This is a genomic window from Vibrio sp. VGrn 2 (assembly GCF_009361695.1).
Lineage (GTDB): Bacteria > Pseudomonadota > Gammaproteobacteria > Enterobacterales > Vibrionaceae > Vibrio > Vibrio diabolicus.
Genome location: NZ_RBWD01000001.1, coordinates 461,373 through 576,715, shown reverse-complemented (window position 1 = coordinate 576,715; position 115,343 = coordinate 461,373). Strand labels below are relative to the sequence as shown.

Here is a 115,343-nt window from a genome sequence, read left to right as displayed (position 1 = left end):
GACCTTCTTGTACCTCTTTCCATGGGTCACGGTTAGTTGCACAAACAAAGCGAACATCCACGCTCTTCATTTTTGATGAGCCCACTTTTTGGAACGTGCCGGTTTGAATAAATCGTAGCAATTTGGTTTGCAAATCTAAATCCATCTCACACAATTCATCAAGGAAAAGTGTGCCACCATCCGCTAATTCCGCTGCACCCTGACGATCATTTGCTGCACCGGTAAAAGCACCTTTCACGTGACCAAACAGTTCACTCTCAATCAAATCTTTTGGAATTGCAGCACAGTTAATCGCAATAAAAGGCTTGTCACCACGCTTGCTTGCCGCATGGATTGCCTCGGCACATACCTCTTTACCCGTACCACTTTCACCAGTGATGAAGATACTCGCTTTACTGCTCGCTGCTGAATCAATCGTGCGGTAAACCTGTTGCATAGTTTGGCTGCTGCCAATAAAGCCTTGATAACTTTGATTGCCCGGGTTATCAGCCTCGTTTTTTAACTTAGTCGCTTTACGAATCGCATTGTTAACCGTGACACGTAAACGGTCTGCTTCACACGGTTTGATCAAAAAGTCTTGAGAGCCATGACGCATTGCTTCTACCGCGGTATCGATAGAACCGTGAGCGGTCATAAAAATAATAGGTACGTCTGGATGACTCTTTTTTACAGCGTGTAAAACGTCCATCCCCGTCATATCTGGAAGACGAAGATCGAGCAGAATAAGATCTGGAATTCTATGGTTGAGACTTTCAATGGCATCCCTACCTGTACCGACAATATTGATATCTATACCAAGCGGTGTCAGGTATGAGCGGTACAGTGCCGCAACAGATGCGGTATCCTCAACCATTAAAAGGTAACGAGATTTAGGACCTTCAGATTTTTGTTGCATAACCTAGCTAATATTTTGTTGTGTTTTAAACAATAATCGCATTACGCTTTGCATTTTGCAAATAACATTAGCTAAATTATGGGTAAGAGAAAGGATTCAAAAATAATATCAATTATTTAAAAAATGGCATAAACCATGCTGATAGTTTAGTGACCCCTCGGGTCACCTAGCCAACTGACGTTGTTAGTGAACGAGATGTTCACAAAACAAGCCAATAGACCCGACTGCCTATTGGCTTCTTTTTTTTTGCAAGCAATCTAAAACACTTGGCTAAGCTAGATCATTAAGCTTATTTTTAACTATTTGCGATGAACTGCGCTCTTAGTTTTTCAATCTCGTCACGCTTTTGCGCCGCCAATTCAAACTCTAAATCTTGCGCGTGCTGATACATTGCCGCCTCAAGTCGACTGATTTCTTTTTCCAACTGCTGAGGAGACATGACCTCGTATGTTTGCGAAGGCTCCGCCACTTTCGACAACGGTACCTGTTTAGTATTACGCTGACGTTTAGACTTGGTAATATCGCCCAATTCCATAATATCTTTGATATTTCGTTTGAGCGCTTGCGGCGAAATGCCCATTTCTTCGTTGTACGCTTTCTGCTTCTCGCGGCGGCGGTTGGTTTCATCCATCGCCTTTTTCATGGAGTTGGTGATTCGGTCAGCATACAAGATCGCCTTACCTTCAAGATTTCGCGCAGCACGACCAATGGTCTGAATCAGTGAACGCTCGGAGCGCAAGAAGCCCTCTTTATCTGCATCCAATATTGCAACCAGCGAAACTTCAGGCATGTCCAAGCCTTCTCGTAGCAAGTTAATTCCCACCAGCACGTCAAACTCGCCAAGACGAAGATCACGGATGATCTCCACACGTTCTACGGTATCAATATCTGAGTGTAAGTAACGTACCCTAACATCATGTTCGTGCAAGTACTCGGTGAGATCTTCGGCCATTCGTTTGGTCAATGTTGTCACTAGAACTCGCTCATCTTTAGCAGAACGGAGGCGAATTTCAGACAACAAGTCGTCTACTTGGGTCGCTACTGGGCGAACTTCCAATTCTGGGTCAAGCAATCCTGTTGGACGAACAACTTGATCCGCAACATCGCCTGAAGATTTTTCTAGTTCATAACTTCCTGGCGTCGCAGAGACAAAAATCGTCTGCGGTGCTAACGCTTCAAACTCTTCAAACTTGAGCGGACGATTATCTAACGCAGAAGGTAAGCGAAAACCAAACTCCACCAGCGTTTCTTTACGAGAGCGGTCACCTTTATACATGGCACCAATCTGCGGCACCGTCACGTGGGATTCATCGATGATCAACAAACCGTCATGAGGCAAGTAATCAAACAATGTCGGTGGCGGCTCGCCTTCCGAGCGTCCGCTGAGATAGCGAGAATAGTTTTCGATACCTGAGCAAAAACCTAACTCATTCATCATCTCGATATCGAATTGAGTCCGCTGGCTAATACGCTGTTCTTCCAGTAGCTTGTTGTTGTCTAGAAGCTGTTTTTTGCGTACTTCTAATTCAACCTTAATATTTTCGATCGCTTCAAGAATGCGATCTCTTGGTGTCACGTAGTGCGTCTTAGGGTAAATAGTGTAGCGTGGTAAATCTCGCTGTTTCACCACACCAGTCAATGGATCAAAAACACTGATGCAGTCAATTTCATCATCAAACATTTCGACACGAACTGCGTCTTGGTCAGATTCCGCTGGAAAGATATCAATCACTTCGCCACGAACCCGAAACTGTCCTCGCTCAAATGCCACGTCATTTCTTGAATATTGTAGCTCTGCCAAACGCCGTAGCATGTCCCGTTGATCAATCACGTCACCACGACGTAAATGCAACATCATTTGCAAGTAAGATTCTGGGTCACCCAAACCATAGATAGCAGAAACAGACGCAACGATAATCGCGTCTTTACGTTCCAATAGTGCTTTCGTTGCGGAAAGGCGCATTTGCTCTATGTGAGCGTTAACTGATGCGTCTTTTTCAATGAAAGTATCCGTCGTCGGGACATAAGCTTCAGGCTGGTAGTAATCGTAGTAGGAAACAAAGTACTCCACCGCATTATTGGGAAAGAATGATTTCATCTCGCCATATAATTGCGCTGCGAGCGTTTTGTTTGGAGCAAGTAATATTGCAGGTCGCTGGGCTTGAGCGATAACATTCGCTAGTGTGAACGTTTTACCCGATCCCGTTACCCCCAATAGTGTTTGATGTGCCAGTCCAGCATCGAGCCCCTCAAGCAGCTGCTTGATCGCTCCCGGCTGGTCACCCGATGGCTGATAATCGGAGACCAATTCATAGACTTTACTCATACCCTTCCTCAACTTTACTGCGCTTTAGCTGTATATATATACACCTTAGCCAATGAAATCTACGTCTATTGAAAATTTACCCACCATTGTTAATAAATTTTCTTGTTTGTCTAGAATGCTATAGCCATACAAAACCTACTCTGATATAGTACTTCGCCCTAGCTGAAGAGCCACACCCATTCTTCACATTGCAGTTTCCACAACTTTTCCCCAAAAATTAGCCTAAACACTCTTTATCCCCAAAAGCTAGATTTTTATCCACCTTGAATACATTTTGCTTAACATCAATAGATCTATGTTTTAATTGCATATTCTCTGTATAACTCTGATTAAAAATTCACTAAATAAACAACACATTGCATATAAAAGATCTTTACTCAGATCTCATCAACATAGTTATCCACAAAATTAGTGGATAAGTAACCTCACCCCTTTACGGACAAGCAGTACAGAAAAGTAAAGCCCTTCCCCCAATATTTTTTGCTAAAAATGTATTTTTTTACTGTTGACAGTAGTTTGGCTGCTCGGTAAGATTCGTCCCGCTTTCAAGCAAAGCAATTCCTCCTTAGCTCAGTTGGTAGAGCGACGGACTGTTAATCCGCAGGTCGCTGGTTCGAGCCCAGCAGGAGGAGCCAAATTCCAGAAAAGTCGTGTCGCAAGACACGGCTTTTTTCGTTTTGAAATCAAAAACTTCTTTCACCATCAATATCTCAAGTGACGACTTAAAATTACTCGCTAAGTGTAATTCCCACCTTCTGAGCAAAAGATTCTTTGAGGAAAGACAGCACCAGCGTCTTTGTAAAATCCATTCAGCAAGCTGTTCAATTTCTTATTGATTCATCAAAATACCTCACATAGACGACTATTTTTCCATCGTGTATGTAAAACCACATCGTTCACTGGTTGTTATTGGTGTCACAAAACACGATAATATCAAGATCGGATTTTAAGAACGTAATAACTATGACCGAATATGTTTTGTTGTTGGTCGGCACTGTGCTGGTGAACAACTTTGTACTGGTGAAGTTTTTGGGCCTATGTCCTTTCATGGGTGTGTCCAAAAAACTGGAAACAGCAATAGGTATGGGCTTAGCGACAACTTTTGTGCTAACGCTCGCGTCAGTGTGTGCGTATTTAGTGGAAAGCTACATTCTTCGTCCACTGGGTATTGAGTACCTTCGAACCATGAGTTTTATTTTGGTGATAGCCGTTGTGGTGCAGTTCACCGAAATGGTTGTGCACAAAACAAGTCCAACACTTTATCGCTTGCTTGGTATTTTCTTACCGCTGATCACTACAAACTGCGCGGTATTAGGCGTCGCGCTTCTTAATATTAATGAGAACCATAACTTTATCGAATCGATTATCTACGGCTTCGGCGCCGCTGTTGGTTTCTCATTGGTGTTGATACTTTTTGCATCCATGCGTGAGCGCATAGCTGCCGCCGACGTACCAGTGCCTTTTAAAGGTGCATCGATTGCAATGATTACAGCGGGTTTAATGTCACTAGCCTTTATGGGTTTTACAGGTTTGGTGAAGTAAACAATGAGTACGATTTTAATTGCGATCATCGCGTTAGCGGTTCTTGCTGCGATTTTCGGCGCGATACTTGGTTTTGCTTCTATTCGCTTCAAAGTCGAGGCAGACCCAATTGTGGATCAAATCGACGCAATCTTACCTCAAACTCAATGCGGTCAATGTGGCTACCCTGGTTGCCGCCCTTATGCTGAAGCGATTGCAAATGGCGACCACATCAACAAATGTCCGCCAGGCGGTCAGGCAACAATCGAAAAGCTCGCCGACTTAATGGGTGTTGAGCCAGAAGAATCTGCGCACGATCTCGACAGCAAAATTCCAACCGTTGCGTTTATCCATGAAGATATGTGCATTGGCTGTACTAAGTGTATTCAAGCGTGTCCAGTGGATGCAATTGTAGGCGGTACAAAAGCGGTTCATACCGTAATTAAAGACGAATGTACGGGGTGTGATTTATGTGTTGCACCATGTCCAACTGATTGTATTGAAATGATTCCTGTGGCAACCACCACGGAAAGCTGGAAGTGGCAACTTAACTCCATTCCAGTACTCAACATTACGGATGCTGCCGACGATGCAGCGAACGTGAAAGATTCAATTAAGTAAGGTTTCGCATGTTGTCTTTGATTGAACAAATTCGTACAGGCTCGCTTTGGGATTTCCCTGGTGGTGTGCATCCGGCAGAAAACAAAAAGCAGTCCAACAAAACTGAGCTCGTTCACGCGGCTATCCCATCAGAAATTGTATTACCGCTAAAACAGCACATTGGTAAGGCTGGTAACTTATTGGTTGCCGAAGGTGACCACGTATTAAAAGGTCAGCCATTAACGCAATCCGAAACTGGTTTTACCGTTCCAGTGCATGCTCCTACATCGGGTACGATCACCGCAATTGAGCCCAGAACCGTTGCTCACCCTTCAGGTCTGAGTGAACTCTGTGCGGTCATTACCCCTGATGGTAACGATACATGGTGTGACAGAAAACCCGTCGCGGATTACAAACAAGAAACACCTGACGCACTGATCGATATTATTCGTCTCGCAGGCATTTCAGGTATGGGTGGCGCAGGTTTCCCTACCGCAAAAAAAATCCAATCAGGTTTTGCTCGCACAGAGATTCTTATCGTCAACGCAGCTGAGTGTGAGCCATACATCACATCAGATGACAAGCTCATGCAAGAGCATGCCGAAGAGCTCATCCAAGGTATCGAGATTGTCGAACATATCCTGACACCAAAGCTCACGATTATTGGTATTGAAGATAACAAACCAGAGGCAATTAAAGCGTTAGAAGCTGCGGCTCTAAACAAAGATATCGTCATTCGCGTTATCCCGACTAAATACCCTTCTGGTGGTGAAAAACAGCTGATCAAAATTTTGACCAATAAAGAAGTACCAAGCGGCGCAATTCCAGCCGATATTGGTATTTTGGTTCAAAATGTCGGTTCTCTTTACTCAATCAAACGCGCAATCATCGATGGTGAACCGATGATAAAACGCGTGGTGACTCTCACCGGTAAAACATTCAAACAACCACGCAATGTTTGGGCATTATTAGGTACACCAGTACAGGCGTTATTGGATGAGTTTGGCTATAAAGCCGATAAGAAGTTACAACGTTTAATCATGGGTGGACCAATGATGGGCTTCACCCTTCCCCACTCTCAAGTGCCGATTACCAAGACAGCAAACTGTATCCTTGCCCCGACTCGTCGTGAGATCTCTCCACACCAACATGAGATGGAATGTATTCGCTGTAGCCAATGTGCTGAAGCTTGCCCTGCTTCACTGCTACCTCAGCAACTGCAATGGCATGCAAAAGCTGAAGAGTATGACAAACTCGAAGAACTAAACTTAAAGGATTGTATCGAGTGCGGTGCTTGTGCGTTTGTGTGTCCAAGTGAAATTCCTCTCGTACAGTACTACCGCCAAGCAAAAGCGGAAATTCGCACCAGAACACAAGAAGCGGAAGCTGCTGAGCGAGCGAAGCTGCGTTTTGAAGAGAAGAAAGCGCGTATGGAGCGCGAAAAAGCAGAACGTGAAAATCGCTTTAAGAAAGCAGCCGATCAGCGCCGTAAAGACATGAAATCTTCTGGTGGTGATGATGCGATTGCAGCAGCGATCGCACGAGTGAAAGCTCAGAAGACAGAAACAACAGAAAAAGCAGAGCCAGCCGTTAAACCTGCCGTCGCTGCAGCCATTGCCAAAGCGAAGGCAAAACAGGCCGCAGCCGCTAAAGCAGGCTCTAGTGAACCTGATAACTCAGAAATGGCAAAACTGCGCGAAGAACGCAAACGTCTAGCCCGCGAACGTAAAGCACAAAAAGAGCAAGGCGAAACGCCAGACAACAACGCTGATGATAAGAAATCGGCAGTTGCAGCAGCCATCGCCCGAGCTAAAGCGAAAAAAGCTCAACAAGAAGAATCAACCGAAACGATAGAAGCTCAAGCATCTGCTGAGAAAACCGACGATCCGAAGAAAGCCGCGGTTGCTGCTGCGATTGCACGTGCCAAAGCGCGTAAAGCGAAGCAAGCAGACTCAACTGAAGCGGAAGAAGCTGAAGCACCTGCTGAGCAAACCGACGATCCGAAGAAAGCCGCGGTTGCTGCTGCCATTGCACGTGCCAAAGCACGTAAAGCGAAACAAGCAGACTCAACTGAAGCGGAAGAAGCTGAAGCACCTGCCGAGCAAACCGACGATCCGAAAAAAGCCGCGGTTGCTGCTGCCATTGCGCGAGCCAAAGCGCGTAAAGCTAAGCAAGAAGAACCAGCTGAAACGGTAGAAGCTGAAGCGCCTGCTGAGCAAGCTGAAGATCCGAAAAAAGCCGCGGTTGCGGCTGCCATTGCGCGAGCCAAAGCGCGTAAAGCTAAGCAACAAGAACCAGCCGAAACGGTAGAAGCTGAAACGCCTGATGAACAAACTGAAGATCCGAAGAAAGCCGCGGTTGCTGCTGCCATTGCGCGTGCCAAAGCGCGTAAAGCTAAGCAAGAAGAACCAGCCGAAACGGTAGAAGCTGAAACGCCTACTGAACAAACTGAAGATCCGAAAAAAGCGGCTGTCGCTGCTGCTATTGCGCGCGCGAAGGCTCGCAAAGCGCAGCAAGAAGCTAATAAAAATAATACTGAGGAGAACGAGTAGTGTCGTTTTTTATTGCCAGTTCACCGCATACCCACAGCCGTCGTAGTACACCTGACTTAATGAAATGGGTGGCACTTTGTGCTCTCCCAGGTTTAGCGGCTCAGACCTACTTCTTTGGGTGGGGAACGCTTATTCAGCTGATTTTTGCCATCGCAGTCGCTGTATCACTTGAAGCCTTAGTTATGGTCTTCCGTAAACGTTCGCCGATGCGAGCACTACGTGATAACAGTGCGATCGTTACCGCTTGGTTATTAGCCGTGGCTATCCCACCATGGTCTCCGTGGTGGATTATGGTGATCGGACTTATTTTCGCGATCGTAATCGCTAAACACCTATATGGTGGCCTTGGTCAAAACTTATTCAATCCTGCCATGGTCGCTTATGTGGTCTTGTTGATCTCATTCCCAGTGCAAATGACGAGTTGGAGTGCCCCGACGTCACTCATACCTGATCACGTAAATTTTGCAGATACACTCTCTTTAATTTTTACGGGCTATGATTACGACGGCTTATCGCTTCAGCAAGTTCGAACGGGGGTTGACGGTGTGACAATGGCGACGCCACTTGATGCATTTAAGACCGGTATTCATACAGGTGCAACCCCAAGCGAAGTACTGTCGCAGCCAATATTCGATGGATTAGCTGGCATTGGTTGGCAATGGGTAAATCTTGCCTACTTACTTGGTGGTTTAGTGATGATCAAAAAACGCATCATCCAATGGTATATCCCCATAGGTTTCCTAGCGAGCCTGACGCTATTTAGCCTCGTGTTCAGCTTGCTGACCCCAGGGGAAACTGCGTCGCCAATCTTCCACTTGTTATCAGGTGCAACCATGCTTGGCGCATTCTTTATTGCAACCGATCCCGTGTCCGCGTCTACCACCGTTAAAGGACGTTTGATCTTTGGCGCGCTTATTGGTGCTTTGGTCTTTATCATTCGCAGTTGGGGTGGCTTCCCTGATGGTGTTGCATTCGCAGTGTTACTTGCAAATATGTGTGTGCCACTGATCGATTACTACACCAAACCTAGAACTTACGGTCACTGAGGTAAACATGTTAACCGCTATTAGAAAAAATGGTCTGACACTTGCGATCTTTGCCTGTGCAACAACCGGATTAGTCGCCTTTACTCAGTACCTAACAAAAGACCAAATCAAGATACAAGAACAACAACAATTGCTTTCTGTTTTGAATCAAGTCATTCCAGAAAACATGCATGACAACGCACTCACGCAAGCCTGCACTATGGTCACGTCACCAGAACTGGGGACATTACGTGCGATGCCAGCCTACCTCGCCACGAAGAATGGTGAACCGACAGCAATCGCAATAGAATCCATCGCGCCAGATGGCTACAATGGTGAGATAAAAGTTATTACTGGGATTGACAATCAGGGCAATATTTTGGGGACACGCGTCTTAAGCCATCAAGAAACCCCTGGCCTGGGCGATAAAATTGATCTTCGTGTCACCGACTGGATCCTGAGCTTTACGGGCAAACAAGTCACGGAAAGTAACTGGAACTCATGGAAAGTTCGTAAAGATGGTGGTGATTTCGATCAATTTACTGGTGCAACGATCACACCTAGAGCCGTCGTAAAAGTGGTGCGAAATACCGTTAACTACGTAAACCAATCTCGTGAAGACATTCTTAGCCAGCCTTTGGGCTGTGAAGGAGAGCAGTAATGAATGAGAATAAATTGCTGATGAAAAACGGTATGTGGAGTAATAACCCTGCTCTCGTACAGCTGCTGGGTCTGTGTCCACTACTAGCGGTTTCTTCCACAATAACCAATGCCTTAGGTCTTGGTATTGCAACCTTATTAGTGCTGCTCGGCTCCAACGTCACGGTTTCTCTTATTCGTAATTACGTACCAAAAGAGATCCGCATTCCTGTATTCGTGATGATTATTGCCTCACTTGTTACCTGCGTTCAGTTATTGATGAATGCCTATGCGTATGGTTTATACCTGTCTCTTGGTATCTTTATTCCTCTGATTGTAACGAACTGCATCATTATTGGTCGAGCTGAAGCATACGCTTCAAAAAATGATGTTGCGCCTGCAGCATTAGACGGTTTATGGATGGGTCTTGGTATGACAAGCGTTTTGGTCGTGCTAGGTGCCATGCGTGAGTTAATTGGTAATGGCACGCTATTCGACGGGGCAGATCTGCTATTAGGAGACTGGGCATCCGCTCTCCGCATTCAAGTTTTCCAATTTGACAACAGCTTTCTGCTAGCGCTTCTTCCACCCGGTGCATTTATCGGTGTTGGTCTGTTGATAGCGCTTAAAAATGTCATCGATAATTCAGTCCAGGCACGTCAACCAAAAGAAGAAAAACCAACCATAGAACGTGCTCGCGTCACCAACGCATAACAAAATAAGGCTCTGTCATAGGAGCCTTTTTCATAAACCGCAGAGACGGTATTGGAAGTCAGCAATGAACAAAATAAAAAGAATCGAAATTCTTGAGCGATTACGAGAAAACAATCCGAATCCTCAAACTGAGCTTAACTGGAGCTCCCCTTTTGAGCTGCTAATCGCGGTATTATTATCAGCGCAAGCAACCGATGTAAGTGTCAATAAAGCCACCGACAAACTTTTCCCTGTCGCTAATACACCGCAAAGTATTCTCGATTTGGGAGTTGATGGCTTAAAAGAATACATAAAGACCATCGGTTTGTTTAACTCAAAGGCAGAAAACACTATCAAGACTTGTAAGATCTTGTTGGAAAAACACAATGGTGAAGTTCCTGAAGATCGTGCAGCGTTAGAAGCGCTACCAGGCGTAGGTCGCAAGACCGCAAACGTCGTGCTCAACACCGCTTTTGGTTGGCCAACCATTGCCGTCGATACGCACATTTATCGCGTGTCGAATCGTACTAAGTTTGCAATGGGCAAAACGGTTGATGATGTCGAGCAAAAGCTATTAAAAGTTGTGCCAAAAGAGTTCAAACTCGATGTGCACCACTGGCTCATTCTTCATGGCCGCTACACGTGCTTGGCGAGAAAGCCTCGCTGCGGTACCTGCATTATTGAAGATTTGTGCGAATATAAAGAGAAAGTATATCCAGATAGCTAACGCTATTTGAAAATCAAAGCTAGGAGCAAAAAATGTCAAATGGTCGAATTCTCCACACTATGCTTCGCGTAGGTGATCTAGACAAATCCATCAAGTTTTACACTGAAGTTATGGGCATGCAGTTGCTTCGTACGAACGAGAATAAAGAGTACGAATACACACTGGCGTTTCTTGGCTACGGTGACGAATCCCAAGGTGCTGTGATCGAGCTAACTTACAACTGGGGTAAAACTGAATATGACCTAGGTACTGCTTTTGGTCATATCGCCATTGGTGTTGATGATATCTACACAACTTGCGACGCTATCAAAGCGGCGGGCGGTAATGTGACGCGTGAACCAGGTCCAGTAAAAGGCGGAAGCACGCACATTGCATTCGTAAAAGACCCAGATGGTTATATTATTGAGCTTATCCAAAACAAGCAAGCTTCAGCAGGTCTTGAAGGCTAAGCGGCACTTCTAATAATCACTTGTACTGCAAGTTGAACATCGATTACAGGCAGGTCTGCGATCTGCCTGTTCTTTTATAAACAAAACACTTTACTTGATAATAATTATCGTTTAGATTTGTTCGCAACTTCGATATGCGGGATTACGATAATGATCAGTGAATGGGAAAAACACACACTTCTAGCCGATACGGCACTTCAACTAGATGACCCTGTTCGCAGCATTCTTCATTACCAGCAAGCCCTAAGCCTGAGTGAAGATATTAGCGAATGTGTGGAAATTGAAGCAGACGAGCGATTATTAATTTCTGTGATTTCTTGTCATAACTTAGCTCAGTTCTGGCGTTGGGCCGGAGACACTGACTATGAACTCAAATACCTTCAGCTGGCTTCAGAGAAAGTCTTAACACTCATCCCACAATGCCCAAATAAAGAATGTGCAAGCTTTATCGACTCAATAGGATGTTGCACTAAAGCATTAATAGACTTCATGAAACGTCACCCTAATCCGGCTATTGCCAAACAGGTTGAAAAAATCGATACCGCAACAAATTGCGAAGTCATTGCCAAATTCCGCTTAAACTAACATTCAAATTATACAGCCGGAATCACCGAAAGGTACTTAGCAAAATCCCATTAAAATATTATTAACAACGTCAGTAAATTAAAAACGCCGAAGCTTTCAGCTTCGGCGTTTTTATATTCGTTACACTTGGGTTCGCCCGAGTGATATTACGACTCGGCGGTTTTTGTCTTTTCCTATTGGCGAGCCATTATCTGCAATAGGACGACGCTTGCCGTACCCTTGCACTTGAATTCGATCTTCCGGTAGCCCTAGAGACTGAAAATAATCACGAAGTGACTCTGCACGTCGCTCAGATAAACTTTGGCTCGCACTTTTGCCATCGGTTGAATCGGTGTACGTCGCCACCAGCACGAGATCGATATCTTGATTATGTCGGATATAATCTGCAATTTGTGATAAACGCTTTTTGGAAGCCTTGGTTAACTGATCACCTTGTCTTTCGTAGTGCAAAATCGTAAAGGCAATGTCTTCAAAACTGTATTTCAATAAATTGGAAATACAGTCGCTAAACGCGTTGTACTTATTTTGAAACAGCACGGATGACAATGCGACTTCAATTCTCTGATCTCGGCTCTGCCAATCCTGATAACTAAAGGTCGGATAACGCCCTTTTTCCAGCTCAGACAAAATGCCCCATGCTGTTTGCCCTCCGACATAACCATCAAACTGTTTAAAAAACTTTAGGTTTGTAATTCGATCGGCGTGTTCACCTGGTCGCCAAGGTGGCGGCATGGAGATGAGACTGACGTTACGTGTTTCTCCCATCGGACGACGCATTTTTAACTCAAAGTCTAAATTGATTTTTTTATTCGCACGAGATGAAAATACCGCATCTCCAAAACTTGGAATAGGGTGAACAAGTTGGCATTCTAACGGTGTGTTGACCACCATTTCCCATTGAGATTGCTGTGGAGTGGCAACATAACGTTTGCCCATCACAGCAAAACTGCTTGTGCTAAACAACGAAAATACAACGCCACTAGTAATCAGCCATTTCTTCATCTAAGTACTGTCTCTTAAACGGCAGTCTGTTGCCGTCAATTTGAATCAATAAAACCACTTCACCTGGCATGCAAAAACCTCGCCAACGTACGAAACATCCTGATATTACGATTAACGTTAATCATGGTAACTCAATCACCCGAAATGCGATCGAGCGTATTGATGAGATGCAAAATAGAATTCCGTTTTTCTCCTAAATTGCGGTTTTTCTCGTCGGTATAATCTGCAATAATGCAGCCTTCGTCACACAAAAATAAGCCGACATGACAATAGAAAATGAAGCTCTGACCTTGAAAAAACGCTTTCGTGGTTATTTCCCTGTGGTAGTAGACGTTGAGACCGCAGGTTTCAATGCCCAAACTGATGCACTTTTAGAAATTTGCGCCGTTACGTTAAAAATGGACGAAGATGGCGTGTTGCATCCGGCCTCCACCATTCATTTTCATGTTGAGCCATTTGAGGGCGCTAACTTAGAAAAAGAAGCGCTAGAATTCAATGGTATTCGTGACCCATATAACCCTCTTCGTGGTGCAGTTTCTGAGCAAGAAGCGTTAAAAGAGATTTATAAACTTATTCGCAAAGAACAAAAAGCCGCAGATTGCTCGCGCGCAATTATGGTTGCCCATAACGCAGCATTCGACTTAGGTTTTGTAAATGCAGCCAATGAGCGCTGTAAACTAAAAAGAGTCCCTTTTCATCCCTTTGCTACTTTTGACACGGCAACATTGAGTGGCCTTGCTTATGGTCAAACGGTTCTCGCGAAAGCATGCAAAACGGCCGGGATGGAATTCGATAATCGTGAAGCACACTCAGCGCTTTACGATACACAAAAAACAGCAGAATTATTCTGCGGCATTGTCAACAAATGGAAGGCCCTCGGCGGTTGGCCGCTTGTTGACGAAGAATAATAAGTAAACACAACATATTAGGAAAAGTATGAATCCTGTCGTTATATCAGTGTGCGTCATGCTCGTGTTAGCATTGATGCGCGTAAACGTGGTGGTTGCCCTCACGTTTAGTGCCATCGTTGGTGGCCTTGTCGCAGGCATGAGCCTTGGAGACACAGTTGCCGCGTTCGAAAGTGGTTTAGGGGGCGGTGCGACTATCGCTCTGAGCTACGCGATGTTAGGCACTTTCGCCGTTGCTATCTCTAAATCTGGCATCACGGATCTACTGGCAAAAAGTGTTATCAAGCGCTTAAACGGTAAAGAAAACTCGGCGTCAACTACCGGGTTAAAGTACGCGGTGTTAGTCGCGCTCGTTCTTGTCACTATGTCATCTCAGAACGTAATTCCGGTCCATATCGCCTTTATTCCAATTTTGATTCCACCTCTTTTGGGCGTATTTGCGAAACTTAAGCTCGATCGACGTTTGGTCGCGTGTGTTCTTACCTTTGGTTTGATCACACCTTACATGATCTTACCTGTTGGTTTCGGCGGTATTTTCTTAAATAACATTCTATTAAAGAACCTACATGACAACGGTTTGGAAAACGTGGTTGCAAGCCAAGTTCCAACTGCAATGTTACTGCCAGGTGCTGGTATGTTGTTTGGTCTATTGCTGGCAATCTTTGTTAGCTACCGTAAACCACGCATCTACGAAGAAACGGAGTTGACTGTCGTTCACGAGACAGATCATGCTATCAATAAAAAGCACATCTTGGTGGCCGCTCTTGGTATTGTCGCCGCATTGGGTGTTCAACTTTACACTGGCTCAATGATTATTGGTGCTCTAGCTGGCTTTATGGTGTTTACTTTTGGCGGTGTGATAGCTTGGAAAGAAACGCACGATGTCTTCACAAAAGGCGTGCATATGATGGCTATGATTGGTTTCATCATGATCGCTGCCGCAGGTTTTGCTGCGGTAATGAAGCAAACAGGTGGCGTTGAGACATTAGTACAGTCTCTCTCTACCAGCATTGGTGATAATAAGCCGCTTGCTGCGCTATTAATGCTAATTGTTGGTCTGTTGGTAACAATGGGTATCGGTTCATCATTTTCAACCATTCCAATCTTGGCGACAATCTACGTTCCACTCGCGTTGGCATTTGGTTTTTCGCCAATGGCAACAATCGCGCTAGTTGGTACTGCTGCCGCTTTGGGTGATGCTGGTTCTCCAGCGTCCGACTCGACATTAGGCCCTACATCTGGTCTAAATGCCGACGGTCAGCATGAGCACATTTGGGAAACGGTTTTTCCAACCTTTATCCACTACAACATTCCACTGATCATCTTTGGTTGGATTGCTGCAATGGTGCTTTAGTACCTTTGTTTGATGGATATACTTAGTTACGAAAAAGCCGCTCATTGAGCGGCTTTTTGTTATTTGAAATCGCGATTATTGCGCTGGCATATTGTCAATAATACGTTCACGTATCAGTTTCAAGGTAGGCTCTGTTGACAGATAATCCACGGCAATCGGGAAATAAGCGTCGTTAATTTGAAGAACCAAGCTAGGGTAAGAATCCACGCCTAGGCTCTTTGCAAGACTCAGTTGATCTTGGAACACACCTTCTAAGAAAGAGCCGTCCATATCGTTCTTGAACTGCTGAACATTCAAACCAATTTCTTTAGCTAGCTGCAAGTGAGTTGCTTCTTCATGGGGAGGCATCGCACGTAAGTAATACGCATGTTGAATCGCTTCTAGCATCTGCTCATAAGAATCTTGAAAGCCCGCTGCGATAACTGCGCGACAAGATTGGTAAGTGCTTCTTACTGGCGTACAAAGCTTCCAGAAATCGTAGTTAAACTTGGTGCCCAACTGACGCTCAATCTGCTTCCAAATACCTTCGAGTTTTTGTTGCATCTCTGGTGGCATCGGCAAACTAGTATCTGGCGCAAGACCACCCACCACATACTCAAACTGAATAACGCCTGGCAGTTGCTGTTTCAATTTATCAAGCGTCGGTTTGTAACCCCAACACCAACTGCACATTGGGTCATGCACGTAGTAAAGCTTTATGTTCATTCCACTAACCTAAAAAGAAAAAGGAGCCAGTACGGCTCCTTCGTATTCTATCGCTAAATGTGAGTATTTACGAATTACTCAGCTTGATCTTCAGCGCGCGCTGCAGCTTCTTTGATTAGAGGCTGAAGTTCACCTTTTTGGAACATTTCTAGAATGATATCGCAACCGCCGATAAGCTCGCCTTCAACCCATAGTTGAGGGAATGTTGGCCATTGTGCGTACTTTGGTAGCTCAGCACGGATATCTGGGTTTTGCAGAATGTCTACGTAAGCGAACTTCTCACCACATGCCATTAGAGCCTGTGACGCTTGAGAAGAGAAACCACAGCTTGGCAGTTTCGGTGATCCTTTCATGTACAGCAGGATTGAGTTTTCAGAGATCTGCTGTTTGATTTTGTCGATAGTTTCCATCGCTTCCTCATTCATGGGTTTGAACTTTGTTTATTTGCCACATTCTACTCAATAACGACAGAATAAAAACCATATAATTAATAAGGCTTAAATTCAGGTTGCTTGATGGCGAACAATTCAGCACTTCACAGCCGCTAACCCCTTAAAATATTTTCATATCGGGGTTTTAATAAAGTAAAAACTTGCTAAAATACTTAGCAAGTCAGCCTTAAAGGCTACATAGCTATAAAAACACTGGAAGCAATCGAAAGGTCATCCTTTCAAATCAATGGAGAATCGAGTAATGGCATTTGAACTACCAGCTCTTCCTTACGCGAAAGACGCACTAGAACCACACATCTCAGCAGAGACTCTAGACTACCACCACGGTAAGCACCACAACACTTACGTTGTTAAGCTAAATGGTCTTATCCCTGGCACTGAGTTCGAAGGCAAAACTCTAGAAGAGATCATCAAGACTTCTACTGGTGGCGTATTCAACAACGCAGCGCAAATCTGGAACCACACGTTCTACTGGCACTGTCTTGCTCCAAACGCAGGCGGCGAGCCAACTGGCGCAGTTGCTGACGCAATCAACGCAGCATTCGGTTCTTTCGAAGAATTCAAAGCGAAGTTTACTGATTCAGCAATCAACAACTTCGGTTCTTCATGGACTTGGCTTGTTAAGAAAGCTGACGGCTCTCTAGAGATCGTTAACACTTCTAACGCTGCTACTCCTCTAACAGAAGAAGGCACAACACCACTTCTAACTGTTGACCTATGGGAACACGCATACTACATCGATTACCGCAACGTGCGTCCTGATTACATGAACGGCTTCTGGGCACTTGTAAACTGGGACTTTGTAGCTGAGAACCTAGCGAAGTAATTTTACTTCCCCCCTAAGTTCAATTTAGTCTTATTTTAAAAGCTCGCTGAACCAGCGAGCTTTTTATTTTTCGCTTAAAAACTCCAATTTAATCTCTTCTTTTTCCTAAAGTTCTTCTCAGACACGCCGTTAAAATGGCATCGAGCGAGGAACATCATGCAAATTCATACTTTAGACAAAGCGGCAATTATTAACGAACTTCAGTTCGGCAATGGTATCAACCATGCTGTCCACGAAGGACGTCGTGCCGATTTTGCACTGATTTTGTCGATGTTTTCTAACGATGTACGCGACGTTGTACCTGTAGAGGAAATCAAAGAAGTAGCCACTAGCGATGATATACTCCGCCAACAACTTGAATTGTCAACGCCTCAAGCTCTTCGTTCTGATAGCAGCAGCTATGAGCTAGCAGCACAACAAGCAAAACAATTCCACGGTGCAGGTCTGCCCTCAGCGAAACTGAGTCACTACTTGAAACCAGACGCCCTGACCTACTTGCCGGAAGATACGTTTAACCTTCCTGAAGACGTTTATCACAACCTATCCGGTCATGAGCGACGCAAATTGGGCGAGCGCAACAAAAACCTCATCCCAGATGCAGGGCTATACAATCAACTAGTGACGGCTCAACGTCAGTATCAAATTCAACTGCAAGTATAGAGATCATTGTTCAACCAACAGCTTGCAGTATCCACAGTCAGAAATGTGACGCCTTACAAATTACCGCACAATAGTCCTCATCCAAAAGCGTTAGTTTGAAGTCTTTCACACTGAGCCTTTCTAATTTCAACCATGCTAATAGCACAAACCACTGGTGTATTTTTTTCACACACGGATACAGTGAAGGTGTTATGGATATTAAAGAATCAATTATTCTCGTCACGTCTGCAGGTTCTGTTATAGGAAGGACTTGTGCTAGTCACTTTGCTCACCTTGGAGCGACGTTGATTCTTTGTGACCAAAACTCTAGCGCTCTAAAAGCGAGCTATGAGCAGATTAGTGCCTTCACAGATAAAGTCTATGCGATGAATGTGTGCAGTGATAACACAACGTCCATTAACTTACTGTTTGATCAAATAGAATCGCAGCTGCGTGCGACACCAGACGTGATAGTCAATTGCTGGACGAGCTCTCCCATGCCAGGCTTGATGGCTCCCGAACCTATGAGTACTTACATTGATCACTTGTCTTCTGCTGCACGCTTCCTCTACACCTATGGCCAAGTGGGAGCCGAACGATTTCGCGCTAGAAATAAGAAAGGGGTAATAGTTAACGTCATTTCCCATGACAGCCATGAAGATTTAACGGGAGTCGAAAGCATGGCTGCTTTGGTGTCAGGTTTTACTCACAGTTGGGCAAAAGAGCTCACTCCATTTAATATTCGGGTGGGTGGCGTCATTCCTTCGGTAAACCATACAAGAGAAGAACTTAACGAAAGACACTGGGCCGAGATCCAAGATGAATTGGTTCGCAATACCGCATATATCGTATCAAATGAGTATTTTAGTGGCAGAGTGGTTGCTACTGAGGTATGAATGGACAACATGTTTGTTGCGTCAACGGATCGCTCTTACTCAACTCTTTCAACAAAAAAGCCCCAGTCAAATGACTGGGGCTTTTACTTTTTCCCGGTTAAGGTTTCGTGCTAGCGAAAACCTTACTCACACGACTCTTAATTACGCGTCAGCTTTTTCTTTCTTTGCTTTAGGCGCCGCTTTCGCTGCTTCTTGGTCTGCTTTCTTCTTGATAACTGTTGTACCTTCGAAAGTTTCACCTTCAACGAATGCTTTACCGTAGTAAGAAGCCATTAACACATCTTTAAGTTCGCTAATTAGTGGGTAGCGAGGGTTCGCACCAGTACATTGGTCATCGAACGCTTCAACTGCTAGCTCATCAAGTTTCGCGATAAAGTCTGCTTCAGCTACGCCTGCCGCTTGGATAGACATTGGGATGTCTAGGTTCACTTTTAGCTCATCCAACCATGCTAGTAGACGTTCAATTTTCTGAGCAGTACGGTCACCAGCTTGGCTTAGACCTAAGTGGTCAGCAACTTCAGCGTAACGACGACGTGCTTGTGGGCGGTCGTATTGAGAGAATGCTGTTTGTTTAGTTGGGTTATCGTTCGCGTTGTAACGTACAACGTTAGAGATAAGTAGTGCGTTTGCTAGGCCATGTGGAATGTGGAACTCAGCACCTAGTTTGTGCGCCATTGAGTGACAAACACCTAGGAATGCGTTAGCAAATGCCACACCAGCGATAGTTGCTGCGTTGTGTACTTTCTCACGAGCGATTGGGTCGTTAGCGCCGTTCGCGTAGCTTGAAGGTAGGTATTCTTTTAGCATCTTAAGTGCTTGTAGAGCCTGACCATCAGAGTATTCGTTCGCAAGAACAGATACGTAAGCTTCTAGAGCGTGAGTTACTGCATCGTAACCACCAAATGCTGTTAGAGACTTAGGCATGTTCATCACTAGGTTAGCATCAACGATAGCCATGTTTGGCGTGATTTCGTAGTCAGCTAGTGGGTATTTAGCGCCAGTCTTGTCGTCAGTAACAACCGCAAATGGTGTAACTTCTGAACCAGTACCTGAAGTTGTAGTGATACATACAAGCTCAGCTTTTTGACCCATTTTAGGGAACTTGTAAATACGTTTACGGATGTCCATAAAGCGCATTGCTAGTTCTTCGAAGTGAGTTTCTGGGTGCTCGTACATTACCCACATGATCTTCGCAGCATCCATTGGTGAACCACCGCCTAGCGCTAGGATAACATCTGGTTGGTAGCTAGCCATTTGAGCCGCACCTTTCTCTACAACAGAAAGCGTTGGGTCAGCTTCAACATCGAAGAATGTTTGAACTTCCATGCCTTGAGCTTTAAGTAGACTTACTACGTCATCTGCGTAACCGTTGTTGAATAGGAAACGGTCAGTTACTAAGAATGCGCGTTTCTTACCTTCTAGGTCGCCTAGAGCAATTGGAAGGCTACCACGACGGAAGTAGATTGACTTAGGTAGTTTATGCCACAACATGTTTTCAGCTCGCTTCGCTACAGTTTTCTTGTTGATTAGGTGTTTAGGACCTACGTTCTCAGAGATAGAGTTACCACCCCATGAACCACAACCTAGAGTTAGAGAAGGCGCAACGTTGAAGTTGTACAAGTCACCGATACCACCGTGAGTAGTCGGGATGTTGATTAGGATACGAGCTGTCTTCATCTTGTCACCGAAGTAACGGATACGGTCAGCGTTAGTATCTTGGTTAGTGTAAAGACCAGATGTGTGGCCGATACCACCGATCTCAACCATAGTTACCGCTTGAGCAACCGCGTCTTCGAAGTTGTCAGCACGGAATAGACCTAGAGTTGGAGATAGTTTCTCGTGAGCAAATGCGTCATCGTAAGAAACTTTACCCAGACCTTCACCAACAAGAACTTTAGTATCTGCTGGAACTTTAACGCCTGCCATTTCAGCGATTGCCGCTGCTGGCTGACCTACGATTTTCGCGTTTAGCGCGCCATCGATAAGAAGAACTTTACGAACTTTTTCTGCTTCTGCTTTGCTTAGTACGTAAGCTTTGTGAGAAGCAAAACGCTCTTTCACTTCGTCGTAAACTTCGTCAACTACGATTGCAGCCTGCTCAGAAGCACATACTACGCCGTTGTCGAAAGTCTTAGACATAAGGATAGAAGCCACTGCACGTTTGATGTCAGCAGTTTCGTCGATAACAACAGGAACGTTACCTGCACCTACACCGATTGCTGGTTTACCAGAAGAGTAAGCTGCTTTAACCATGCCTGGGCCACCAGTTGCAAGGATAAGAGCGATGTCATCGTGTTTCATTAGAGCGTTTGATAGCTCAACTGAAGGCTGGTCGATCCAACCGATGATGTCTTTTGGTGCACCTGCTGCTACCGCTGCATCTAAAACAAGTTTCGCTGCGTCGTTAGTCGAGTTTTTCGCACGTGGGTGTGGTGAGAAGATAATACCGTTACGAGTCTTCAGAGAGATTAGAGATTTGAAGATCGCTGTAGATGTTGGGTTAGTTGTTGGTACGATACCGCAGATGATACCTACAGGTTCAGCGATAGTCATAGTACCTAGGTTGTCATCCTCTTCTAGGATGCCACACGTTTGTTCGTCTTTGTATTTGTTGTAGATAAACTCAGAAGCGAAGTGATTCTTGATTACTTTATCTTCAACAATACCCATACCAGATTCTTCAACCGCTTGTTGAGCTAGCGGGATACGGGCTTGGTTAGCTGCAAGAGACGCTGCACGGAAGATTTTGTCTACTTGCTCTTGAGAGTAAGTAGCGAACTCTTCTTGCGCTTTCTTAACGCGAGCGACCATTGCATCTAGTTCAGCCATATTAGTTACAGGCATAGGGAATCTCCTAAAATTAACAAATATTAAAAACTTTTTACTAAGGCTATTACTTATCGTTTTTACTGTTTATCAGTCACTTAGAAAACAAACGTCTTAGTAAATTGCTTTCAGGACTGAGTATAATATTTCAGAGTGTGAAAAAAATTGACTTGGATCAGTTCTCACGACCTAAATACCACCAAAGTAGTGCCCTATCACACTAAAACGACATAAACCACTGATAAACAAATAAATTAATCTTCAATTTTTATTGAACAAAAAAGAAGCAAATAGACAAATAAATAAAAGAAACTACAACAACCTGTAAAAAAGTTTCATTTTTAGCCAACAAAATTACATGTAGGCCCAATTCCTTGTGCTACTGAGAGTATATCGAACCGAATACATCTCTCTACAAACCACCTTAGTTTTTATCAAAAGTGTGCGAATGTTAACGTTTATGTAAAACAGCACACTTTGACAGCAACTTTATACGCAACAATTCTTTTCCAGATTAGATACAGTTTATTAAAGAATTAGTTTTTCTCACTAAAACAGTAGGAAATGCGTTAGTTTTTTTCATTTCTTCCAACCCAACTTTTGCCTTACATTACGCCCAAATTACCCCTTCGCCTTTTCACTAATGTGAACTTTAATGAGTACGCAACATGCAAACTTTTGAACTTGCTATCTTCTTGCAGTTTTTTCTTGGTTTGGTCGCCGCAGTAAACCCTGTTGGTATCATGCCTGTGTTTGTGTCACTAACCGGACATATGACACCAGACGAAAAGCGCAATACGGCAACCACAGCGAACGTGGCTGTTGCGATCATCCTGATCATTTCGCTCTTTGCTGGCCAGTTACTATTAGATATGTTCAGCATTTCTCTGGATTCGTTTCGTGTTGCAGGTGGGCTACTGCTGCTTAGCATCGCGTTCTCGATGATGAGCGGTAAACTGGGGGAAGATAAACAAAACAAACAGGAAAAATCAGAATACGTGAGTCGCGAGCAGATTGGTGTTGTTCCTCTTGCGATGCCGCTAATGGCAGGGCCAGGTGCAATCAGTTCGACTATTGTTTACGGTGCACGCTACCCAAGCATGTTTGATACGGTAGGCATCAGCATTACAATTGGCTTGTTCTGTCTATGCTCGTGGCTGTTGTTCCGCTCTGCCCCACTGATCGTGCGATTTTTGGGCCAAACTGGCATTAACGTCATTACCCGTATCATGGGTTTGATATTAGGCGCATTGGGTATTGAGTTTATCGCCAATGGTTTACGCAACTTATTTCCAGGATTAGCCTGAGTTTCTATAAAATTGTATGATAGAGCGATTCAACAATGGATCGCTTTGTCATGACGACTGACTCTCTCAAACATACTCTTTATGTCACCATTTTTGGTACTCATACCAAAGCTGGTCGAACCTTCGATATTGCACTCATTATCGCGATTATCAGTTCTCTAATCGTACTGGTATTAGACTCAATACCATCCGTGCGCGCCGAGTGGGCAAAAGAGCTGAAATACTTGGAGTACACTTTTACCGGTTTATTCACTATTGAATATTTTCTCCGGCTTTATTGCTCTCCAAAACCAGCCGCCTATGCGAAAAGCTTTTATGGCATCGTTGATTTACTCGCGATTTTACCTACTTACTTAGCACTGTTTTTCCCTTCAGCCTCCTTTATGGGCGTAATAAGAGCACTGCGAGTCATGCGAATATTCCGCATACTCAAGTTGGTCCGCTATCTTCAAGAGTCCAACATCCTCTTACGCTCTCTACTGATGGCGCGCAGAAAGATTTTTATCTTCTTTAGCTCTGTCGCCATTATGGTCACGATCTTTGGGTCGCTGATTTTCGTCATTGAGGGGCCTGAAAACGGATTTACTAGCATTCCGAAAAGTATTTATTGGGCTATTGTGACCATCACAACGGTTGGATATGGTGACTTGGTACCTCAAACAGATCTCGGAAAAGGGCTTGCCTCACTCACCATGTTGTTGGGTTATTCAATTTTGGCGGTCCCTACTGGTATTTTCACAGCAGAGCTTCACCAAGAAATGCAATCGCACAAAGTATTAGTGAAGTGTCCGAACTGTTCTCACGCCGGGCACGACTCTGATGCGACTTACTGTAAACACTGTGGTAGTGAACTGGCCGATCCTGACAAACGCGTTGTTCGTGGAGAAGACGAAGCATAAAAAAGAGCTCCCTAGGGAGCTCTTTTATTTTGTCATCAAACAAAGGTTGATGTGATTATGCTTTCTCAGAAAGAATAATGCGTAACGTACGACGCAATGGTTCTGCTGCGCCCCAAAGTAGTTGGTCACCAACAGTGAAAGCATTTAGGAAGTCATCACCCATTGCCATCTTACGTAGACGACCTACTGGTACGGACATAGTGCCTGTTACTTTTGCAGGTGTAAGTTCTTGCGCAGTAATGTCACGATCGTTAGGAATCACTTTAACCCAGTCGTTATGAGTGGCGATGATTTCTTCGATTTCGTCCATTGGGACATTTTGCTTAAGCTTGATAGTGAGTGCTTGAGAGTGACAGCGCATCGCACCAATACGGACACAAGTACCATCAATTGGCACAGGCGAGCTTTGTGAGCCCAAAATTTTGTTTGCCTCTGCGCCCGCTTTCCACTCTTCTTTACTCTGACCGTTATCACGTTTCACATCGATCCACGGAATAAGCGAGCCAGCTAGTGGTACACCGAATTTATCGGTAGGGAAAGAACCGCTGCGCATTGTGTCTGCAACTTTTTTATCAATATCTAGGATAGAGCTTGATGGGTTTGCAAGTTCGGAACTTACAGAGTCATTGATAACGCCCATTTGCGAGATCAGTTCACGCATGTTTTGCGCGCCAGCACCAGAAGCGGCTTGGTATGTCATTGCGCTTGTCCACTCAACAAGGCCTTTTTCGAATAAGCCACCTAGACCCATTAGCATTAAACTAACCGTACAGTTACCACCAACAAATGTGTTCGTGCCACCGTGGATGCCTTGTTGGATTTGCTTTAAGTTCACAGGATCAAGCGTGATGATGGAATCTTCCGCCATACGTAACGTAGATGCTGCGTCAATCCAGTAGCCTTTCCAACCGGCTTGTCGAAGTGCTGGGTAAACTTTTTCTGTGTAGCTACCACCTTGACATGTAATTACCGCATCAAGCTGTTTTAAGCTTTCAATATCATACGCGTCTTGCAGTAAGCCTGCGTCTTTTCCTAAGTTAGGAGCAGGAATACCAACTTGAGAAGTACTGTAGAATACTGGTTCGATTAGGTCGAAGTCTTTCTCTTCAACCATACGCTGCATAAGGACTGAACCAACCATACCGCGCCAACCAACTAAACCAACTCTCATCGTATTAACTCTCCATGTATTAAAAAACCTACCCCATAGTTAATTTTTCGCATCAAAATCTCAACCCCTATTTTGTAAATAAGCCTATTTTTTAACCTTTTCCTATGAAAATTCGTGTTAAACGAGCTTTTTTAGTGTTTGGTTTGCGATTTCGGCCATTTTTCAAGTAGGGAAAGCCCTGTTACTCCAAATTGGTCTTACCACTCAGTGATAAAACAACACATGAAGCACAATAATTTCACATTACACAACATTTAAAACCAAAAAAGTTAAAAAAAACTAACAGTTAATTTCACAAGCAAACGTTTTTGCCGACGAACATCAAGATAAAACACCAAATATTCGAAATATAATTTTTGTTAATGTATGTTATGCGCGATTACAACAAGGAGCGCCTTCCTCTATTGCTCCAAGATTGACAGAGGCACATATGAAGCAAGTTACACCACGCCTACCAAGCTTGATACAGGTATTTATCTCGCTCGGTTTATTTCTACTGCTGGCATTTTCGTTCACTGCCAAGCTAGACCTACCGATCCAGCTAGCGCTGTACATCGGTTGGTTCATTATCATGATATTAGGCATTAAGCTTGGTCATCAGTACAAAGATCTGGAAAAAGCTGCACTAAATGGCATTTCCAATGGACTTGGAGCCGTCTTAATTCTTCTTGCCGTTGGCGCGCTTGTTGGTACGTGGATCTCTGGTGGTATTGTTCCAACCATTATTTACTACGGACTTAAAGCAATTCACCCTTCTATCTTTTTGCTCGCAACCATGATCATCTGTTCATTGACTGCGCTAGCGACTGGCACCTCTTGGGGCGCTGCTGGTACTGCTGGTATTGCGATGATGGGTATTGGCCAAGGCCTTGGCGTTCCTGCACCAATTACAGCTGGTGCGGTGCTTTCAGGTTGTTACTTTGGTGACAAAATGTCGCCTCTATCAGATTCTGTGATTCTTGCTTCATCGATGTCTAACGTTGAAGTGATGGAACATATTAAAGGCATGCTGCCGATCGCACTCATTAGCTATATTATTACAGGCATTATGTTTACTGCATTTGGCTTCCACTACGCAGGTCAAGTTGACATGAGCCAGGTAGACTCTGTAATTAAAGCGATGGAGCAGCAATTCTACATCACCCCTTACTCATTTGTTCCTGTGATCATCGTATTGTCACTTCTAGCAATGCGTATGCCTTCATTCCCAGTGATCAGTTTTGGTTCTCTGCTCGGTATTATTTGGGCAGTAATGATTCAAGATGTGGACTTCCTAACCGCGTTCAACACCGCTTGGGCTCCGTTTGCGATTTCTTCAGGCGTAGATTTCATTGACTCCATTCTTAACCGTGGCGGCATGTCTTCAATGCTTGGCTCGGTTGCTGTCATCGTATTCGGCCTTGGTTTTGGCGGTCTACTAGATAAAGTGGGGGTGTTAGAAACTATCGCTAAGCTGTTTGAAAAACGCGTTCAAAGTGCAGGTTCACTGGCAACAAGTACAATCGGTACAGCCTTTATGGGGAACGTATTTGGTTCAGCGATGTACGTTTCACTTATCCTGACACCAAAAATCTGTGCGAAGAACTACGATCGCCTAGGCTACAAACGTAAGAACTTGTCTCGTAACGCAGAGTTCGGCGGCACATTAACCTCAGGTATGGTCCCTTGGAGTGACAACGGTATCTACATGGCAAGTATTCTGGGTGTTGCGACACTGTCTTATGCACCGTTCATGTGGCTAAGCTTTGTATGTATCATTGTGACCATCATCAGTTCCTACATGGGTTGGTTTGTTGATAAATGCGAACCAACAGCGGAAGCAGTTGAACAAGCAGAAGGCGAACTGAAGCAGCAAACCGCTTAAGTTCGCATAGATAGGAAGAATCTCTCTTTCCGAGTGAAAGACAAAGAAAAAGAGCGCATGAGCGCTCTTTTTTATATCTCAACCAAACGTTAACTTTGTTTGACTTGCGTTTTCACTGCTGCACGCTTACCAAACCAATAGCCCAAGCCAAGTGGTGCAAAGAATATAACGGCAATGAACAAGATGAAGTAGATAATGGTACTTTTAACGAGCTCAATCAGCTTGGTCATCGCTAAACTGACCACTTCCTGCGAGACTCGGTCCATATCTTGAGCAAACTTCTCACGCTCATGGGTAATGATCTGCGCGATTTCTTGGCGCTCTCTGGCTACCATCAGCTCTAAAGCTTGGCGCTCCTCACCCAATTGAGATAAACGCGCTTGCGTTTTTTGGTCAATATCGTCAACCAAAGGTTGTAACTCCACCGCCATTTGCTCTGCCAAATAGCGCATGTACTCTGGATTGTTATCAATAAAGTCCTTCATCGAATCAGCCGTAACTTGTAGGCTATTTAGCGCAGCATTAACTTTTTCGATGCTGGCAGAGCTATTTAATGCTAATAACTGCGCCTTCCAAGTCATAATTTTGGGGGTCTGTTCTGATACAAGGCTTAGACGATCCGAGACATCCCCTAATGCTTCTGGCATTGTACCTAGCGTAGTCACTGCCTCTTCCTCGCTAATTTGATTCGCATCTAACCACCCACGGTAAGCTGGCGTCCTGATCATACTTAAGTCCGCGAATGGATGTTGCTTAACGAACTCTGCAACAAACGCTTGTGTCTTGATGTACGCTTCTTGTTTCAACAGAGATTGAGCCAGTTTATCCACCTCTTTCGCTAAGTGAGCAGAAACTAACTTTGCCTCATCTGTCGCAAATAGTTCATTACCAGGGCCAGTCGTAAAGAATTGATCCATCTGTAGCGTAAAAGTCCAAGTATCAATCAGTGCTGCCATTGGCGAGACTTGGTATGCTGCGGCTTGAAGACCTTCTTCAGCATTTATCTTCCAAAGCAAAATATAAGATTGATGGACTTTATCATGCGGCTCATATTGATCGTGCAATGCATCAGCAGCTTGCTCTACCTGAGCAAAAAACTGTTGCGCATACTCACGAGTCAGGAGACGCATATTAAGCTCTTGTTTGGTAAGAGGGACGGTTTGACTCTCGATTTTCACTTCTAACAGGGAGCACCCTGAAAGCATCATAACCAACCCTATCAACATCATTGAAGACAATCGACGAACGGACATGAAAGTACCTTTAACAAATTGTATGGAACAGGAATAAAGCGAACTAAGTCATATAGTTCGGGCCTTTAATACCCCAACTCTGATGATTGTAAGTCAGAGCAATATCAATCTGTTAGCGCTTCTTGTATCTTTTCACTATTGAGAACGTGGTTAGCGAAAAGTATGGTTTGCTTTAGGACATCATCTAAACGTGTCAGTTTCTCTTCCGGCACTTGTTGCCCTTGTTTAATCAACAGCTCAATATCACTCGAAATGCAGTGCAATGGCATTGCCCCTAAACTTCCCGAGACCCCTTTAAGACTATGAGCCGCTCTTTGCGCTTGCTCTTTATCCTCTTCTAATAGCCGATGCATTTTTGAACCATCGCCAGAGTGATCCTGAATAAAGACTTCAAGTAACATTCGCACCGCGCTTTCATCTCCCGATAGCGAGTCCAGCATCTTATTGATATCTATATACGGCTCACGTTCCACTACTGCCACTTGTGATGTGTTCGGCTCATTATGACTCTGTTCGTTAACTTGGCCGTTTTGAGCGCTTTCGGACTGAGCAGAAAAAACAACGTAAGACCCACCAGCTTGCTCAGACTCTTTATCTTCTGCTCTTGATGGTATTAGCGGCTGAACGGTTCTTTGGGAGAAAAGCCCCCATGAAATAAGAGAAATAAATAAACCACTGATTACTGACAACCAAGTAACAAAGGTCATCAACTTTTGTTCCAACTGGTCATTTATCGAAGTTAACTGGTTCGGGAAATCAGGATTAAGCAGTTGATTAACTAGATAGCTGCCTTGCGCCTTGGCAGATAGCGCGCTTGAAGTCTGGGCAAGTTGACGCTGAAAAGCACTTCGCTCTTGAGGAGAAAGCGTGTCCGACTCGATAAAGAGTCGGTCTAAATCACGATAAGTATCGCTATTCGTTGCTGAGTCACTAAAAATAGACTCCAAAACAAGTGCGCCTAAGCGATAGTACATTGATTGAATTTGCTCAGAGTTCTCAGCTCGGGCACGGCTCCTTCGCAACTGCTCGGCTAATGAGACTAGCTCACTGTTACTTCCTACAAAGGCTCGAGCACTTTCTAAAAATCGATCGGTCGCATAAAGCAATTGAGTAATATCTGGTGTGATTTTTCCTTCAGAAAACTCACTTTCAAGCTGTAAGCGAACTGCATAGGCTAACTGAAGTTTTAGTGAAACTTGGTCGACGTGCTTAACACGATAAGGCAGATCGAAGTTAAAAAAATGTCTGACTTCTTCGACTTTGCTTCCTAGCTCATTCACTGTTGAAATGGTTTGAATCGTTTGTTTGGCTTGCAACCAAATCCCTAGCGCTAAAACACACCATAAAACGAACCAGAACCAAACAAACCGCCTAATTCCTTCTTTTAGCTTCAGCAACACTCGCCCCTCGCATATCTCCATTAATTACAAGCATATACTATGGATGTTTCTTATTCACATAAAAAAAGAGAGCCATTGGCTCTCTTAATTTGACGATATGGTTTTAGTTGCGACTCAACTGATCTTTTAGATTTGGTGGCGTACCTTTAATCGTTAAGGTATCCGTCTCTGGGTCATAAAAAATACGCTCGCCAAGCAATAGGCTATCAAAGCTAATATTCAAGCCACCGCCAGCGCCAACAAATTTAGTCAGTTTGCGAACCGTCGCACGGTCACCTGGGAAAGATTCTTCAAGCTCGTACCCTTGCTCTTTGGTGAAATCCATAAAGCTTGTGCCATCTTGGCTTGGAGGAAGCTCTCCAGAAAGCTCTGAGATTTGAACCTCATCACCGGATTTAATTTGCTCATTGCAGTAATCGTAAACTTGTTTCTTGTACTCGTTCACTTCTTGCTTTTCTAGCTTCGAGTCAGCACAAAAATCATCCACTGCCTGCATCAACACTAAGTTTTGTTGTTTAGTATCTAAGCCGATGTCCGCTTGCAGGAAATCTAGGAAGAAATCCGCCACTTTACGGCCAACGCGTCCCTTGATGTATTGCAAGTAACGATTAGATTCCTTGTCAGTGTCGTAGCTCGACAAGTCAATTCGTGCCGCAATATCCATTTTGGTGATATCTAGGTAATCCGTCGCACTGATGTCCAAACCTTCGGTCACTTTTAAACTTTGGTTCATTGGTAAGATACCGATGAACAAGTAGTCCGTTGCTAAACTCTGATACTCAGCGAAAACCAAAATACCTTCATCCGCAAATGGGTACTTAATCAACTCTTCTTTCAAGCGATTTGCACTAATTTGTGAGAAGTCGTAAAAATCTCGCTCTCCTTTGCGCATTTCTTGAAGCCAAAATTGAAATTCGCTGTCTGACTGGAAAGAGCCAAAACCCTTACCAGCTTTAGAATGGAATACTCGGTGAAGTTCAGCGACTAAGTTTTCAGTAGATGCATCGTTCTCTAATGATGCTGGACGAAAGTTTACAACTAGCTCGTCCTGATCGTTTTTGCACAGTTGATGCAGAATAACGTTTGAAAGATGAAGGCTCATAGTGATTTTATCTTGCTACAAGGTTTTAGTTGATGGGCATTGTAGGTTATCATAAGCCGCTTTTACTATCATTATTAGAGTCTTTATGCCGATTACATCTAAATATACTGACGAGCAAGTAGAGAAAATTCTTGCTGAAGTAGCAACAGTTCTTGAAAAACACGCTGCTTCTCCTGAGTTGACGCTAATGATTGCCGGAAATATCGCAACCAATGTCTTAAATCAACGTGTTGCTGCTTCACAACGCAAAGCGATTGCTGAAAAATTTGCTCAGGCGCTGATGTCTTCTTTAGAAACACCAAAAACACACTAATAACGGACAATAGAACACATACATGGTAGACAGCGGAAACTCATACGGCGAACGTGTATCTCGACTGGTTGGTTGGGGTCACTGGTTTGCATTCTTTAATATCGTTGCATCGATGTTGATAGGCACACGCTACATTGTTCAGTCTCCTTGGCCCGAGACGTTACTTGGTCAGTTTTATCTGGCGGTTTCTTGGGTTGGTCACTTTGGCTTTCTAGTTTTCGCGCTTTACTTGCTCGTTCTATTCCCGTTAACGTTTATCCTGCCATCGCGGAAATTGTTCCGTTTGGTGGCAGTGATTTTCGCGACCGTTGGGCAAACCATATTATTGATTGATACCCAAGCGTATCAGTCGATCAATTTGCACTTAACTCCTGTCGTTTGGGAGTTACTATTCAGCGAAGATAAAAGTGCACTCAGCACTGATCTACAACATCTGTTTGTTGTAATGCCGCTGATCTTCCTTATTCAGCTCGCTCTATCCGAATGGGTATGGCGAAAACAGCGCAAACTATCTCATAAGCACGTAGGACGTCCTCTAGCAGCTGTATTTTTCCTCAGCTTTATGACCAGCCATTTGGTTTATATTTGGGCAGATGCATACTTCTACAATCCAATTACCAGTCAGCGTTCAAACTTCCCATTGTCTTATCCGATGACGGCGAAGAGCTTTATGGAAAAACATGGTCTACTTGACCGTGAGGAATACCTAAAACGCTTAGCGGAAAATGAAGGCAACGTAGAGTTAGTCAATTACCCTCTAGAAAAGCTAGAGTTTAACCGTCGAGTCAATAAGCTCAACGTGTTGATGATCAGCGTAAATAACCTGCGTGCAGACGCGCTGAATCCAGAAGAGATGCCTAACCTCTATGAGTTTGCCGAAAACAATCAGAACTTCCGTAATCATTACAGTTCAAGTAATGATACTTACGGGGCTTTTGGTTTGTTCTACGGCTTACCAACCAGTTACGCCTCAAGCATCAAGGCGCAAGGTGCTTCGCCAGTGTTACTCGATGTACTGAAAGATCAGGGTTACAACTTCGGCCTATTCAGTGGCAGCGGGTTTGAAGATGATCTCTACTCAGAGATTATTTTCCGCGACTTAAAACTAGCGGAAGACCTCGATGGCACACAAGCTCATACCGATAAGCAATCTATCGCGAACTGGAATACATGGTTAACAGAGAAAGCGAGTCAACCATGGTTTAGTTACATCGAAGTCACCACCGTTGATAATTTTGAATCGATCCCTTCCAATAATGACGAAGAAATGTCCGCAAGTGATCGCTTCAAAAAAGCTTATGAATATGCGGTGAAATCAGCGGATAAAACCATCGCTAGCATTATTGGTGAGCTTGAAAAAAATGGACTATTGACAAACACCATCGTGATTATCACTTCTAATCACGGTAGTGAGTTTAATGAAACAAACACGAACAGCTGGGGCGCAAACAGCAACTACAGCCGTTATCAGTTACAAGTTCCTATGGTCATCCAATGGCCAGGAATGTTGGCTGGTGAATTTAATCACAGCACAAGCCACTTAGACCTTTCGGTCACGTTGTTGCAGGATATGCTCGGTGTATCTTCCAACCCATATGATTACAGTAGTGGTCGTAACCTATTTGACGAAAGTCGTCGCCGTTGGATCCTAGCGGGTGACACTCGTGAGCTTGCCTTAATTACTAGCTCACAAACCACAGTGATCGATAAGTTTGGCAACTACAAGTTGTATGACAAAAATTACAAACGACTTCGAGATGATGCACCGAAGTTGCCAGTTTTGATGCAAGGTTTAACTGAGTTACAGCGTTTTTATTCTAAAAACGATTAATACCTAGCAATCCATATACTATTCAAACTCCCCTTTTTGGGGAGTTTTTGTTTATTTAAACAACACAAACCACAAATTTGCGCAGTAAACATCCAATCAGTTCAACTAGGGGTTTACAACATTTTCAAAGCCTTATATTATGCGCCTCAACAACGGAGAGATGGCTGAGTGGTTGAAAGCACCGGTCTTGAAAACCGGCATACGTTAATAGCGTATCTAGGGTTCAAATCCCTATCTCTCCGCCACATTTAGAAAAAGCCCGCTAAGAAATTAGCGGGCTTTTTCGTATATCCAGAATTGAAAAGATTAGTACAAATCCCTTCTTTGAACACAACTAAGCACTCCGCAACATTCAGAAAGAGCACGCTTAGAAATTAACGACCTTTTCGTTTCAGTGTCCCGTTTTTAATCAGGTTGATACTCACGTCTAGTTGTATTTACTTACCAACAAAGACTTCTTTAGCGGCATTAATGAGCTGTAAATGAATTGGGACAAGGTCTGCATGATTCGTTCGATATCCACCTCCGACGACAGCTGCGACAGGGATACCTCGCGATTTCATTGTTTGCATTAAAAATCTATCACGTTCTAAAATCCCTTGAGTCGAAACATCAAAATATCCCAACTCATCGTCTTGATGTATATCAACACCAGCATCGTAGATAACCAAATCAGGACGATGAAGATTAAGCGCCATATCGACCACTTCCTTAAACGCTATTAAAAAACCCTCATCACCTGTTCCTCGCACCAAAGGCACATCTAGATCAGACTGAGGCTTTCTAGCCGGGAAGTTTTTGTCACAGTGGAAAGAAAGCGTGATGATATCTGGCTCATCGTGACACAAAGTTGCTGTTCCATCCCCATGGTGAACATCACTATCAATGATCAATACTTTATCGACATGTTCGACTTCGAGCGCTTGCCTGGCCGCGATCACTAAGTCATTAAATAAACAAAAACCACTGCCAAACTCTTTGTGTGCGTGGTGATACCCGCCACTCAAATGAATGGCAACACCATACTCAAGTGCTTTATTTGCGGTCAAAGCCGTGCCCGCTGCTGAAGTTAGCGTTCTGGTAATGAGAGACTCACTCCAAGGAAAACCTATTCGGCGCATCTTCGCAGCTGGCATGTTTCCATTCACAAGTAAGTCGACGTATTCCTGGTCATGAACACGTTTTACTTCCTCAACAGTTAATGCTTCTGGCTGGAAAAACTGCACGTGTTCTTTCCAGTTATCTTTCTCCATATGTACCAATACCGATTCATAGAGGTACTGGTACTTCATAATTGGGTAACGATGCCCCTCTGGCAACTCAAGTTGAGAATAAATCGGGTGGTAGATAAATGGCAGCATGAGAAATTCTTAATAACAATGGTAACGAAATAGTATCAACTTCAAGGGTTGAATAAAATGCAATTTAACTGATAATGATTTTCAATATCAATTAAAATTAATATACATATGAATTCTACTTTCTTTGCTATTCTCGGCGCACTGTTTGGCTCTCTTTGTGCTCTGTCCCTATTTTCATCTTTCGTTGTTGGTGCGTGGTGGCTGGTTGATTTTATTGCGCTTAGCTAACACAATGACTTTCAACTGAAATCAAAAAAATATAGGTGTTTGTATGAGTCAAACCGTCTTTATTACCGGAGCAAATCGCGGCATTGGCCTTAGCTTAACTGAGCTGTACCTGAAGCAAGGCCATCAAGTACACGCTACTAGCCGTTCCTTAGAGAACAGTTCTGAACTACAAACTCTAGCCTCACATTACAGCAATCTAGTTTTGCACGAACTGGATGTTACTCACTACGAACAAGTCGCTCTGCTTGCAGATAAGCTCCCCGCCATCGACTTACTCATTAACAATGCGGGATATTACGGCCCCAAGGGATACGGCTTTGGAAACACTGACGTAGAAGAATGGCGTAAAGTCCTCGAAGTGAACACCATTGCACCGTTAAAACTGGTTGAGCACTGTTACCCTCGCTTACAACAAGGCAAGATAAAAAAGATTGCTTGTATCTCATCAAAAGTGGGGAGCATGACCGAAAATACGTCCGGTGGCGGTTATATTTATCGTTCATCGAAAGCGGCGCTAAACTCGGTTGTTAAAAGCTTGAGTAATGATTTAACACCTGAAGGATTTACCGTTTTAGCGCTTCATCCTGGTTGGGTAAAAACGGCAATGGGCGGGCCAAATGCATTGATCGATACGCAAACCTCCGCGCAGGGCCTAGCGAACGTGATAGAGCTGAGTACACCGCAACTTTCAGGTCGATTTATTAACTACGATGGTACTGAGCTACCTTGGTAGCGGCATTAAGAAACAACCATCAATAGACCAAATAACATCTAAGCTAGGCTTCATAATCGTGACTTGGTTGGCAAACATAATGTTCATCGGCGATCTACCAGCATAATTCGCGCAATCTAACTTGAATTTATCTATATCCAATCCAGACTTATGAAAAAGTAGAACAATTAAGGAGAAGGCACGATGGCAGCAGATAGGGATTTGGTTAATTTTAGCGAAGAGCACGAGCTAAACTACTGCTTGAGAAGTGCTGGTAAACGCCAAACTCAAGCGAATCGAGATACATTAGTTGACTTGGGCAACCAGGTGAAAGAGGTACTGGACAAACGCGTGTTAACTCAAGGTGAAGTAAGAGGCGCGATCCAAAACCACGGCGACCTGTTCGAGTAATCTATTTTCAAGTAAGCGCGGCTTAATTACGCCGCGCTTGTCTTAGGTCCGCTTACCTTTGGCTGCACCAGATTTAGCCGCGCCACCACTCTTTGAATAACTACGCTTTTTACGTTTAAACGCAGGACGTTCCACTTTGGGTAGATGACGCAATGAATCAGGGATCGGCCCTGCTTTTACTTGTGCCATCAAGCCATCAATGCGTTGCTCTAGTGCTTGCATAAACGGCTGATATGCCTGATTTCTCTCTGCCATACCTTGCAACTGGTGCTCCCAATGAGCCGTCATATCTGGGTACGTTGAATCCTGTGGCAAGGCATGAATGAGACCTCTTCCCGCAGGAGAGCTGAGAATTGATTTACCTTGACGCGTGAGCAGTTGGCGTTTGAACAGCGTGTCCAAAATACCAGCGCGAGTCGCTTCCGTACCTAGCCCATCAGTATCACGAAGGATTTTTTTCAGTTCTTTATCCGCAACGTAACGGGCGATCCCGGTCATCGCTTGCAACAGCGATGCTTCGGTAAAGTGCTTTGGTGGCTCGGTTTTTCGGTCTTTTATTTCCCCTTCACGACAAGTTAACACGGTGCCTTCTGGTAACGGTGGCACGGCATCAATACCTTCATCTTCCTTGTCAGTTTTGCCCATTAGCGCTTTCCAACCCGGCGCAACTAACTGACGACCTTTCGCGATAAACGTACCACCAGCGATATCGAAAACCAATTTCGCTTCTGCGTAAACTGCCGCCGGATAAAACTGCATGAGATACTGGCGCGCAATCAATTGATACACTTTCATCTCATTGCCCGAAAGCGCGTTCACATTAGCTTGTTTTGGTGTAGGGATAATCGCATGGTGCGCATCCACTTTTTTATCATTCCAAGCTTTGGACTTTAATGTTAAGTCTGCTCCCTGAACGGCACCTTGCAGCTCTTTTGCGTTATTCGCAATAGCAGTTGTCACTGTCCCTGCTTGCGAGTAGTGTTCCATCGGTAAATAGCGACAATCTGAACGCGGGTAAGTGATCAGCTTGTGCTTTTCATACAATGCCTGACAAGTATCTAGTACTTGTTGCGCACTCATACCATAGCGCTTCGCTGCATCGATCTGTAAAGCAGATAATGAATAAGGTAATGGTGCTGATTGCTTGGTTTGCTTTTGTTCCGACTCCGTCACTTTCGCGGGTTGATTTGCAATACGGTTTGCAACGTTTTCCACTAACTTACGGTTTAACACTCTCCCTTCTTCATCCTGCCAAGGCTTGCATGCCTCACTTGGCTTCCAACGAGCACGAATATCAAAAGTACCATTGGCATCTTGATATGGGATCAGAGCATGCAGGGTAAAATAGTCCTTCGGTACAAAGTTTTCGATTTCCTCATCACGACGCACCACTAAGCCAAGAACTGGCGTTTGCACTCGCCCTACCGAGAGAACACCTTGATACCCTGCTTTTTGACCAAGCAAGGTATAAGCACGAGACATGTTCATGCCATACAACCAATCAGCCCGAGAGCGGGCCAATGCAGAAACTGAAAGTGGGATAAACTCGCGATTACTGCGCATAGAACTGAGTGCGCGTTTCACCGCAGGTAAGTTCAAGTCGGAAATCAGCAAACGCTGTGTGGATTCCTTCTTGGTTTTAGATAACTTGCAATAGTCGAGAACTTCATCAACTAACAGCTGACCCTCTCGGTCTGGGTCTCCTGCATGAATGACTTCGTTAGCTTCTTTGAGCAATTTACGAATCACTGTTAATTGCTTACTTGCGCTTTTCCTCGGTCTGAGCTGCCATTGCTGCGGAACAATTGGTAAATCTGCCATATTCCACTTTTTATAACGCTCATCGTAAGCGTCAGGTTCGACTTGTTCGAGCAAATGGCCGATACACCAAGTAACGATATCCCCGTTCCCACAGCGAATGAATCCTTGATCTTTCTTTTGAGGGTTTGGCAGTGCTGCGGCAATCGCACGGCCTAAGCTTGGTTTTTCAGCAATAAACAGACGAGACATAACGTTTTGGAAATAAATATAATTAGGGCCACATTAACGAATGTAGCCCTAATAAATCAAGAAAAACTGTATAAATAAACAGTCAAGTTTGTTTAAGTTTTCAGTTATAGAAATTCAACAAACTGAGAGAGGTCACGCTCAGGAACTTTCATCGGTGTACAACCAGGCGTACCTAGGTATAAGAAACCAACAATCTCATCGTCGCCTTCTAAACCAAACGCTTGATGAACTTCTGGATGGAACATCCACTTACCTGAGCGCCAAAACCCTTGAAAGCCTTGCGCTACGGCTGCCATCTGCATGGACTGTACTGCACATCCAGCAGATAAGTGTTGCTCTAGTGCAGGCACTTTCTCATGTTCCGTTACTTTAGCAATCACCGTGATCACCATTGGCGCACGAAATGGCGCATTTTTCACCTTTTCGACCACCGCTTCATCACTATTTTCAGCTTCTGCCGCTTTTATCAAGATATCTGACAGTTTTTTCAAACCATCGCCCTGTGCGATAACGAAACGCCAAGGGGTTAATCCCGCATGGTCAGGCGCACGAAGGCCTGCACGAATGATGTTCTCAAGCGCTTTACCTTCTGGTGCAGGCGCAGATAACTTCGCGATAGATCGGCGATTGAGCAAAAGATCGAGAGCGTCCATGAAAGAGTCCTTATCGAATATCGTTGTTATTTTGTTTACGCTACTTTAGCACAATCTCTTCCTACGAATAACAACCGGTTTTCTGTGGGCTTGATAACGTGCTTCACTTAACATCAAGCTGGATTTAATGTTAATTTATTCGCGAAATGAATAAGTTGAACATAGGCAGGTTGATGAACAAGGATAAACAAAACAGCATTTACGAAAAGATCGTTAATGACGAAGATGCCCGTGCCTGTAAGGCGATTCCTGAATCAGCTTGTCATCAAGTTCCCGGCAACTTTCTTAAAATCATTCTTGCTCAGTTTTTAACGAAGGTCGGCGATGCGTTAATCAATCCCAAAGTCACGTTGCCGTGGATACTACAAAGCCTCGGGGCACCAGTTTACTTAATTGGTTGGCTCGTTCCTATTCGTGAGTCAGGTTCCCTTATCCCACAACTTAGTATTGCGCACTATATTCGTCGCCTCCCAGTAAGAAAATGGGTCTGGGTAATTGGCAGCATCTTGCAGGCTCTTTCCATATTTGCAATCGGAGTGGTCGCATTAACTCTGACAGGAGCTGCTGCGGGTTATGGTGTAATTGCATGTCTTGTGATCTTCAGCCTCTCACGCGGTTTAAATTCCGTCGCATCAAAAGATGTATTGGGCAAAACCATCCCTAAAAACCAACGAGGTCAAGTCAACGGCTGGTCTTCAAGCGCTGCTGGCCTTGTTACACTACTTTTCGCTAGCCTTCTGGCACTAGCCTGGTTATGGGACGTAGAGCCGACGGAGCGCTTTTACAGTCTGAGTTTAGGGTTAGCGGGCGCCATATGGCTTATTGCGGCATTAGTTTATGCACGAATTAATGAGTATGCCGGTGAGGTAGACGGTGGTCGAAATGGCGTCCTTGAGGCATTTAAACAACTCGCGTTACTTAAAACAGACGTGACCTTTCGTCGATTCGTTATCACTCGGACACTATTTTTATGTTCTGCGCTGAGTACACCGTACTACGTTGTGCTGGCACAGCAATCTCTCGGTGGACAGCTCTGGGTTCTAGCTCTCTTTATGTTTGCGAGTGGCTTGGCTTCCTTTGTGTCAGGTCCTTTCTGGGGAAGAATGTCCGATCGCTCTAGCCGCAGTGTTATGGTCATCGGCGCAACGATGAGCGCGCTACTTGGCGTTGTTTTATTTGTTTACGATACGTGGGTCACCGCTAGCCAAAGCTTGCTATTCGTGATTCCTCTGCTCTACTTTTGTGTGTGTATTGCCCACGACGGAATACGAGTCGGACGAAAAACCTACTTAGTTGATATCGCAGAAGGTGACAAGCGGACAAGCTATGTAGCCGTGAGTAACACGGTGGTTGGAATAATGCTGCTTCTAATGAGTTCTCTTGGTGTTATGTCGAACTTTTTGAGCCTTTCAGCAGTGGTGTTAGTGTTCTCTTTTATTACTCTTGCTGGCGTAGTAATGGCCAAACAACTGCCAGATATCAGTGACTAGTTCTATACAAAAAAAGCTGCGCTCAAAGCGCAGCTTTCATGGTAAACACACATTAAAAAGCTAGAGTTTTACCGCCAATTTAACACCTTGACGAATCGCACGCACAGCATCAAGTTCACCCGCATGGTCAGCTCCGCCAATGATATGAATCTTCTCTCCGAGTTCAGACCATTTATCTTCAAATGGACGAACAGACTCTTGCCCCGCACAAATGACGACTTTGTCCGCGTTCAATAATTGTTCTTTTCCATCTACATGAATGTGCAAACCTTGATCATCAATTTTATCGTAAGACACGCCACCGACTAAATGTACGCCCCTTTTTTCAAGGGTACGTTTATGGATCCAACCTGTCGTTTTACCCGGACCTTTACCTACACGACCTTTACGACGCTGAAGCACCCAGACTTCTTTATCGCTGACCGCATCAGGGTAAGGGTATAAACCACCCGGTTGGGACATCTCTTTGTCGATTCCCCATTCATGCAACCAGTCATCCAACGTTTGTCCAACTGGCTCTGTGAGCATGGTCGCGACATCTACGCCAATACCACCTGCACCAACGATAGCCACTTTCTCACCGACTGGCGTTTTGTCTCGAATGAGTGTTTGATAGTCGACGACTTTTTCTGGGTTCTCAATTCCATCAATATTGACTTTACGTGGCTCGACACCCGACGCCATCACGATCTCATCGTATTCTGTTAGTAGGTCATAGTTCGCTTCCGTCGATAAGTGCAGATTCACGCCTGTTTCATCAATACGATTAGCGAAATATCGTATCGTCTCTCGAAACTCTTCCTTACCAGGGATCTGCATAGCAAGACGGAACTGACCGCCGATGCGGTCGTTCTTTTCGAACAAATCAACCTTATGGCCACGTTCAGCCAGTGTAGTCGCACAAGCCAAGCCCGCCGGACCTGCTCCGACAACGGCAATGTTTTTCTTCTTAAAGGCTGGTTCAACAACAATTTCGGTTTCATAGCACGCAAGTGGATTCACTAAGCAACTGGCGCGCTTACCTTTAAACACGTTATCTAGACACGCCTGATTACAACCAATACACGTATTGATAAGCTGCGCTTTTTCCTGTTCGGCTTTAGCAACAAAGTAAGGATCAGCCAAGAATGGGCGCGCCATCGAAACCATATCGGCATGCCCAGAAGATAGAATACGTTCTGCTTCGTCTGGCGTATTTATTCGGTTACAAGTGATGATAGGAACCGAAACGTGAGGCTTAACTTTTTCCGTAACCCACGTAAACGCACCGCGTGGTACTTGAGTCGCAATGGTAGGAACTCGAGCCTCGTGCCAACCGATACCCGTATTGATAATCGTGACGCCAGCCTCTTCAAGCGCTTTCGCCAATTCGATAACGTCTTCAAATGTGCTGCCCTGCTCGACAAGATCCAGCATAGAGAGACGGAAAATGATGATGAACTTGTCACCCACCGCCTTACGAACCGCTTTGACAATTTCTAGCGGAAAACGCATACGTTTTTTGTAACTGCCACCCCATTCGTCGTAACGCATGTTCGTGCGCTTACATAAGAATTGGTTTATCAGGTAACCTTCCGAGCCCATTAACTCGACGCCATCATAACCAGCAAGCTGGGCTAACTCAGCGCTATTTGCAAAGGCATCAATGGTTTTCTTTATCTGGCGGTCGCTCATTTCACTCGGAGCAAACTTTGCAATTGGCGCTTTAATGCCAGACGCACTTTGCGAGAATGGATGCATGGCATAGCGCCCAGCATGGAGAATTTGTAGGGCAATTTTGCCACCGTGCTTGTGCACCGCTTCTGTCACAACTTTGTGGGCCTTGGCATGCTTTGGCTTGCTGAACTCAGCACTCAATGGGTGCAAACGACCGCGTAAGTTAGGAGAAAAACCTCCGGTTACAATCAGTCCAACACCGCCTTTCACGCGTTCTTCATAGAAAGCCGCGAGCTTCTGTAATCCTTCTTTGTGCTCTTCTAAGCCCGTGTGCATTGATCCCATCAGGACTCGGTTTCGTAATTGTGTAAAACCGAGATCCAGTGGCTTTAATAGGTTTGGGTACATGGCAGACATCACTTAACATCCATTGTTATTATCATGGTCTGACCAGACTAAGCCCGCTCAACCAAAAAATCAAACAAGCGTTTACATTTTTGTAACACCGATCAATCTCGCGTGAAAATATGCCAATTGTTGAGTGGTCGTGATAAGCTAAAAAAATGTTATCTTTTGAGATCTTAGAGATAAGAACCCATACTTTGTTAGACTCGGCGTAACTATCTCGTTATGGAGACAAGATGAAAAAACTCTTCAAATTTATTGGTTTGATATTTAAAGGGATATGGAAGAGCATCACCTTTATCAGACTCGCACTGGCAAACCTGATCTTCTTGCTGATGATTGCCGTTTTCTACTTTACTTTTACTTATACCGGAGACGGTCAACCCGTCGTCGAAAAAGAGTCGGCATTGGTGATGAATCTTTCAGGTCCGATTGTCGAACAAAGACGCTATGTAAATCCAATGGACTCTTTTGCTGGTTCCCTTTTGGGCAATGAGTTACCGAAAGAAAACGTCCTTTTCGATATCGTTGATACTATTCGCTACGCGAAAGACGATCCTAAAGTGTCTGGATTAGTGCTAGCACTGCGAGACATGCCAGAAACAAATCTCACGAAATTACGTTACATCGCGAAAGCGTTGAACGAATTTAAAGCGTCAGGTAAACCCGTTTACGCCGTAGGTGATTTTTACAACCAAAGCCAATATTACTTGGCAAGTTACGCTGATAAAGTTTACCTGGCACCTGATGGCGGCGTATTGATTAAAGGTTACAGTGCCTATTCAATGTACTACAAAACGTTATTGGAAAAGCTTGATGTTTCTACTCATGTTTTTCGCGTAGGTACTTATAAATCCGCTATCGAACCTTTTATTCGTGATGACATGTCCGATGCCGCGAAAGAGTCTGCAACACGCTGGGTTACTCAGTTGTGGAGTGCTTTTGTTGATGACGTAACAACAAACAGAAATATTGATGCGAAAGTGCTTAACCCAACCATGGAGGAGCTGATTGACGAAATGAAGTCAGTGGACGGTGATCTTGCTCAGCTCGCGGTTAAAATGGGCTTGGTCGATGAACTCGCGACACGCCAAGACATTCGCACTCTATTTGCCAAACAGTTTGGTAGTGACGGCAAAGACAGCTACAACGCGATTGGTTACTACGACTACCTTGCAACGATTCGTCCTGATTACACACTACCTCAGCACGATATCGCCGTTGTTCTAGCCAGTGGCGCGATTATGGATGGTCAACAACCTCGTGGTACTGTCGGAGGTGACACCGTCGCAAGCTTGTTGCGTCAAGCACGCAATGATGAAAAGGTGAAAGCGGTCGTGTTGCGAGTAGATAGCCCTGGGGGTAGTGCCTTTGCCTCTGAAGTGATTCGCAACGAAGTAGAAGCACTGAAACAAGCAGGCAAGCCAGTTGTTGTATCCATGTCGAGTTTAGCCGCTTCTGGTGGTTATTGGATTTCAATGAGCGCAGACAAGATCGTTGCTCAGCCAACAACACTGACGGGTTCCATTGGTATTTTTAGTGTCATCACCACGTTTGAAAAAGGCTTTAGCAAGTTAGGCATTAATACTGATGGCGTTGGCACATCGCCGTTCTCTGGTGACGGTATTACCACTGGCCTTTCTGACGGCGCGTCTCAAGTATTCCAATTAGGTATCGAGCACGGTTATAAGCGCTTTATTTCTTTGGTTGGCGAGAATCGCGATATGTCTCTAGAGGAAGTCGACAACGTCGCTCAAGGTCGAGTTTGGACAGGACAAGACGCACTATCCTTTGGTCTTGTCGACCAGATGGGTGACTTTGATGATGCCGTAGAACTAGCGGCAAAACTGGCGAATGTGACTGATTACGGCATTTACTGGGTAGAAGAACCGCTTTCTCCCACTGAACTATTTTTACAAGAGTTCATGAAACAGGTGAAAGTCTCTCTAGGTATTGATGCAACCAGCTTGCTACCAAAAAGTCTTCAACCCGTAGCTCAACAGTTCGAACAAGACGCAAGCTTGCTACAAAGCTTTAACGATCCTAAAGGTCAATACGCATTTTGTTTGAACTGCCAAGTGCAGTAGCTTTTTCATTAATATTACGAAGGGTATCTCTACTTGAGGTGCCCTTTTTATTACGCTCAACATCTCCTCAGATGACTTTCTGATGCTGTGCGCATAGCCTCGCATCTCAAGGTTATTTAGGTATATAATCCCCGCCTCTGTTCCCCTACATGAAAGAAAAAACGATGACTAGAAAACACATCTACATCGCTTACACCGGTGGCACCATCGGAATGCAAAAATCGGCTCACGGCTATGTGCCTGTTGCTGGCTTTATGGAAAAGCAACTAGCAAGCATGCCAGAGTTTCACCGTCCTGAAATGCCGGATTACACTATCCACGAATACGATCCTCTGATTGACTCATCAGATATGACGCCTGCCGACTGGCAGCAGATTGCGGATGATATTCGTGACAACTATGACAAATACGATGGTTTCGTCATCCTACATGGTACTGACACCATGGCATACACAGCATCTGCATTGTCTTTCATGCTTGAAAACCTTGGCAAGCCAGTGATTGTTACGGGTTCACAGATCCCTCTCGCAGAGCTGCGTTCTGACGGTCAAGCAAACCTATTGAATGCTCTGCATATTGCCGCAAACTACCCGATCAACGAAGTGACTTTGTTCTTCAATAATCAGTTGATGCGTGGTAACCGCAGCACAAAATCTCATGCGGACGGTTTTAATGCCTTTACTTCACCAAACCTTCCTCCACTACTGGAAGCCGGGATCAATATTCAAGTAAGCAACAGCGTAACCGTTGGTGCACAACCAGAAGGTGAATTTAAGGTTCACAACATCACACCACAACCAATCGGTGTGATCACCATGTACCCAGGCATTTCACACGAAGTTATCCGAAACACGCTTCGTCAGCCCGTGAATGCGATGATTCTTCTGACTTTTGGGGTGGGCAACGCGCCTCAAAACCCTGAGCTACTGGGTCACCTTAAAGAAGCCTCTGAGCGCGGCGTTATTGTCGTGAACCTAACTCAATGTTTGGCAGGCAAAGTGAATATGGGCGGCTACGCCACGGGTTGTGCACTGGCAGACTCTGGAGTTATCAGCGGCTTTGACATGACGCCAGAAGCGGCACTAGCAAAACTGCATTACCTTCTAAGCCAAAACCTTTCTTACGAAGAAGTGAAAGAGAGAATGCAGCAAGTACTGCGTGGTGAAATGAGCCTGTAAATTCAAGCTTACTACGATCTAAAAAGCCCAATAGAGATTGGGCTTTTTTCTTTTAAAGTCAAAGTAGTAGCGGTAAAGGGAACCCTATAAAAATCAAAGGTTCACTTAATCAATGTTCGGATTGACACGAACAATGTCGCTCTCTTCTCCGCTAAATTGTTTTTTAAGTTCTTGCTTCGATTTAAAGCTGATTTCACCGCCGGCTGCAACCGTCATATGCTGCGCATCAGTATTATGTTTTGATTGATACAACATCACAGCTTGCATACACGAATCTCGCTGCTCTTTAGAAAGTGTTGTACCCTCAGGCCATCTTCCCGTTTCTACTGCATAGACTAAGCGATCATAAACTTCTGGAGTCATCGCTTGTAATAGTTGTTCTGCGTCCATAATGTACCTTCTTATTACATTCTATTTACAGAACATAACGGGTTAAGAAACTGAGTCAAGAATACGAAAATGAATTGGTGTAACGGATCACAAGCAAAACCATGAAAAGAACACACTGGTTACTTCTCAGCCTCACAAGTCTCGCACTAACGGGCTGTTTCGAAGGTAACGTGACAACCGAAGAGTTGTGCCAAAAAACACCAGAGCTGCGCTGCGAACAGCTCAATATGGATGACGGGCAATGTCGAGTTCCCAGAACAAACTTAGTATGGCATCGGTTTGAGCAACTGAAATATCCATCAGAAGCCAATCAAATTATCGAATACGGTCTGGTCGCTGAATATAGGAAATGCTTAGAACTCGCCTCTCAGATCACACCTATTGATCAAAGTGCTCTCAAGAGACAGCGTTTTAACGCTTTGGTACACAGTATTGATGAGCTAGAACGCATCGTAAACGAGTTAAAAGGCTCAGAAGACCCCGCTACTTTGTATTTTTTGTGGTCTCAAACGGGTGACATCCAAGCTCGTCGCGCATTTTTACAAATGGAAGGCTCACCCAAGTTAAATACTGCTGAGATGCAATATGCATTAGCTACTTTCTATACTAATCGAGATGCCAAGAAAACGTTAATACTGCTGAATAAAGCGTTGTCTTTATCGGATGAAGACAACCTTAATCCGATCATTCTCAAATCAATGGCAAGCATTCATCAAGGGCTTGGAGAAAAAGAGCGCGCGTATCTGTGGGCAATGGTTGCAAAAAGATTCGACGTCCCGCTTGCTGATGAAAAGCAGCTCAAGCGTATGTTTAATTTTAGTCATGCAGAGCAATATCAGCAGCTAGATGAATTAGCTGAATCGGTGGCAAAAGCCATAGAGAGCGGGAACTACTCTCCAGCAATGATACCCAAAGAGATATAAACGAAAAAACTCCCGCAATTGGCGGGAGTTTTTCTTAGGGTGAAACTACACTCTGTTTTCTACTTGCAACAAATCGTATTGAAAGGATAAAACACTATCGAGCACAATTTTGTCGTTATTGTTCTGATTTGTTGAAAATTAACGACACTGAATTAACACAAAAACGCTCACCCGTGGTCTGTGGGCCATCTTCAAAAACGTGCCCTAGATGGCTATCACATGCGGCACAACGAATCTCTGTACGTACCATTCCGTGACTCAGATCTTCTAAATAGCGCACCGCTTGATCATTGATGGGCGCATCAAAACTTGGCCAACCACAGCCAGAGTCATACTTGTTATCAGAGACAAAGAGAGGGGCATTGCAACAGGTACAAGCATAAACACCCGTCTCTTTATTATGCAGTAGTTTACCGCTGAAAGGCGGTTCTGTACCTTGCTCTCGGCAGACACGAAACTCTTCTTCAGAAAGTTGCTCACGCCACTGCTCATCTGACTTCGCCACTTTTTTCCCGTTTTGTTCCACGACTTTCTGCTCCTTCTCTACTGTTTTTGGTATTGACTTTTTTAGCAAAAAACTTGCTTCTCTTAACAGTTGTAGCACATACTTTCTCACCAGGACACCATGCGTAATTAATTTGATAAGAGCACTTATCTCACCAGTTATATTACGCCAACTGGACTACAGAAGAATTAGTTAAAAGTTTAAAAAACGAACATTTGCGAAGAATTGTTAAAAAAAGCGTCGCTTTTTTTTGACTTTAAACAAGTTAAGTCCGATTATCACTTGCAGATGTTTACTGGATTCTGTAATTTTACTACCAGTTATCTTTAATCAGAAATTAAGTTGTGGAGCAACTATAATGACTATCAAAGTAGGTATTAACGGTTTTGGCCGTATCGGTCGTTTCGTATTCCGTGCAGCGCAAGAGCGTGCTGACATCGAAGTTGTAGGTATCAACGACCTTATCGACGTAGATTACATGGCATACATGCTTAAGTACGACTCAACTCACGGCCGTTTCAACGGTACTGTTGAAGTTGAAGGCGGTAACCTAATCGTTAACGGTAAAACTGTACGTGTTACTGCAGAGCGCAACCCAGCGGACCTTAAGTGGGACGAAATCGGTGTTGACGTTGTTGCAGAAGCAACTGGTCTTTTCCTAACTGACGAGACTGCACGTAAGCACATCGAAGCTGGCGCGAAGAAAGTTGTTCTAACTGGTCCTTCAAAAGACGCTACTCCAATGTTCGTAATGGGCGTTAACCACGCTACTTACGCTGGTCAAGACATCGTTTCTAACGCTTCTTGTACTACTAACTGTCTAGCGCCTATCGCTAAAGTTCTTAACGACAAGTTCGGTATCGAATCTGGTCTTATGACTACAGTTCACGCTACTACAGCAACTCAAAAAACTGTAGACGGCCCTTCTGCTAAAGACTGGCGCGGTGGTCGTGGTGCTTCTCAAAACATCATCCCATCTTCAACTGGTGCTGCTAAAGCTGTAGGCGTTGTTCTTCCAGAACTAAACGGCAAACTAACTGGTATGGCTTTCCGCGTACCAACAGCTAACGTTTCTGTAGTTGACCTAACAGTTAACCTAAAAGAAGGCGCATCTTACGAAGCTATCTGTGCAGCAATGAAAGAAGCTTCTGAAGGCGAGCTAAAAGGTGTTCTAGGTTACACTGAAGATGCAGTAGTATCTCAAGACTTCATCGGTGAAGTTCAAACTTCTGTATTCGATGCTAAAGCTGGTATCGCTCTAACTGATAACTTCGTTAAAGTTGTATCTTGGTACGACAACGAAATCGGTTACTCAAACAAAGTTCTAGACCTAATCGCTCACATCTCTAAGTAATTAGATAGTAAGCAATTAGCGAATAACTTCGTTAAAGAAAAGGCGGCTCTAGAGTCGCCTTTTTTGTATCTGGAATTTGAGAGAATACCTCGGCGCTGTTGCATTGTATTTGCGACGGATGTCGAAACCCTACTTTCCCCAATGATAGGAAACAGCACATGGATTTAAAAACTCTCCCAGCTCTAACCGTGTTATCTGATAACGTTACTGTCGTTGAAATTGATCAGGTCAAAGTAGTACGTGTTATTCATGAGAAAGCGACAGCAGGCATCTCCTTACATGGTGGTCACGTTGTTTCGTTCACTCCTGCTGGTCATGAAGATTTGATTTGGATGAGCGAGAAGGCGATTTTCGACGGGAAAAAAGCCCTGCGAGGCGGCATTCCCGTTTGCTGGCCATGGTTTGGCCGTATTGCTGCACCGGCTCATGGTTTCGCACGTACTGCTGAATGGGAGCTGGTTGAACATCGCGAGAACGATAACGGCGTGATTGTTGAACTTGCTCTGTTCCCGACAGAAGAAATCCACGATATTTGGCCACATATGTTTGACGTTCGTTTGGTGGTTGAAGTTGGCGATGAGCTAAAAGTGACACTCAAAGTCATGAACATCGATGACGAAGCTTGGACCTTCTCTGGCGCGTTACATACTTACCTAAACGTTGGAGACATTAAGCAAACACAAACGACAGGCATGGGTGCCGAGTACATTGATAGCTTGAAAGCTGATTCGGTATGCCAAGGTGGTGATGTTCTGCAACTCACAGACACCATTGATCGCGTTTACACGCAACCAGAAGCGAAAATTTTGGTAAAAGATCCGGAACTGAATCGTACATTAAGCGTGGAAAACCATGGTCATAACTCCGCGGTACTTTGGAACCCTTGGGCAGAAGGTGCACAAGGTATGGCTGATATGGCTGACGATGGTTACCAAACCATGCTGTGTGTTGAATCTACTGTTCACGCTCCAAGTATCGAGCAAGGTAAAACGCTCCAGCCAGGTGAGACTCATGAACTTGTCACTGTAATTTCAGTGCAGTAGTTATAACCAGATCAAAGGTCGGGAATACCCGACCTTTTTTGTAATAAAAGCCCCACCTAGATGGTCCTCTCTCAACTAACTTATTGGTTATCAGTCACTTTTGACTATTTCATTAATAAATATCAAAAAATTCGATCATATAAACCGATAGCATGCCGATACAAAACTCATAAATAATAAAAATATCAGGAACTGATCTATGTTAGAGAGATACCGAAATCAAAGTGTCGGATTCCAGTTAAAGCTGGTTATCACTTTGTGTCTATTCATTGCTTTCAGCAGTATTGCTGCGCTTGTTTACCGTAACGCTTCCGATGTTCTATTGGAAAGCACCCTTAAAGAGCACCAATCTAAAGTAGAGTCGATGGCTAAAACCATTGCTGGCCAATTCGATGCTTATCTGCATACCGCTAAAGTGCTCGAGTCCACTTTTCGCAATGGCTACCTTGCCGGTGTTTATGTCGAAAACTATACGGTTGATTTCATGGGGCATGAAATACCAAACATCACTCAATACAGTGAAAGCTTAATTAACGACACAAAGCTGGTCGATAGCTTCACACGTGATACCGGTGCTATCGCGACTTTATTCGCGCCTTTGGGAGATGACTTTATCCGTGTATCTACCTCACTAAAAGATCCACAAGGTCAACGAGCAGTGGGAACCACACTAGGTCTCGACCACCCAGGTTATCAGCAACTAAAAGCTGGTCAGCCATATTACGCTCAAATAAAGTTGTACGGCGAACGCTACATTACCTATTACTCTCCAATTAAAGATGCTACAGGAAAAGTTGCAGGGTTATCGTTTATTGGTTTGCCCGTAGATCAAGCAACACAAACGCTATTCGATGCGCTAGAGGAGATTAAATGGGGCGATACTGGCTATACCATCATTGTCGACAACGACGACAACAATCTTGGTAAGTACCTACTCCATCCGACTAAAAGTGCAACCGACCCTTCAATCACAGAAGTTCGTGACTACGAGGGTAATAAGCCTTTCCATAAAATTTTTGAACAAAAGAGCGGATTAATTCTCTACCCTTACCAATTCGGCTCAACAGTCGGCGAAAAGTACTTAGTGTTTACCGAAGTACCAGGCTGGAACTGGAAACTACTGGGTGGTACGTTCATCAAAGAAGTGACCAAAGGCAGTGATACACTACTCAAACTTATCGCCATCATTTCTTCGGTAGCGGCAATCATTACTTTTGTTGCACTGACACTTTTCTTGAATCGCAGCTTACAACCTCTGACCGTTCTAAACTCCTATATGACTCGCTTGGCGGGCGGCGAGGTCAGCTTGAACGTCCCATCGTCTCGTAAGGCATCAAAAAATGAAATTACGAACCTGAATACGGGTGTCGCCAGCATGGCAAGTCAACTCAATGAACTTGTTGGTAAGATCCGTTCCACAAGCGACTTAGTAGAGAGCAACTCCACCAGCGTTGCCAATGATGCCCATAGCAATTTAACGCAAGCTGACCGCCAACAAGAAGAAGTAGAACAAGTGGTAACAGCAATCGAAGAGATGGCCTCTTCTGCTCAATCGGTTGCCCAACAAGTCGAAAGCATTGCGGAAAACGTACGCTCAGCAAATACCGATAGCCAGTCTGGTCTCGCGATTGTTGAAGGCGTATGTATCGACGTTGCTCAACTTAACGATCAATTGGATCAATCAGCAGCGGCTATCGAGCAAGTCAATCGCGATAGTGAGAGTATTCAAACCGTCACGAAGATGATTGATGAGATTGCAGAGCAAACCAACCTACTTGCGTTGAATGCAGCCATTGAAGCCGCACGAGCAGGTGAGCAAGGTCGTGGCTTCGCAGTTGTAGCAGATGAAGTGCGTACACTTGCGCACCGTACACAAAGCTCAGTTCAGGATGTTGTTGAAATTATTGAGAAGCTAAAAGGCTCTACTCATAATGCAGTTAATATGATGACTGACAGCCAACGCAGTGCCAATCAGGTCTTAGACAAAGCACAAGACGCGGGTACAGCATTAGAAGCTATCGCAGTACAAGTCCAGTCGATAGCGTCTCAAGCCGACGCCATTGCTGCGACCTCAGAAGAGCAAGCGCAAGTATCCCAAGAAATTGCTGCAAATGCCCATTCTATCAGTGAGCTAAACCGAGAAAGCCGCGACACCAGCGCGAAAACCTCGCAAAGTGCCATTGAACTGCAACAACAAGCTCGGAACTTGAAAGAGCAAGTCGACTTCTTCCACTAATACTGAATAAGAGCCGATTCCATCGGCTCTTTTTGTTTCACTTGAGACCACGCTTTTTGATAGAATTTGCCGCCCTACTTTCTGTTCGAGATCGTCATGAACTATCAATGCCCTTTATGCCACCAAGCTCTAGCGTTAAACGAAAAAACGTTTAAGTGCGAAAACAATCATCAGTTTGACTTAGCAAAAGAAGGCTACGTTAACTTGATGCCAGCGCACCACAAACGTTCTAAAGATCCTGGTGACAATAAAGAGATGATGCAAGCTCGTCGTCGATTCCTTGAGGGGAATTACTACAACCCAATGCGCCAAGAGGTTGCGCAGCTGTGTGCGAAATACACAGAGGGAACCGATCATCAATTATTAGATATTGGTTGCGGCGAGGGTTACTACACGGATCAAGTGCAGAAGACGATACAAACGCAAACGGACGATGCGACGATATATGGATTGGACATTTCAAAAGTTGCGATTCGTTATGCGGCGAAGCGCTACACACAGAGTCACTTTAGCGTCGCTTCTAGCCATCGGCTTCCTTTCGCGAATGAATCCTTAGATGCTATTTTGCGCATTTATGCCCCTTGCAAGGCAGAAGAGCTTCAGCGCGTTGTAAAAGAGAACGGTGTGGTCATCACGGTGACACCTGCAAGCCGTCACTTATACCAACTACGTGAACGCATTTATCAAGATGTTCGTCTTCACAGTGAAGAGCCAGAACATATTGAAGGATATGAATTAGAGCATCAACAACATCTTAACTATGTTATGAATTTGAAGGACGGGGCCGCATTCGATTTATTGCAAATGACGCCATTCGCATGGAAAGCAACCGATGCACTTCGTGAAGAGTTGAAGTCCGCTACACTCTATCAGTGTGAGGCTGATTTTATGCTGCGCGTATATCGCAAAAAGTCCACTCAGTAATAATAGTGGCAGACAACAAACGCAAATAGTTATCATTTATATTGATTCATTGTTCAGCCTCCATTAATATCATCCGGACATTTTTGGAGGCTTTTCAATGCGCTTTTCTATTTTAAGCTTGCTCTTTGCTGGCTTACTTACTGGTTGTTCTTCTGTTCCATCAACCAACTCTCACCCTACCTCTGCGGAAGTCACTACTTTTTACGACTACCAACTTTACACCCCTTCTGGCGAGCACATCGCTCTAAGCGAACTACCAAAAGAGCTGCAACAAGCAGATGTCATTCTTATTGGTGAATGGCACACACATGCCGGCGTTCATCGCTTTCAAACCGATATGCTCAAACAACTTTCATCCTATGACCGCCCACTCGCGTTATCAATGGAACAATTTACCCGCGACAAACAACCTGTTGTTGACGCTTACCTGCGTGGGGAAATCGGTGAACAGTACTTGATGAAACAAGCCAATGCTTGGCCCAATTATGAGAGCGACTATCGCCCTCTCGTTGAGTTTGCTAAGCAGAAAAATCTCCCGGTGATTGCAGCGAATGCACCAAAGGGCATTGTCCGATGTATTGGTCGTCAGGGGATAGACTACGTTAACAAGCTCGATGATGAGCAGCGAACGTTTATTGCAGAATCCATCAACACGGCCAGTAGTCCATACAAAGAGAAGTTTATGGCATCCATGCATCATGGGAAGCCAGAACAAACCGAGAAACAGTTTGCAGCTCAAGTAAGTTGGGATGAAACCATGGCAGAGTCTATTGTTAACTACCTAAACGCCAAACCAGGTGCTCAGGTTGTTCATGTCGCGGGTAAGTTTCATACCGAGCAAGGGTTAGGTACGGCTACATCCATCTTAAGCCGCAATCCGAGCTTAAAAGTGGTTGTAATTAGCCCAACAGATAATGTGCTTGCTGATAATACTGATTATCAGTTAGAGGTTCTTGCACCACCAGTACGGTATGTACAAGATGCTCACCGCATGGCGGCATATCAACACCTCACTAAGCGCAATAGCGACCTTCAATGTAAGTAGCTGGTCTTCAATTTAAGTTACTGCCTTTTAGTTGCGCTGTAGCATCACACTGCTCCGAGTTCATAGAGTGACAACGGTCTGCTTCCTGCTGGTCTATTTTTTGCTAATGATCACGAATAGAAACCAGAAGCGGCAAAAGCAGACCTGTTTTTATCCAAATAGCTTCAGAAATAGACTTTGCCGCCGATAGTAATATAACTGCTTTTTACCGCACTCAGTGACCGAGTGTCGATGTTCCAAGGAGTATTCGATGAATCCAGTAGGAAGCACTTCTGTTAATAACTATGCCAAACAATCTGTCGCCTCTAAGCAAACAAGTATTGCACAAGAGGAAGGCAACGCTTCGCCGCTAAAAGTCGAACACAATAAGGTGACACTGTCTACGGAAGGCAAAGCGCTCCTCGCCGCTCTGCAGCAAATCGAACACGACAGTAAGAAAGTAGAAGCAGAAGATAAATCTGTTGGTGAAAAAGTGGAGTCCTTCACACATGGCGCACTTGGCATGGATCACCCTGACAAAATCGAGGAAGAAGAAGACGGCTCATACTCTGCGGGTCAATACCTTTCTGCAGCCCTCACTGTCGGTGGCATCATATTAGCGTTGGTCTAATAATCGTTACGACAATAAATCCTATTTGAATAAATCACTAACTGCAGCCCATAATTTGATACGTCAAAGAACGATATGTCGTAAACGTAGGTTATATACTCCTCAATTCGACCGCTCTTATGACCTTAGAACGCATACTCGTTTATTGCTCCCTAAACTAGGTTTCTTGTGAAGGCACTGAATGGATAACTTTAGTCCATGCTTTCAACTCCTAAGCGTAATCCAAGCCCACGTTTGTGGGCTTTCTTCTTTCTAAATTCACAAACGTTAGAGGTTGATTCACTTTTTCTACAAACCCAAGCAAAGACGACAATTTAGTTAAACTTTTATTACCGACACAAAATCGTCATAAATCATTGTTTTAATGCCAGCGCTTTCAATGAACAAGGAAAATATAATGAAGCGCTTAGTATCTCCAATCGTTACCGCAGTGGCAGCATCAACCCTCTCTTTTAATGCACTCTCGGCCGAAATCAAAAACGTTATTTTGATGATCGGCGATGGCATGGGGCCTCAACAAGTTGGTCTACTAGAGACTTACGCCAAACACGCACCTAACTCGATTTACAAAGGCGAAACTACCGCTTTGTATAAACTCGCTCAAGAAGGTGTGATTGGATCATCACTGACCAATCCAGAAGACGCGATTGTCGTCGACTCTGCGTGCTCCGCAACGATGCTAGCAACAGGAATACCTACCGCTTCTGAAGTCATTGGCATTGATAGCCAAGGCAACCACGTTGAAACCATTTTGGAAAAAGCCAAAAGCAAAGGTAAGGCTACGGGTCTCGTCTCTGATACACGTATGACTCATGCAACGCCAGCCGCATTTGCCGCTCATCAACCACACCGTTCTCTAGAAAACAGTATTGCGGCGGACATGCTAGAAACTGGCGTTGACGTGATGATGTCTGGCGGACTTCGTCATTGGATTCCAAAGTCGACAAACGACAAGGGAGAGACATACGAGCAACTTGAAAAGCTCACTGAAGGTAATGTCTACCTAAAGTCGAAACGTAAAGATGAGCGCAACTTACTTACTGAGGCGCAAGACCAAGGTTACAACCTGGCTTTCAGCCGCGATATGCTCACACAAGCTAAAGGTGACAAATTACTTGGACTTTTTGCTTACTCGGGCATGAACGATGGTATTGCCTACAGTCAAAGCAAAAACGATCCAAAACGTACGCAGCCATCGCTGGAAGAAATGACCACCAAAGCAATCGACATCCTTTCAAAAGACAAAGACGGCTTTTTCTTAATGGTTGAAGGCGGTCAAATTGACTGGGCTGGCCACAGTAACGATGCGGGTACGATGCTGCATGAAATGATCAAGTTCGACGAAGCGGTAGACTCGGTTTATGAGTGGGCAAAAGGCCGTGATGACACACTGATCATTGTTACCGCTGACCACGAGACCGGTTCTTTCGGCTTTAGTTACTCATCAGCAAACTTGCCTAAACCGCAAAAACGCGATGGCGAAGCATTCAAAAATCAAGATTACGCGCCAAACTTCAACTTTGGTCAGTTCGAAATCCTCGATGGTTTATACAACCAGAAGAAAAGCTACTACGGTATGATCAGCGAATTCCAAGCGCTTGATAAGAAAGATCAAACTCCAGAGAAGTTTGCAGAAATTGTGAATGCAAATAGTCATTTTTCGATTACACCAGAGCAAGCAGAACGCGTATTAGCAAGTAAACCAAATCCATACCGACTCGCAGGACACAAATACTTAAGCGAAGAGAGCGTTCCTACAATCAATGACTTTGATGCGTTCTTTCCTTACAACGACCGTGGCAACTTGCTAGCGCGTGAACATGCAACAAAGCAAAACACAGTATGGGGAACGGGTACTCATACGCATACCCCAGTCAACGTATTTGCTTGGGGACCGGCAGAAACTATCCTTCCAGTATCAAAAATCATGCACCACTCTCAGTTAGGCGAGTACTTAAAACAACAAATCAAATAATCGGCTTGCACTTACTTCACGACTCGTGATGTTCAAACGCTCTCGTAAGGGAGCGTTTTTTTATACATGAAAATAGTTGACGTTTTAAACAACAAACCTCAATAATTATAGGTCTTTGATTATATGAATGAAGAAAATGTGCGAAATATTTGCTAAGCAGCCCCAAGACAACTATCAGTTCATCACCCGCTCTATCCGTATTGATGGTCACGCCACAAGTGTAAAACTTGAAGCGAGCTTTTGGACGATTCTTGAGGAAATTGCTAACGCTCAAAACATGACTGTTCCTAAGTTTATTAGTACGGTCTATCAAGAAGCGCTCGAATACAATGGTGAAGTAAACAACTTTGCCTCCCTACTCCGCTGCGCCTGTCTCACTTACGCTCTCCAGCCTAAAGAGACGATTCGTCAAGCACTGACACAACTAAACACTTAATAACAACCAACCGCTGACCAACCTACCAATAACCCTCATAGGCTATGCAACAGAGTTGTAAGCCATTGAGCATGTTCTAATTTGTCGTACTAGAGTACTACCCAGACTCCTTTTGAACTCGCTAACCTATGCGGACTATCAAGGAGTACCCATGACAAAAATGATTCACACCATGATCCGAGTCAGCGATCTGGACCGTTCTCTACAATTTTACCGCGACGTACTTGAGCTAGAAATCAAAGACCAATACATCTTTGATGGTTTTTCTCTGACCTATCTAGCCAACGAAGAAACTGGCTTTGAATTAGAGCTAACACACAATCACGATCAAACTGAGCCTTACACTCACGGCTCAGGCTACGGTCACCTTGCTGTCAGCGTAGAGGACATCGAACAAACTCACAAACGCATTAAATCTCTCGGTATTGAAGCGGGTGACATCAAAGCTTTTGATCACCAACAAAAGCATTTGGCAACGTTCTTTTTTGTGACTGATCCTGATGGTTACAAAATTGAGTTCTTACAACGCCAAGGGCGTTACCTATAACAAAAAGAGTAAACATCATGATTCACTTGACTGCTACCTTTCACGCACAACCGGGAAAAGAACAAGAACTGAAAGCAGTGCTCACCCGAGTACTTGAACCCACTCGCAATGAGGAAGGTTGTGTTCGTTATCAGTTATTCCAAGATAAAGACAATGCGTGCCACTTCGTTTTTCAAGAGCAATTTAAAGACCAACAAGCGTTCGATCTTCATGGTAAAACAGAACACTTTTCTCTTTTGATTAGCCAAATCGACAACTTGTTAGAATGCGAACCGAAACTGGCGTTCTTTAACGAACTGTAAAAACACCGCTTAATGCAAATAAAAAGGCACTCTTTACTAGAGTGCCTTTTCGTACTGTTGTGGCTGTGATTACGCGTCTTGCTTCTCTACCATGTGCAAATGCACATCTTGTTGTGGGAAAGGAATCGAAATGCCTTCTCGGTCAAAGCGCAGTTTCACTTCTTTTGTCACATCCCAATACACGTCCCAATAATCATCAGTTTTTACCCAAGGACGAACAATAAAGTCTACAGATGATGTGTTTAACGTATGCACTTTGATCATCGGCTCTGGTGTACGAAGTACTGCAGGGTGAGAAGTAATGATATCAGACAGCACTGACTCGGCTTTCAGCAAGTCATCCGCATAGCCAATGCCAAACACCATATCCACACGGCGAATGCGCTCGTGTGTGACGTTCTTAATGACATCTCCCCAAATTTTACTGTTAGGTACAATAATAATTTGGTTATCAAACGTACGGATTGTGGTGTTCACCAAACTCATATGGCTTACCTTACCATCCACGCCACCAGCATACACAAAGTCACCAACATCAAATGGGCGGTAAATAAGCAACATCATACCCGCCGCGAAGTTGGACAAGGTGTCTTGCAAAGCGAAGCCGATAATCACACCAGCAATACCAAAACCAGTTAGGATCGGTGCTAGGTTCAATCCAAGCTGAGATAGGCCCACCATGATACCAATCACCCACACGAATTTGCCGGACATTGATATAAAGAAATCCTGCATCAAGTGTGAGAGCTTTAAGTTTTTCGATGAAACCGCCTTGCTGACCACTTTGCGCGTTAACTTCGCGAGCCCACGAGCGATCAATAAAATCAGCGCAAATACAAACAACTGGAAAATGTGCTGTGGTGCATTTTCGGCAAACCAGTCTAGTGCCGAGTTGGACCAATGGCTCAGTATTGACCACACTACTTTGGTATTCAGTAAATCGTGGGTGATATTCCCTGTCACTTCGAAAATTTGGCGTTTGTATTCGGACGTTTCTAAACCGACTTTATCGCCAATCGAAATTAAATTGCGTAGGCTTTCCGTCGCAATATTAAGTCTTTGCTTAGTAATAAGCTGACTTAGCTGCAGTGACGCTTTTTCCGATTCAGGGCTTGACGAAAGTTGAGAGCCGATGATTTCACTTTGCTGGCTCAAGTACTCAATTGAGGCAGACAGCAAACGCATACGTTTATCAACTTTATCCTTTAGTTCCGCTTCTGCGCGCTCATTTTGAGCCCCTAACTCTTTCAGCCAAGCAAGGTTTTGCCAACTTGAATCGAAGCTGACATCGAGGTAATGCTGTAACTCTCGGTAATCATTAACAAGAGCAAGTTTCTCTTCATCCTTGGCTTTATTTAAATCTTCAACGACTTTCTTTATTTTTTCCGACAGATAGTTTGTGGCGTCCTCAGAGTATTTTTCCTGCTTTTTAACCAAGGAGATCAATTTGTCACGAGGGATAGTTTCACGTTCAATCGCTGATGCTAACTGACTTCTTAACTCTTCATTTTTTTGGAACAGCTGCAGTTGAAGCGCGTCGCGCTCATCACCACTCGCTTGCGAGAGACCTTGGGATAAATCCACAATTTCTCGATTCAAGTTATCAATAGAAGTTTCGGCAGCAGAGGGCTCTGGCGTATCCTGAATATCTTTCGCATTGATGACCATCGGGGCCATCATACCGAGGATGAGCGAGAATAATGCCACCCAAGATGTCAGGCGTATTTTCTGGGGGAAATGAAACGTCATGTTTACCTCTTAGGGAACAGTTCTGATCAAAACGACCAAGAATAGAAGTGTAAAACCTTGAAATTATATACCTAAGTTTACAACACTAAATAATAAACTGAGCAGCATTTCGTTAGTTGGGCGTCAAAGTTGAGAAACCCAATAACAAACAAGCCTTTCATTATTAGATGAAAGGCTTGTGTAAATTTAACTACGGGCGATTGGGGTGATTCAGAATGTGGTCTTCCCAATCCACCACATCAATCTCGTATACCACTTTATTGCGGACACTTTCGCCCGCCGCGTGCATCGCAGATTTCGAGCCCGTAATCAACGGATGCCATTCTGGTAAAGGCTGCTTTTCAGCCAACAGGCGGTAAGCGCACGTATGCGGCAGCCAAGTAAAATCGTCGATGTCTTCGCGCGTCAGCTTGGTGCACTCTTCACCCGAAGTAAAACGATTTGGGTAATCCTTACAAGAACACGTTTTGCTATTTAGCCAGCTACAGGCCACATTGGTGTAATAGATTTCATCGGTATCTTCGTCCATTAGCTTATGCAGGCAACATTTACCACAACCATCACAGAGAGATTCCCATTCCTCTTCTGTCATCTGCTCTAACGATTTACTTTGCCAAAATGGAGTGCTCATACTTCAGGTCTCACCAAGGGAATTTAGGGGGCGATTTATACCCCTCTCGACGCAAAAGTTCAAGTTTTGAGAAGATCTCGAATCATTCACACATAACAGTAGAGATATTCAACTACTTTCGCTTTACTGTTCTATCCTTAAACGAGTTTCCATTACTCAATTGATCAAGAAGGCATTAAGGAGTTTTCATGGGTATTATTTCTTGGATTATTTTGGGCTTAATCGCCGGTGCACTCGCAAAATGGCTCATGCCAGGAAAAGATGGGGGTGGCTGGATTGCAACAATGCTACTCGGTATTGCCGGTGCCTTTGTCGGCGGCTTTCTTGGCGGTATTCTGGGTTTCGGCGGGGCAACTGGCGTAAACATCGGCAGCATCATTACCGCAACGCTGGGCGCATTTATTCTGCTGTTTGTTTACAACCGCTTCTTGAGATGATCACAACGGTTTAGAAGCCAAAAGGAGCACTCTATTGAGTGCTCCTTTTTATTTTTTTCTTAGGCGACTCTTCCAATCCACGTCAAAATGACCATAATTGCCCCTCAATTTTTAAGAGGTTTACATTATGGATTGTCGACTAGGATGCGGAGCTTGCTGTATTGCGCCAAGTATCTCTTCACCGATACCTGGAATGCCCAAGGGCAAACCAGCAGGTGTTCGTTGCGTACAACTCAACGATGATAATTTGTGTAAGCTGTTTGGTAAGCCTGAGCGCCCTAACGTTTGTCACGATTTTAAACCGTGTCCGGTTGTGTGTGGCAAAACCAACCAAGAAGCGCTCGACAACATCACTGAGCTAGAGCAACTTACTTAATCTATTCAGAGCCCCCGTTTAGTCGTTACCAAGCTCTCGTAAGTACAAGTAGATGGTATCGCGCGAAATGCCAAGATGGTTTGCAACCATTAAAACAGCATCTTTGTATTTAAAAATGCCTAAGCCGTGCAGTCGCGTCACCAGTTCACGGTTACGTTTAGAAGGCGCAATGGCTTCATTTTCCCACACTTCTGTTTGCACGGTTTCTATCGTACTGATGATGGTTTCATCGATATTACGCGCAAACGTTTCTGGTGATCGAGCGCCACCAACACAACACTCGGTGTGTTGCTGAGGCAGCATTGCCTTTAAAAACGCCAGCATCGGTGCATCCATATCTACGTTGATACACAGCAAACCAATCGGTTTGTTTTTTGGATTTCTGACAATGGTCGTAATGGAGTGCAAGGTCTTTCCGTTCGACGTTTTCGTCAGGTACGAATCAGAAACGTCCTTGCCCTCTCTTAACTTCATTCTCGCTAAGTTGGTAATTGGGGCACCTTCACTGCGTTCCGTCACGTGCCCATTTGCGATTTTGATGATTTCCGGCGCTTCGGCATCTAAGCTGTGGAGAACCACTTCAGTGTGTTCACCATACATACGTGCAATGCCATCCACGACGTTTTTCATAGAGTTCAAAATATCGAGATCACTCTTGGTGAGTTTCTTTAGTAGCAATGTTACTTCCCTTAGCAAAAACTGGAGGTTAGGCCGACATAATATCGATAATAGATTTGTCAGTATACGGCATACCGAAACGAACCATTGAGCCAACATTTCTTATCGTTTGCTCAACTTCTTCGCCTACTATACCTTGATTCTTAACACTGTGGTTACCCATCGCCATCAAATATGAGCGCACCGCCGTTGTCGACGAAGTACACACTTTCATCGCACAAGAGGACTTCGCACCATCGCACACCATACCTGAACTGTCGCTGATGACGTTTTGAATGGCGTAGCATGATTGCTCGAATGTACCACCAGCTAAATACACCAGCGCCATAGAAGCTGCCGCACTGGTAACAGTGTTGCCACAAAATGCGGATAACGGTGGGTAATAAGATTTGATGTAAATAGCCCCTAAATGACTCATGATCAATGCGCGAGCCAGCTGTTCTTCGTCGTTTTGGAATACTTCTGCGGCAACTACAACTGGCATTGTGGCAGCGATACCTTGGTTACCACTGCCGAAATTGCTCATGGCTGGCAACGTCGCCCCTCCCATGCGAGCATCAGACGCCGCGGATGTCATCATCTGTATGCGACTCATTAAGTCATTGCCCAATAAGCCTTGCTCGATGTTGCCTTTTAGCGTGCGTCCAATTTCTAGGCCATAGCCTCGGTCGATACCCTCTTGAGCGAGCAAGGTATTAAGCTCTGCTGCTTGGAGAATGAATTTGATCTCTTCAAAAGGCGCTTGAGTGGCAAACTCATAGATTTGTTTGATCGAAATATCCACACCTTCACAAACGGAAGCGGTCGCAACGCGTTGCTGTGATGGGGCATCAAAAATCACGTCGCCATTACGCATGATCTGAAGAATGTTGGTGTGACCGCCACTGATCGTGACCGAAACAACATCGTCACCAGAGGTGAGCGTTACGTTGCAATAAATGAATTCTTGCGTATCCATACGCGCTATGGTTACTCGCTCTTCATCTATCAATTGTTGCGCAGCAGCGACATCCTGCTCATTAATCCGAGCCAACACTTCCAGTTCTGCTGTTGGGTCACCGGCTAATGCACCAACTGAGGCGGCAATTTTGAGGCCTATCTTGCCCGTTCCGGGTACGAAAACACCCATCGAGTTTTTAAATAGGTTGTCTGAAACACGCACCTCTATCGCATCAATATCGGATGCGCCCAACTCTTTTCTAGCAACTGCTGCCGCGTACGCAGCAGCAATGGGTTCTGTACATCCTAATGCAGGTTTCACGACTTGCTTAATGATTTGGATATATTGTGTCCATTGCTGGTTCATGCTCTGTTCTCCGTATTACTTTTTATGAGCAATCGCTTCGACTTCAATTAACACGCCAAGAGGTAAATCTTTCACTGCGAAGCAACTGCGTGCTGGACAATCTTGTTGGAAAAACTCTGCGTAGACCTTGTTAAACTCGGCAAAGTCATTAATATTCGATAGGTAACACGTTGTTTTTAAAACAGTATCGATACTGCCACCACCAGCCTCTAAAACGTGCTTCAAGTTAGTAAGAGATTGATGACTTTGTGCACTGATGCCGCCTTCAACGACTTTTCCTGTTGCCTTATCAACGGGTAATTGGCCAGAAGTAAAAATCAAATCGCCATAGCTAGTGCCATGTGAATAAGGTCCGATAGCAGCAGGCGCGTGTTCAGATGAAATCAATTTTTTCATTTTTAAATCCTCACATAAATTTTATTTTTTATTAAGAAGTTTCTAATTCAACTTCCGTATTAGCGTTATTTTTTCAATTAAATATGAACCAAACAACTAGATCAGATCACAAAATTCGTTAAAAACTCCAATTTATTTGAACTTCTTCGCCAAGATCTCAAATTTATCTGAATTTTCCACAAAAAAATTGGTGATATACATTTTCTCAATTAAATTTGAGAAAAATTCATACTAACAAGAGAAACAATAAAATGAGCGTGACAGCACCTACACAAACCTTACCTATCGGTAAAGAGCCACCGCACGTAAAAGCAGGCATGGCCCTAGACGAGTGGAAAGCCGCGATCAAGTTTGATAGCACAGACTGGGGATGGGTGATCATGAGTATCGGCATGGCAATCGGTGCCGGTATTGTCTTTTTACCAGTAAAAGTAGGCGTATTGGGCCTTTGGGTATTCTTGGCCTCTGCCGTGATCGGCTACCCTGCAATGTACTTATTCCAACGCCTTTTCATCAACACTCTCTCAAGTTCACCAAAGTGCCAAGATTACGCTGGCGTCATTTCCGGCTACCTTGGTAACAAATGGGGGGCGTTATTAGGTGTGCTCTACTTCATCATGTTGGTGATTTGGGTCTTTGTTTACTCAACAGCTATCAACAATGACTCGGCATCTTTCCTACATAGTTTTGGCATCACGGAAGATTTATTGTCTGAAAACCCGCTATATGGTCTGGCTTTAGTGTGCGCGCTGGTCGCTATTGCATCTCGTGGTGAAAAGATTTTGTTTAAGGTCAGTACTGGTCTTGTACTGATTAAACTTTGTACCGTTGCATTACTTGGCGTCATGATGATCGAGAAATGGGATGTAGCGAATGTCGGTGCAATTCCAGAAACAGGCGCTGGTTTGAAAGATGCAATTGAGCTACTGCCGTTTACTCTAACGTCTATTCTCTTCATTCAAAGCTTGAGCCCAATGGTGATCTCATACCGCTCAAAAGAAAAATCGATTGAGGTTGCTCGCTTTAAAGCCATGCGCGCAATGAAAACTGCTTTCGGTATCTTGTTTGTGACGGTCTTCTTCTACGCGATTTCCTTTACGCTTGCGATGTCACATGAACAAGCGGTTAAAGCAGCAGAAGAGAACATCTCTGCTCTTGCGATGGTTGCGCAAGGCATGGACGGCACGACGCTAAAACTAATGAGTTTGATGCTGAATATTTTCTCAGTAATGACTGCGTTTTTTGGCGTGTACTTAGGTTTCCGCGATTCTTGCCAAGGTCTAGCGATGCTGGCTCTAAAAAAGGTCATGCCTGAAGATAAGATCAATAAAGACTTAGTCACCAAGGGAATCATTCTCTTTGCGATTCTCATGGCGTGGGGTGCAATTGTATTGAATCTACCAGTTCTGAGCTTCACATCAGTATGTAGCCCTATCTTTGGTTTGATTGGCTGTTTGATTCCAGCTTACCTTGTTTACCAAGTGCCTTCTTTACACAAATACAAAGGCGCGTCGCTTTACTTGATTATTGCGACTGGTATTTTGTTGTGCGTATCACCTTTCGTCGCATTTAGCTAAAACCTACTTTGCCTTGGCTGTTACTCAGGTAGTGATGGCCAAGGCAACCTTAAGATTCAACCTCTCCTCTCCCTGCTTTTCTCTCATCCTTGAGAACTCTTGCCACATACCGTCCTATTTGCAGTCTTTACGCGATCTCCCTCACACTTAATTGACAATTCTCGACTATGTTCAGCGGGTCATTTAAGTAGAAATTAGGAAATAACATGAACAAGTATTTGGCAGAGGCTTTTGGTACGTTCTGGCTAGTATTGGGCGGCTGCGGTAGCGCAGTGTTGGCTGCAGGTTTCCCAGACGTGGGTATTGGTCTGCTGGGCGTTGCTCTGGCCTTTGGTTTAACCGTTTTAACCATGGCATTTGCAATCGGTCATATTTCAGGTTGTCACTTGAACCCGGCAGTGACGGTTGGTCTTTGGGCTGGCGGTCGTTTTGAGACAAAAGACGTTGCGCCTTACATCATCGCACAAGTGATCGGCGGGCTGATCGCTGGTGGCATTCTTTATGTCATCGCGACAGGACAAGCTGGATTCGATGTTGTGGGTTCTGGTTTTGCCGCCAATGGTTATGGTGAACACTCGCCGGGTCAGTACTCCATGCTCGCTGCGCTAGTTTCTGAAGTTATAATGACGATGATGTTCCTTATCGTAATCATGGGGGCGACAGACAAACGTGCACCTCAAGGTTTTGCACCTATAGCGATTGGTTTGTGTCTGACTCTTATTCACCTGATCAGCATTCCTGTGACAAACACCTCAGTAAACCCGGCTCGTAGTACAGCAGTCGCAATGTATGTGGGTGACTGGGCAGTTTCTCAATTATGGCTGTTCTGGGTTGCGCCTATTTTGGGTGGTGTACTTGGTGCAGTCATCTACAAAAACCTTCTTGGTAAAGAATCGAACGATTAATCGTTCCCAACTCACAAGATCAAAAAAGCCGCTGAATTCAGCGGCTTTTTATTAAATTCTGTGTCGACCTAACAGCGAGTGTGACAACGTCGTGCCATCAACAAGCTCAAGTTCTCCACCGACAGGCACACCATGCGCGATGCGGCTGGCATCAACTTGGTGTTCTTTACATAGCTCTGCGATGTAATGTGCAGTGGCTTCGCCTTCAACCGTCGGGTTTGTTGCCAAAATCACTTCGGCTATATCACCGCGACGTAAGCGGTAATCCAGCACATCCAGCCCAATATCACTTGGACCAATACCGTCTAGTGGTGACAAATGTCCCATAAGAACAAAGTATCGACCAGAATACTGGCCCGTTGCTTCGACTGCAGCAATGTCTGCCGGGCTTTCTACCACACAAATTTGACCATTTTCTTGGCGTTTTGGGTTGGTACAAATATGACAGACTTCTTCTTCGGTGAAGGTTCGACACTCAGTACAATGACCGATTTCTGTCATTGCCTGGCTAAGCGCATCTGCAAGTTGCAAACCGCCTTTTCTATCGCGCTGTAACAAATGAAAGGCCATACGCTGCGCCGACTTGGGGCCAACCCCAGGTAGACAACGTAAGGCCTCCATCAATTGCTCCAGCATATGACTGGTACGCATTAAAAGTCCGCTTAATTAAATATCAGCAGATTAGAATGGCATTTTCATACCTGGTGGTAGTTGCATACCGCCAGTTACAGAAGCCATTTTCTCTTTTTGAGTTTCTTCAACACGACGGGCCGCATCGTTGAACGCCGCAGCGATCAAATCTTCAAGCATTTCTTTGTCGTCTTCCATCAAACTTTCATCGATGTCAACACGACGTACGCTGTGACTACCAGTGATAGTAACTTTAACTAGGCCAGCACCAGACTCGCCAGTTACTTCCATATTCGCGATTTCTTCTTGAAGCTTTTGCATGCGATCTTGCATTTGCTGGGCTTGCTTCATTAGGTTGCCCATACCGCCTTTACCAAACATGTTTATCTCTCTGGTTTAATGAGGTGTTGCATCAATTAATGGGGTTATACCTTTGGGTTTTCAACCCCATTCCATTCGATTATTAGATAGGGCGCACACTATCTTTATCAAGCTCTGCAGCAAAACGACGTTCAATAAATTGAACATTTGGATCGTTTTCTAAACTATTCAGAGCTTGCTGTAATTTCTCTTGATAGAGCCTATCTCTAAGTTCAAGTGGTGTTTCCCCACTCTCCCCTATTTCGATGCTCATGTGGCACTCTTCACCTAACACGGTATTAAGTGCTTTAAGCAATTCGGCTTGAGCTCTATCAGTATTCAAATGAGCTTGGCTGCTTCTCAATAGTAACGAAACGGTTGTTCCTTCCTTACTATAATGAGAGTTTAGCGCAAGTTGCTCTACCAGCTTAGGGATCTCCATTAAGCTGATTAGCTTCGCCCATTCATTATGTTCTAACGATTCATCGATGAGCTTTTGTGCCATTTCAGGCGTTTTCTCATGCTCAAGTGCCTGCTTGAGCTGCGTAGGTGTCAGTTTTGTATTCACTTTTGTCTCAACAGGCTTGCTTGGACGCCAGCGATACGCTTCCTCAACTTGTGGCTCCGTCGACTTCGGAGCTGAGTTTGGCGACACCTGCGCGGAATTGCCATGCAATTGCGCTACTCGGTCGATAACCGATTCTGGTTGTGCAGATGCCGCTTTAGGCTTTTTTGAGCCACCATTTTGAGGAGTGTTCTGTTGTAGGCCTTGACGCTGAGAACGTAATTGGTGACGTAAACCGCTTAGACCACCGCGCGCCGGTGTTGAAACGCTCTCTTGCACTTGTTGAGGTGGCGTTTCATGCTGCGGCGCTGGGTTTTCGCTCATCGGCGGCGCCATATCATACTGTGGCGGAACCGTCTCATATCCACTCGCGTGATACTCAGGTTGTGAATTGGATGAAGGTTGAGGCGCCACTTGTGGTGTGCTTTGCGCTGGACTCGGCTGCTGAGTTCGAGGAGCAGCTACTGTCTGAGCTGGTGCAGTCTTTGGCTGACTGGCACTTTGAGCTGGGGCTGAAGCTGGTTCGCAGTTACTAGAAACAACATTTGCCCCACTGTTATTTGATGGGCGGAACGCCATCATACGCAGCACAATCATTTCCAGACCGACTCGCCCATTTGGCGAGAGAGTCAAATCTTCACGACCTTTCAATGCAATTTGGTAGTAAAGCTGAACGTCTTGCGGACTTAGTGCTTTACTCAACAACTCTATTTTTTCTGCATCTGGCTGCGCTCGGTCTAGCGACGCTGGCAGCGCTTGATACATCGCAATTCGATGAAGCTGTGTTGCGACTTGCTGCAACAAACCATCCCACTCAACACCATTTGCTGCTAATTGCTGGATTTTATCCATGGCTTGTTGAGGTTGCTTGCTGCTGATTGACTCCAGTAAGTGAATCGCTTGGTCGGTATCAATCGTCCCCAACATGTGGCTGACAATATCGGTTTGCACCGCACCGTTACCTAACGCAATTGCTTGATCGGTCAAGCTGAGAGCATCACGCATACTGCCATCTGCAGCATGTGAAATCATACCCAGTGCTTTTGGTTCTGCCGATACTTGCTCTTGACCCAAAATGTAGTCAAGTTGCTGATGAATATCATCAACGCTGATCGGTTTGAGATGGAACTGTAGACAACGCGACAATATAGTAACAGGCAGCTTTTGTGGATCGGTTGTCGCGAGTAAGAACTTCACATACTCTGGCGGCTCTTCCAGGGTTTTCAACAACGCATTGAAAGAGTGACGCGATAGCATGTGTACCTCATCGATGAGGTACACTTTAAAACGTCCACGAGCAGGTTTGTATTGAACGTTGTCTAACAGTTCGCGAGTGTCTTCAACTTTAGTACGTGATGCCGCATCGATTTCAAGAAGATCGACAAAGCGACCTTCATCAATTTCACGACAAGTATCGCACTTACCACAAGGTGTCGCGGTAATACCGGTTTCGCAGTTCAAGCCTTTGGCAAACAACCTACCGATACTCGTTTTACCCACACCACGAGTCCCGCTGAACAGATAAGCATGGTGTAAACGGTTTTGCGCCAGTGCGTTTTCCAACGCCGTCAGGACATGTTTTTGTCCGACAACTTGGTCAAACTGATTAGGACGCCATTTTCGCGCTAAAGCTAAATAACTCATTGAATGTATTAATGTCCTTCAAAATCGCAAATGCTGTATACGTTTAGACCTAGTGCTTCTAAACGTTTATCACCACCGATTTCTGGTAGGTTGATAACGAACGCAGCGTGCTCAACTTCACCGCCCAGTTGGCGAATCAGCTTAGTCGTCGCTTCAATAGTGCCGCCCGTTGCCAATAAATCGTCGACAACCAGTACTTTGTCGCCTTCAACGATGGCATCTGTATGGATTTCTAGTGTATCAACGCCGTATTCAAGCTCATAAGATTGAGCAACAGTAGGACGTGGTAGCTTGCCTGGTTTACGTACTGGTACAAAACCAACACCTAGCTCAAGCGCTAAAGGCGCACCAAATAAAAAGCCACGAGCTTCCGTACCCACAACCTTGGTAAAGCCCATATCTTTGTAACGTTCAACAAGTAAGTTGATCGTCGCTTGGTATGCTTTTGCGTCTTCAAGAAGGCTCGTCACATCACGAAATAGAATGCCTGGCTTTGGGTAGTCTTGGATGCTTTTGATGCTAGATTTGATCAGTGAAATTGTTTCTGTAGTCATAATACCGATTTACTTAGATTGGCTCATCGCCCTCTCTAATCGCAGTATCACGAGGGCAACGAACAATAGGTTTTCACCACTATGTGCTTATTTTCGTAAGAGTCACAGGCGCTGAAAATACAAACGCCCACTCGAAGAGCGGGCACACTATTCTCTACAATCTTAGTGATTTTCTTCTCTGTCAGCAACCAACTCAATCACAGGCAGACGCATAAACCAGCCGAGTAAAACGATTAGCATCACTAAAAGACCAATTTTCACCCAAACAAGGGGAACAACAACGATTGAAACCATGAAACTAAGTGCAATAAAAATGGCGCCACGCTGTTTTACTTTTGAAGTAACAGCCCGGTGCTTATGCCAATTATCGAGAATCGGTCCAAACGTTTTGTGGTTATGTAGCCAATGATGAAATGCGGGGCTACCACGCATAAAACATGCACTAGCAAGTAGAATGAAAGGAGTGGTGGGTAAAAGCGGAAGGGCTATGCCAGCAATGCCGAGCACAATACAGAGTCCACCAACGGTATTGAAAAAGTAACGCTTAATACGAATGGTGAACTCCGGTACAAAATAGCTAGATTAAAAGCCTGCGTAACCATTCATTACACGAAGCCAGGTTAACGTTGCAGGTAGTGTTGGAATTAAAAGTACTGCAATGAAACCTAAAAAGTAAAAAATATTATAAGGCTCTTTAAAATCTTTGTCTGCCATGATGTATCTTCTCACTAGTTGACTTTGCTTCTCCCAAGGCACAGCGTTAAATTATCGTTGCACAAATGGGTCATTATTGTTTTAGGCGTTGACTATACCTTAAACAGCCAAATCTAAACACCAGCAAAAAGTAAGGTTATTGTTCGAGCATTTGTTGTTTTTTGTGGTTCTAAAAAGACAATAAGCAGCGCCAAGACGCTGCTTATTGTGTTATGAAGTCAGAATTATACCAGTCGTGATTTCCGGGCAATATTTAAGCTAAAACTTGAAGAACCTAAACAACCAATGGATAACTGACCAGCAACACCTAGCGGTAAATCTCGGGTTATGAAGTTTTTCATACTTCCTGCCCCTAAACAGTTACCTGCCGCGATATGTTGATTAGTATTTCCGTCAGACCAATGACTATCTAAACCCGCAGGCAGGATAGAAACGGAGGACGAAGCCAGATCGGCAACACCAAATACAGCATTAACCGCACCAGCGCACTCTGAACACTCGATTCCTTTTTCAATGATCCCTACCATATCCTTCAGATCAGCACTGAAACTCTTCAAATTACGCAGGTAATCGTCAAACAAAGCCCTAACAAGCAATGTCGTCGCGACACCATCATTACTCTGGGAAGCAGAGTCAACGAGATAGAACGCAAATTGCCCGTTCATTAACCAACGATAATCAAACACCAGTGGCATAACGTCCGTCGATTGCAATAAACGGTATGAGCAGCGCCAATCACCTTGAGAAGCATCTTTCTCTGGCAATAGAGCATGCAGTAAATCTCTTGCAGCACTCGGGTTCTGCTGCAAATACTCTAGATGCCAGTGAAGCTCTTGCTCATCTGGGATTTCGCCACCGTCATCGACTCGGAACCACTGACTTGAAAAGTCTCGCTGTTCGGAGAAATGGCTATCGGTATCTTCGAGCGTATTGTCTATCGCCTGAGATAGGTGCTCATAATTACCTATCGGTTTAGGAAGAAAATCTTTAATACCAAATCGCAACGCTTTCGCGACATCGGACATTTCATCCGTGCCGGATACCACGATAAGCGGCAAGTATGGATATTCAAGACTGACTTCTTCGACGAATTCAATGCCATCTAATACCGGCATCGATAAATCACACAAGATAAGATCGGGTTGGCATTCCCTGAGTTGTTGAAGCGCCTCTAGGCCGTTTTCAGCTTCTACTACTTTAAAACCCTGACTTTCTAAATAAGCATTGGTTACTTTACGAAATATTGGATCATCATCTACCAACATAATTAGTTTTTGATTAACCACTTCCTGTGCCGAGACCATTGCCGTTTGACTGTGAGTCTTAAACATACCTTTACACCTCACAAAGCTAAGTCAAAAAACAGATTTATTATTAAGTCATTATTTTTGTTGTGTTTACATCCGGCGAAACGTTGCGCAGCAAGACTTGAGGCCGTTCCGCCTTGTTATAAAACGTAGCTTGAAAACGGCGTTTATACAAATATTACGGGGTATAACAGTATTTACTCAAACAGGGTTGCTGTGTTCAAATGATGCAACATGTTGACTTAAAGCAAGCTTTGATCACAAAGTTAATTATAAATTAGCCGTAATCGGTAATTTAATGTGTCTGGAAATATGAAATTAGATGACTTAAACCTGTTTCGACTGGTTGTCGAAAATGGGAGCTACACCGCAACTTCGCGAAAAACCATGATCCCGGTTGCGACCATCACCCGACGCATTCAAGCGCTAGAAGACTCTGTCAATCTTCGACTATTGAACCGTCACGCTCGCAAACTCTCGCTTACAGAAGCCGGGGAACGTTTTTACCATGAGTGCTCCCCTTTGCTACAAAGGCTAACCACGGCAGCAGAGGAAATCACTGACGACTGCCGAGGAGCATCAGGCAAGATTAAGATATCGGCGCCTTATAACTTAACTAAGCGCATGATGATGCCGATGTTCAACAGCTTTATGAAGCAGTATCCGGACATCAATATCGAACTAACGACAGAAAATAATGCAGACAAGCTTGACCCTACTGAATGGGATGTCATTTTTCGAGTGGGGCCCCAACGTGATTCTAGCCTGATCGCACGCAAGATTGGCGAAGTGAAGGATATTCTTGTCGCAAGTCCTGACTACCTTGCCTCGAATCCGGCACCAAACCACGCAGAAGAGCTCTCTAACCATTCATTGCTAAAAGGCTACCCTCTTATCAAGTGGACCTTAATTAATAGCAAAGGCGAGTCTGTCGTAAACGTTGATCGTGGTCGCTTTCAGGCGAATGCACTAAATGTAGTACGCAGTGCTTGTTCCGAAGGTTTAGGCATCACGCTAATGCCAGATGTCATGATCAAAGAATACATCGAAAGCGGCGATTTGGTACGCATACTGCCAGATTGGAGTGCAAACCCGCGCGACATTTATATGCTTTACAACCACAAAGATCACCTGCCAGAGAAAGTTCGTCTCTTTATCGACTTTGTGATCGCTTACAACATTCACTAATTCGATAGCGAATACAAAAAACCAGAGCCGGAGCTCTGGTTTTTTTACGCCTCAAGAAAACGCCTATTATGCGCCTTCGTTATGCAGCTCTAGGTTTGCTAAATCCTGTTGGATTTCAAGTTGTGTTTTCGCATCATCGTTACGAAGACCATCTAAGAAGTCTAGGTATTGTTGGTCAATATCACCCGTTACGTATTCGCCGTTAAACACGGATGTATCGAACTGAGTAATATCTTGGTTTCCAAGACCGACTGCCTCAACCAAGTCTTCTAGACGTTGATAAATCAATGCATCAGCACCAATCTGCTTACAAATTGTATCGTTGTCACGGCCATGAGCAATAAGCTCGGTAGCACTTGGCATATCAATGCCGTACACGTTCGGGAATCGAACTTCTGGTGCTGCTGATACCATGTACACTTTCTTCGCACCAGAATCACGTGCCATTTCGATGATTTGTTCTGACGTAGTACCACGAACGATAGAGTCATCCACCAGCAACACATTCTTATCTTTGAACTCCGAACGAATTGCATTCAACTTTCGACGTACTGATTTCTTACGTTGTTGCTGACCAGGCATGATAAACGTACGCCCCACGTAACGGTTTTTCACGAAGCCTTGGCGGTAAGGGATATCGATCGCTTGAGCGATTTGAAGTGCGATGTCACACGATGTTTCAGGGATAGGAATAACGACATCAATATCAAGATTTGCGTAGTCTTCACGAATACGTTCGCCTAGCTTTTTACCCATTTCAACGCGAGCACTGTATACCGAAATTTTATCGATGAACGAGTCTGGACGAGCAAAGTACACGAACTCGAAAATACAAGGATTCAGCTTAGGATTGTCTGCACACTGCTTCGTGTACAGTTCACCGTCAAACGTTGCGTAGATTGCCTCACCAGGTGCAACATCACGGACAAAATCAAAACCGACGGCATCCAATGCTACCGATTCAGACGCAACCATGTACTCCGCTCTGCCATTAACTTCACGCTTACCTAAACATAGAGGGCGAATACCGTGTGGGTCACGAAACGCAATCATACCATGACCGATAATCATGGCAGTCACTGCGTAAGCACCACGAATTGTGCGATGCACATTGGTGACTGCGCGGAATACGTCTTCTGTCGTGACATTTCCTTTTACTGAGTCAATTTCGTGTGCCAGTACATTTAGTAATACTTCGGAGTCTGAAGTGGTATTGATATGGCGGCGATCTTTTTCAAACAGCTTTTGACGAACTTCGTTAGCGTTAGTCAAGTTGCCATTGTGGGCAAGTGTAATACCGAAAGGAGAGTTTACGTAGAAAGGTTGAGCTTCTGAAGCGCTTGAACTGCCTGCTGTTGGGTAACGAACATGACCAATTCCGACCTCGCCTTGCAGGCGCTGCATATGTCTTGCTTCAAATACATCCTTGACTAAACCGTTCGCCTTGCGCAGACGAAAACGATTGCTTTCTATGGTACAAATACCAGCGGCATCTTGGCCACGATGCTGTAACACCGTTAACGCGTCATAAATAGACTGGTTTACAGGCGTTGTGCCCACGATTCCAACAATACCACACATGTCCTAATCCTCGATTTGCGACAGTAGCTGGCACTACTAGATAGTGCCAGACAGAAAACTTGATGTTGCTTGTAAATGCTCGAAGAATGGGGCGATGATACGGCTGAACTCAGGGATCAACTGTGAATCTTTCCACCAATCCGAGCTTGGGAATGCAGTAAACGCATCCATAAAAAACAGCACCGCAGAAACAATTAAGACTCCGCGTAGACCACCAAATACAATCCCAAGAATTCGGTCCGTACCTGATAGTCCTGTTTTTTGTACCAGTTGACCAATGACATAATTCACCACTGCACCAACTACCAAGGTCGCGACAAATAAAGCCGCAATCGCCGCTCCGTTACGAAACATGTCATCTTCGATGTTGGTGAAGTACACCGCCAATTTGGCGTAGTAGTTGCTGGAGATAAAAAACGCTCCAAACCAAATCACCAAAGACAAAGCTTCTTTAGCAAAACCGCGAACTAAACTGATCAGAGCTGAAAATCCGATCACACCTAAAATGATAAAATCTATCCAATTCATGTTTTCTTCATCTTAAGTTGGCGCGCATTTTAACAGAAAAAATGCTGACGCAAACGTTTTCTTATGGATTTAATGGCTTAAATTTAAGCAATTGACCTTTTGAGCCTGTAATTTTTTGTAATTCCTTGACTTGTCGTTCAAGTTTACTTTTTGACACATCAGGACCAACAATCACTCTCGTAAACTCGTTTTCTTTCTTTGTATGAGCTTGATAGCCACGCTTTTGCAAATCAGCGACAAGCGCGACCGCATTTTCGTGATTCTTAAGCGCCATCAACTGAATGATCCAAGCAGAATCTTCATATTGATTTTTTTCTTGCACAGGACGAGTGGCCACCTCAACTTGCTCTGGCTGTTTGATGACCTCTGGTTTAGGCGTCGGCGTTGGGTCAGGCTCAGAAGCAGCCACTTGGGCGCCCTCTTGCTCCTGCACCACCGCTTCAACTGGAGAGTCCGGTAACGCTATGTCGTCTTCCACTGGCTCTAATATTTCGAAGTTTTCCACATCACTATCAAGTTCAGGTTTGATAGGAATACTGGCAAATTCTTCTTTGTAGTGCAGTTTCTTACCATCTAGCACATCGGGAAGAACAATCACTCCGACTGCAACTAGAATGATGGTGCCGACTAAACGACTTTGGAATTTACTTGCCATCAAAATACCTTTGCTTATTTATTCTTTGATTGCCAATGTTCCAATACCTCTCCGACAGTATGGAATGAACCAACCACCAGAATGACGTCTTCTTGCTTTGCGTGGCTTCTTGCATTCTCGAAGGCGTCAACAGGGTTTTCAAAATGAACTTGCCCATCGGGTAAGTATTGGCACAACTCTCCAGCAGTCGCCGCTCTCGGTCCGGTTAGCGACGCTGGATACCATTGTGTTGCAATTGGAGTTAGCGCTTCAATGGTTGCTTTAATGTCTTTGTCATGCAGCATCGCGATCACAATATAGATATTCTTACCCAAATATTGGTGCTTCACTTTCTCTACCAAATACTCAGCAGAGTGCGGGTTATGCGCGACATCAAGGATTATCTCTGGCTCGTGATGCAATATCTGCATGCGCCCTGCCAGGCGAGCATTATTCAAGCCATTGACAATGTTTATGTCAGTGATTTGCAATTCCGATGCTCCTAACGCCATCAATGCTGTTGCCGCATTTTGTAGCGGTAACGATGGGACAGGTAAATCCTCTAACGCAAATGCACCACTGCTCCACTTCCAACCATTATTAGTTAGTTGGTAATCATACTGAATACCAACTTGGAAGAACTCAGAGCCAATATCGTCAGCATGAGCCGCCACGGTCGCCGGTGGCGTTGGTTGACCACAAATTGCTGGCTTCCCTGAACGGTAAATGCCTGCCTTTTCAAAACCAATGACATTGATGTCATCACCAAGCCAATCCACATGATCGATAGCTAAGCTCGTAATAACAGAAACATCATGGTCAACAACGTTGGTGGCATCTAGACGGCCGCCAAGTCCTACTTCAAGTAAGATAACGTCAACTTTCTCTACTTGGAAAATACGTAGCGCAGCAAGCGTACCGAATTCAAAGAGGCTAAGGCTGATATCACCACGCTGCTTTTCTACATAGTCGAATGCTTCACAGTGCTTTGCATCTACAACGTCGACGCCATTAATGCGTACACGCTCGTTGTAACGAATCAGGTGCGGAGAGCTGTAAACACCGACTGAATAGCCAGCATCGAGTAAAATAGCTTCCATTAACGCACACGTTGAACCTTTGCCATTGGTGCCGGCAACGGTGATTACGGTTGGAGCGGGTTTGGTAAGATTGGCTTTGTTTGCTACCGCTTGGACACGGTCTAAGCCTAGATCAATTGCTGAGGAATGAATATTTGCTAAATAATCAAGCCACATCTCTAATGAAGATGTGGCTTGAGGAATTGGGTTTTGGGTCATCTAACTTTAACCATTAAATTCTTTGGTTTTTATGTTAGTTGATACTTTACCCTTTTTCGTCCGCTTCTGGTACAGAATATGGCTCTTCATTTGGAGATTCGTTAACCGAAACCACCAAAGGAGACTTGTGGTTAGTCATCTTAGCGATTAGACCACCCACACGCTGACGCATTTCACGACGGTCAACGATCATATCAATCGCACCGTGATCAAGCAGGAACTCACTACGCTGGAAACCTTCAGGAAGATCTTCACGTACTGTTTGCTCGATAACACGACGACCAGCAAAGCCAATCAGCGCCTTAGGTTCACCGATGTTGATATCACCCAACATAGCCAAACTTGCTGATACACCACCCATTGTAGGGTCAGTTAGAACCGAAATAAACGGCAGACCTTTTTCTGATAGACGCTCAAGCGCAGCACTGGTTTTTGCCATTTGCATAAGAGACATCAATGCCTCTTGCATACGAGCGCCACCACTTGCTGAGAAACAAACAAGTGCACAGTTGTTTTCAATTGCGGCATCCACCGCTTTAACGAAGCGAGCACCAACAACTGAACCCATTGAACCGCCCATAAAGGAGAATTCAAACGCACACGCCACAAGGGGTAGACCAAGCAGTTCACCTTGCATCACAACTAGCGCATCTTTCTCTCCGCTGTTTTTTTGTGCTGCAGAGATACGCTCTTTGTATCGCTTAGAATCTTTAAATTTCAGTTTATCCTGTGGCTCAAGTTCGGTACCTAATTCAACTCGATTGCCTTCATCTAAAAACGTTTCCAAACGACGACGCGCTTTCATGCGCATGTGATGGTTACACTTTGGACAAACTTCTAGGTTACGCTCTAGTTCAGCATGGTATAAAACCTGTTCACAAGAGGTACATTTAGTCCACACACCTTCTGGGATAGAAGCTTTGCGTGAACTTACTAGGTTGCTTTTCTCTAAAATCTTTTCAAGCCAACTCATGGAAGACCTTTTCTCTCAACTCTTCCGCTTCATTGCGAAAGATATAAATTCGACATAATACCGACGGATTAAACCATATCTTGCAGCTACTGTAGATAAAAAACTGGTTGTACCTATTTTTGATATCATAAATAGCGTATGTTTTCCGCTCACATTCAATGTAAACACTACCGATATTTTGAAATAAGTGTGTAAAATTAGTTCAAATTATCTGGCAAAAACAGTGGACCGATCGGCACTTCAGGTAACCCAAATTCTTCTGGATAGTCTACATCTACCAGGTACAGACCTTCCGCTTTCGCTGTCGCACCCGCTAGTTTGCGATCTTTAGCCTCTAGTAACCATTTGATCCATTCAGGGCTCTCTTCACCACGTCCAACCTTTATCAAGCTACCCGTGATGTTACGAACCATATGATGCACGAACGCATTGGCTTTAATATCAATAACCACATAGTTCCCATGGCGCGTAACGTTCAGATGCATCAAGTTTCGAAATGGGCTACGAGACTGACAATGCGCCGCACGAAACGACGTAAAATCATTTTCACCAAGCAGATACTGCCCTGCCTCATGCATTTTTTCCTCGTCGAGCTCACCATGATAGTGGCTCACACCAGAGTTTAAGATACCAGGTCGTAAAGCATGATTGAAAATAATGTAACGATAACGGCGCGCTGTCGCTGAGAATCGTGCATGGAAATCATCTGGGACTTCCTTAGCCCAACGAACCGCTATATCACTCGGCATGTTCGCGTTTGCGCCCATAGTCCAAGCTACCATTTTTCGAGTAACGTTGGTATCAAAGTGCACAACTTGCCCTGTGCCATGCACGCCAGCGTCTGTCCGACCAGCACACTGAACTTCAACTGGGTGATTAGCGACAACGGACAATGCTTTCTCTAGCTCTTCTTGGACACTTTTCACTTCTCTTTGGCGCTGCCAACCAAAGTAGTTTGTACCGTTGTACTCGATACCTAATGCGATTCTCATCTTAACCTTCGAACTCTAAAATGGGGCGGGAAGTATATACTCAAGTCACCTCAAGTTGCCAGTTTCAACAAGGATGACGTAGAGGTAGCATCATACTAGCGAGACACAAAAAGGGTAGCTAACGCTACCCTTTTTGATTTATCGGCCATTAATGGCATCAATCAGGCTCTTTGCTTCGCGGCGAATATCATCTTCACCGTAAACAATCGCCTCTTCTAGTAATTTTATCGCCCCTTGAGAATCGTTCATCTCGAGATAGATTTTAGCAAGGTCCAGTTTTCCAGCAGCTTCAGCGTTGCTATCTACGTCAACATCGCCGATCTCACCGATAACATCTGGAAACTCGTTCAATCCGACATCAAGCTTCAGATCTTCCTCTTCGAACTCACCACCTTCTTTATCGACCTGAGCCATCAATTCATCAATCGTCATAAATTGATTTTTCTTCGGGTCGAAGTCATCCAAGCTGCTTTGCTCTGCCCAGTTTTCTTGCGCGATCTCTGGCTGACTTAGTGCATCACTTGAATTCCAGACATCACGCTGGTCCTCGGGCACTTCGTCCGCAGAACTTACGCTATCGGCAGCTGGTTTAAAGCCATCCCAATCATCTCCAACATCAAGCATGGTTTCAAAATCCATACCTGCGCTTGCGATGGTGTCACTGTCTAACTGACCTTCAAATACCTCTGAACTTGCGTCTTCAGCAAGAAGGTTAGCCATTGAAGATTCATCATCTAAGTCACTTAGCGGCTCACCCTCTGTCGCCGTTGGCTGCACTTCTGGTTCAGTATCAAAACCGTTTTGCTGCGCAAAGACTTCAAACAAAGCATCATGATCGTTATCGGCTTGAAGAGTTGGTCTCGATGTCTCAGCTTCAACATTAGGAGTCTCTGGCGCACTCTCATTCATTGATGCGAGAACATCTTCCTCATTGAACTCAGGAAGATCTTGGTCGTCAAAACTTAGCTCTTCATCCTCACCGGAGATTGGTTCTATATCTGCGGTTTCAGAACTCGGTAATTCTGGCTCTTCTTCCATAGACGCCAATGCATCTTCTTCACTGAATTCTGGCAGTTCGAGTTCATCAAAATCGAACTCTTCTTCTGCTTCAGTAGCCGACTCAGCTTCAGAGCGCTCAGGCTCGATAGATTCTGGTTCATCTAACGCAGATTCATCCGCCATGGACACCAATGCATCCTCTTCACCAAACTCTGGCAGTTCGAGTTCATCGAAATCGAACTCTTCTTCTGCTTCAGTCGCCGACTCAGCTTCAGAGCGCTCAGGCTCGATAGATTCTGGGTCATCTAACGTAGGTTCGCCGGCCATGGAAGCCAATGCATCCTCTTCACTGAACTCTGGCAGTTCGAGTTCATCGAAATCGAACTCTTCTTCTGCTTCAGTAGCCGAATCAGCTTCAGAGCTCTCAGGCTCGATAGACTCTGGGTCATCAAGCGTAGGTTCGCCTGCCATGGAAGCCAATGCATCCTCTTCACTGAACTCTGGCAGTTCGAGTTCATCGAAATCGAACTCTTCTTCTGCTTCAGTAGCCGACTCAGCTTCAGAGCGCTCAGGCTCGATAGACTCTGGGTCATCAAACGCAGGTTCGCCCGCCATAGACGCCAATGCGTCCTCTTCGCTGAACTCTGGTAGATCGAGTTCATCAAAATTGAGTTCTCCTTCTGCTTCAGTCGCCGACTCAACTTCAGAGCGCTCAGGCTCGATAGACTCTGGGTCATCAAACGCAGGTTCGTCCGCCATGGACGCCAGTGCGTCTTCTTCACTGAACTCTGGTAGATCAAGTTCATCAAAATCGAACTCTTCTTCGGCATTGGTGGCCGAATCAGTTTCTGATGCTAGTTCTGAACTTTCTGGCTCACTTTTGTTACCCGAGTTTTGTTCTTGTTCTGGTTGAGTTTCACTTTCTAGTTCAGGCTCATCCAGTAGCCAATCTTCTTCTTGTGGAACACCAAATTCATTTTCTACTGTATTTGGTGTCGGAGTGAACACTGGAGCGTCTTCTACTGTCTCAACTTGAGGCGGCACTTTAGCATCAGGCTCTACTGATGCATCTTGCGTTGACTTAGAATTGGCATCCTCTTCTTGTTGTGGCGAAGATTCCTCTATCTCAGCTTGCGGCTCTTCAACTTGTTGTTGCGCTAAATCATCTTCAGTATCAAATAGCGCATCCAGTTCAGCAGAAAAGTCCGCGTTTTCTTGCTCTGTAGGCTGAAGCTCTTCACTGTCTGACTCAAACAAGTCGTCTAGCTCGCTCATCAAAGGATCGTTCTCTGGTGAGAGGTCCTCTAAATCACCCAGAAACTCATCGCTGCTAAATGGCTCTGAATCAGTTTCTGGCTCGGTTAATGGTTGCTCTGGCGCTGTTTGTTGCGGATCTGGTTGACTGTCACTTAATAAAGCATCGATGTCCAAACCAGGCTCAATTCCCGGCTCTTCATGATCGGGCTCTGACTCGGCTATTGAAGATGGTTTTTCGTCGCCGTCTGGTTCGCCAAAACCAAGTGAAGCGAGTAACTCTTCCTCTTCCGATTTAGTCTGTGCAGGGCTTTCGTCCTCTCGAATCAGATCATCAAACGGGTCTAACTCAGTCTCAGTTCCTGTCTCTTCATCAAGTTCGGATGTGACGTCATCAATGAGTTCATCCAGTAGATCTGTGCTATCTGCATCTAACTCTTCAATCGAGTCATCACCTTCAAAACCAGAGAGTGCTTCTAGCTCATTCAGTGGGTCAAACTCGTCGTCTGTTTCATCTTCGTCAAAATCGATCAGTTCATCGAGTAAGTCCGTACTGTTTTCATCTAGAACGGCGTCTTCGCTGGCGTCACCTTCAACTTCTGTCGGCTCAGTAACAGGCTGCTCGTATTGAGCTAATAGCTTATCGATATCGTCATCAGATGCCTCTCCTGCGCTGAAATCATCATCCGATACGTGCTGTTTTAGTTCAGGTTCATCGGTATCTAGGTCGAAGTCGTCATTGCCAAGTTCCGCAAACAAGTCATCAAGCATATCCTGATCGACAGTGTCACTTGGTAACTCTTCTGACGGCTCATCTGCTGCAAGTAGTTCCGCAAATGCGTCGTCTGAAAGCGAGTCTGCTTTCTCGTTCGTATCATCTGAAAGATCGAAGCCAGCCTCATCGTCATCGAGCACTTCTAGTTCTGGAGCAACCTCATCTAAGGCTCGCTCCATCTCTTCTAAACCAAGCGCTTTTTCTTCGCCGTTAACTTGGATACCATTGTTCGATGACTCAAACTCATCCAGACCAACATCTAGGTCGCCGTCATCACCGATACCCGCAAATGGGTCATCGTCCCCTTCTAGGTTGAAATCAAGTTCTTCATCGTCAAGGTTGGCAAAGACGTCTTCTTCTAAGTCTGGCTTCTCTTCTTGTGTAGCCTGAGTATTTATATCTTCATCTGCGAACAACTCATCATCAAGTGTGAGTTCTTCATCCAGTTCGTCCGTCGCCGCTAAACCAATTGGCGCAGCTAATGGATCGGTTTCCTGCGGCGATTGCTCAGCAGGCTCTTCCTCTTTGTTTTTAGAACGGCGACCAAGCAACATCACAACCAAAAGTGCCAGCAATGCACCTGGAATAAGCGCCGCTAAGCCGACAAGCCAACCATTAGACAAAATCTTGTCAATCGTACTTGGCTGCATGCGTTGTTGCTCAGCAAGGCGCTGGCGCTCTTCAGCAAGCAGTTTCTCGACTTCCGAGCGAATGCGTTCTTCGTCATTCAGCTCATTTTTCAAGGTTTCAACTTCGCTTTGCACTTCTGACAGCATTAAGCGAAGACGATGGTTCTTCTCTTCCAATGACTCTAATTCACTTTGTGAGCCTTGAAGTTTGTCTTTTAACGCACTGACCTGCTTTTCACCCTGCGGAGAGGTGTTCACAGGTGGCGCAGGAATAACTGGTATTGTTTTTTGAACCGGTTTTGGTTCCGCAGCTACAGTGGTTTCTGGTTTAGGAGCAACAGGCTTGGGTTCTACTTTTATTTGTGGCTTTGGTTGCTCGGCGACGCGTTGCGCTGGCGTGGCTCTATTTGTCGGCTTCGGCTGTTTTAACTTAGCCTCGTGCGCCTTCATGATCGCAACAGCTTGTTCTGTAGTCGCGCTTTGCACTTGCTCTAGAGACGGTACTCGTAGTCGACTCCCTGGGATCAACTCATGAATGTTTTGGTTCTCAAACGCTTGAGGGTTAATTCGATAAATGGCAAGAAGCGTTTGTTGAACGGTAACACCGCGTGAAGGTCTTAATTCTGAAGCGATCGACCATAGTGTTTGATTTTCACCAGTCGGACCAAAGAAACGTGACGGCTGAGTATTTGCAGGAGGAGCAGGTAATGCTCGCTCAATATCTTCAGCATAGCTCGGAGATGATTGCACTTCACCAGACGGTCCAACAAGACGAATTCCTTCGGCTTGAACCACTGATGATGTCTGAGTCGCGCTCATCAACACAAGGGCTGCTAACAAACGCTTATAATTTTGACGCATAGAAGGCTCAGTTTTGTGCTAAATACAATTTGAAATGGTGATCGGTTAAATATATCGGATATCACATGCAAAACTATAGCGTTGAGAATAAAAAATGTGTGGCTCTCGCCATATTCGTACTAATCTCACACTATTTTGTTCCGTTCGTACAAAAAAGCCTCGCACAGTGCGAGGCTTTGAAATGAACTGGTAAGTGACTTAGTAGTAATCGCGGATCAGAACTTCAGCGATTTGTACCGCGTTAGTTGCTGCGCCTTTACGCACGTTATCCGCCACAACCCACAAGTTTACACCACTGTGGTGGCTGATATCGTTGCGGATTCGACCAACCATAACATGATCTTTACCGCCCGCATCACGCACTTGTGTCGGGAAGTCATCACCGTGGAAGACTTCAATGCCTTCTGTTTGCTCAAGCAAGTTAACGACTTCTTGTGCATCGATTGGAGAGCGAGTCTCAATGTGAAGCGCTTCAGCATGACCATAGAATACCGGCACACGCACACACGTTGGGTTTACTGTGATTGATGGATCGTTAAAGATCTTCTGTGTTTCCCACACCATTTTCATTTCTTCTTTGGTGTAGCCATTTTCCATCATCTGATCGATTTGCGGAATACAGTTAAACGCAATCTGTTGAGAGAATTGCTTCTTATCCGCAGGCAGACCGTTTAGAAGCTTAGCCGTTTGACCTGCTAGTTCGTCAATGCCCGCTTTACCCGCACCAGATACGGATTGGTATGTAGATACGTTAATACGCTCAATACCCACTGCATCGTGAATTGGTTTTAGTGCCACCAGCATTTGAATGGTCGAACAGTTTGGGTTCGCAATAATGTTACGGTTACGAAACTCTGCAATCGCTTCTGGGTTTACTTCTGGCACAACGAGAGGAATGTCGTACTCGTAACGGAAGTGTGAAGTGTTGTCGATAACGATAACACCTTCATCTGCCGCGATTGGCGCCCATTTTTCAGATAGCTCACCACCAGCAGAGAACAACGCAATATGAGCTTGAGACCAATCAAACTCTTCAACGTTCTGTACACGAACCGTTTTGCCATTAAAGCGATAAGTCTTGCCTTCGCTACGCTCACTTGCCAATAAGTGAATGTCACCCACTGGGAATTTACGTTCTTGAAGCACTTCTAAAATTGTTTCACCGACCGCACCGGTCGCACCTAAAATGGCAACATTATATTGCTGGCTCATTGACTTACCTCAATCTGAAAACCTAGTTCTGCTAATGGAGCAAGGTTACATGTTTTGTTACCCACTAGCGTGACAGCGCTGTATTCACGGCGATCCCAGTAGTTTTTACGCATCAGGTCAAAAGCACCTGGCTTACTGATCTCACGACGGAAAAGAGCGTCATCTCTACGCACATCATAGATTAACTGCGTGATGTTATGCAGTGTTGCTTCATCCCAAGCTCTGTCCAATACCATAGTAGGAACAGGCGCGGTTGGCAGTAAATCGCTGGCATGCGCACGTAATTCGTTATTTAAGAACTCACAGTAGCTGTTGAAAATCATCGTCGTACCGCGAGCTTTCCCTTCCAAGCCGTAGCCTGCAACGTGAGGGGTTGCGAATGCTAGCAGAGGCAGAAGCTCCATATCAACCTCTGGTTCAAATTCAAATACGTCAAGCGCTGCGGTAAAACCGTCGTTTTTCAAAAGACGTTGCTTCAATGCCTCGTTATCAACGATTGGACCTCGCGCGGCGTTAATCAAAACCTGATCACCACGAAGCGAGTTTAAAACCGTTTCATCAATTAAGTGATGAGTTGGATATGGACCATCTCTGGTGATTGGCGTGTGCAGCGTAATGATGTCTGAGCCTTCAATCAGTTCTGTCAACGGAGTAAAGCTACGAGGATCACCAGCCTCTTGTTTGAATGGGTCATTGATGAGAACTTTAATCCCCATGCCTTTCAAACATTTCTCTAGGTAGCTACCTACTTGGCCTGCACCAATAATACCTACCGTCTTGTCAAATACCGAGAAGCCTTGTTGCTGAGAGAGCACCATCATCACGCTGAACGCGTATTCCGCCACACCCACTTTGTTACAACCCGGCGCAGCGGTGAAGAATATACCTTTCTCTTTTAAAAGCGCTTGGTCGACATGATCCATACCTGCTGTTGCGGTACCAACAAACTTTAGCTTGTTTGCTTTGCTGATTAGATCGGCATTCACTTTGGTTACCGAGCGAATCATTAGGGCATCAACATCCACTAAATCATCAGCCGTCAGTGTACGACCTGGTTTTAGAATCACTTCACCGAGTTGGCTGAATAGCTCTTCAGCGTACGGCATATTTTCATCAACAATAATTTTCATAGCGCCAGCGTTTTAACATCCATTTGTATGAGTTCGTTTATTCGCAAGATGCGAAACTAAAACGATTGTGCCCTTTTCCCGAAAAATCTCAAGAAATAACCCTAATAAACCTCAAGGAGATTAGTTCCAAAGAAATCGTTTAACGGGAAGCAATGTAAAAAGCAGAAATTGAGAAAAGAAAAAGCCCGGCTAAATAGCCGGGCAAAGTTCCAGAACAAAAGGATCCTATCCCGCTCTCCATGGGATAGAGTCTGCGTCTGTTCGATCAGTGTGACTGATCAAGCTCTGGAAACTGGATTGTTGACGCTGTACTCACTCACGTGGCGCGCCAACAAATTCAGTTAACCTTGGTACTTTTTAATAACCAAAGTTGCGTTTGTGCCGCCAAAGCCAAAGCTGTTTGACATTACGGTTGTTAACTCTGCATCACGTGCTTCTGTCACGATGTCTAGACCTTGAGCTGCTTCGTCCAAGTTTTCAATATTGATGCTTGGAGCAATGAAGTTTTTGTCTAGCATAAGTGTTGAGTAAATCGCTTCGTGCACACCAGCGGCGCCTAGTGCGTGACCAGTCATTGCTTTTGTTGCAGAGATTGCTGGGCTGTTCTCACCAAACAATTGTTGGATCGCACCAAGCTCTTTCACGTCACCAACTGGTGTCGACGTGCCGTGCGTGTTGATGTAATCCACACCGTCAACGTCTTGCATCGCCATCTTCATACAACGGATCGCGCCTTCACCTGATGGTGCTACCATGTCATAGCCATCTGAAGTCGCACCGTAACCTACGATCTCACCGTAGATTTTCGCGCCACGTGCTAGAGCGTGCTCAAGTTCTTCGATAACCAGCATGCCGCCACCGCCAGAGATAACGAAACCATCACGGTCCGCATCATACGTACGAGATGCTTTGTCTGGAGTGTCGTTGTATTTCGTTGACAGCGCACCCATGGCGTCAAACATCATGGTTTGAGACCAATCAAGCTCTTCACCGCCACCCGCAAAAACAATGTCTTGTTTACCAAGTTGAATAAGCTCCATCGCGTGACCGATACAGTGTGCAGAGGTAGCACATGCAGAGCTCATTGAGTAGTTCACACCACGAATCTTAAATGGCGTAGCAAGACAAGCGGAAACCGTAGAAGACATAGTACGAGGAACCATGTAAGGGCCAACTCGTTTTACGCCTTTTGCGCGCATCGTGTCTGTCGCTACCGTTTGGTTGTATGCAGAAGCACCGCCAGAACCCGCAACGATACCGGTACGATCGTTTGAAACCTGATCCTCTGTAAGACCAGCGTCTGCGATTGCCTGCTCCATTGATAGGTATGCATAAGCAGCCGCATCACCCATAAAGCGCATCTGCTTACGGTCGATGTGTTCCGCCGGGTTGATTTTTAGGTCACCCCATACTTGCGAACGAAGACCGTGTTCTTTGAACTGCTCAGATGCAGTGATGCCAGATTTGCCCGCTTTAAGAGACGCTAGAACTTCTTCGACGTTGTTACCGATACTTGAAACAATACCCATACCGGTGATTACGACTCGTTTCATTATGACATTCCTATAATTCAAAAATCCGCTAGATGATAACTAAGATAGTCAACAAAAGTGGTCAGCTTTCCCATAAATTCGTACAATCGCCCCATTCTTACCGCGCCAAATCACAAATTTGCACCATTATGACTTCAATAAAAAACGCAGAACTTGGTTGGAACGAAGCTGGTACTCCGGTTTCAGACCAATTTGATGATGTTTACTTCTCTAACGTAAACGGTCTTGAAGAGACACGCTACGTTTTCTTAAAACAAAATCATCTCCCAGAAAGATGGCAGGAATTTGACCAAAGACGTTTTGTCATTGGTGAAACAGGATTTGGCACGGGATTAAACTTCTTAGCAGTATGCCAGTGGTTTAGTGAGTTTCGTCGTCAGCATCCAGACGCAGCATTGAAAGAGCTGCATTTTATTAGCTTTGAAAAATACCCGCTAAGCCAAGCGGATTTAAAGAAGGCGCATGAAGCTTGGCCTGAGCTAGCTGAGTACGCGGAAAAGTTACAAAAGCACTACCCTGTCGCCGTACCTGAGTGTCACCGCATTGTGCTTGAAGATGGCGCAATTACACTCGACCTTTGGTTTGGCGACATCAAAGACTGCATGCCGCAAGTCCCATACAACGAGCAAGGTTTGATTGACGCTTGGTTTTTAGATGGATTCGCGCCAAGTAAAAACCCAGAAATGTGGAACCAAAATCTGTTCAACAACATGGCTAAGTTAGCCAAGCAAGACTGTACAGTTGCCACTTTTACCGCAGCGGGCTTTGTGCGTCGAGGATTGAACGAAGCAGGCTTTGCAATGAAAAAAGTCAAAGGCTTTGGCACCAAGCGAGAAATGATCGCAGGTTCGATGGAACAACGTGAAAAGCAGTCGAACCATCTCCCTTGGTTCAATCGCACAGCATCTAGCAATCTTGATTCGATTGCTATCATTGGTGGTGGTATAGCCAGCGCGGCGTTAGCGAAAACGTTGGTTCGTCGTGGCCAAAACGTCACGCTTTACTGTAAAGACACTCAACCAGCCGAAGGAGCTTCGGGTAATCGTCAAGGGGCCGTGTATCCCTTGTTGAACGGTCCTCATACTGGTGTTTCGCGTGTGTTTGCGCCTGCATTTTTGTTTGCAAGACAATTTATTGAACAAGCTGCGAAGTCGGTTACATTCGATCACGATTGGTGTGGTGTAACTCAGCTAATGTGGGATGAAAAATCTGCTGATAAGCTGGAAAAGATGCTTGCGGGTAATTTTCCTTCTGAATTGATTCAAAAACTGTCCGCCGAGGAAACTGCGAATACTATCGGATTACCTATCGATATGTCGTCTGTGCACTATCCTATGGGAGGGTGGTTGTGCCCTGCCGAGCTAACGCGTGGGTTAATCAAACAATTAGAACAGACATCGTTACTCTCAACGAAGTTTGAACATCACGTTGAAGCATTAAATTGGGATGAAGACCATCAGCTTTGGACACTAACGGTCAATGGTCAAACATTTGAGCACTCAACCGTTGTGGTTGCGAATGGCCATGAGTTCCAAACATTGAGCCAAACCGCTTCCCTGCCGATGGGACAGGTGAAAGGGCAAGTCAGTCATGCTCCGGCAACCGAAACGCTGAGTCAATTGAAAACGGTATTGTGTTACGACGGCTACATGACGCCTGTTAACCCAAACAATCAGCACCTGTGCATAGGCGCAAGCTACGATCGCTGTCACCTAGACTACGAATTTGATGAAAACGCTCAGAAGGATAACGCAGAAAAATTAGTTAAGTGCGTACCGAACCAAGAATGGCCAAAAGAGGTAGATATCAGTGGCAATCGATCTCGCCAAGGTATTCGCTGCGTGAGCCGAGATCACTTACCATTTGTCGGAAATGTGGGTGACTTTGAGACGATAAAAACGCAATACGCCAACTTACAAAATCAAAAAGCAGAAGAGGTAGAAACCGTTCATCAGTTCACTAACCTATTCTGCTTCTTAGGTTTAGGATCTCGTGGGCTGAGCTCTGCACCATTGTTAGCTGAAGTGTTGGCCTCGCAAATCTGTGGGGACCCGCTGCCATTACCTGTTGATGTATTGACCGAACTTCATCCAAGTCGAATGTGGGTTCGTAAACTAAGAAAAGGCAAAGCCATTACTGAGCTGTAAGAGTATCCTCTCGTTTACATTCCCGACGCAAATATGTGTCGGGAATCACTAACTCATTAAGTCACTCGTGTTGAAATTACTTCAGCCGTGCAATTGCCTGTTTCACTTGTTCTGCCACTTCCGGATTTACCGCCTCACCAGACTCCACGTCAAAGTTCTCGTAGAAGCTCGGCACAGATAGCGATGCTTTCACATCTGCTCCGAAAAATTGCGCGGAACCTGTTGCCGCTGCAAGAACGCTCTGTGCGCCACCCGGACCAGGAGAAGTTGCTAAGTAAACGACTGGCTTGTTTTGGAATACGTTGCGCTCAATGCGCGTCGCCCAATCAAATAGGTTTTTATACGCTGCTGGGTATGAACCGTTATGCTCTGCGAAGGAAACAACAATAGCGTCAGCCTCAGCCAAATCACGTAAAAATGCGACTGCACCTTCAGCTTGACCAATTTCTTTCTCTTTGTCTTCGCTAAACATCGGTACTTGATAATTGTTTAAGTCTAAAACGTTCACTTGAGCGTCTTCGACTTGGTTTGCTGCGTATGTAGCAAGTAATTTGTTGATTGAGGTAGAGCTGGTAGAAGCACCAAATGCGACAATTTTCATGGTTGTAATCCTTTGTTCACGTTTTATGCTAACCAGAATAAAAGTTGAACAGTTTCGCTACAACCACAAAAATTTTATGGAGAGGTTCGAATTTTTCGAAGTAGTAAATGATTTGGACTAATAAATGGAGAACGACGTTCGGAGATTAAGCCTGAGCCTGCAGTTCTTGCCACAAGTCACTGACGATCGCGCGATCAGCTGGGCTTAACTCGGTACGAGCGTCTTCCAAACTGCTCTCAATGCGTGACTTCAGCTCAGTAATATCGCTAATGCCTTCTTCTTCACAAGATGCCGCAGACAAAGAGATGTGACCACGTAGATAACCACCAGCAAACAATTCATCGTCAGATGCTGTTTCAATTCGAGCATCAATCAGTTCCAGTAGTTTTTCTTCAAATTCAATAATCATGGTGTATCTCTGAGGTTATTTGAGGTTATTTAACGCAAAAGTCTGACGCTTCCAGCGGCTTGGTTTGGTAAAACGCACGCAGAGCATCCGAAAGCATTTTCACTCGCAAAGGCAAGCCAGCTTCCAAAATACCTAACACTTCTTTATGCACTTTCTGCATAAAGCCGAGCCTATCTGGTTCAAAATCGCCGTGTAGATTGTCACAACTCACCGTAAAAGGGAAGCCAGCACTTTGTGCCAGAATCCATTCATAAGCTTGCGGACGCACTTCAACTTTCTCAAACTCCGCTTGAACTTCTGCCGTGCGCCCATCGGGTTCATACCAATAGCCAAAATCTTCCAGCAAACGACGCTCTGGCCCTGCCACACACCAATGCGAGATTTCGTGTAATGCGGAGGCATAAAAACCCCGAGCAAAAATAATCCGATGATGAGGATGCTCATCATCAGCAGGAAGATAAATAGGCTCATCACCACCTAACTCCAATTTCGTATTAAATTGGTCTAAAAAGGTGTCATTGAAAATGGTGATAAGGTCTTGGTATTCGTGGGTCATCGTCGAGTTTGTACTTCAGTTTGACATGCGCTGCGTATTGTCGCTGTTTTTATCTATAAGGTAAAGGTGCTCCCACAGTTTTGGTTATTAGTTGAATTTATCTGAACATCGCTTTCTCCATATAATTTCTCATTCGTCAGCGTACTCATTTGCTACTACACTCTCGCCTTATTTTGATGCTGCTCAAACTGCTGTTTTTTTAAGCGATTTGATTACAGGCATGTTGCTGGTTTTAATCACTTTTTAAGAATGATAAAACCTTTTGTAAGTGTTGTTGCTGCGCCTACGATGATTCACGTAGAACGTAGTGACTTTTTACGTTGAGTGTCTCCCTATGTTGCTAAGTGTGTTGTATATCATTGGTATCACGGCTGAAGCCATGACAGGTGCGTTGAGTGCTGGTAGAAGAAAAATGGACTGGTTTGGTGTTATGTTGGTGGCCAGTGCAACGGCCATTGGTGGTGGCACCGTACGTGACATTTTACTGGGACACTACCCTCTTGGTTGGGTAAAAAACCCAGAGTTCCTGGCAATCACGTGTGTTGCGGGTGTACTTACCACAGGCTTAGCGAAATGGGTGATTAAGCTAAAAGGTCTATTCATCCGCCTTGATGCGTTAGGTTTGATCGTGTTCAGCATCATCGGAACTAAGATTGCGATGGGCATGGGCTTACACCCTGGGATCTGCATGGTTTCAGCGCTAGTAACGGGTGTATTCGGTGGGCTACTCCGCGACTTAATCTGTCGCCAAACACCGTTGGTGCTGCATGAAGAACTTTACGCTTCTGTCGCTCTTATCGCATCAGGAATGTACTTAGCGCTATTAGAATTTAATGTTCCCGATGTAACAGCCACTATCATTACACTGATCACCGGTTATATGCTGCGTATGGCCGCGGTACGTTTTAAGTGGCGTCTCCCTTCTTTCAATTTGGAAACGGAAGGCTCACTCCATTAACTTATCTAAACGCGTAATGAAAACACGTTAAAAAGGCTGCTCATTGAGCAGCCTTTTGTCTCTCTATCAAGCTTATTTTTAAGCTTAAATCTTCGGTGTTTCAGTTGTTACGCCATGGTTTTGACCACGATGACGCAGCAAATGATCCATCACCACAATCGCTAGCATCGCTTCAGCAATTGGTACGGCACGAATACCCACACAAGGATCATGACGGCCTTTGGTGATCAATTGAGTTGGCTCACCTTCTTTTGTGATGGTCTCACCCGGAACGGTGATGCTTGATGTTGGCTTAAGCGCAATGTTAGCCACAATGTCTTGACCAGTTGAGATACCGCCAAGAATACCGCCCGCGTGATTACTGCCAAAACCTTCAGGAGCAAGCGTATCACGGTGTTGACTGCCTTTTTGGTTTACCACATCAAAGCCATCACCGATCTCAACGCCTTTCACCGCATTAATGCTCATTAGCGCGTGCGCAATGTCGGCATCCAGACGATCAAATACAGGTTCACCAAGACCAACAGGCACGTTAGTTGCCACAACCTGAATTTTCGCGCCAATTGAGTCGCCTTCTTTTTTCAGGTCACGGATAAGTTGGTCAAACGCTTCTACTTTGTCCACATCTGGGCAAAAGAACGCGTTGTTTTCGATTTCGTTCCAATCTACCTTGTCGATAGAGACATCACCCATTTGTGACAAGTACGCGCGAATCTCAACACCAAACTCATCTTTCAAGTATTTCTTCGCGATTGCACCCGCCGCCACACGCATTGCGGTTTCACGAGCAGACGAACGGCCGCCACCTCGATAGTCACGGATGCCATACTTTTGGTGGTAAGTATAATCAGCATGACCCGGACGGAATTTATCTTTGATGTCCGAGTAATCTTTTGAGCGCTGATCGGTGTTTTCAATTAGCAAACCGATCGATGTGCCTGTGGTTTTGCCTTCAAAAACACCAGAAAGAATTTTAACTTCATCCGGTTCACGACGTTGTGTGGTGTAACGTGATGTGCCTGGACGACGGCGGTCGAGATCGATTTGCAGATCTGCTTCTGTAATTTCTAACCCCGGAGGACATCCGTCTACGATACATCCCAGTGCGATACCGTGACTTTCCCCGAATGTCGTCACTCGGAAATGTTGTCCGATACTGTTTCCTGCCATTACTTCCTCAAGTTTTTATCGCTACGCCCTCTCAAACCAGAGCGCAACTGCTTTCCAATTCTTCGTGGATTCATAGTGGCTTTATTACGTTTTGATGTAAAGAGTTAATCTCGGCGAGTTATGCATAAAAAAACACCGAGCATAAAGCTCGGTGTTTTGACGTTTAGTGCAAGACCCTATTTAGTCTTTGTACAGTTTAAACTCTTCTGCACACTCAACCAGCTGGTCACGCGTGAGCATGAATACGCCGTGACCGCCGTTCTCAAACTCAATCCAAGTGAACGGAATCTGTGGGTACTGTTCCATCATATGAATCATTGAGTTGCCAACTTCACAGATAAGAATGCCGTTATCTGTTAGGTAGTCTGGTGCGTTTGCAAGAATACGACGCACAAGTTTTAGGCCATCCGTACCGGCTGCTAAACCAAGCTCAGGTTCGTGTGTGAACTCGTCTGGCAGGCTGTTCATGTCTTCTTCATCCACATATGGTGGGTTAGACACGATCAGGTTGTACTTCTCTTTTGGTAGGTCGCGGAACAAGTCAGAGCGAATTGGGAACACTTGTTGCTCCATGCCATGATCTTGTACGTTTTGCTCAGCCACTTGTAGAGCGTCTGTAGAGATATCAATCGCATCCACTTCAGCTTCAGGGAACGCGTGAGCACATGCAATTGCGATACAGCCGCTGCCTGTGCATAGGTCCATGATGCGCGCAGGCTCTTCCACCAACCAAGGTTGGAATTCTGCTTGAATCAACTCACCAATTGGAGAACGTGGCACAAGCACACGCTCGTCAACGAAGAATTCAAGACCGCAGAACCATGCTTTGTTGGTTAGGTATGCTGTTGGCGTACGCTCGTTGATGCGTTTTACTACACGCTCAACAATACGCAGACGCTCGCTGGTCGTTAGGCGAGAGTTTAATACGTGCGGAGGCACATCAATCGGCAAGTATAAGGTTGGCAGGATAAGCTGAACCGCTTCATCCCACGCATTATCAGTACCATGACCGTAAAACAGGTTCGCTGCGTTAAAGCGGCTTACCGTCCAACGAATCATATCTTGAAGGGTATGCAGCTCCGATACCGCTTCTTCTACAAAAATCTTATCCAAAATTGCCTCCGAAAAGCGCTACAATACTGCCAATAAAAGTTTATTAATGAAATTGTTTACCTAATGAGCAAAAAAGACACCGAACACGATGACGATTTCGCCTTGTTTCAGGAAGCAGTACAGGGCGTAAAAAAGTTGCGACAGGATACCATAATCCAGCAACCAAAAAAAAATACTAAGCAAAAAGAAATCAAGCGCTCCAACCGTGAAGCGAGTGATTCTGAGTTTTACTTCTCCGACGAGTTTGTCCCTCTCTTAAATGAAGAAGGCCCAACTCGTTATGCACGTGACGACGTCTCCACTTATGAAGTTAAACGTCTACGTCGCGGCGTGTATGTACCGGACGTATTCCTCGATATGCACGGCATGACACAACAAGAAGCTAAGCGCGAACTTGGTGCGATGATCGCCTACTGCGTCAAAAACGAGATTCACTGTGCGTGTGTGCAACATGGCATTGGTAAACACATCCTGAAACAGAAAGCGCCACTTTGGTTAGCACAACACCCAGATGTAATGGCTTTCCACCAAGCGCCGCTAGAATTCGGCGGTGATGGTGCGTTGTTAGTTTTGCTCTCGATTCCAGAAAAGTAACTAGCTCACTGTAGAAGCAATTAAACAAAAAGGCAGGAAATTTCCTGCCTTTCTTCATTCTATATCTAATGTTTAAATGCTTATTTGGTTTCGACGCTTATGGCGTAATATGCCACAGCACTTCACCGTTTTGCGTTTGTAGATCGTATTCAATACACACTAGACCTGATGTAGGAAACATCGGTGGTGCCATGTCTTTTACAAACTCTGAAGTGAGATAACCAACCAAAGGCAAGTGAGAGACAAGCAGAAGCGAGTCTAGTTTTTCCACTTCAATCAATGCACTTGCAAAATCAAATACATGCTCAGATTGACCGTAAGGTGTAATATCTTCACAAGTTTCGATGCTTTTTGCAGCAAAATACTCGCTGATCTCTTGCCAAGTTTGTTGAGCTCTAATGTACGGACTCACCAACACTTTATCGAATTGCGCAAAACCTTGTTCTTTACAGGCTCTCGCAACCGCTTCTGATTCGACTCTGCCTCTTGGGGTCAATTGTCGTGCTGCGTCTGAATCTGCAAAATGCTCGGCTTCGCCGTGACGCATGATGAATATTTTCATGTTATTTCCTAGGGATAGCTAACGCTACCAAAAGGTTGACTGCTATCTTTATTAGATAGACGGGGCTAACTTTAATAATGACGAAACAAAAATACTGATATAATTATCTGTTCATTATACCAATTCGCTTGCTAAAGATAGCGACTTTCTTAACAATCTATTAAAAAGAATGTACTCAGTTCATCACAGTATTTAACTGTGCTATGAGTTCAGAGCATTCATTCAAACAGTTCTTCCCCATACGCAAACGCGATGGGCCTGTGCAGAAGTCTACGAATAACAAAAATACGGCAAGCAGTATTTGTCGAAACGCAAACTTTGCGCCCCCTAGCTAGGGGTTCATAATTACTGTAATGCGAAATCTGGAGACGCATCGTGCATCTAAGTCCTAACGATTCAAATCAATACCGCTACATTACCTTGAGCAATGATCTGCGTGTACTGCTGATTCATTCCGAGACAGCTCAACAGTCAGCAGCTGCTCTAGCAGTGAACGTTGGACACTTCGACGACCCAAACGATCGCCAAGGTCTGGCACACTATTTAGAACATATGCTTTTTTTGGGTACGGAAAAATACCCTAAAGTGGGCGAGTTTCAAAGCTATATTAGCCAGCATGGAGGAACAAATAACGCTTGGACGGGTACTGAGCACACTTGTTTCTTTTTTGATGTTACTCCGAATGCCTTTGAAAATGCCTTAGATCGATTTAGCCAATTTTTTACCGCACCATTGTTTAACGAAGAAGCTTTAGACAAAGAGCGCCAGGCTGTCGACTCCGAATACAAACTCAAACTTAATGACGATTCTCGCCGCCTGTATCAAGTCAATAAAGAAGTCATCAATCCAGATCATCCTTTCTCTAAGTTCTCAGTCGGCAACCTAGATACATTAGGTGACCGAGATGGTAAATCCATCCGCGATGAAATTGTCGAGTTTCACCACTCTCAATACTCTGCCGATCTCATGACGTTGACGCTCTTTGGGCCGCAGTCGCTCGATGATCAGCAAGCGTGGGTAGAAGCCATGTTTGCCAATATCCCAAATCACCACCTTCGTGGAAAATCGATTGATGTCCCCATTAGCACCAAAGAAAGTACCGGGATTTTAGTTCAAGTTGAACCAATCAAAGAATTTCGAAAACTCATTCTCACCTTCCCAATGCCGGGAATGGATAAGCACTACGGCGTTAAACCACTCTCTTACTTCGCGCATTTACTCGGCTATGAAGGCGAAGGCAGCTTAATGCTCCAGCTAAAAAATGAGGGCTGGATTACGTCGCTTTCTGCGGGAGGCGGCGCAAGTGGTAGCAACTATCGAGATTTTACGGTTAGCTGCACACTGACCCCACAGGGTCTCAACCACGTTGACGACATCATCCAAGCGGTTTTTCAATACCTCTCGATGATCAAACAAGACGGCCTAGATGAATGGCGCTATCTCGAAAAACAAGCGGTGCTTGAGTCGGCGTTTCGTTTCCAGGAACCATCTCGACCAATGGATTTGGTTAGCCATCTTGTTATCAATATGCAGCATTATCAGCCAGACGATACCATTTATGGCGACTACAAAATGGCGGGCTATGATGAACAACTGCAGCGTTCGTTGCTGCAATACTTAACCATCGATAATGTCCGCGTAACCCTTATTGCAAAAGGACTGGAATACAACCGTACTGCCGAATGGTACTTTACTCCGTATTCCGTCACGCCTTTTAGTGACGAGCAACGCCGCTTCTATCAACAAATCGATCCAAGCTGGCAGTTCGTCTTACCAGAAAAGAACCCTTATATTTGCTACGATCTCGATCCCATGCCGTTCGAAAATGGTGGTTCACTACCAGAGTTAATTGAAGATCTCGAAGGCTTCCGACTTTGGCATTTACAAGATGATGAATTTCGCGTGCCAAAAGGCGTTGTATATGTCGCTATCGACAGCTCTCATGCTGTTGCATCCCCGAAGAACATTGTCAAAACGCGCCTATGTGTCGAGATGTTCCTCGATTCGCTAGCAAAAGAAACCTATCAAGCGGAAATCGCAGGGATGGGTTACAACATGTATGCTCACCAAGGCGGGGTTACCTTAACTCTCTCAGGGTTCAGCCAAAAACTGCCTCAATTGTTGGAAATGATCCTGCACCGTTTTGCTTCTCGAGATTTCAGCCCTGCACGCTTTGAAACCATCAAGCAGCAACTGTTACGTAACTGGAGAAATGCTTCACAAGATCGTCCTATTTCGCAGCTGTTTAACGCACTTACAGGGCTACTTCAACCCAATAACCCGCCTTTCGCAACCTTAGTCGAAGCGCTAGAAGAAATCGAAGTCGATGAACTCTCGGTATTCGTAGAATCAATTCTTGCAGAACTGCACGTTGAAATGTTTGTTTACGGAGATTGGCAGCGTCAACAAGCGCATGACATGGCGACGACCTTAAAGGATGCCCTAAGAGTAAAAGAGCAGCGTTATGAAGAGGCGCTCCGCCCACTCATCATGCTGGGAAAAAACGGCAGTTTTCAACGTGAAGTACATTGTAACCAGCAAGATTCGGCGGTCGTTATTTATCACCAGTGTGAGGATATTGAGCCTCGTAGCATTGCTCTATACTCATTGGCGAACCATCTCATGTCGGCAACATTTTTCCACGAGATCCGCACAAAACAGCAATTAGGTTACATGGTGGGCACTGGCAATATGCCACTTAATCGTCATCCAGGTATTGTGCTTTATGTGCAGTCACCCAATGCTGCGCCTGCCGAGCTGGTTACCTCAATCGATGAGTTCTTAAATGCCTTTTATATGGTGCTGTTAGAACTGAACGATTACCAGTGGCATAGCAGTAAGCGCGGCTTGTGGAATCAAATAGCGACGCCGGACACCACACTGCGAGGTCGTGCTCAGCGTCTTTGGGTTGCAATAGGAAACAAAGACACCGAGTTTAACCAACGTGACAAGGTACTTGCTGAACTGAAGAAATTGACCCGAGCAGACATGATTCGCTTTGTCGTTAATGAGTTGAAACCTCGCACGGCAAACCGATTGGTCATGCACTCTCAAGGGCAATCGCATTCGGACGCTCCGCGCATCCACTTAGGGCAAGAAATTGGATCGATTGAAGAGTTCCAACTTAGGCCAAAAGATTGCGGCTTAGGATGATCTAATTGCGCAGTAATAAAATTATCGATTAGTAAGTATATACCTACAAACCAATGAGGTTGTGGGTCTCATAAATAGAATCGACACCATAATTGGCAGAAAATTGAAATTACGCCATTGCGGCTTATGCTCTAATTACCACACTAAAAATAAATTAATGAGGTAATCATGAAAAAAGCACTACTACTTGCGGCTATTATACTGCCACTGGCATCTGCACACGCTGAAATCTCGGTGAAAGGTGATGGCTTTGAGCTAAGTAACGACTGTGTCCGCCTAAGCGGAGACAATGTTTCTATCAAATCAGATGATTGCTCTTCAAAACAGTGGAAAGATAAAGACAACAAAGGCAACAGCAGCGTTCACGGGGACGACAACCCAGGAAAAGGCCACAATAAAGATAAGAAAGACAAGAAGAAGTAACTATTTCTTATTTATGAAAAAGGCTTGCCACTGGCAAGCCTTTTTCTTTACCGAAGCAACGTTTAATAGAATGTGGTTCCTTCTCCAGCTCGAGTAAGCAAACCATCACACGGTGCGTAACGATCGCCATACTTCGATGCAAACTCATTCATTTTCTCAACCAGTTCTTTAATGCCAAACTGATCCATATAACGGAATGGACCGCCCAAGAATGGAGGGAAACCAATGCCAAATATTGCACCAATATCACCATCACGTGGCGAGCGAATGATGCCGTCATCCAAACAACGTACCGCTTCATTCAGCATTGGTAGTACACAGCGCAACGCAATATCGTTATCGCTCAGCTTAGGTTCAGGATCGAGCTTAAGCAGCTTGTAGATAGATTTATCGACATCTTTCTTCTTACCTTTGTAAGTGTAGAAACCTTTCCCGCTCTTACGTCCTTTGCGACCGTCATTCAATAAGATATCGAACACGTCCGGGCCTTTGAATCGCTCACCTAACTCGTTGACTAGAATCGGCATGATCTTCGCGCCGATGTCGACACCGACTTCATCCAGTAAGGTAATCGGGCCGACAGGGAAACCAAAATCAAGCAACGCCGTATCAATCTTTTCGATTGGTTCGTTAGCCAGCAGAATATGCGCCGCTTCGTTCATGTATGGCGCAAGAATGCGGTTCACGTAAAAGCCCGCTTTGTCTTTCACTACGATCGGGGTTTTACCTTGCTTTTTAGCAAGTGCAACGACTGTTGAAATGGTTTCATCTGAGGTCGTTTCATGCGGAATCACTTCCACCAACGGCATTTTTTCTACCGGGCTGAAGTAATGCAAACCCACTACGTTTTCTGGACGCTCCGCTTTTTCTGCAATTTTGTGGATTGGTAACGAAGAAGTATTAGTCGCAAAGATGGTTTCCGGCTTGGCATTCGCTTCAATATCCGCCACCATTTTTTGTTTAAGATCTAAGTCTTCAAAAACGGCTTCAATTACGACATCAATATGATTAAAGCTGGTAAAGTCGACACCGCCAGACAGTTGCAACATTTTCGCTTGCAGATCGGCTTTTGATAGAATGCGACGTTTACGCTGTTTCTCGAATAACTTGTAGTTATAGTTGAGTGCGTTTAGAACGCCATCGTTGCTGACGTCTTTGATGCGGACAGGCACCTTCGCTTTTGCAACAGACACATGGCTGATTCCTGCGCCCATCAAGCCACCGCCAAGCACGCCAACTTTATGAACTGGCGCGGGTTTCGCATCCGTACCATTTTCTTTCTTCATTTCAGTTGTCGCAAAGAAGATAGAACGGAGCGCTTTTGATTCAGAGCTCATCACAAGCTCACCGAAGCGTTTCGCTTCAAGCTCTTGTCCTTGGGCGAAACCTTTCTCTAAACCATGCTGAATAACTTCTAGAATTGCAACCGTTGCTGGATAGTTACCGCGAGTTTTTTGATTCGTTTTCTTCGCTGCCTGTTCAAACACAAACTTGCGCCCTAACCCGCTACCCGACATCACTTTTTCTTTCGTCGATAGCTTTTTCGTACCCTTGTTTTTACCTTTGTCGATAAACTGTTTGGCTACGTCGAGCAAAATGGTGTCAGGGACACAGGCGTCCACAACGCCCAGTTTTTTAGCTTTCTTCGCACGAAGTTGTTTACCCGTTAAGATCAAGTCCAGTGAAGGTAACAGGCCAATCAAACGCGGCAGACGCTGCGTACCGCCGGAACCTGGCAGCAATCCAAGCTGTACTTCTGGTAGGCCTAAACGCGTTTTATCTGAATCCGTACAAATACGATAATCACATGCAAGAGCAAGCTCTAAGCCACCGCCTAAACATGGACCGTGAATAGCGGCAATCACAGGATATGGTAAGTCCGATAGCTGCTGGAATAGCTCTTGACCTTGCCTCGCTAATGCTTCTGCTTCACTTGCGGTCGTGCACGCTTCTAGCATGCGAACATCGGCTCCCGCGACGAAGTTGTCCGGTTTTAGGGAATGAATGATCATCCCTTTGATGCCACTGGCGTCTTTTAGCTGAGCAAAGATTTCTTTCATTTCATCAGCAAAAGCCGCCTGTAGCGTATTCATTTTTTCATTAGGTACGTCAATCGCTAACCAAGCAATATTCTGCTCATCAACTTTTAGACTAAATGCTTTTTGCTCGCTCATTACTCAGCCTCCAGAATCATTGCTGCACCAAGACCGCCAGCTGCACATGCGGTATTCAATGCAATACCGCCACCACGGCGTTTCAGTTCACGTAGGGTTTGCGTCATCATACGTGCACCAGTCGCAGCAAATGGGTGACCATAAGCAATTGATCCGCCAAGCACGTTGAACTTATCCATGTCAATTTCACCGATCGCTTTCGAACGACCTAGATTTTCTTGAGCAAACTTATCTGAAGCAAACATCTTCACATTCGCCAATGCTTGCGCAGCAAACGCTTCGTGCATGTCGATCAACGTCAGATCAGACAGTTCCAAGCCTGTATTTTCTAGCACTTTCGCAGTGGCATAAGTCGGTCCCATCAGCATGTCCTTTTCCACACCAATCGCTGAAAATGCGTAGCCGCGGATGTAGCCAAGAATCTCCATGCCAAGCTCTTTCGCTTTACCTTCGCGCATCAACATCACTGCCGCACCACCATCAGTCAGTGGCGTACTGTTAGCTGCCGTAACACTGCCATACTGGCGATCAAAGGCAGGTCGAAGTTTCGCGTACCCTTCTACGGTTGAGTCGTGACGGACATTGTTGTCTTCCGAAATCCATTTTTTGTATGGTTCGGGAAAAGCCGTCATCACTTCACCTTGGATCTTACCTTCTTTCCAAGCTTGGGAAGCCAGCATATGAGAGCGATGTGCTAGCGCATCCTGCTCTGCACGAGAAATACCATGCGTCTTTGCCATTTGCTCCGCAGTTTGTCCCATCGACAAGCCCGTCGAGTACTCGGCTACTGCAGGAGGCACTGGCATAAGGTCTTTAAAGCTCAAGTTTTTGAGGATGCTAAGCTTCTGACCCATTGTTTTTGTCTTACTTAGAGCAAGCAGATTAGCGGCCAGTTTCTTAGATACGCCAATAGGCAGGACGGAAGAAGAGTCTGCACCACCAGCAATACCGATATCGATGGTTCCCGCCATGATGCTTTCTGCGACATTGACCGCCGCTTGAAAACTCGTTGCACACGCACGAGTCACACTGTAAGCATCAGTATGGATGTTCATACCGGTGCCTAACACGATTTCTCGTGCGATGTTTGGCGCTTCAGGCATTTGTACTACTTGTCCAAATACCACTTGTTCGATTAACTTCGGATCAATATCTGTTCGAGCAAGCATTTCGCTTACTACCATTTTCCCTAAATCGACCGCTGGCACTTGGCTAAATTCCGTGCTTTGACGAGCAAAGGGAGTTCGAAGCCCCGCGACAATAGCGACACGCTCACCATTGCGTGTTTTTACTTCCTGCTTGCCCATTGTTTCTCCTTAAATACAAGAGGTCTGACCTGATGCATTGTAATGAATTTGTTAAATTTATCAAACGTGCGTTTAAATAAACGTGAAGCAAGTAGATCAATTACTCTACTTCTTTGATTCTTATGCGATTAATAATGATTAACTATAGAGAGTTAAAACGGTAAGAGGTATACGGAAGGTAAAATCGAAGCAAAAAAAAACCACACATAACTGTGTGGTCGGAATATCTATAAAACAATTAACTTACGCCAATTGAAAATTAATCAGTTTCCTGATTAGGAGAAAGTAAAGTCAGCCTTCAAAAGGAAGTGTCATCTTGCTCAACATGTTAGTCGCAATGACTAACGAGATGACAAGATGTACTATAACCCCTTCACTGCTTGATATTTTGAAATAGATCAATTTTATAGTGATTTTACGAGCTTTAAGCACATCTAAAAGGCTCAGCGATGCAAACCGATTCAAAAATTCACCGCTAGCAGTCTCTTTTTATGTCCCATCGAATGAACTTATCCAAACCATTGATTACTAATGATGATATTGTTAACAATCTTTACCAATTCATGTTCGATGATATTTGGCATTTGCGTATACACTTTTAAGTAACCACATAGCTTATTGTGTCAGAGGTTATCTACGACACACGCTCAACCGAAACCGCGAGGCTATTGAAAAGTAAAGTCATGCTCAGAACAAATAAGAAACTCACAGAGCGAGGATGGAGGCTCCTGTGGCCATATTAAAAATGTTTGGAAAGAAAAATTCCAACAGTCCGGTCAACTCTGATATGGACAAGCAAAGAAAATACGAAGCGCTCGTCCGAGGGTACCATCGTGACTTATATCGCTACGCATACTGGTTGTGCAAAGATAAAGCGATAGCGGAAGATCTAGTTCAGGAAACCTGTCTTAGAGCTTGGAAGTCACTCGATAGCCTTCAGGACGAAAAAGCTGCCAAGTCTTGGCTCATCACAATATTGAGACGGGAAAATGCGCGCCGCTTCGAACGTAAACAATTTGATTTAGTTGATATCGATGATTACGGCAATGATGCTAAAGTCAGCGATGACCCACATCATCAGCAAGAATGGCTGCAAGCGCAGATCATGAAACTCGATGTTGAATACCGCGAACCTTTATTTCTCCAAGTTGTCGGTGGTTTCAGCGGAGAAGAGATTGGCGACATTCTTGATTTAAATAAAAATACAGTGATGACTCGATTATTTCGCGCTCGTAATCAACTCAAAGAGATGTTGGATTCTCAAGATACTAAGAGAGGACAAAAGAATGGATGATTTAGAATTTCGTCGTCGTATTTTGTCGGATCCAAAACAAAAGGATGAAGAGATTCTGCAAGCTTTAGCTGGTAGCGACGCCAACAATAAGTTTGTTGATGACGTTTTGGATCTCGACGTAAAAATTAAACAAGCCATGAATGTGGATGTACCTGAAGATCTCGCTGATAAGATTTTATTTAGTCAGACGTCGAGTGCACTTGATGAAGAGAAGGTCGTCAGACCAAACTTTGTGCGCAAAGCAATGGCACTTGCCGCTTCTATTGCGTTCACCGCAGGATTATTAGTTGGTCAAGTAAACTGGGGAAATGTTTTGGTTTCTCCAGCACAAGCCAGTTTAGCGGATACCGCGATGAAACACGTTATTCATGAAGAACCTTTTGTTCGTCATCTTGATGAGGATGTACCGAGCTCGCAAATTAATGCGAAAATGTCGCCATTTCATTACCAGTTTAGTGAAAACTTTCCATATCACGTTTACTACCTAAACCACTGCGGTTTTGGTGAATCCAATGCGGTGCATATGGTATTCCAAGGTCCAAAAGGTAAAGTAACATTATTTATTACTGGTATTCCAAGCGAACAAAGTACCGACTTTAGTAAGGATGGCATGACCGGAATCGTTCAGCCCGTCGGGAGTTCAAGCTTAATTTTAGTCGGTGAAGAAGGTGAAAATATTGATGCTATCGCTACGACTCTTGCATCAATGATTAAACCGATGTAATAACTTCGACGATTTCCAGCATTCGAAAAGTTAAATGCCGCTAAATGATCTTATTTAGCGGCATTTTTGTATAAATAGGCCACAAAACATTCACCGCCACTATTGCATTTAGAGCTTAAACTCTAATTTATGCACTTTAAGTGCAACTTCCCGTCTTTTAGGCATCATTTCTTTCATTTTTATTCAATTTTATCCAATGGTCGGATTTGTCCAAGCAACTATTGATACTACTATCTGCGCCACTGAGCAAAAGCTCAATTTATCGTCCAAAGAGACGAATCTAATAAGGAAAAACAAATGACTCAGAACACGCGTCTGTTTAAAAAGACTCTCCTAGCAGTAACGGTAGCTTTTGCCTCAGGTCAATCGATGGCAGCGGGTTTCCAAATCAACGCTCAATCAGCAACTGGCATCGGCCGTGCATTTGCTGGTGATGCAGTAATCGCAGATAACGCCGCGGTAATGGCTCGTAACCCAGCAGCAATGGCTCTATTTGATAAAATGGAACTTTCGCTAGGTTTCGAAAGCATTACTTCAATGATTGAAGTGAAAGATGCGAAATATTGTGGTTCAACGTGCCAAGTAGCACCAACACTATTCAAGCCTGTCGACTCAAACTATGACGACGCTGGCGATACTTCTATTGCACCGAACATTCATCTAATCGTTCCTGTAAATGACAAGTTTGCATGGGGCGTAAACGCATACTCTAATTTCGGTACTAAGACAGAATTCGACAATAGCTTTGCGGCAAAAGAATATGGCGGCTTAACTGATGTTAAGAGCGTAAACTTTGGCCTTGCAGGTTCTTACCGTCTCAATGAACAATGGAGCTTTGGTGCTGGTTTAGATTTAATCTACGGCCAAGGTACAATGAAGCGTGAACATGCTGCAATAGGCACACTTGTCGATGTAGACGAAGCTGATGGTTGGGCTGTAGGTTTCAATGTTGGTACTGTGTACGAGCTAGATGAAAACAATCGATTTGGTCTTGCATACCGCCATAGCCCAGAAATGGAAGCAAAAGACGATAAAGGTCAAAAAATCACACTACCTTTACCAGATATGGCCGAGTTCTCTGGCTTCCACAAAATCCAAGACACTAAGTTTGCTGTACACTACAGCATCCAATACATTGGCTGGGAAACTTTCGATCAAATTGAATTCTCTAACTTAAAAGGCTCTCCTCTTGGCTCATCGTACGATAAACAGTACCAGTGGCAAGATGGTTGGCACTACTCGATTGGTGGTACATATTACCTAAGTAATAACTGGACACTTCGTGCTGGTTACATGTACGACACGAGCGCCCAAGCTGACTTAACGTCTGTTTCCGTTCCTGACTCGGATCGCCAATGGTTCTCTACCGGCTTTACTTATCACATTGATAGTAAATCAAATGTCGACTTTGGCTTTACGTACCTAATGGGTAAAGATGTTGAGGTAAATGAATCAACACCAAACCCAATGTACAACCCAGGTGACGCTCAAAGCCCTCAAAATATCTCGAGCTTGTCAGCAACAACACGCGCTGATGCGATTCTATTCGGCTTACAATACAGCCGTAGCTTCTAAGCGCTTCGCTGTTAGTTAGTAGAAAAATACTTTATATAAAAGGCTGGATTTCCAGCCTTTTTTCATATCTACAATTTATTGCTCACTCAATTTGAGTGAACACGTGTATCTAAATCTCACAATTAGGACGCACAGCTGTTCGCTGAATTCCATTTACAAGCCCTTCACAGTTAGATTATTAAACCACCCAAACAACACTTGAAAGCATAATATTCCAAATGACTGCTTGTGCTGGATTTTCATTTCTAAAGTAAAAACTCTACCTTTAAACTTTCGTCCCACGTTATAAACAAATCAGCGAACATTCGAATGAAAACCAACAAGACTCTTCTATCAACAGCAGTGGCATTAAGCCTACTTGGCACAACGGGCATGGCTAACGCAGCAGGTTTCCAACTTGCTGAATATTCTGCAACAGGCCTAGGTCGAGCATATGCTGGTGAAGCAGCAATGGCTGACAACGCAAGTGCACAATGGCGTAACCCAGCAATGCTAACTTATTTGGAAGGCACTCAAGTGTCCGTTGGTGCAATCTATGTGAACCCAAATATTGATATTGAAGGTGATGTAAACTTCCACGGTAGTACTTCTTCTGCATCTTCAGATGATTTCGCACATGATGCAATCATTCCAAACTTCTACCTATCACACCAATACAATGAGAAATTCGCGATTGGTTTGGCATTTGGCACCAACTACGGCATGGAAACCGATCTAGGTAAAGGCTTTGGTGCATCACACTTCGGTAACGAAGCAAGCGTAACGACAATGGAAGCGAACTTAAACGCAGCTTACAAAGTCAATGAATCAATCAGCGTTGGTGGTGGTATCCGTTACATCATCGGCGAAGGCAGCTTTGGCGCAGCAGCTCCTAAGAATAACGTTGTAGGAAAGCACCCTTTAACTGGCGATCCTATCAGTGTTCCTCAAGGTACCGCTCTAAAATACATGGAAGGTGACGATACCGCTTGGGGCTGGCAAGTTGGTACTGCATGGCAGATCAATGAAAATAACCGTATCGGCTTCGCGTACAAATCTGAAGTTGAACTGAAGCTTGAAGGCCATGCTGAAGGTCTAGGTTTTGGCTTCGGTACTAAGCTTTCACAACTACGTGACAACGGCTACATGTACCTAAACCTGCCTGCAACGGCTGAGTTGGCAAGCTTCCACCAAGTAACAGACCAACTTGCGTTACACGCAAGCTTTAACTGGACGGATTGGAGCTCTTTCGAGAAATTGGAAGCACGTCTAGATACCGCTGGCACGCATATGGTTAAAGTAGAAAACTGGGAAGATAACTACCGCTTTGCTGTTGGTGCCACTTACCAGCTTGATCCTAAGCTAGCGCTACGTACTGGTATTGCGTACGATACTTCAGCGGTAAGCGACAAAAACCGTACGATCACTATTCCAGAAACTGACCGTACTTGGCTAAGTATTGGTGCAACGTACGATTGGACAAAAGACTTCAGCCTAGACGCTGGCTTCACCTATATTTTCGCGAAAGACGCGCCAATCGTTGAGTCTCGTGGTTACAAGTCAGACGACGCTGCGGAACAAGTCGGCGGCCAATTCGTAGGCGAAACTACGGGTAATGTTTGGCTAATCGGTGTTCAAGCAAACTACCGTTTCTAACCAAACAGCAAAAATACAAAAAAGGCTTAGCATCAGCTAAGCCTTTTTTATTTGTATATTGTAAGGAACAGCGCTTAAAAGTCTTCTAGGTATTCGTCTAAATACTCTTCTTCTTCGATGTTAACTTCTTCAACGGTTTCAACTTCTGCTTTAAAGTTTTGACGCTGAATATAAACATCGCGAGTAAGAATATATGGATCCGGCGACGAGTCTAACTGTGCTTCTTGCGGTACTAATAAAGCACGCTTCTCCATGCCTTCAAACGCCCACTTGCCCAAACTCGCCCAGAAGTTGAGGTAAGAGAGGGGTAAATACGTACTATCTACGGTATCTGTCACTTCACGTAAGGTATACGGGCCATAACCTGGAATCATGAAGTAAGGGCCATTTCCAACACCATAGTGGCCTACTGCATCACTGAACGCTTTCTCGTCGTATTTCGTAATACCCGCGGCACTTGCAATATCGAATAAACCGAAAATACCAAACGTCGAGTTAATCCAAAAACGGTTAAAGTGGTCCACGGCTTTCGTGCCGTTACCCATGACTAAGTTATTAACCATGCTGGCTGGCTCATCTAAGTTCGACAAGAAGTTAGCGATACCGGAACGAATAGGAACTGGCGTGTATTCCACATACGCAAGTGATACAGGACGAACCAAATACGGATCTAAATATTCGTAGTTGATTTCCCACATGGTTCGGTTAAAGCCTTCCAACGGGTCATACACATCAGAAGTCGTTTGATTTGTTTCTTGTCCTGTTACTGCTTCATCAGGCGCACTTGAACAGCCAACCAGTCCAACTGCAAGCAGTAACAAGAAGGTAGATTTACCCTTGTTATACATTTTATTTTCCATAACGACTATTAATGTACCTAAGTCACCCAATGAACAGTTGTACGTATGTTGAGCAGTATACGTAGTAAAGATGACTTAGATATGGGAATAAATAAAGGCCAGCAGTCGCTGGCCTTCGGTATTCTACTCGATCGTTTAGAGTCATACCACTAAAGGCAACAGACTCTACCCCGTTGTCATATTTCAGAGACAGATGCTAACGATTAATATTGCTGGTCAATGGTCACTTCAACCGGCGTGCCAAATTCAACGACGTCACTCTCTCCGTGCCAATCTTGGTCACGCGTTGCTACGTTACCGTCAGAGTCCACACGCACACGGACGATTAACTTGTCGAGTGAAGATAGTTTTTGCCCCTGCATCATGGCATTACCATCATCTAATACGACTGTACGAGGGAAAGTACCCAGCGGATAGCGAGCTGCCGCAACAGGCATTGGTGAGCCATCTGCACGATGTACCGATACAATGAGAACTGCGTTTGGATCCAGCTGAGCATTTGGTGTCACATTAATTGTCACAGCGACACTCTTATCCGGTGAAACCGCTTCGCCCATTTGCTTACGAGCACTCTCAATACTGCGTGACAACATCTCGTAGCGGCTATCTTCTGGACCAATCATTTGCTGCATGATTCCCCAGTACTTGATCGCTGCCGGAAAGTCTTGACGCTCAAACGCATCGAACGCTAACAAAGAAAACACACGCAGATCGACATAGTCTTGCTGCATCAGCTTGCCGAGTAATGAGCGAGCCGTCGCTTGATCCATTTCCTCTTGAGACAGCATCAGAGCTTGTGCGTAACCCAACATCACATCTGGGTCTTTTGGCTCTAGGCGATATGACTTTTCCATCGCATCGATAGCTGTGGTGACATCACGATTTGCTAACGCAATACGACCTAGCAGTAACCAACCTGTCGAGTCTTCCGGCTGGTAATGTAAGCGAGTTCGAAGGGCAAGGGTCAAATCCGCCATTTCATCGTCACTCAACGGCTCAGAAGAAGCCGACATCAGCTTTTTCGATAACTCAGGTAGATTTGCAGACACTTCTTGCCATTGAACAATATCGTCTGACGCGCCAAATTTGTAATACAAGCCATAGCTCAACGCCACCGTCAGAATTACCGATGGAACTAAAACCACGATTGGTGAAACCTTGGTTTCCTTTTGCGCTTTATCACCCGGAATATCGTCAAGGAGAGACTGCTTTAGATCAGAAATCAGTTCGTCTTCGCTCTCCACCAGACCTTCGTCGGTTTCTTCTGCAAGTTCAGATAAACGGTCTTTATAGAACGCCTTGTTGAGCTCATCGCGTAACACATCATCATTGTTCGCTTTTTGTTTAAGCAGCGGCAAAGCCACCAGCGCACAAGCAATAAGCGTAAGAGCAACGGTGGAAATCCAAAATAGTGTCATTACTTCTTATCTCCGTTGTTCTCTTCTTCAAGCAATGCTTTTAAACGAGCCTCTTTTTGCTCATCCCATTGCTCGTCACTGCTCGCTTTTGCCTTAACTTTAGATTTACGGCTACGCAGTACAATCAAACCAAAACCACCCAATACTACAGCGAGTGGCCCTAGCCACAAGATCGCAGTCGCAACCGTAAATGGTGGGTTGTAAGTCACGAAGTTACCGTAACGGGCGATCATGTAATCAACAATCTCATCTTTGGACTTACCTTCTTTGGTCATTTCGTACACCTTATGGCGTAAGTCTTGAGCAAGTTCAGCGTTAGAATCCGAGATCGTGTTGTTCTGACATTTAGGGCAACGGAGCGTATGGCTTAACTCTTTGAACTGCTGTTCTTGTTCCAAGTTATCGAACTCGTACACTTCAATGGCAGCGTGAGCAGCAAGAGATAATGTCATGGCAGCAAAAACTGCAAGGATCAGCTTTCTCATTGCTTCGCCTCCTCAACCAATTTGTTGTAAAGCGGCTCCAGTGTTTCTGACCAATTACGTGGGTTTACATCCCCCACATGGCGATAACGAATCACACCATTTGCATCAATAACGAATGTTTCTGGTGCACCATAAACGCCAAGGTCAAGGCCAAGCATACCGCTACCATCAAATAGGCTAATTAAGTAAGGGTTGCCGAGATCATTCAACCAGCCTACCGCTTTGTTACGATCATCTTTGTAATTCATACCGATGATCTTAACGCCCTTACCCGCCAATTCGTTTAGGTATTTATGCTCTGCATAACACGTTGGACACCACGTTGCCCAAACGTTCAAGAGCAACGGCTCACCTTTAAAAATTGACTGGTCGTATTGTTTTCCAGGTTCAGCTAAGTCTTCTAAGTGAAACTCAGGAACTGGCTTACCAACCAAAACCGACTCCAATTTAGTTGGATCATCACCCTCTTGGTTGCGCATTAACTGGGTTGCGAAAATGCCCGCTAGAATCATGAAAGCGACAAGCGGAATAAATAAGATTTTCTTATTCATGTTATGCCTCCTGCTCTTTTGACTTCGCGTTTTTCTTCGGCGATTTACGGAAGCGGTAGCGTTTATCAGAAATCGCTAGTGCGCCGCCTAATGCCATAATCAAAGAGCCAGCCCAAATCCAACGAACGAACGGTTTATAGTAAATACGAACAGCCCAAGATCGGTTGTCGTCTAAACGTTCACCCATTGCAATGTATAAATCACGACTAATTCCACGGTCAATGGCAGCTTCGGTCATCATAGACTTAGCCGTACGGTAGAAGCGCTTCTCAGCGTGAAGCGTATTCACGTATTTACCATCATGTGTGATCTCAAAATCCGCGATGTAGCCATCGTAGTTTGGACCATCTTTATCACGCAGGCCTGAGAAGTAGAAATCATAACCTTGAATTTGGAAGTGTTCGCCAGGTGCTAAACGTACATCACGCTCAATGCTGTAGTTCTGTACCATCGCAATACCGATAACAGATACCGCCAGACCAACATGACCCAACATCATTGCCCAGTGGCTACGTTGCAGCTTGCGAACACCTTCACTAAAGCTATGACGGTGCGTTGCGCGCTCATATAGTTCAAAGCCATGCATTGCAATAATCCAAATCGCCATTACCCAACCAATGTAAGCCATGGTTGAGAAGAAGTCGGCAAACAGGAACACGCATACCGCAGCCAAGGCGAAAGCAAGTACACCTGAAATGAGCATTGGTTTCACAAGTTTAGATAAATTGTCTCGCTTCCAACGGATAAGTGGACCAATACCAAGTAGGAAAGCAAATGGCATCATCAACCACGCAAACAGCATGTCGAAGAATGGCGCACCGATAGAAACCGACCCCAAGCCAAGCTGCTTGTGTACGAGCGGCAATAATGTCCCCACTAACACCACAACAAGTGCTGCGATAAGTAATACGTTATTGGCTAGGAGCGCGTTTTCACGAGAGACTAAGTCGAAGTTACCACGTACACGTACTGCTGCCCCTTTTACGGCAAACAGCAATAAAGAGCCGCCGATAACGAAAACGAGGAAGCCTAGAATAAACATACCGCGCGACGGGTCAGACGCGAACGCGTGCACCGATACTAAAATACCGGAACGGACTAAGAATGTGCCCAACAAACTCAACGAAAATGCAGAGATTGCCAATAGTACCGTCCACGCTTTAAATGTGCCGCGTTTTTCTGTCACGGCAAGAGAGTGCATTAATGCGGTACCCGCTAACCAAGGCATGAATGATGCGTTTTCTACTGGATCCCAGAACCACCAGCCACCCCAGCCAAGTTCGTAGTAAGCCCACCAAGAGCCTAGTGCGATACCGAGTGTTAAAAATACCCATGCAGCGGTTGTCCAAGGACGAGACCAACGGGCCCAAGCCGTATCAAGGCGTCCGGTCATTAGGGATGCGATCGCAAAGGAGAAGGCAACCGAGAAACCAACGTAGCCCATGTAAAGCATTGGCGGATGAACAATCAAACCAGGGTCTTGAAGCAGAGGGTTCAAATCACGTCCGTCAACCGGGAAGAACGGTAACGTACGTAGGAATGGGTTTGACGTTAGGATGATAAACAGTAGGAAACCCACTGAGATCATGCCCATTACGGCAAGTACACGTGCAACCGACTCTTGCGGCATACCACGACTGAATGTCGCTACAGCGACAGTCCAAGCAGCTTGGATTAACACCCATAGCAACAGTGAACCTTCGTGTGCACCCCATACTGCGGTTAAACGGTAGTACCAAGGAAGCTGACTATTCGAGTTGCTCGCTACATACTGTAACGTGAAGTCGTTGGTATAAAATCCCCAACATAAAATGGCGAAAGAGAACAACAGCATTAGGAACATAGACCAAGATAGCGGTCGCGCTGTGTTCATGAGCATGGTGTTATTATTCGATGCTCCCCACAATGGCAATACGCTCAGCAGCACTGCCATTGCAAGCGAAAGAATGAGAGCAAAGTGACCGATTTCAGCAATCATTGGCCGCTTCCTTGTTTCTGTTCGGTGCTGTATTGAAGCGGTTCATGCGTTTTCTTCATCGCTTCCGCAATTTCTGGTGGCATGTATTCTTCATCGTGCTTCGCTAGGACCTCAAATGCCTCAACTGTCGTGGCATCTTTCAGTACACCTTGAGCCACAATACCCTGCCCTTCACGGAACAAGTCAGGAAGAATACCGTCATAAGTAATCGTCACTTTAGGACCGACATCGTGCAGGTCAAAACTCACTTTCAAAGAATTAGGATCTCGACGAACCGAGCCCACAACCACCATACCACCGATACGTAGACGCTGGCCTACTTCTGGTTTGGTGCCATCTGGCTTACCATTAACCAATTCCGTTGGAGTGTAGAAAAGGTCCATATTTTGGTTAAGCGCATAAAGTATCAAACCAATGGTGGCACTAATACCGATAAAGATCGCTAGTACGATACCTAGCCTCTTTTTACGTCTCGGGTTCATAAGGTGTTCTCCATGTTCTTCGCTGCGTCGATACGAGCTTGACGGTCAATTTTTGCTTTCACTTCTTTCAATAATGCATCACCGCGGCGAAGGCTAGTGATCAGAAGAATCAGCATGGATAAGAAAGTAATACCAAACGCACTCCATACGTATGATGCGTAGCCACCCATGGCAAAAAAGTCGCTCAGAGATTCAAAATGCATAATCAATTACCTCACTGAGTTTGTTCTGTTGCGAGTTTGCGCACCCAAGGGCGGTGACTTTCTTTACTGATGATTTCGTTACGAAAACGTACCATCGTCACTGCACCAAAGAAGAACGCAAAGCCAAAGATGTTTAGCAATAACGGCCAAAGCATGTCGGATGAAATAGAAGGTTGTTCAAATTTCGTGATCGTCGCGCCTTGGTGAAGCGTGTTCCACCATTCTACGGAAAAGTGAATGATAGGTAGGTTCACGACGCCTACGATCGCTAAAATACCCGCCGCTTTTGCGGCTGTTTTCTGATCGTCAAACGCGTGATAAAGCGCAATAACACCAAGGTAGAGAAATAGAAGAATCAATTCTGAAGTAAGACGGGCGTCCCATACCCACCAAGTGCCCCACATTGGCTTACCCCAAACGGCACCAGTAAGTAGAGCAATGAAGGTAAATACCGCACCAATCGGCGCCATCGCAAGCGCCGCCATATCAGATAGACGTACTTGCCATACTAAGCCAATAAATGCCGCAATCGCCATCGACATATAAACGCCCATAGACCAAATAGCTGATGGGACGTGAATGTAGATGATTCGGAAACTGTCACCTTGTTGGTAATCTGAAGGCGCAAATGCAAGCCCCCAAACCGTACCAACCGATAAGCATACGAGGGCCAATACAGAAAACCAAGGCAGAAACTTACCACTCAAACGGTAAGCGGTTTCTGGCTTGGCATAAGGATGTAGCCATTTCCACATGTTTTGTTCTCACTCTTACTTCAGGGACACTGTCTAAAGGGTTGAGACCGTAGCAGTGCTTTAATAATAATTCTTTGATCAAGCGCCGCTTCATTGGCACTTTATTGAGTTAGTTAACACTAACTCTCAATGCGGCACTAATGGCAAAAGGCGTTAACGTCATCGCTCCCATTAGCATCGCACCTAAAATTGCTAGTTGACCGTTATACGCCATACCAAGCGCGGCGGCATCAATTGCTGATGTTGCGAAAATCAAAATTGGGATGTAGAGCGGAAGAATAAGCAAACTCAAAAGAACGCCACCCTTTTGCAACCCAACCGTCAAAGCCACACCAATAGCTCCAATAAAACTTAGTGTAGGTGTACCGATCATCAAGGTTAGTACAACAGATAGCCAAGTATTGAAATCGAGCGAAAGTAAAACCGCCAATAATGGGCTAATTAGGATCAGAGGTAACCCTGTTAACAACCAATGTGCTATGACCTTTGAAACCACTACAAGTTGCAATGGAATCGGCATTAGCATCATTTGTTCCAATGCACCGTCTTGAAAATCATCACGAAATAGACGCTCTAATGATAATAAGGCGGATAGCAATGCGGCAACCCAAACAATGCCCGCTGCAATACGTGCTAACAAATTTGGTTCAGGCCCGATACTAAGAGGAAACAGAGTAATAACAATAATAAAGAACCAAAGCGGGTTCAGAATGTCTGCCTGACGGCGAAATGCTATCAATAGCTCGCGGCGAATGATGGTGGTCATAGATGGAATCATATCAATCACCCAACTTTATTTTTCTAAGTTTCGGGCTGTCCGAAAACATATCTTGATGCGTCGTCAACACGACAATACCGCCATTATCAGCGTGACTTGCGAACAAAGATTCAAGCACTTTGACGCCTTGCTTATCGATGGCGGTCAACGGTTCATCTAAAATCCATAAAATTTGCTTACTGAGCCATAACCTTGCTAGTGCCACTCGTCGTTGCTGACCTGCGGAAAGCTGTGCTACAGGCACATCTTCTCGACCAGCTAAACCTACTTGAGTTAAAGCAGTGAAGATTTCTTCGTCAGAAGAGCGGTTATTTTGAATAGATTGGTAAAAACGTAAGTTTTCCAGTGCGGTAAGCTCTCGTTTCACTCCAGTTTGATGCCCTAAGAACAGCAGATCTTGATGGAAAACATCACGAGATTTTTCAACCTCTTCTCCTTTCCACTTAATGATGCCTTCTTCTCTATCACCTAAACCTGTCACAATACGTAGTAACGTAGTTTTGCCAGTACCATTGCGCCCTTCTATCTGGACCAATTCACCAGGCTTAATTTCAAACTGCAGGTTTTCAAACAGGACCCTCTCATCACGGATCGCTGTCAGGTTAGATACTTCTAACATAGAGCTTCAACTAAAAAATGAACGAAGCGCTATATTAGCACAGCTTAGTTATGACAAAACAGGATAAGAGGGCTGGGATGTATGTAAGTTCATGTATTTTTGTTAATTAATCGTCACACTTTAATAAAATTAACTATAAGTA

105 protein-coding genes and 2 tRNA genes (1 of these 107 only partly in view) are annotated in these 115,343 nt (G+C 44.8%); 51 read left to right on the top strand and 56 right to left on the bottom strand.

The genetic code is table 11. The features are described from left to right. Together luxO and uvrB are read right to left on the bottom strand one after the other, a co-directional pair. Positions 1 to 895, bottom strand: the 5' portion of a protein-coding gene (gene luxO, locus D8S93_RS02790; RefSeq protein ID WP_005396653.1) for a quorum-sensing sigma-54 dependent transcriptional regulator LuxO. Its footprint begins 512 nt before the window's first position; only the first 895 of its 1,407 coding nucleotides appear in the window; it begins with the start codon at positions 893 to 895; its stop codon lies beyond the left edge, outside the window. Positions 896 to 1,190: 295 nt separating this feature from the next. After that, positions 1,191 to 3,221, bottom strand: a complete 2,031-nt coding sequence (gene uvrB / locus D8S93_RS02785; protein WP_152811868.1) for an excinuclease ABC subunit UvrB — start codon at positions 3,219 to 3,221, stop codon at positions 1,191 to 1,193. 559 nt (positions 3,222 to 3,780) lie between these two features. Here uvrB and D8S93_RS02780 point away from each other — a divergent pair. The 10 genes from D8S93_RS02780 (at position 3,781) to D8S93_RS02735 (ending at position 12,012) form a co-directional block, all read left to right on the top strand. Further along, a tRNA-Asn gene (locus tag D8S93_RS02780) sits at positions 3,781 to 3,856 on the top strand. 328 nt (positions 3,857 to 4,184) lie between these two features. After that, complete coding sequence (gene rsxA / locus D8S93_RS02775) at positions 4,185 to 4,763, top strand: electron transport complex subunit RsxA (protein ID WP_005380762.1); 579 nt, start codon at positions 4,185 to 4,187, stop codon at positions 4,761 to 4,763. A 3-nt stretch (positions 4,764 to 4,766) separates the two neighbouring features. Continuing rightward, positions 4,767 to 5,363, top strand: coding sequence for an electron transport complex subunit RsxB (gene rsxB, locus D8S93_RS02770; RefSeq protein WP_005396655.1), 597 nt, complete (start codon positions 4,767 to 4,769; stop codon positions 5,361 to 5,363). A gap of 8 nt (positions 5,364 to 5,371) precedes the next feature. After that, the gene (gene rsxC / locus D8S93_RS02765; protein ID WP_152811866.1) at positions 5,372 to 7,894 is read left to right on the top strand and encodes an electron transport complex subunit RsxC; all 2,523 of its coding nucleotides are present in this window, start codon (positions 5,372 to 5,374) and stop codon (positions 7,892 to 7,894) included. Then, positions 7,894 to 8,940 (top strand): electron transport complex subunit RsxD, encoded by a 1,047-nt coding sequence (rsxD, locus tag D8S93_RS02760; RefSeq protein WP_319802950.1) that lies wholly within the window; start codon positions 7,894 to 7,896, stop codon positions 8,938 to 8,940. The genes rsxC and rsxD overlap by 1 nt, the downstream gene beginning before the upstream one ends. A 7-nt stretch (positions 8,941 to 8,947) precedes the next feature. After that, positions 8,948 to 9,580 (top strand): electron transport complex subunit RsxG, encoded by a 633-nt coding sequence (gene rsxG / locus D8S93_RS02755; RefSeq protein WP_006743364.1) that lies wholly within the window; start codon positions 8,948 to 8,950, stop codon positions 9,578 to 9,580. After that, positions 9,580 to 10,272 (top strand): electron transport complex subunit E, encoded by a 693-nt coding sequence (locus D8S93_RS02750; RefSeq protein WP_152811864.1) that lies wholly within the window; start codon positions 9,580 to 9,582, stop codon positions 10,270 to 10,272. The genes rsxG and D8S93_RS02750 overlap by 1 nt, the downstream gene beginning before the upstream one ends. A gap of 64 nt (positions 10,273 to 10,336) precedes the next feature. Beyond that, positions 10,337 to 10,978, top strand: a complete 642-nt coding sequence (gene nth, locus D8S93_RS02745) for an endonuclease III (RefSeq protein WP_152811862.1) — start codon at positions 10,337 to 10,339, stop codon at positions 10,976 to 10,978. A 32-nt stretch (positions 10,979 to 11,010) separates the two neighbouring features. Further along, entirely contained in the window at positions 11,011 to 11,427 is a 417-nt protein-coding gene (gene gloA / locus D8S93_RS02740) for a lactoylglutathione lyase (RefSeq protein WP_152811860.1), read from the top strand. A gap of 150 nt (positions 11,428 to 11,577) precedes the next feature. Beyond that, positions 11,578 to 12,012, top strand: a complete 435-nt coding sequence (locus D8S93_RS02735; protein WP_005384886.1) for a DUF2753 domain-containing protein — start codon at positions 11,578 to 11,580, stop codon at positions 12,010 to 12,012. Between the two features lie 120 nt (positions 12,013 to 12,132). Here the strand turns inward: D8S93_RS02735 and motY are convergent, their stop codons facing one another. Further along, positions 12,133 to 13,014, bottom strand: a complete 882-nt coding sequence (gene motY, locus D8S93_RS02730; protein WP_012841571.1) for a flagellar protein MotY — start codon at positions 13,012 to 13,014, stop codon at positions 12,133 to 12,135. A 263-nt stretch (positions 13,015 to 13,277) separates the two neighbouring features. Between motY and rnt the strand changes: the two genes are divergently transcribed. After that, a complete protein-coding gene (gene rnt, locus D8S93_RS02720) occupies positions 13,278 to 13,922 on the top strand; it encodes a ribonuclease T (RefSeq protein ID WP_104974971.1) in 645 nt (214 codons plus the stop codon). A 28-nt stretch (positions 13,923 to 13,950) separates the two neighbouring features. Further along, positions 13,951 to 15,276 (top strand): Na+/H+ antiporter family protein, encoded by a 1,326-nt coding sequence (locus D8S93_RS02715; protein WP_152811858.1) that lies wholly within the window; start codon positions 13,951 to 13,953, stop codon positions 15,274 to 15,276. Between the two features lie 75 nt (positions 15,277 to 15,351). Here the strand turns inward: D8S93_RS02715 and D8S93_RS02710 are convergent, their stop codons facing one another. Both D8S93_RS02710 and D8S93_RS02705 read right to left on the bottom strand, forming a co-directional pair. Further along, positions 15,352 to 15,981 (bottom strand): DsbA family protein, encoded by a 630-nt coding sequence (locus D8S93_RS02710; RefSeq protein WP_005396534.1) that lies wholly within the window; start codon positions 15,979 to 15,981, stop codon positions 15,352 to 15,354. Positions 15,982 to 16,055: 74 nt separating this feature from the next. Beyond that, positions 16,056 to 16,391 (bottom strand): Grx4 family monothiol glutaredoxin, encoded by a 336-nt coding sequence (locus tag D8S93_RS02705; RefSeq protein WP_017635833.1) that lies wholly within the window; start codon positions 16,389 to 16,391, stop codon positions 16,056 to 16,058. 283 nt (positions 16,392 to 16,674) lie between these two features. Between D8S93_RS02705 and sodB the strand changes: the two genes are divergently transcribed. The 3 genes from sodB (at position 16,675) to D8S93_RS02690 (ending at position 18,794) form a co-directional block, all read left to right on the top strand. Beyond that, positions 16,675 to 17,259, top strand: coding sequence for a superoxide dismutase [Fe] (gene sodB / locus D8S93_RS02700; protein ID WP_005396533.1), 585 nt, complete (start codon positions 16,675 to 16,677; stop codon positions 17,257 to 17,259). 156 nt (positions 17,260 to 17,415) lie between these two features. Next, the gene (locus tag D8S93_RS02695; RefSeq protein WP_005396531.1) at positions 17,416 to 17,919 is read left to right on the top strand and encodes a VC2046/SO_2500 family protein; all 504 of its coding nucleotides are present in this window, start codon (positions 17,416 to 17,418) and stop codon (positions 17,917 to 17,919) included. A gap of 191 nt (positions 17,920 to 18,110) precedes the next feature. After that, the gene (locus tag D8S93_RS02690) at positions 18,111 to 18,794 is read left to right on the top strand and encodes an SDR family oxidoreductase (protein WP_046874522.1); all 684 of its coding nucleotides are present in this window, start codon (positions 18,111 to 18,113) and stop codon (positions 18,792 to 18,794) included. A 141-nt stretch (positions 18,795 to 18,935) separates the two neighbouring features. Here the strand turns inward: D8S93_RS02690 and adhE are convergent, their stop codons facing one another. Beyond that, a complete protein-coding gene (adhE, locus tag D8S93_RS02685; protein ID WP_046874521.1) occupies positions 18,936 to 21,638 on the bottom strand; it encodes a bifunctional acetaldehyde-CoA/alcohol dehydrogenase in 2,703 nt (900 codons plus the stop codon). A gap of 650 nt (positions 21,639 to 22,288) precedes the next feature. On the opposite strand from adhE, the gene D8S93_RS02680 reads away from it, so the two are divergent. Beyond that, positions 22,289 to 22,927 carry a YchE family NAAT transporter gene (locus tag D8S93_RS02680; protein WP_005396528.1) on the top strand — a complete coding sequence of 213 codons (639 nt, stop codon included), beginning with the start codon at positions 22,289 to 22,291 and terminating at the stop codon, positions 22,925 to 22,927. Positions 22,928 to 22,962: 35 nt separating this feature from the next. Beyond that, positions 22,963 to 23,826 (top strand): ion transporter, encoded by an 864-nt coding sequence (locus D8S93_RS02675; RefSeq protein WP_101911794.1) that lies wholly within the window; start codon positions 22,963 to 22,965, stop codon positions 23,824 to 23,826. A 55-nt stretch (positions 23,827 to 23,881) separates the two neighbouring features. On the opposite strand, the gene asd is transcribed toward D8S93_RS02675, so the two are convergent. Further along, complete coding sequence (gene asd / locus D8S93_RS02670; RefSeq protein WP_005396526.1) at positions 23,882 to 24,997, bottom strand: aspartate-semialdehyde dehydrogenase; 1,116 nt, start codon at positions 24,995 to 24,997, stop codon at positions 23,882 to 23,884. A 430-nt stretch (positions 24,998 to 25,427) separates the two neighbouring features. On the opposite strand from asd, the gene nhaC reads away from it, so the two are divergent. Then, a complete protein-coding gene (gene nhaC / locus D8S93_RS02665; protein ID WP_005396525.1) occupies positions 25,428 to 26,861 on the top strand; it encodes a Na+/H+ antiporter NhaC in 1,434 nt (477 codons plus the stop codon). Between the two features lie 89 nt (positions 26,862 to 26,950). Here the strand turns inward: nhaC and D8S93_RS02660 are convergent, their stop codons facing one another. From D8S93_RS02660 to yejK, 3 genes are all read right to left on the bottom strand, one after another. Beyond that, positions 26,951 to 28,114: a chemotaxis protein gene (locus D8S93_RS02660; RefSeq protein WP_152811856.1), complete on the bottom strand. Its 1,164-nt coding sequence runs from the start codon at positions 28,112 to 28,114 to the stop codon at positions 26,951 to 26,953. A 104-nt stretch (positions 28,115 to 28,218) separates the two neighbouring features. After that, positions 28,219 to 29,535 (bottom strand): Hpt domain-containing protein, encoded by a 1,317-nt coding sequence (locus D8S93_RS02655; RefSeq protein WP_152811854.1) that lies wholly within the window; start codon positions 29,533 to 29,535, stop codon positions 28,219 to 28,221. Between the two features lie 82 nt (positions 29,536 to 29,617). After that, a complete protein-coding gene (yejK, locus tag D8S93_RS02650) occupies positions 29,618 to 30,616 on the bottom strand; it encodes a nucleoid-associated protein YejK (protein ID WP_005396521.1) in 999 nt (332 codons plus the stop codon). A gap of 85 nt (positions 30,617 to 30,701) precedes the next feature. Between yejK and D8S93_RS02645 the strand changes: the two genes are divergently transcribed. The 3 genes from D8S93_RS02645 (at position 30,702) to D8S93_RS02635 (ending at position 33,005) form a co-directional block, all read left to right on the top strand. After that, positions 30,702 to 30,929 carry a YejL family protein gene (locus D8S93_RS02645; RefSeq protein WP_005380722.1) on the top strand — a complete coding sequence of 76 codons (228 nt, stop codon included), beginning with the start codon at positions 30,702 to 30,704 and terminating at the stop codon, positions 30,927 to 30,929. A gap of 22 nt (positions 30,930 to 30,951) precedes the next feature. Then, positions 30,952 to 32,760, top strand: coding sequence for a DUF3413 domain-containing protein (locus D8S93_RS02640; protein ID WP_124008368.1), 1,809 nt, complete (start codon positions 30,952 to 30,954; stop codon positions 32,758 to 32,760). Positions 32,761 to 32,914: 154 nt separating this feature from the next. Further along, positions 32,915 to 33,005: transfer RNA gene (locus D8S93_RS02635), tRNA-Ser, on the top strand. Positions 33,006 to 33,197: 192 nt separating this feature from the next. On the opposite strand, the gene D8S93_RS02630 is transcribed toward D8S93_RS02635, so the two are convergent. After that, positions 33,198 to 34,121, bottom strand: coding sequence for a histone deacetylase (locus D8S93_RS02630; protein WP_152811852.1), 924 nt, complete (start codon positions 34,119 to 34,121; stop codon positions 33,198 to 33,200). Positions 34,122 to 34,392: 271 nt separating this feature from the next. On the opposite strand from D8S93_RS02630, the gene D8S93_RS02625 reads away from it, so the two are divergent. Further along, on the top strand, positions 34,393 to 35,082 hold the full coding sequence (locus D8S93_RS02625; RefSeq protein ID WP_145473614.1) for an SDR family oxidoreductase: 690 nt from the start codon (positions 34,393 to 34,395) through the stop codon (positions 35,080 to 35,082). Between the two features lie 183 nt (positions 35,083 to 35,265). Next, positions 35,266 to 35,472: a hypothetical protein gene (locus tag D8S93_RS02620; RefSeq protein ID WP_005380717.1), complete on the top strand. Its 207-nt coding sequence runs from the start codon at positions 35,266 to 35,268 to the stop codon at positions 35,470 to 35,472. 42 nt (positions 35,473 to 35,514) lie between these two features. Here D8S93_RS02620 and D8S93_RS02615 read toward each other — a convergent pair whose 3' ends face one another. Next, the gene (locus D8S93_RS02615) at positions 35,515 to 37,482 is read right to left on the bottom strand and encodes a DNA topoisomerase III (RefSeq protein WP_152811850.1); all 1,968 of its coding nucleotides are present in this window, start codon (positions 37,480 to 37,482) and stop codon (positions 35,515 to 35,517) included. A gap of 104 nt (positions 37,483 to 37,586) precedes the next feature. Continuing rightward, on the bottom strand, positions 37,587 to 38,135 hold the full coding sequence (locus D8S93_RS02610) for an NAD(P)H nitroreductase (RefSeq protein ID WP_152811848.1): 549 nt from the start codon (positions 38,133 to 38,135) through the stop codon (positions 37,587 to 37,589). 173 nt (positions 38,136 to 38,308) lie between these two features. On the opposite strand from D8S93_RS02610, the gene D8S93_RS02605 reads away from it, so the two are divergent. Then, positions 38,309 to 39,625 carry an MFS transporter gene (locus D8S93_RS02605; protein ID WP_152811846.1) on the top strand — a complete coding sequence of 439 codons (1,317 nt, stop codon included), beginning with the start codon at positions 38,309 to 38,311 and terminating at the stop codon, positions 39,623 to 39,625. A gap of 60 nt (positions 39,626 to 39,685) precedes the next feature. Here the strand turns inward: D8S93_RS02605 and D8S93_RS02600 are convergent, their stop codons facing one another. After that, positions 39,686 to 41,698, bottom strand: coding sequence for an NADPH-dependent 2,4-dienoyl-CoA reductase (locus D8S93_RS02600; RefSeq protein ID WP_186437880.1), 2,013 nt, complete (start codon positions 41,696 to 41,698; stop codon positions 39,686 to 39,688). A gap of 224 nt (positions 41,699 to 41,922) precedes the next feature. Here D8S93_RS02600 and sppA point away from each other — a divergent pair, with 224 nt between their 5' ends. Together sppA and ansA are read left to right on the top strand one after the other, a co-directional pair. Beyond that, the gene (sppA, locus tag D8S93_RS02595; protein WP_152811844.1) at positions 41,923 to 43,773 is read left to right on the top strand and encodes a signal peptide peptidase SppA; all 1,851 of its coding nucleotides are present in this window, start codon (positions 41,923 to 41,925) and stop codon (positions 43,771 to 43,773) included. A gap of 164 nt (positions 43,774 to 43,937) precedes the next feature. After that, positions 43,938 to 44,951: an asparaginase gene (ansA, locus tag D8S93_RS02590; RefSeq protein ID WP_152811842.1), complete on the top strand. Its 1,014-nt coding sequence runs from the start codon at positions 43,938 to 43,940 to the stop codon at positions 44,949 to 44,951. Positions 44,952 to 45,056: 105 nt separating this feature from the next. Here ansA and D8S93_RS02585 read toward each other — a convergent pair whose 3' ends face one another. Beyond that, positions 45,057 to 45,341, bottom strand: a complete 285-nt coding sequence (locus D8S93_RS02585; RefSeq protein WP_005380700.1) for a YeaC family protein — start codon at positions 45,339 to 45,341, stop codon at positions 45,057 to 45,059. A gap of 101 nt (positions 45,342 to 45,442) precedes the next feature. On the opposite strand from D8S93_RS02585, the gene D8S93_RS02580 reads away from it, so the two are divergent. Beyond that, positions 45,443 to 46,264, top strand: coding sequence for a DUF2989 domain-containing protein (locus D8S93_RS02580; RefSeq protein ID WP_152811839.1), 822 nt, complete (start codon positions 45,443 to 45,445; stop codon positions 46,262 to 46,264). 115 nt (positions 46,265 to 46,379) lie between these two features. Here the strand turns inward: D8S93_RS02580 and msrB are convergent, their stop codons facing one another. Beyond that, positions 46,380 to 46,790, bottom strand: a complete 411-nt coding sequence (gene msrB, locus D8S93_RS02575) for a peptide-methionine (R)-S-oxide reductase MsrB (protein WP_047010128.1) — start codon at positions 46,788 to 46,790, stop codon at positions 46,380 to 46,382. 337 nt (positions 46,791 to 47,127) lie between these two features. Between msrB and gap the strand changes: the two genes are divergently transcribed. The 10 genes from gap (at position 47,128) to D8S93_RS02520 (ending at position 57,241) form a co-directional block, all read left to right on the top strand. After that, positions 47,128 to 48,123 carry a type I glyceraldehyde-3-phosphate dehydrogenase gene (gene gap, locus D8S93_RS02570; protein ID WP_012841556.1) on the top strand — a complete coding sequence of 332 codons (996 nt, stop codon included), beginning with the start codon at positions 47,128 to 47,130 and terminating at the stop codon, positions 48,121 to 48,123. Positions 48,124 to 48,281: 158 nt separating this feature from the next. Continuing rightward, positions 48,282 to 49,166, top strand: a complete 885-nt coding sequence (locus D8S93_RS02565) for a D-hexose-6-phosphate mutarotase (protein ID WP_152811835.1) — start codon at positions 48,282 to 48,284, stop codon at positions 49,164 to 49,166. Positions 49,167 to 49,365: 199 nt separating this feature from the next. Continuing rightward, positions 49,366 to 51,402 (top strand): methyl-accepting chemotaxis protein, encoded by a 2,037-nt coding sequence (locus D8S93_RS02560; RefSeq protein WP_152811833.1) that lies wholly within the window; start codon positions 49,366 to 49,368, stop codon positions 51,400 to 51,402. Between the two features lie 96 nt (positions 51,403 to 51,498). Beyond that, complete coding sequence (rlmA, locus tag D8S93_RS02555; protein WP_152811831.1) at positions 51,499 to 52,326, top strand: 23S rRNA (guanine(745)-N(1))-methyltransferase; 828 nt, start codon at positions 51,499 to 51,501, stop codon at positions 52,324 to 52,326. A 97-nt stretch (positions 52,327 to 52,423) separates the two neighbouring features. Further along, the gene (locus tag D8S93_RS02550) at positions 52,424 to 53,371 is read left to right on the top strand and encodes a ChaN family lipoprotein (protein ID WP_152811829.1); all 948 of its coding nucleotides are present in this window, start codon (positions 52,424 to 52,426) and stop codon (positions 53,369 to 53,371) included. A 250-nt stretch (positions 53,372 to 53,621) separates the two neighbouring features. Continuing rightward, positions 53,622 to 53,981 (top strand): hypothetical protein, encoded by a 360-nt coding sequence (locus D8S93_RS02545; RefSeq protein ID WP_152811827.1) that lies wholly within the window; start codon positions 53,622 to 53,624, stop codon positions 53,979 to 53,981. A gap of 397 nt (positions 53,982 to 54,378) precedes the next feature. Further along, the gene (locus D8S93_RS02535) at positions 54,379 to 55,956 is read left to right on the top strand and encodes an alkaline phosphatase (protein WP_152811825.1); all 1,578 of its coding nucleotides are present in this window, start codon (positions 54,379 to 54,381) and stop codon (positions 55,954 to 55,956) included. A gap of 136 nt (positions 55,957 to 56,092) precedes the next feature. Continuing rightward, positions 56,093 to 56,392 carry a ribbon-helix-helix domain-containing protein gene (locus D8S93_RS02530; RefSeq protein WP_152812084.1) on the top strand — a complete coding sequence of 100 codons (300 nt, stop codon included), beginning with the start codon at positions 56,093 to 56,095 and terminating at the stop codon, positions 56,390 to 56,392. A 151-nt stretch (positions 56,393 to 56,543) separates the two neighbouring features. Further along, on the top strand, positions 56,544 to 56,939 hold the full coding sequence (locus tag D8S93_RS02525; protein WP_005397245.1) for a VOC family protein: 396 nt from the start codon (positions 56,544 to 56,546) through the stop codon (positions 56,937 to 56,939). A gap of 17 nt (positions 56,940 to 56,956) precedes the next feature. Next, entirely contained in the window at positions 56,957 to 57,241 is a 285-nt protein-coding gene (locus D8S93_RS02520) for a putative quinol monooxygenase (protein ID WP_053808794.1), read from the top strand. A 69-nt stretch (positions 57,242 to 57,310) separates the two neighbouring features. Here the strand turns inward: D8S93_RS02520 and D8S93_RS02515 are convergent, their stop codons facing one another. Beyond that, on the bottom strand, positions 57,311 to 58,909 hold the full coding sequence (locus D8S93_RS02515) for a mechanosensitive ion channel family protein (protein WP_005397241.1): 1,599 nt from the start codon (positions 58,907 to 58,909) through the stop codon (positions 57,311 to 57,313). Between the two features lie 271 nt (positions 58,910 to 59,180). Further along, entirely contained in the window at positions 59,181 to 59,621 is a 441-nt protein-coding gene (locus D8S93_RS02510) for a YcgN family cysteine cluster protein (RefSeq protein WP_005384948.1), read from the bottom strand. A gap of 188 nt (positions 59,622 to 59,809) precedes the next feature. Here D8S93_RS02510 and D8S93_RS02505 point away from each other — a divergent pair, with 188 nt between their 5' ends. After that, positions 59,810 to 60,058: a GlsB/YeaQ/YmgE family stress response membrane protein gene (locus D8S93_RS02505; protein ID WP_005397239.1), complete on the top strand. Its 249-nt coding sequence runs from the start codon at positions 59,810 to 59,812 to the stop codon at positions 60,056 to 60,058. Positions 60,059 to 60,185: 127 nt separating this feature from the next. After that, entirely contained in the window at positions 60,186 to 60,434 is a 249-nt protein-coding gene (locus D8S93_RS02500) for a YkgJ family cysteine cluster protein (protein ID WP_025574470.1), read from the top strand. Positions 60,435 to 60,452: 18 nt separating this feature from the next. Here D8S93_RS02500 and D8S93_RS02495 read toward each other — a convergent pair whose 3' ends face one another. Genes D8S93_RS02495 through D8S93_RS02485 form a run of 3 tightly spaced genes read right to left on the bottom strand, consistent with a single transcriptional unit; the run spans position 60,453 to position 62,814 of the window. Beyond that, complete coding sequence (locus D8S93_RS02495) at positions 60,453 to 61,112, bottom strand: transcriptional regulator (RefSeq protein ID WP_193621563.1); 660 nt, start codon at positions 61,110 to 61,112, stop codon at positions 60,453 to 60,455. A 28-nt stretch (positions 61,113 to 61,140) separates the two neighbouring features. Beyond that, a complete protein-coding gene (locus D8S93_RS02490) occupies positions 61,141 to 62,418 on the bottom strand; it encodes a serine dehydratase subunit alpha family protein (protein WP_152811819.1) in 1,278 nt (425 codons plus the stop codon). A gap of 15 nt (positions 62,419 to 62,433) precedes the next feature. Then, entirely contained in the window at positions 62,434 to 62,814 is a 381-nt protein-coding gene (locus D8S93_RS02485) for a RidA family protein (RefSeq protein ID WP_005397224.1), read from the bottom strand. 317 nt (positions 62,815 to 63,131) lie between these two features. Here D8S93_RS02485 and D8S93_RS02480 point away from each other — a divergent pair, with 317 nt between their 5' ends. Beyond that, positions 63,132 to 64,391: an aromatic amino acid transport family protein gene (locus D8S93_RS02480; protein WP_193621568.1), complete on the top strand. Its 1,260-nt coding sequence runs from the start codon at positions 63,132 to 63,134 to the stop codon at positions 64,389 to 64,391. 206 nt (positions 64,392 to 64,597) lie between these two features. Then, on the top strand, positions 64,598 to 65,296 hold the full coding sequence (gene aqpZ, locus D8S93_RS02475) for an aquaporin Z (RefSeq protein ID WP_005397220.1): 699 nt from the start codon (positions 64,598 to 64,600) through the stop codon (positions 65,294 to 65,296). 51 nt (positions 65,297 to 65,347) lie between these two features. Here the strand turns inward: aqpZ and recR are convergent, their stop codons facing one another. From recR to D8S93_RS02440, 7 genes are all read right to left on the bottom strand, one after another. Then, on the bottom strand, positions 65,348 to 65,947 hold the full coding sequence (gene recR, locus D8S93_RS02470) for a recombination mediator RecR (protein ID WP_031780610.1): 600 nt from the start codon (positions 65,945 to 65,947) through the stop codon (positions 65,348 to 65,350). 30 nt (positions 65,948 to 65,977) lie between these two features. Next, on the bottom strand, positions 65,978 to 66,307 hold the full coding sequence (locus tag D8S93_RS02465) for a YbaB/EbfC family nucleoid-associated protein (RefSeq protein ID WP_005380618.1): 330 nt from the start codon (positions 66,305 to 66,307) through the stop codon (positions 65,978 to 65,980). An 82-nt stretch (positions 66,308 to 66,389) separates the two neighbouring features. Continuing rightward, entirely contained in the window at positions 66,390 to 68,495 is a 2,106-nt protein-coding gene (gene dnaX, locus D8S93_RS02460) for a DNA polymerase III subunit gamma/tau (RefSeq protein WP_152811815.1), read from the bottom strand. An 8-nt stretch (positions 68,496 to 68,503) separates the two neighbouring features. Beyond that, positions 68,504 to 69,049, bottom strand: coding sequence for an adenine phosphoribosyltransferase (apt, locus tag D8S93_RS02455; protein WP_005380615.1), 546 nt, complete (start codon positions 69,047 to 69,049; stop codon positions 68,504 to 68,506). 162 nt (positions 69,050 to 69,211) lie between these two features. Next, positions 69,212 to 69,598, bottom strand: a complete 387-nt coding sequence (locus D8S93_RS02450) for a YbaN family protein (RefSeq protein WP_371131105.1) — start codon at positions 69,596 to 69,598, stop codon at positions 69,212 to 69,214. A 33-nt stretch (positions 69,599 to 69,631) separates the two neighbouring features. Next, a complete protein-coding gene (locus D8S93_RS25265) occupies positions 69,632 to 69,763 on the bottom strand; it encodes a hypothetical protein (RefSeq protein ID WP_005380608.1) in 132 nt (43 codons plus the stop codon). 224 nt (positions 69,764 to 69,987) lie between these two features. Next, positions 69,988 to 71,094: a response regulator gene (locus D8S93_RS02440; RefSeq protein WP_005397213.1), complete on the bottom strand. Its 1,107-nt coding sequence runs from the start codon at positions 71,092 to 71,094 to the stop codon at positions 69,988 to 69,990. Between the two features lie 288 nt (positions 71,095 to 71,382). Between D8S93_RS02440 and D8S93_RS02435 the strand changes: the two genes are divergently transcribed. Then, the gene (locus tag D8S93_RS02435; RefSeq protein ID WP_005397211.1) at positions 71,383 to 72,258 is read left to right on the top strand and encodes a LysR family transcriptional regulator; all 876 of its coding nucleotides are present in this window, start codon (positions 71,383 to 71,385) and stop codon (positions 72,256 to 72,258) included. Positions 72,259 to 72,324: 66 nt separating this feature from the next. On the opposite strand, the gene purF is transcribed toward D8S93_RS02435, so the two are convergent. The 10 genes from purF to fabB all read right to left on the bottom strand — a co-directional run bounded on the left by purF (position 72,325) and on the right by fabB (position 86,677). Further along, on the bottom strand, positions 72,325 to 73,839 hold the full coding sequence (purF, locus tag D8S93_RS02430; RefSeq protein ID WP_005397209.1) for an amidophosphoribosyltransferase: 1,515 nt from the start codon (positions 73,837 to 73,839) through the stop codon (positions 72,325 to 72,327). Between the two features lie 36 nt (positions 73,840 to 73,875). Further along, positions 73,876 to 74,367: a CvpA family protein gene (locus D8S93_RS02425; protein ID WP_005380590.1), complete on the bottom strand. Its 492-nt coding sequence runs from the start codon at positions 74,365 to 74,367 to the stop codon at positions 73,876 to 73,878. 61 nt (positions 74,368 to 74,428) lie between these two features. Further along, the gene (locus D8S93_RS02420) at positions 74,429 to 75,022 is read right to left on the bottom strand and encodes an SPOR domain-containing protein (protein ID WP_005397207.1); all 594 of its coding nucleotides are present in this window, start codon (positions 75,020 to 75,022) and stop codon (positions 74,429 to 74,431) included. Between the two features lie 14 nt (positions 75,023 to 75,036). Continuing rightward, positions 75,037 to 76,299 (bottom strand): bifunctional tetrahydrofolate synthase/dihydrofolate synthase, encoded by a 1,263-nt coding sequence (folC, locus tag D8S93_RS02415; protein ID WP_152811813.1) that lies wholly within the window; start codon positions 76,297 to 76,299, stop codon positions 75,037 to 75,039. 46 nt (positions 76,300 to 76,345) lie between these two features. Beyond that, a complete protein-coding gene (gene accD / locus D8S93_RS02410) occupies positions 76,346 to 77,272 on the bottom strand; it encodes an acetyl-CoA carboxylase, carboxyltransferase subunit beta (RefSeq protein ID WP_005397203.1) in 927 nt (308 codons plus the stop codon). Positions 77,273 to 77,469: 197 nt separating this feature from the next. Then, positions 77,470 to 78,264, bottom strand: a complete 795-nt coding sequence (gene truA, locus D8S93_RS02400) for a tRNA pseudouridine(38-40) synthase TruA (protein WP_152811811.1) — start codon at positions 78,262 to 78,264, stop codon at positions 77,470 to 77,472. Positions 78,265 to 78,402: 138 nt separating this feature from the next. Further along, positions 78,403 to 82,782, bottom strand: a complete 4,380-nt coding sequence (locus D8S93_RS02395; protein ID WP_152811809.1) for a FimV/HubP family polar landmark protein — start codon at positions 82,780 to 82,782, stop codon at positions 78,403 to 78,405. Between the two features lie 198 nt (positions 82,783 to 82,980). Then, a complete protein-coding gene (locus tag D8S93_RS02390; protein WP_006741728.1) occupies positions 82,981 to 83,994 on the bottom strand; it encodes an aspartate-semialdehyde dehydrogenase in 1,014 nt (337 codons plus the stop codon). Next, a complete protein-coding gene (locus D8S93_RS02385) occupies positions 83,991 to 85,124 on the bottom strand; it encodes a 4-phosphoerythronate dehydrogenase (RefSeq protein WP_152811807.1) in 1,134 nt (377 codons plus the stop codon). Before D8S93_RS02385 ends, D8S93_RS02390 begins: the two co-directional genes overlap by 4 nt. Before the next feature lie 341 nt (positions 85,125 to 85,465). Beyond that, the gene (gene fabB / locus D8S93_RS02380; protein WP_006741726.1) at positions 85,466 to 86,677 is read right to left on the bottom strand and encodes a beta-ketoacyl-ACP synthase I; all 1,212 of its coding nucleotides are present in this window, start codon (positions 86,675 to 86,677) and stop codon (positions 85,466 to 85,468) included. 128 nt (positions 86,678 to 86,805) lie between these two features. Between fabB and mnmC the strand changes: the two genes are divergently transcribed. Further along, positions 86,806 to 88,824 (top strand): bifunctional tRNA (5-methylaminomethyl-2-thiouridine)(34)-methyltransferase MnmD/FAD-dependent 5-carboxymethylaminomethyl-2-thiouridine(34) oxidoreductase MnmC, encoded by a 2,019-nt coding sequence (gene mnmC, locus D8S93_RS02375; protein ID WP_152811806.1) that lies wholly within the window; start codon positions 86,806 to 86,808, stop codon positions 88,822 to 88,824. A 76-nt stretch (positions 88,825 to 88,900) separates the two neighbouring features. Here mnmC and D8S93_RS02370 read toward each other — a convergent pair whose 3' ends face one another. The 3 genes from D8S93_RS02370 to D8S93_RS02355 all read right to left on the bottom strand — a co-directional run bounded on the left by D8S93_RS02370 (position 88,901) and on the right by D8S93_RS02355 (position 90,390). Further along, entirely contained in the window at positions 88,901 to 89,425 is a 525-nt protein-coding gene (locus tag D8S93_RS02370; RefSeq protein ID WP_046875554.1) for an NADPH-dependent FMN reductase, read from the bottom strand. Between the two features lie 145 nt (positions 89,426 to 89,570). Next, positions 89,571 to 89,834: a YfcL family protein gene (locus D8S93_RS02360; RefSeq protein ID WP_005397926.1), complete on the bottom strand. Its 264-nt coding sequence runs from the start codon at positions 89,832 to 89,834 to the stop codon at positions 89,571 to 89,573. Positions 89,835 to 89,859: 25 nt separating this feature from the next. Continuing rightward, complete coding sequence (locus tag D8S93_RS02355; RefSeq protein ID WP_012841543.1) at positions 89,860 to 90,390, bottom strand: elongation factor P hydroxylase; 531 nt, start codon at positions 90,388 to 90,390, stop codon at positions 89,860 to 89,862. 334 nt (positions 90,391 to 90,724) lie between these two features. Between D8S93_RS02355 and D8S93_RS02350 the strand changes: the two genes are divergently transcribed. Further along, positions 90,725 to 91,348, top strand: a complete 624-nt coding sequence (locus D8S93_RS02350; protein WP_074191661.1) for a trimeric intracellular cation channel family protein — start codon at positions 90,725 to 90,727, stop codon at positions 91,346 to 91,348. An 84-nt stretch (positions 91,349 to 91,432) separates the two neighbouring features. Here D8S93_RS02350 and aroC read toward each other — a convergent pair whose 3' ends face one another. Continuing rightward, the gene (gene aroC, locus D8S93_RS02345) at positions 91,433 to 92,518 is read right to left on the bottom strand and encodes a chorismate synthase (protein WP_005397911.1); all 1,086 of its coding nucleotides are present in this window, start codon (positions 92,516 to 92,518) and stop codon (positions 91,433 to 91,435) included. A gap of 180 nt (positions 92,519 to 92,698) precedes the next feature. After that, the gene (prmB, locus tag D8S93_RS02340) at positions 92,699 to 93,631 is read right to left on the bottom strand and encodes a 50S ribosomal protein L3 N(5)-glutamine methyltransferase (RefSeq protein WP_005397909.1); all 933 of its coding nucleotides are present in this window, start codon (positions 93,629 to 93,631) and stop codon (positions 92,699 to 92,701) included. Positions 93,632 to 93,694: 63 nt separating this feature from the next. Between prmB and smrB the strand changes: the two genes are divergently transcribed. After that, positions 93,695 to 94,225, top strand: coding sequence for an endonuclease SmrB (smrB, locus tag D8S93_RS02335; RefSeq protein WP_012841540.1), 531 nt, complete (start codon positions 93,695 to 93,697; stop codon positions 94,223 to 94,225). Between the two features lie 97 nt (positions 94,226 to 94,322). Here smrB and sixA read toward each other — a convergent pair whose 3' ends face one another. Further along, on the bottom strand, positions 94,323 to 94,787 hold the full coding sequence (sixA, locus tag D8S93_RS02330) for a phosphohistidine phosphatase SixA (protein ID WP_005397904.1): 465 nt from the start codon (positions 94,785 to 94,787) through the stop codon (positions 94,323 to 94,325). 375 nt (positions 94,788 to 95,162) lie between these two features. Here sixA and D8S93_RS02325 point away from each other — a divergent pair, with 375 nt between their 5' ends. Further along, positions 95,163 to 97,940: an insulinase family protein gene (locus tag D8S93_RS02325; RefSeq protein ID WP_319802949.1), complete on the top strand. Its 2,778-nt coding sequence runs from the start codon at positions 95,163 to 95,165 to the stop codon at positions 97,938 to 97,940. Between the two features lie 168 nt (positions 97,941 to 98,108). Then, the gene (locus D8S93_RS02320) at positions 98,109 to 98,363 is read left to right on the top strand and encodes a hypothetical protein (protein ID WP_046875551.1); all 255 of its coding nucleotides are present in this window, start codon (positions 98,109 to 98,111) and stop codon (positions 98,361 to 98,363) included. Between the two features lie 62 nt (positions 98,364 to 98,425). Here the strand turns inward: D8S93_RS02320 and fadJ are convergent, their stop codons facing one another. Together fadJ and fadI are read right to left on the bottom strand one after the other, a co-directional pair. After that, positions 98,426 to 100,537 (bottom strand): fatty acid oxidation complex subunit alpha FadJ, encoded by a 2,112-nt coding sequence (gene fadJ / locus D8S93_RS02315; protein ID WP_152811805.1) that lies wholly within the window; start codon positions 100,535 to 100,537, stop codon positions 98,426 to 98,428. Further along, positions 100,537 to 101,844, bottom strand: coding sequence for an acetyl-CoA C-acyltransferase FadI (fadI, locus tag D8S93_RS02310; protein ID WP_152811804.1), 1,308 nt, complete (start codon positions 101,842 to 101,844; stop codon positions 100,537 to 100,539). Before fadI ends, fadJ begins: the two co-directional genes overlap by 1 nt. Before the next feature lie 718 nt (positions 101,845 to 102,562). Between fadI and D8S93_RS02305 the strand changes: the two genes are divergently transcribed. The 4 genes from D8S93_RS02305 to D8S93_RS02290 all read left to right on the top strand — a co-directional run bounded on the left by D8S93_RS02305 (position 102,563) and on the right by D8S93_RS02290 (position 107,072). Continuing rightward, positions 102,563 to 103,138 carry a sigma-70 family RNA polymerase sigma factor gene (locus tag D8S93_RS02305; RefSeq protein ID WP_029836529.1) on the top strand — a complete coding sequence of 192 codons (576 nt, stop codon included), beginning with the start codon at positions 102,563 to 102,565 and terminating at the stop codon, positions 103,136 to 103,138. Next, positions 103,131 to 103,862 (top strand): DUF3379 domain-containing protein, encoded by a 732-nt coding sequence (locus D8S93_RS02300; RefSeq protein WP_017635939.1) that lies wholly within the window; start codon positions 103,131 to 103,133, stop codon positions 103,860 to 103,862. Before D8S93_RS02305 ends, D8S93_RS02300 begins: the two co-directional genes overlap by 8 nt. Before the next feature lie 297 nt (positions 103,863 to 104,159). Further along, positions 104,160 to 105,437, top strand: coding sequence for an outer membrane protein transport protein (locus tag D8S93_RS02295; protein WP_085342876.1), 1,278 nt, complete (start codon positions 104,160 to 104,162; stop codon positions 105,435 to 105,437). A gap of 309 nt (positions 105,438 to 105,746) precedes the next feature. Next, positions 105,747 to 107,072, top strand: coding sequence for an outer membrane protein transport protein (locus D8S93_RS02290; RefSeq protein ID WP_124008392.1), 1,326 nt, complete (start codon positions 105,747 to 105,749; stop codon positions 107,070 to 107,072). 74 nt (positions 107,073 to 107,146) lie between these two features. Here the strand turns inward: D8S93_RS02290 and D8S93_RS02285 are convergent, their stop codons facing one another. The 10 genes from D8S93_RS02285 to ccmA all read right to left on the bottom strand — a co-directional run bounded on the left by D8S93_RS02285 (position 107,147) and on the right by ccmA (position 115,201). Then, positions 107,147 to 107,920, bottom strand: a complete 774-nt coding sequence (locus tag D8S93_RS02285) for a VacJ family lipoprotein (protein ID WP_005394290.1) — start codon at positions 107,918 to 107,920, stop codon at positions 107,147 to 107,149. Between the two features lie 215 nt (positions 107,921 to 108,135). After that, complete coding sequence (gene ccmI / locus D8S93_RS02280) at positions 108,136 to 109,350, bottom strand: c-type cytochrome biogenesis protein CcmI (RefSeq protein ID WP_152811803.1); 1,215 nt, start codon at positions 109,348 to 109,350, stop codon at positions 108,136 to 108,138. After that, positions 109,350 to 109,835 carry a cytochrome c-type biogenesis protein gene (locus D8S93_RS02275; protein ID WP_005380519.1) on the bottom strand — a complete coding sequence of 162 codons (486 nt, stop codon included), beginning with the start codon at positions 109,833 to 109,835 and terminating at the stop codon, positions 109,350 to 109,352. The genes ccmI and D8S93_RS02275 overlap by 1 nt, the downstream gene beginning before the upstream one ends. Continuing rightward, on the bottom strand, positions 109,832 to 110,386 hold the full coding sequence (locus D8S93_RS02270; protein WP_152811802.1) for a DsbE family thiol:disulfide interchange protein: 555 nt from the start codon (positions 110,384 to 110,386) through the stop codon (positions 109,832 to 109,834). Before D8S93_RS02270 ends, D8S93_RS02275 begins: the two co-directional genes overlap by 4 nt. A gap of 1 nt (position 110,387) precedes the next feature. After that, positions 110,388 to 112,364, bottom strand: coding sequence for a heme lyase CcmF/NrfE family subunit (locus D8S93_RS02265; protein WP_053808770.1), 1,977 nt, complete (start codon positions 112,362 to 112,364; stop codon positions 110,388 to 110,390). After that, positions 112,361 to 112,846 carry a cytochrome c maturation protein CcmE gene (gene ccmE, locus D8S93_RS02260; RefSeq protein WP_005380516.1) on the bottom strand — a complete coding sequence of 162 codons (486 nt, stop codon included), beginning with the start codon at positions 112,844 to 112,846 and terminating at the stop codon, positions 112,361 to 112,363. The genes D8S93_RS02265 and ccmE overlap by 4 nt, the downstream gene beginning before the upstream one ends. Next, a complete protein-coding gene (gene ccmD, locus D8S93_RS02255) occupies positions 112,843 to 113,049 on the bottom strand; it encodes a heme exporter protein CcmD (RefSeq protein ID WP_005380515.1) in 207 nt (68 codons plus the stop codon). The genes ccmE and ccmD overlap by 4 nt, the downstream gene beginning before the upstream one ends. 11 nt (positions 113,050 to 113,060) lie before the next feature. Next, on the bottom strand, positions 113,061 to 113,804 hold the full coding sequence (locus D8S93_RS02250; RefSeq protein WP_005394301.1) for a heme ABC transporter permease: 744 nt from the start codon (positions 113,802 to 113,804) through the stop codon (positions 113,061 to 113,063). A 109-nt stretch (positions 113,805 to 113,913) separates the two neighbouring features. Further along, the gene (gene ccmB, locus D8S93_RS02245; RefSeq protein WP_006741714.1) at positions 113,914 to 114,582 is read right to left on the bottom strand and encodes a heme exporter protein CcmB; all 669 of its coding nucleotides are present in this window, start codon (positions 114,580 to 114,582) and stop codon (positions 113,914 to 113,916) included. 1 nt (position 114,583) lies between these two features. Beyond that, positions 114,584 to 115,201, bottom strand: coding sequence for a cytochrome c biogenesis heme-transporting ATPase CcmA (gene ccmA / locus D8S93_RS02240; protein WP_012841536.1), 618 nt, complete (start codon positions 115,199 to 115,201; stop codon positions 114,584 to 114,586). Positions 115,202 to 115,343 lie beyond the last annotated feature (142 nt).

What these genes read in the sequence shown, in the direction of transcription:
- D8S93_RS02395 (WP_152811809.1), bottom strand. Translation starts at nt 82,782, where the DNA reads ATGCGTCAAAATTATAAGCGTTTGTTAGCAGCCCTTGTGTTGATGAGC.
- D8S93_RS02320 (WP_046875551.1), top strand. Translation starts at nt 98,109, where the DNA reads ATGAAAAAAGCACTACTACTTGCGGCTATTATACTGCCACTGGCATCT.
- rsxB (WP_005396655.1), top strand. Translation starts at nt 4,767, where the DNA reads ATGAGTACGATTTTAATTGCGATCATCGCGTTAGCGGTTCTTGCTGCG.
- fadI (WP_152811804.1), bottom strand. Translation starts at nt 101,844, where the DNA reads ATGGGCAAGCAGGAAGTAAAAACACGCAATGGTGAGCGTGTCGCTATT.
- D8S93_RS02285 (WP_005394290.1), bottom strand. Translation starts at nt 107,920, where the DNA reads ATGTATAACAAGGGTAAATCTACCTTCTTGTTACTGCTTGCAGTTGGA.
- accD (WP_005397203.1), bottom strand. Translation starts at nt 77,272, where the DNA reads ATGAGTTGGCTTGAAAAGATTTTAGAGAAAAGCAACCTAGTAAGTTCA.
- adhE (WP_046874521.1), bottom strand. Translation starts at nt 21,638, where the DNA reads ATGCCTGTAACTAATATGGCTGAACTAGATGCAATGGTCGCTCGCGTT.
- D8S93_RS02550 (WP_152811829.1), top strand. Translation starts at nt 52,424, where the DNA reads ATGCGCTTTTCTATTTTAAGCTTGCTCTTTGCTGGCTTACTTACTGGT.
- D8S93_RS02620 (WP_005380717.1), top strand. Translation starts at nt 35,266, where the DNA reads ATGGCAGCAGATAGGGATTTGGTTAATTTTAGCGAAGAGCACGAGCTA.
- D8S93_RS02605 (WP_152811846.1), top strand. Translation starts at nt 38,309, where the DNA reads ATGAACAAGGATAAACAAAACAGCATTTACGAAAAGATCGTTAATGAC.
- D8S93_RS02250 (WP_005394301.1), bottom strand. Translation starts at nt 113,804, where the DNA reads ATGTGGAAATGGCTACATCCTTATGCCAAGCCAGAAACCGCTTACCGT.
- D8S93_RS02640 (WP_124008368.1), top strand. Translation starts at nt 30,952, where the DNA reads ATGGTAGACAGCGGAAACTCATACGGCGAACGTGTATCTCGACTGGTT.
- D8S93_RS02625 (WP_145473614.1), top strand. Translation starts at nt 34,393, where the DNA reads ATGAGTCAAACCGTCTTTATTACCGGAGCAAATCGCGGCATTGGCCTT.
- D8S93_RS02305 (WP_029836529.1), top strand. Translation starts at nt 102,563, where the DNA reads ATGGAGGCTCCTGTGGCCATATTAAAAATGTTTGGAAAGAAAAATTCC.
- D8S93_RS02350 (WP_074191661.1), top strand. Translation starts at nt 90,725, where the DNA reads ATGTTGCTAAGTGTGTTGTATATCATTGGTATCACGGCTGAAGCCATG.
- D8S93_RS02715 (WP_152811858.1), top strand. Translation starts at nt 13,951, where the DNA reads ATGAATCCTGTCGTTATATCAGTGTGCGTCATGCTCGTGTTAGCATTG.
- D8S93_RS02465 (WP_005380618.1), bottom strand. Translation starts at nt 66,307, where the DNA reads ATGTTTGGTAAAGGCGGTATGGGCAACCTAATGAAGCAAGCCCAGCAA.
- D8S93_RS02295 (WP_085342876.1), top strand. Translation starts at nt 104,160, where the DNA reads ATGACTCAGAACACGCGTCTGTTTAAAAAGACTCTCCTAGCAGTAACG.
- rsxG (WP_006743364.1), top strand. Translation starts at nt 8,948, where the DNA reads ATGTTAACCGCTATTAGAAAAAATGGTCTGACACTTGCGATCTTTGCC.
- truA (WP_152811811.1), bottom strand. Translation starts at nt 78,264, where the DNA reads ATGAGAATCGCATTAGGTATCGAGTACAACGGTACAAACTACTTTGGT.
- smrB (WP_012841540.1), top strand. Translation starts at nt 93,695, where the DNA reads ATGAGCAAAAAAGACACCGAACACGATGACGATTTCGCCTTGTTTCAG.
- D8S93_RS02370 (WP_046875554.1), bottom strand. Translation starts at nt 89,425, where the DNA reads ATGAAAATTGTCGCATTTGGTGCTTCTACCAGCTCTACCTCAATCAAC.
- D8S93_RS25265 (WP_005380608.1), bottom strand. Translation starts at nt 69,763, where the DNA reads ATGGCAGACAAAGATTTTAAAGAGCCTTATAATATTTTTTACTTTTTA.
- D8S93_RS02435 (WP_005397211.1), top strand. Translation starts at nt 71,383, where the DNA reads ATGAAATTAGATGACTTAAACCTGTTTCGACTGGTTGTCGAAAATGGG.
- D8S93_RS02710 (WP_005396534.1), bottom strand. Translation starts at nt 15,981, where the DNA reads ATGAACATAAAGCTTTACTACGTGCATGACCCAATGTGCAGTTGGTGT.
- ccmA (WP_012841536.1), bottom strand. Translation starts at nt 115,201, where the DNA reads ATGTTAGAAGTATCTAACCTGACAGCGATCCGTGATGAGAGGGTCCTG.
- ccmD (WP_005380515.1), bottom strand. Translation starts at nt 113,049, where the DNA reads ATGCATTTTGAATCTCTGAGCGACTTTTTTGCCATGGGTGGCTACGCA.
- asd (WP_005396526.1), bottom strand. Translation starts at nt 24,997, where the DNA reads ATGAGAGTTGGTTTAGTTGGTTGGCGCGGTATGGTTGGTTCAGTCCTT.
- D8S93_RS02290 (WP_124008392.1), top strand. Translation starts at nt 105,747, where the DNA reads ATGAAAACCAACAAGACTCTTCTATCAACAGCAGTGGCATTAAGCCTA.
- nth (WP_152811862.1), top strand. Translation starts at nt 10,337, where the DNA reads ATGAACAAAATAAAAAGAATCGAAATTCTTGAGCGATTACGAGAAAAC.
- D8S93_RS02735 (WP_005384886.1), top strand. Translation starts at nt 11,578, where the DNA reads ATGATCAGTGAATGGGAAAAACACACACTTCTAGCCGATACGGCACTT.
- gap (WP_012841556.1), top strand. Translation starts at nt 47,128, where the DNA reads ATGACTATCAAAGTAGGTATTAACGGTTTTGGCCGTATCGGTCGTTTC.
- D8S93_RS02490 (WP_152811819.1), bottom strand. Translation starts at nt 62,418, where the DNA reads ATGAACCAGCAATGGACACAATATATCCAAATCATTAAGCAAGTCGTG.
- D8S93_RS02545 (WP_152811827.1), top strand. Translation starts at nt 53,622, where the DNA reads ATGAATCCAGTAGGAAGCACTTCTGTTAATAACTATGCCAAACAATCT.
- D8S93_RS02690 (WP_046874522.1), top strand. Translation starts at nt 18,111, where the DNA reads ATGGATATTAAAGAATCAATTATTCTCGTCACGTCTGCAGGTTCTGTT.
- mnmC (WP_152811806.1), top strand. Translation starts at nt 86,806, where the DNA reads ATGACTTCAATAAAAAACGCAGAACTTGGTTGGAACGAAGCTGGTACT.
- D8S93_RS02525 (WP_005397245.1), top strand. Translation starts at nt 56,544, where the DNA reads ATGACAAAAATGATTCACACCATGATCCGAGTCAGCGATCTGGACCGT.
- D8S93_RS02420 (WP_005397207.1), bottom strand. Translation starts at nt 75,022, where the DNA reads ATGGCAAGTAAATTCCAAAGTCGTTTAGTCGGCACCATCATTCTAGTT.
- fadJ (WP_152811805.1), bottom strand. Translation starts at nt 100,537, where the DNA reads ATGAGCGAGCAAAAAGCATTTAGTCTAAAAGTTGATGAGCAGAATATT.
- D8S93_RS02355 (WP_012841543.1), bottom strand. Translation starts at nt 90,390, where the DNA reads ATGACCCACGAATACCAAGACCTTATCACCATTTTCAATGACACCTTT.
- D8S93_RS02655 (WP_152811854.1), bottom strand. Translation starts at nt 29,535, where the DNA reads ATGGAGATATGCGAGGGGCGAGTGTTGCTGAAGCTAAAAGAAGGAATT.
- D8S93_RS02300 (WP_017635939.1), top strand. Translation starts at nt 103,131, where the DNA reads ATGGATGATTTAGAATTTCGTCGTCGTATTTTGTCGGATCCAAAACAA.
- D8S93_RS02530 (WP_152812084.1), top strand. Translation starts at nt 56,093, where the DNA reads ATGTGCGAAATATTTGCTAAGCAGCCCCAAGACAACTATCAGTTCATC.
- D8S93_RS02645 (WP_005380722.1), top strand. Translation starts at nt 30,702, where the DNA reads ATGCCGATTACATCTAAATATACTGACGAGCAAGTAGAGAAAATTCTT.
- D8S93_RS02440 (WP_005397213.1), bottom strand. Translation starts at nt 71,094, where the DNA reads ATGTTTAAGACTCACAGTCAAACGGCAATGGTCTCGGCACAGGAAGTG.
- uvrB (WP_152811868.1), bottom strand. Translation starts at nt 3,221, where the DNA reads ATGAGTAAAGTCTATGAATTGGTCTCCGATTATCAGCCATCGGGTGAC.
- D8S93_RS02630 (WP_152811852.1), bottom strand. Translation starts at nt 34,121, where the DNA reads ATGCTGCCATTTATCTACCACCCGATTTATTCTCAACTTGAGTTGCCA.
- ansA (WP_152811842.1), top strand. Translation starts at nt 43,938, where the DNA reads ATGACTAGAAAACACATCTACATCGCTTACACCGGTGGCACCATCGGA.
- D8S93_RS02615 (WP_152811850.1), bottom strand. Translation starts at nt 37,482, where the DNA reads ATGTCTCGTCTGTTTATTGCTGAAAAACCAAGCTTAGGCCGTGCGATT.
- D8S93_RS02500 (WP_025574470.1), top strand. Translation starts at nt 60,186, where the DNA reads ATGGATTGTCGACTAGGATGCGGAGCTTGCTGTATTGCGCCAAGTATC.
- D8S93_RS02485 (WP_005397224.1), bottom strand. Translation starts at nt 62,814, where the DNA reads ATGAAAAAATTGATTTCATCTGAACACGCGCCTGCTGCTATCGGACCT.
- D8S93_RS02390 (WP_006741728.1), bottom strand. Translation starts at nt 83,994, where the DNA reads ATGAGCCAGCAATATAATGTTGCCATTTTAGGTGCGACCGGTGCGGTC.
- motY (WP_012841571.1), bottom strand. Translation starts at nt 13,014, where the DNA reads ATGAAGAAATGGCTGATTACTAGTGGCGTTGTATTTTCGTTGTTTAGC.
- rnt (WP_104974971.1), top strand. Translation starts at nt 13,278, where the DNA reads ATGACAATAGAAAATGAAGCTCTGACCTTGAAAAAACGCTTTCGTGGT.
- ccmE (WP_005380516.1), bottom strand. Translation starts at nt 112,846, where the DNA reads ATGAACCCGAGACGTAAAAAGAGGCTAGGTATCGTACTAGCGATCTTT.
- rlmA (WP_152811831.1), top strand. Translation starts at nt 51,499, where the DNA reads ATGAACTATCAATGCCCTTTATGCCACCAAGCTCTAGCGTTAAACGAA.
- D8S93_RS02265 (WP_053808770.1), bottom strand. Translation starts at nt 112,364, where the DNA reads ATGATTGCTGAAATCGGTCACTTTGCTCTCATTCTTTCGCTTGCAATG.
- D8S93_RS02600 (WP_186437880.1), bottom strand. Translation starts at nt 41,698, where the DNA reads ATGTCTGCCATGTACCCAAACCTATTAAAGCCACTGGATCTCGGTTTT.
- nhaC (WP_005396525.1), top strand. Translation starts at nt 25,428, where the DNA reads ATGAAGCAAGTTACACCACGCCTACCAAGCTTGATACAGGTATTTATC.
- D8S93_RS02510 (WP_005384948.1), bottom strand. Translation starts at nt 59,621, where the DNA reads ATGAGCACTCCATTTTGGCAAAGTAAATCGTTAGAGCAGATGACAGAA.
- D8S93_RS02560 (WP_152811833.1), top strand. Translation starts at nt 49,366, where the DNA reads ATGTTAGAGAGATACCGAAATCAAAGTGTCGGATTCCAGTTAAAGCTG.
- fabB (WP_006741726.1), bottom strand. Translation starts at nt 86,677, where the DNA reads ATGAAACGAGTCGTAATCACCGGTATGGGTATTGTTTCAAGTATCGGT.
- sppA (WP_152811844.1), top strand. Translation starts at nt 41,923, where the DNA reads ATGAAAAAACTCTTCAAATTTATTGGTTTGATATTTAAAGGGATATGG.
- apt (WP_005380615.1), bottom strand. Translation starts at nt 69,049, where the DNA reads ATGACTACAGAAACAATTTCACTGATCAAATCTAGCATCAAAAGCATC.
- D8S93_RS02270 (WP_152811802.1), bottom strand. Translation starts at nt 110,386, where the DNA reads ATGAATAAGAAAATCTTATTTATTCCGCTTGTCGCTTTCATGATTCTA.
- D8S93_RS02515 (WP_005397241.1), bottom strand. Translation starts at nt 58,909, where the DNA reads ATGGTCATCAATGCGAAAGATATTCAGGATACGCCAGAGCCCTCTGCT.
- D8S93_RS02275 (WP_005380519.1), bottom strand. Translation starts at nt 109,835, where the DNA reads ATGAGAAAGCTGATCCTTGCAGTTTTTGCTGCCATGACATTATCTCTT.
- rsxC (WP_152811866.1), top strand. Translation starts at nt 5,372, where the DNA reads ATGTTGTCTTTGATTGAACAAATTCGTACAGGCTCGCTTTGGGATTTC.
- gloA (WP_152811860.1), top strand. Translation starts at nt 11,011, where the DNA reads ATGTCAAATGGTCGAATTCTCCACACTATGCTTCGCGTAGGTGATCTA.
- rsxA (WP_005380762.1), top strand. Translation starts at nt 4,185, where the DNA reads ATGACCGAATATGTTTTGTTGTTGGTCGGCACTGTGCTGGTGAACAAC.
- ccmI (WP_152811803.1), bottom strand. Translation starts at nt 109,350, where the DNA reads ATGACACTATTTTGGATTTCCACCGTTGCTCTTACGCTTATTGCTTGT.
- dnaX (WP_152811815.1), bottom strand. Translation starts at nt 68,495, where the DNA reads ATGAGTTATTTAGCTTTAGCGCGAAAATGGCGTCCTAATCAGTTTGAC.
- D8S93_RS02750 (WP_152811864.1), top strand. Translation starts at nt 9,580, where the DNA reads ATGAATGAGAATAAATTGCTGATGAAAAACGGTATGTGGAGTAATAAC.
- D8S93_RS02385 (WP_152811807.1), bottom strand. Translation starts at nt 85,124, where the DNA reads ATGAAAATTATTGTTGATGAAAATATGCCGTACGCTGAAGAGCTATTC.
- D8S93_RS02480 (WP_193621568.1), top strand. Translation starts at nt 63,132, where the DNA reads ATGGCCCTAGACGAGTGGAAAGCCGCGATCAAGTTTGATAGCACAGAC.
- D8S93_RS02580 (WP_152811839.1), top strand. Translation starts at nt 45,443, where the DNA reads ATGAAAAGAACACACTGGTTACTTCTCAGCCTCACAAGTCTCGCACTA.
- D8S93_RS02705 (WP_017635833.1), bottom strand. Translation starts at nt 16,391, where the DNA reads ATGGAAACTATCGACAAAATCAAACAGCAGATCTCTGAAAACTCAATC.
- D8S93_RS02520 (WP_053808794.1), top strand. Translation starts at nt 56,957, where the DNA reads ATGATTCACTTGACTGCTACCTTTCACGCACAACCGGGAAAAGAACAA.
- aqpZ (WP_005397220.1), top strand. Translation starts at nt 64,598, where the DNA reads ATGAACAAGTATTTGGCAGAGGCTTTTGGTACGTTCTGGCTAGTATTG.
- D8S93_RS02535 (WP_152811825.1), top strand. Translation starts at nt 54,379, where the DNA reads ATGAAGCGCTTAGTATCTCCAATCGTTACCGCAGTGGCAGCATCAACC.
- D8S93_RS02565 (WP_152811835.1), top strand. Translation starts at nt 48,282, where the DNA reads ATGGATTTAAAAACTCTCCCAGCTCTAACCGTGTTATCTGATAACGTT.
- purF (WP_005397209.1), bottom strand. Translation starts at nt 73,839, where the DNA reads ATGTGTGGTATTGTTGGAATCGTGGGCACAACGCCTGTAAACCAGTCT.
- D8S93_RS02425 (WP_005380590.1), bottom strand. Translation starts at nt 74,367, where the DNA reads ATGAATTGGATAGATTTTATCATTTTAGGTGTGATCGGATTTTCAGCT.
- D8S93_RS02610 (WP_152811848.1), bottom strand. Translation starts at nt 38,135, where the DNA reads ATGGACGCTCTCGATCTTTTGCTCAATCGCCGATCTATCGCGAAGTTA.
- D8S93_RS02505 (WP_005397239.1), top strand. Translation starts at nt 59,810, where the DNA reads ATGGGTATTATTTCTTGGATTATTTTGGGCTTAATCGCCGGTGCACTC.
- sixA (WP_005397904.1), bottom strand. Translation starts at nt 94,787, where the DNA reads ATGAAAATATTCATCATGCGTCACGGCGAAGCCGAGCATTTTGCAGAT.
- D8S93_RS02585 (WP_005380700.1), bottom strand. Translation starts at nt 45,341, where the DNA reads ATGGACGCAGAACAACTATTACAAGCGATGACTCCAGAAGTTTATGAT.
- D8S93_RS02680 (WP_005396528.1), top strand. Translation starts at nt 22,289, where the DNA reads ATGCAAACTTTTGAACTTGCTATCTTCTTGCAGTTTTTTCTTGGTTTG.
- D8S93_RS02660 (WP_152811856.1), bottom strand. Translation starts at nt 28,114, where the DNA reads ATGTCCGTTCGTCGATTGTCTTCAATGATGTTGATAGGGTTGGTTATG.
- D8S93_RS02360 (WP_005397926.1), bottom strand. Translation starts at nt 89,834, where the DNA reads ATGATTATTGAATTTGAAGAAAAACTACTGGAACTGATTGATGCTCGA.
- folC (WP_152811813.1), bottom strand. Translation starts at nt 76,299, where the DNA reads ATGACCCAAAACCCAATTCCTCAAGCCACATCTTCATTAGAGATGTGG.
- D8S93_RS02675 (WP_101911794.1), top strand. Translation starts at nt 22,963, where the DNA reads ATGGATCGCTTTGTCATGACGACTGACTCTCTCAAACATACTCTTTAT.
- ccmB (WP_006741714.1), bottom strand. Translation starts at nt 114,582, where the DNA reads ATGATTCCATCTATGACCACCATCATTCGCCGCGAGCTATTGATAGCA.
- aroC (WP_005397911.1), bottom strand. Translation starts at nt 92,518, where the DNA reads ATGGCAGGAAACAGTATCGGACAACATTTCCGAGTGACGACATTCGGG.
- recR (WP_031780610.1), bottom strand. Translation starts at nt 65,947, where the DNA reads ATGCGTACCAGTCATATGCTGGAGCAATTGATGGAGGCCTTACGTTGT.
- sodB (WP_005396533.1), top strand. Translation starts at nt 16,675, where the DNA reads ATGGCATTTGAACTACCAGCTCTTCCTTACGCGAAAGACGCACTAGAA.
- D8S93_RS02695 (WP_005396531.1), top strand. Translation starts at nt 17,416, where the DNA reads ATGCAAATTCATACTTTAGACAAAGCGGCAATTATTAACGAACTTCAG.
- yejK (WP_005396521.1), bottom strand. Translation starts at nt 30,616, where the DNA reads ATGAGCCTTCATCTTTCAAACGTTATTCTGCATCAACTGTGCAAAAAC.